Source organism: Corynebacterium gottingense (assembly GCF_002285125.1).
Taxonomy (GTDB): domain Bacteria; phylum Actinomycetota; class Actinomycetes; order Mycobacteriales; family Mycobacteriaceae; genus Corynebacterium; species Corynebacterium gottingense.
The window spans coordinates 57,672-159,865 of the sequence record NZ_NSGN01000008.1; the positions used below are offsets into that span (position 1 = coordinate 57,672).

Sequence of the window (102,194 nt, forward strand, 5' to 3'; positions counted from 1 at the left end):
ATCGACCCCCGCATGCTCGTCTCGCTGCTGTGGGTGTCGCTGGGCAAGGTGCCGACGCTTGGCAACTACGGCATCAAGCCCATCACGCCAACCTCCGCGTACTCCAGCAAGGCGGCCTCGCTGCAGCGATTCACCGACCTGGTCGAGGCGGACGGCGCGGCCGAGAAGACAGACGACGGGAAGAGCTACGTGGTGCTCGACGGCTACATCGCGTCGGCCTTCGAGATGATCGTTGACATCCTCAATTGCCACGATTACATCTACACCGGCTTCAAGGACGCCTATAACGAGAACGGCGGTTCCTTCGGGCGCATCGGCGCGGTGAAGAAGACGTCGAAGGGCACGAACCGCACCCTGGTCACGAACGAGCTTGTTGAGCACGAGGTGCCGCCGGCGGGCTACCTCATGCCGCTCCTATTCAGCATCCAGGCGCTGCTCAAAGACGACGCCGAGGCCGGGCGCCTCACCTGGCACAAGCCGCCGCTGGAGTTCCTGCAGGCGCCGGGCAACCTGACCAAGCTCGTCGGCGCGCTGAAGCCGATCATCGAGATGGCCAACTGGAACCCGCAGACCGTCGGCAAGAACTCCGCCTCGTACGAGGTCACCTACGCCAAGCTCAGGGAGCTGCTTTTCGACGACCTGCTCGGGTAGCTCCCCTACCCGATCTCCGGGAACTTCACCTTCGCCTCGCCCCAGAGCCCCTCGAACTCCATCCGGGTCACGCGGGTGGAGGTGATGCCCTCCAGCGCGTCGTAGGAGTCGGGGTGCGGCACCGCGCCCATCGGCTCGTTGGCCTGGCCGATGACGCGTCCTTCGGTGTACACACCGGTGATGGTCTCGTTCGGGTCCAGCTCGATCATGCGGACCATGGTGCAGCGGTCGCTCGAGATCTCCTCGAGCTCCGCAATGTTGAGCAGCTCTCCCCCGAGCTCCGGCACCTGGTAGTGGATGCGCACGTAATGTTTCACGTGAAACATCTCCTTCTAGTGTTGCGATTCGTCGGCACCAGCGTAGCGCGAGACGTACGAGGAGCAGATCACCAGCTGCGTCATGTGGTAGATCATGAGCGGAATAATGAGGGTGCCCAGGGTCGCCCCGCCAAACATCACCGAGGCCATGGGCAGGCCCGTGGCCAACGACTTCTGCGTCCCGCACTGCTGGATGGCCACGGTGTCCGCGCGGTTGAAGCCGAGCGTGCCCGGCACCCAGCCCGTCACCCACAGCATCGCCACGACGAGGGCCGCCGCAAGCGCGATGAGAAACAGAATCTGCCACAGCGGCAGCTGCGTCCACACTCCGGCGACGACGCCCTGGGAGAACGCCGAGTAGACGACCATCCAGATCGACCCGCGGTCCACGATCTTGGTCGCCTTGGACGCGGCGATCTCGCGGACCCGGGGCAGAAAGTTGTGGGCCAGCTGCCCGAGGAGGAACGGGAGGAGGAGTTGGATGGAGATGTCGAGGAAGACGGAGGCGTCGATAAGCACTCCCCCGCTCGAGCGCATGAGCAGCATGGCGAGGAGCGGGGTGGCGACCACGCCGACGAGCGATGAGAGGCTCGCGGCGACGACCGCGCCGCTGGCGTTGCCGCGCGCGATGCCGGTGAGCGCGACGGAGGATTGGACTGTCGACGGCACGAGCGTGAGGAAGAGGATGCCCTGGTAGAGCTCCGGCGAGACAACCGCGGAGAGCGGGCGAAGGAGGATGCCGATGAGCGGGTACACGACGAACGTGCACGCGAGGATGGCGGCGTGGAGCCTCCAGTGGGTCAGGCCGTTGAGGGCCTCGCGGGTGGAGAGGCGCGCGCCGTAGAGGAAGAAGAGGAGCGCGATCGCGAGCTTGACCGCGACGCCGAATCCGTCGGCGAATGCGCCCCGCGCGGGCAGCACGAACGCGATGAGGGCCGAGACGATGATGCCGGCGACCAGGGGGTCGATGCGGGTGAGGAAGTTTGGCATGGTTGAAGTCTATTCTGGGGCGCATGCGATTGAGCGATACATTGACACTCCGCGACCTGGAAATCCGCAACCGCATCTGGCTGCCGCCGATGTGTCAATACCAGGCGAGCGGGCGCGACGGCATCCCGCGGTCCTGGCACATGGTGCACTACGGGGCGCGCGCCGCAGGCGGCTTCGGGCTCATCATCGCGGAAGCCTCCGGTGTCGTGCCCGAGGGACGCATTTCCCCGTTCTGCGCGGGTATTTGGTCCGACGAGCACGCGAAGGCGTGGGCGCCGATCGTGGACTTCGCGCACGAGATGGGTGCGAAGATGGGGATCCAGCTGGGCCACGCGGGCCGGAAGGCGTCAACCTACCCCATGTTGCCCGACAACAAGGGGCGCGGGACAGTGCCGCCGGAGGAGGGTGGCTGGGAAACGCTCGGCCCGAGCGCGATCGCCGCGGACGGGCAGGCCGTCCCCCGCGCGATGACGCTGGAGGAGGTTCGCGCCGTGCCCGGGCAGTTCGCCCAGGCCGCGAAGCACGCCGTTGACGCCGGGTTCGACCTCGTGGAGATCCACGGCGCGCACGGCTACCTGCTCCACCAGTTCCTCTCCCCGATGTCCAACGAGCGCGACGACGAGTACGGCGGCGACTTCGACGGCCGCACCCGCCTCCTGCGGGAGGTCGTCGACGCCGTCCGCGCGGCCATCCCCGAGGGCATGCCACTGCTCGTGCGCCTCTCCGCTACCGATTGGGTCGAGCCCGACGGCTGGCGCGCGAAGGATACAGAGCGCCTCGCTCCCCTGCTCGCCGACGCCGGCGTGGACCTCATCGACGTCTCCACCGGCGGCAACGTCCCGGCCGACATCCCCGCTGCGCCCGGGTACCAGGTCGACTTCGCCCGCCGCGTCCGCAAGGCCGCCGGTCTCCCCACCGCCGCGGTGGGCATGCTTGTCGACGCCACCCAGACCCAAGCCATCCTCGACCGCGAAGAGGCCGACGCCGTCCTCATCGGTCGCGCGGCGTTGCGCAACGCCGAGTGGGCCATCGACGCCCTGCGGGAACTCGGTGTGGCACCGGCGAAACTGCCGTACCCCGATTCGTACTTCCGCGGATGGGACCGGGCGGCACTGCAGTGCTAAGCCGGTCGAGATAGTTGTGACCCCCAACGATTGGAATGCCAACCATTGGGGGTCGCCGTAATGGAGTATCTGGGTGAAGCTAGACCTGGCCGTCGGTTGCGACGAGGTTTTCCCCCTGATCCTCCAAAGGTACTTCCCGCAGTCCCGCCACGGAGGGGCCGGACACCTTCTCACCCGTGGCGGTATTGAACACGGAGCCGTGCGCGGTGCACTTCACGTTCTCGCCCTCGACGACGGTGATCTTCTGCTGCTGGTGCGGGCAGACCGAAGAGTAGGCGACGTACTCGCCGGCGGTCGGCTGGGCGATGATGAAGTGGTCGAGGATGACCGAGCTGCCCACGGGGACCGCGGTCTTGGCTACCTCCTCGCTCGGGGGCTCGCCGCAGGCGGCGAGGAACGCGCCGGCGAAGGTGGTGGCAGTGCCGAGGAGGAAGAGGCGTCGTGAACAAGTCATGCCTTTATCGTAGCCTCTTTCATCTGTGCGACGTAGGCGGACAGTTCCCTGGTGAGCGCGTCCATGTCCGTAATCCGCGCCGACTCGGGGTGCGTGTGCGCTGTGTACTTGGCCACGATGTTGGCGATGGCGGAGCCGGTAATCGCGCCTGCCGCCCCGGCCGCGATCGCGTCGGCGACGTGCTGCGGAGTTGAGATGCCGAAGCCAAGCAGCACCGGCGCCCCGCCGTACGACTGCACGTTGTCCACCACCTCGCGCAGCCCCTCCACCGACGCGGCCTTGTCGGCCCCCGTCACGCCGTCGCGGGAGATGGCGTAGATGTAGCCGCGGGACTGCGCCGCCACCCCCTCGAGCGTCTGCGCGCTCGCCTTTGCGGGTGCGATGTAGATCGGGCAGATGCCCGCCGCCTCCGCCGCCGCGCTGAACGCTGCCGACTCGCGCACGGGCACGTCGGGCAGGAGCACGCTGTCCGCTCCCGCATCGCGGAACGCCGCGTAGAACTCGTCCAACCCGCGCACGTAGGCGACGTTGGCGTAGATGAGCATGCCGATGGGGAGATCCGGGTAGCGCTCGCGGATGGTCCGCACCTGCGCGAGAGCCTTATCGACGCTCGCGCCTCCGTCCAGCGCACGAACGTGGGCTGCCTGGATCGCGGGACCGTCCGCAACAGGGTCGGAGAACGGAACACCGAGTTCGAGGGCGTCGGCTCCGGCGGTCACGACGGCGTCGATAATGCGCAGCGCGTCCTCGGGGGTGGGGTCGGACAGCATGACGAAGGGGACGAATGCCCCCTCGCCTTTTGCCTCCAGTGCCGCGAACGTTGAATCGTAACGTGACGTAGTAGGGGTGGACATCTTAGTTGGTCTCCTTCCGTGCAATCACCCAATCCGGGTGGCTTTCCAGGGTCGCGCGGACGTGCGCGACGTCCTTGTCGCCGCGGCCCGAGAGCGACACGAGGATGGTCAGCGGCGCCGCGTCTTTCGGGTGCGAGGCTGTGCGGTCGAGCGCGTACGCGAGCGCGTGCGAGGACTCGAGGGCCGGAATGATGCCCTCGTACCGGGAGAGCATCTGGAACGCGCGCAGCGCCGCCTCATCGGTGACGGGGGCGTACCGAGCGCGCCCGGACTTGGCCAGGTGCGCGTGCTCGGGCCCGACGGCCGGGTAGTCAAGCCCGGCGGAGATGGAGTAGGACTCCTCCACCTGCCCGTCGGCGTCGCGCATGAGGTAGGAGCGCGTGCCGTGGAGGATACCTACGGTGCCGGCCGCGATCGCGGCCCCGTGCTTGCCCACGCCGACACCCTCTCCCCCGGGCTCCACGCCAATGAGCTCGACGCCGGGCTCGTCGATGAAGTCGGCGAACATGCCGATCGCGTTCGAGCCGCCGCCGACGCAGGCGCACACCACATCCGGCAGCGCGCCCACGCGCTGCTGCATCTGCGCCTTCGCCTCGGCGGAGATGACGCGGTGGAACTCCTTCACAATCTTGGGGAACGGGTGCGGGCCCGCCGCCGTGCCGAGCAGGTAGTGGGACTCGTGGAAGGTGGCGGTCCAGTCGCGGAGCGCCTCGTTTACCGCGTCCTTGAGTGTGCCGGCGCCCGTGTCCACGCCGACGACTTCCGCGCCCATGAGCCGCATCCGGTAGACGTTGGGCTCCTGGCGCGCCATGTCGACCTTGCCCATGTAGATCACGCAGTCCAGGTCCAGGAGCGCGCACGCGAGCGCCGTCGCGGTGCCGTGCTGGCCGGCGCCGGTCTCCGCGATGATGCGGGTCTTGCCCATCTTCTTGGCCAGGAGCGCCTGGCCGATCACCTGGTTTGTCTTGTGCGCGCCGCCGTGGACGAGGTCCTCGCGCTTGAGAAAGATCCGCGCGTTGGCGCCATCGAGCGGCAGGTTCCGGCACTCGGTGAGCGGCGTGGGGCGGCCGAGGTAGTCGCGGAGCAGGCTGCGGTACTCCGCCATGAACTCTTCGTCCTCCCACGCGTCGACGAAGGCTCGCTCGAGCTGGTCGAGCGCGGGGAGGAGCGACTCCGGCACGTACTGGCCGCCGAACTCGCCGTAGTAGGCGGGCAGGATCGTGCTGCCGCCGTGGGTGTAATCACTCATTGTTCGTCCTTGGGTAGTGGTAATTGCCAATGATGTTGAATGCGCGCCGCAGCGCCGCTGCGTCCTTCCGCCCGGCCCACGCGCCGGCGCCCGCCGGGTACTCCACCCCGGAGTTCAGGTCCACGCCCGCGCAGCCAACCCCGAGCGCATCCGGGAGGTTTGCGGGGGTGAGGCCGCCGGCCAGGAGCGCGTGCGGCTTTACCTCGTCGGGGATGTTGTCCCATTCGAAGGTCTCTCCCGAGCCGCCGGCGTGTGCGTCGAGCACAAGCTTATCGACGCCCCGTAGCACCTCGCTTGCAATCGCTCCCCCATCCCCGGCGGTCATGGACACCGCGCGCCAGACCTCGACGGGCGCGTCAGTCGAGTCCGCCGCGCGAACCTCCCCGCGGACGCGGCCGACGAGGTCGAGCTCCGCCTCGATCGACCCTTGGTAGGGCGCATGGACCTGGACGGCGGCGATGCCGGGCTGGATGAGGTCGCCGTACCCGGAGGTCCGCCGGGAAACCGCGACGTACTTGAGGCCCGGCTCGTGCGCGATAATGTCAGCCGATGTTTCACGTGAAACATTGCGGGGGCTCGCCTGCTCGAAGATGAGGCCGCCGTAGACGGCGCCCGCCGCCTTGGCTGCCTGCGCCGCCGGCCAGGAGGTGAGGCCGCAGACCTTGTTCGGCCCGTACACCAGCTCGCGGGCGGCGAGGTCGATGTCCGCCTGGCCGGTGAGCTGCGAGCCGACGAGGAAGCCGTCGGCGTGCGCGCCGAGCTGGCGCACGGTCTCGGCGTCGCGGATGCCCGACTCGGCAACCACCGCCGCCCCCTCGGGCGCGAGCGTGGCCAGCCGGGCCGAGCGCGTGAGGTCGATGGTGAGGTCGTGGAGGTTCCTGTGGTTAACGCCGAAGATGCGCGCCCCGAGCCGGGTGGCGCGCGCCGCTTCCTCCTCGTCGATCACCTCGGTGAGGACGTCCATCCCAAGCGAATCCGCGAGCGCGGACAATCGGCCATAGGTGGCGTCGTCCAGCACTGACAGCATGAGGAGGATGGCGTCCGCGCCGTAGTAGCGGGCGGCGTAGACCTGGACGTCGTCGATGATGAAGTCCTTGCACAACACCGGCAGGTGGGTGCTTGACGCCACCGTCGCCAGGTGGTCGTAGTCCCCACCGAAGCGGTCCGGCTCGCACAGCACCGAAATGCCGGCGGCGTACCGGGAGTAGATGCGCGCGATAGCGCCTGGCTCGTAGTGGTCGCGGATCAGGCCCAGCGAGGGCGAGGAGGACTTGCACTCCATGATAAAGCTCGTCCCCTCCCGCTTGAGGTTGTCGTAGAGGGAGCGCTCCGATTTGGGTAACGTGTCGAAATCGACGTGGGAGACACGCTGCCGGATTTCGTCAAGGTGACCCTTTCGGCCCTCGACAATGTTCTCCAGCACCGTGGGCATCCCGGCGGGCTTAGGCACTGTAGTCAGCCTCCTCGTGGCGGCGCAACCAGGTGTGCACGGTGGCGTCGGCAAGCAATGCGAGCGCATGCTGCACGCCGTCGGCGATGGTGTCGGTGGTGCCGTAGAGGTAGAACATGGCGCCGGCGGTGGCGGCGACAGCGTCGCGGTGCGCCTGCGGGCCTTCGCCGGCGAAGGTGGCGCGCATCGCCGCAGCGTTCGCTTCCCCGTCGCCACCGCGCAGGTCCTCCAGCGAGTGACGCGCGAGGCCGAGCTCCTCCGGGGTGACGGTGGAGTGAGTGATCGCGCCGTCGCGGTCGAGCTCCCAGATCTGCGACTCGCCGTGGACCGCGAGTTCGTCGGTGCCTGCCCCGTGGACAACCATGGCGCGGCCGCGCCCGAGCTCGCGCATGGTCTCCGCGATGAGCTGGCCTTGAGCCGGGTTGGCAATGCCCATGATTTGGAACTCGGGGCGGGCCGGCGACAGCAGCGGGCCCATCGTGTTGAAGAGCGTGGACACGCCGAGCGCCTTGCGCACCGGCTGTACGTGTGCGATGGCCGGGTTGTACGCCGGCGCGAACAGGAACGTGAAGTTGGAGGATTCGAACTGGCGCACGGCGCGCTCCGGGTCCAGGTCCAGCGGGATGTTCAGCGCCTCGAGCACGTCCGCCGACCCGGACTTGGACGATACCGAGCGGTTGCCGCACTTAATCATCTTCACCCCGCCGGCGGCCACGACCAGCGAGGCGGCCGTGGTGATGTTGATGGTGTTCGCGCCGTCGCCGCCGGTGCCCGCGGTGTCCATGAGCCCCTCCCCCGTCACGGGGAACGGCCGGCCGGCCGCGAGGAACGCGCGCGCCGCGCCCGCCACGTCCGCGAAGGTCTCGCCGCGGGTGCGGATGGTGGCGAGCAGCGCGGCGATGTGGACGTCGTCGTAATCGCCCACCGTGAGCGGGGTGAACGCCTCGACTGCCTCCTCCAGCGAGGGTGCATGGTTGTCCAGGAAGCGCTTGAGGATTGCCAGGGATTTATCGGTTGCCATTGTTCGTTCCTTTCTTCAGCAGCAGGTCCACGCTGCGCCGCAGCATCGTCGGCCCTGCCGGGGTGAGGATGGATTCGGGGTGAAACTGCAGGCCAAGGGACATGCCGTCGTCGCTCGCCGCGGCCATGACCACGTCGCCAATGTCGGTGGCGGTGTGCGCGAGCGCGTGCATCCCCGCCGGCACCGCGGTGGCGCCCAGCGAGTGGTAGCGCGCCACCGGCACGAGCCGCCCGCGCTGCCCCGGGATGTCGTCCACGGTCATGCCCGCAAACAGCGGCGAGTCCTGGCCGGCGTCCGTGAGGGCCATGCTTATCGACGCCCCATGCACCGGTCCGCACGGCCGCACCGCTCCCCCGAAGTGCTCGACCAAAGCCTGGTACCCCAGGCAGATACCGAGGATGGGGATCCGCCCCTGCGCCCGGCCGATGAGCTCGGCCATACACCCGGCGTCCGCGGGGTACCCGGGCCCGGGAGACAGCACTATTAAGTCTGGCTCAGTAGCGAGCACGGTGTCGGCGCTGACGGTGTTGCGGAATACCGTTGAGTCGTACTCAGCGAGCGCGTCGACCAGGTTGTACACAAACGAGTCTTGGTTATCCAGCAGGGCGATCATTTCTCCACCTCCAATTCGGCACCGGCCGCCAGCGCGATCGCGTTGAGCACCGCGTAGGCCTTGTGCAGCGTCTCGTCGGCCTCGGACTGCGGGTTGGAATCGCGCACCACACCGGCCCCGGCCTGCACCACGGCGGTGCCGCCGGTGACGTACGCGGAACGGATCACGATGCAGGTATCCATGTCGCCGCTACCCTGCAGGTACCCGACCGCACCGCCGTAGGAACCGCGCCGGTGCCCCTCCAGCTCGCGCAGCAGCGCAGTCGCGCGCAGCTTCGGTGCGCCGGTGAGCGTGCCCATGTTCATGCATGCGCGGTAGGCGTCGAGGGCGTCGAGGTCCCCGGCCAGCTCGGCCGTGACCCGCGAGACCAGGTGCATCACCCGCGAGTACCGGTCCACCTGCAGCAGATCGACCACCCTGCGGGTGCCCGGGGTGGCCACGCGGGCGACGTCGTTACGCGCCAGGTCCACCAGCATGGTGTGCTCCGCGACCTCCTTCGCATCGGTGCGCAGCTGCAGCTCCATGCGCGTATCCAGCTCGTGGTCGATCGAGCCGTCCTCGGCCAGGCCGCGCGGGCGGGTGCCGGCGATCGGGTACAGCTGGACCTCGCGGTTGGCCTGGGTGTACTTCAAGTTCGACTCCGGCGAGGCGCCGAACATCTCGTACGCCTCCCCGCGCGTGTCTACGCCCCGGAGGTAGAACATGTACGGCGACGGGTTGGTCGCGCGCAGTTGCAGGTAGGCGGCGAAGGCGTCGGCACACTCGGTGATAAAGCTGCGTGCCGGCACCACCTGGTAGATGTCGCCGTTGGCAATGTTGCCTTTGAGCTTATCGATGTCAGCGCAAAACCGTTCGTCCGAGATGTCGGTACGCACGCGCAAGGTGCCGGCCGCGCTCGGGGTCGGCTGGTACGCGTCCGCGGTGTCGGGCTCGGCGGCGTCGATACGCGCGGCGAGGTCGTCGAGATCGATGCCGTCGCCGGCCGCGTCCACGCCTGCGAGGTAGGCGGTCTGGGACTGGTGGTCGATGCGCAGCAGGACCTCCGCGAGCACGTACTGGTAGTCGGGGTACGTGTTCGCGCCGTCGGCAACCCGTGGCAGGTCCTCGAAGGTCTCGAGGTAGTCGTAGGCAAAGCCGCCGGCGAGCAGCGGGAAGTCCTCGTCGCCGTACCCGGCGCCGGTGGTCAGCGCGCGCAGGACCTCCACCGTGGAGGTGGCGGTGAGGCGTTCGCGCTCGTCCGCGGCGTCGGAGGCGGGGAACGCGTAGACGTCGGCCCCGGCGCCCGGGGTGAGGTACTCCCCCAGCTGCTCGCGGAGCCGCGCGGCAAGCACTCGGCCGGACTCGGTGAGCGGGAGTACGGTGACGCGGTCGCCCTGGCAGGTCACGCGCAGGGAGGCGCGCAGCACCGCGACGGACTGGAGCCCGGAGCGGGTGGTGATGTCGGCTGACTCAAGCAGCACGGAGTCTGGCGTGGTGGTGCCGCCGAGGTGGGCGAACAGGCTTGCGGCGTCCGCGTGGTAGCGCACCTCGCGGTGCGTCAACCGGGGCGCGGCGCCCGGTGGAGTATTCGGGGGGTTGCTCATTGTCGTCCTTCGTGTGTGCTGACACCGAGGGCTCTGGAGCGGAAAGGCCCGCGGTGCTTGAGTTGGTCCAAGCCGGCGGGCCGTGAAATGGGGAACCTACAATCGGTGGCACGCCGTCTACGCGCGCCACCACCAGTTGGTCAGAGTCATGTAAGTCACAAGGGCTACGGTAGCGGGTCGGCGCGCGATCCGCAGCAGTTTGGTAAAAGTCCTGCGTGGGCGTGAAAGTAATTCCAGTGCGCGTCGCCGTGCGCGGGCAAACAAAAAACCGCAATGTTTCACGTGAAACATTGCGGTGCGGTGGTGCGGGGCGCTACTCCTCGCCGTCGGCCTTTCCGGCCGCGCGGCGCAGCGCGTCCAGGTTCACCTGGGGCGCCGGCGCCTCTTCGGTGGGTTCGTCGGGCTCGTGCAGTGCGGCGTCGGCAAGCTTGGCTGCCTTCGTGCCGTAGTTGCCGCCGAAGGCGAACGCGGCCACCGCTGCGATGAGGGCGACGGCCGGCGCGACCCAGACCCAGCCCTCCGCGATGAAGGCGAACGCCGCGCCGATCGCCATAGCGACGCCGGCCAGCAGGGCGAACGGCCCGACGACGCGGTGGGCGGTGACCCACGTGCTCTCGTTCTTGCGCACCTCCGGGAGGCGGAGGCCGATGACGTTGTTGCCGGGAAGCTTGCCGGCGGTGGCCATCGCGCCTGGGATGAGGAAGAGGAGCGCGCCAATAATGAACAGGATGCCAAGGACGATGTTCAGCGTGGTCATGGTTGCAAACGGGGACATAGAGATAGGATAAACCGGTCCGGCTGTGGGGCCGAATTCTTGCGGCGGCTGGGTGGGGCGTGGGGGCGTCGATAAGCGACTGCCCGCTGGCGGCCGAAAAGATTTTGCGAAAGTTCGCAATTCGGGTCGTGAATAAGGAACAATAACATTCAACGGACAGGCACAACGCCCTGTCCGTTCCCTGTACATCTTCGGGTCCGTCCACGGTCCCGTGACTGCAAAAGGTTCCAACCATGAAATCGAACGTTTTGAAGTCATTGCTGTTTTGGGTTGTCGTGGCCATCATCCTCGGCTTCCTGTGCAGCTTTGTCTTCCCCGACTGGCTGGCACGCGTTTTTGTCACGTTCAACGGCCTGTTTTCCAACTTCCTCGGGTTCTTCGTCCCCGTCCTGATCTTCGCGCTGATCGCGCCCGCCATCGCGGGCCTCGGCCGCGGCGCGGGGAAGTGGCTCGGCATTACCGCCGGGGTGGCGTACAGCTCCACCATCATTTCCGGCCTGATTGCGTGGGGCACGGCCACCGTGGTCTATCCGCACCTGCTCAAGGGATCCGAGCTGATTACCAACGTGGACGATCCGGAGGCCGGCGGGCTCAGCCCCTACTTCGAGGTGGAAATGCCGGCGCCGTTCGAGGTCATGTCGGCGCTGTTGCTCGCGTTCTTCATCGGCATCGCCATGACGCAGGTGAAATCCACCGCCATGTACGAGGTACTTGACGAGCTCAACGGCGTCATCATGAAGATTGTGAAGAGCTTCGTCGTGCCGCTGCTGCCGCTCTTCATCTTCGGCACCTTCCTCAACCTGGGAATGAACGAGAACTTCGGCTCCACCATGGCGGCGTTCGGCAGCGTCCTCGTCCTCTCAATCATGATGACGCTGATCATCCTCATGCTGCAGTACCTGGCCGCCGGCGCGATCGCGGGCCGCAACCCCTTCGTGGCGATGAAGAACATGATGCCCGCCTACTTCACCGCGTTGGGCACCTCCTCATCGGCCGCGACGATCCCGGTGACCTACAATTCGACGCTGAAGAACAAGGTCGACGAGGACGTCGCCGGCTTCATCGTCCCCCTCTGCGCCACGATCCACCTGTCCGGCTCGATGATGAAGATCATGCTCTACGCCCTGGCGGTCGTGTTCATGGGCGGACTCGACGTCTCCCCCGGCCAGGTCATCGGCTTCATCTTCCTGCTCGGCATCATGATGATCGCCGCGCCAGGCGTCCCCGGCGGCGCCATCATGGCGGCGGTCGGCCTTTTGCAGGCCAACCTCGGCTTCGACGAATCCATGGTCTCGCTCATGATCGCCGCGTACATCGTCGTCGACTCCTTCGGCACCGCCGCCAACGTCACCGGCGACGGCGCGATCGCCATGGTGATCAACAAGTTCGCCCACGGCAAGATCAAGGGGCAATCGCTTGACGACGCCACCGTGACCCCCTCCCCCGCCGCAAACTCCTAGCCGCTGGGCCGCTGGGTTGCTTTTGGGGGGGCGGGCTTACAGCGCGCTGGGGTGGGCGAACGCGGTGCGCTGGCCCTTCGTCCCCGCCACGTTTTCGGACAGCGAGGAGTTCACCCCGATAAAGCCCTTGCCGGGGATCCACGCCGGGCCGCCGGAGTCACCCGGGCGCAGGCCGCGGTGGAAGGCGTAGGTGGTGTCGCCGTTGACCTTGTCCACCGAGCCGCAATACACCTGCTGGCTCTTCGCACCGACCGCGCACACCTGGTCACCCGGCTGCACCTCCCAGATCGGCGCGACACGATCGCCCGTAAACGAGTTCGGCCCGGGGACGACTCCGGGGATGAAGCGGATGCGGGCGACGTCGGCAAGCGGCCCCTTCGAGGCGAACTGCAGCGCCGCCGGGAAGAACTGCGCCAGGTAGCTGAGCGGGATGTCCAGCGCCGGCAGCAGGTGATGCGAGTTTTCGTAATAGCCAATGACCTGGTTGTTCGCGTTCAGTACGGGCTCGCCGGCGAAGCCGCAGTGCCCGGCCGTGTAGCCGACCCCCGCGCCCCGATCGACGTACCCGAGCGTGCAGTCGTCCAGCCACAGGCCGTGGAAGACGCTGATCAGGTCCCCCTGGTTCACCACGGTGCCCGCGGGCGCGTTGAAACCGAGCGCCCCGCTCGCCGCGGATGAACCCATTGTGCTATTCGGCGGCAGCGCCGCGGCGTTCGCAGTTGTGGTGGTCGCTCCGGTGCCCGCGCCAACGAGCGCGAGACCCGCTGCGACCAGGCTGGCTATTTTCTTCTTCATTGCCCCAACTTTATCCGGTGCGCTGGAAGAACGCTCGGTTGCGTGTGTGGTTGCGGCTGCGTTCCTACAGCGCCCGCGGGTGCGCGAACGCCTCCCGGTACCCCTCGGTGCCGGCGATGCTGGACCCGCCGCTGTTCACGCCGACGAACCCCTTCCCCGGGATCCACGCGGGACCGCCCGAGTCGCCCGGGATCAAACCGTGCTGGAACGCGTAGGTGGTGTCGCCGTTGACCTTGTCCACCGAGCCGCAGACCACGCGCTACGACCCTGGGGTTGAATCTGATCCGCGCGACATCGGCAAGCATGCCCCGAGACACCTGCGGCATGAGCGACGGCACGACGTCCGTTGCGTACGCCAACGGGATGTTCAGGTTCATGGAGACCGTTCGATGCCTCGAAGTAGCCAATGATCTGGTAGTTCGCGTTGAGCACCGGCTCGCCGGGGAGCCCGCAATGCCCGGCCGTGTAGCCGACGCCCGCGTGCGGATCGACGTATCCAAGCGTGCAGTTGAAATCCCACAGGAGCCGTTGCACTCGGATACGGTCGCCTTGTTTCACGACGGTCCCCTGCGTCGCATTCGCCCTGAGCATCCCACTGATCGTGGACGAACCCGCGGTGGCGCCCGGCGGCAACGAGGAAGCGTCCGCGGTTCCTGCGCTGGCGCCGACGCCAGGTCCGGCGAGCATGAGCGCTGCCGCGGCGATGCTGGCTGTGTGCTTCTTCATGACAGCCTCCGTTTTTAAGGCTCATTCTGTTCTGGGGCGGCGCTGCTGCGATACGTTTTCGTCGCCAGGTGTGAGGTGTTGGCGGGGCGCGGCCTCACTCATGTTTTCACTACCGTCACTCATCTCCTCACTCACGTCACTCATGTCCTCACTACTGTCAGTGTGGTTCTCACTATCGTCACTCATGTTCATTGAGAGAGCGCTGGACCGAGAATGTGCACGTAAGAACCTTGCCAAGCGGTCGTTTTCAAATCCTCACTACTGTCACTCACTCCGTCACTCATGTCAGTGAGGCTGCTCGAAAGATTGCACATCGTGAACGGCGACAACGTTCCAATTTCGAGCCCCCTTTCTCTAAGGACCATTCCTTCCACTCCCTCTTGTCCTTGACGCATTCGCCGCAATGCTCCGACGAAGATGGCGCGTCCTCTGCCGCGAAAGCAGAGGCGACGGTCATCGTCAGGGCGGTACAGGCCGTTGAACCTGCAAGCACCAAGATTCCCGCTACTCCCCCAGCGTTTGCCCGAGCGGCCGCGCGAGCACCAGTCGGATGACGTACACGCACAGGGCGGGCACGGCGAAGAACACAGCGGGTACGGCAACGACGAGGGGTAGGAACCGCACGAGCGAGACCCCCATCCACAGCACGGCGAGGGCACCGAGCGTGTGTATGAGGTGCTTGAAGGTCATTACGACCGCGAGTGAGAAGGGGGATGCGGTGGCGTCGATAGGCGAAGGCAACGATTCGAGTGCGAAAAACCACACGGAGATCCCGGCGAGCACCATCGCGCCGGACAGCGCGAGCGCCTGGAGCGCGAAGAGCGCGGCGCCGTCGATGCCGGCCTGGAAGAGGACCCACTGCTCGTAGACGAGGACGACGGCGGCGGCGAGCAGCACCAGCCACCACAGCGTGGCGGGGCGCGCTTGTCGACGAAACTCCCTCAGGTATTGCAACGCATACCGCGAACCGAGGCCCTGGATCATGTCGCCGACGACGACGTTTGCGGCGCGGAGCGCGGCGCCGCCGGTGACGATGGGCAAGCTCGACAGGATCATGAGCATGTTGAGAATGACAATGTCCGCCATCAGCGTGAAGGCGGACATGAAACGCGAGTCCGGGTTAAACATGTTCACCCGGACCAGCGTAGTTGGTGGCGGCGGACCAGTCAGGCGCGGATGGCCGCGGATTGGCGGGGCGGCGGCTGGGGCTGACTGGCGGGCGGTCTAGATGGAGCTAGCTCCGTTTGGCCCGGCCGACCATCTAAAACACCTGGTCGCAAACCGCGGCCTACTGCAAATGGAGCTAGCTCCGTTTGGCTCCCGCCACCACCCAAAACCCCTGGTCGCGCTCCGGCAGCGACCGCAAACGGAGCTAGCTCCATCTGGACCCGCCCTGCGCGAGAATCCACCCCCACCAACAGCAAAGGCGCCGGGACCGAAACCGATCCCGACGCCAACAACCAGCCAAGCCAGCCGAACCCGACCTACCCCTTCACCGCACCGGCGGCGACGCCTTCGACGATGTGCTTCTGCGCGGCCATGTAGAAGATGATGATCGGCAGGATCGCCAGCACGAGCATGGCCATCATGGCGCCGAGGTCGCGGTCGCCCTGGGAGCCGATGAACTGCTGGATCACGACCGGGATCGTGCGGTACGGCGTGGACAGGCCGACGACCAGGTACGGCAGGAGGTAGTCGTTCCAGATCCACATGGCGTTGAGGATTGCCACGGTGATCGCGGTCGGCTTGAGCATCGGCATGACGACGCGGAAGAAAGTGGAGATGGGCGAGCAGCCGTCGATGGTCGCTGCTTCCTCAATTTCCAGCGGGATCGACTTAATGAAGCCGGAGAACATGAACACGGACAGTCCGGCGCCGAAGCCCATGTACAGCACGACCATGCCCAGCGGGTTGGCCAGGCCGAGGCGGTCGGCGATGACCACGGTGGGGAACATGACCATCTGGAACGGGATGACCATGGAGAACACGAACAGGTAGTACAGCGCGCTGGTCCACCATGTCTTCACGCGCGTGATGTAGTACGCGGTCATGGAGGAGAAGAACACGATGGCCACGACGGACAGGATCGTGATCACGAAGGACCACACGATCGCCCAGCCGAAACCTTCGCCTTGCACGCCGGTGATGTAGTTGCTCAGGCCCGCCCACAGCTCACCAACCGGCAGCGCGAAGGGGTTGGTGGAGATGGCGAAGCGGTCCTTGAAGGAGTTGAGCAGGATGAACAGGATGGGCCCGAGGAACACGATGGTGAGGAAGATCAGCACCGCGTAGATCAGCGTTTTCGCCCCGCCGGAGACCTTGGCCTCGCTGGCGGCTTTTTGCTTATCGACGCCCCGCTGTCCCTTACTTACTTTCGTTGTCATTGTCCTATGCCTCCACTTCCCTGCTGCGGGTGGCACGCAGCTGGAACATTGCGATCACAACCACGACGACGACGAAGATCACGGCCTTCGCTTGGCCGACGCCCTCGGCCCCGACGCGGTTGAACATGGTGTTGACGATGTTGAGGGCGACCATTTCGGTCTCTTGCCCGGGCGCTCCGTCGGTAAGCGCGAGGTTCTGGTCGAACAGCTTGAACGTGTTCGACAGCGTGAGGAACAGGCAGATGGTGATGGACGGCATCATCATCGGGATGGTGACGTGCCGCAGCATCTCCCACTTGCTCACGCCGTCCAGCTCGGCGGCCTCGATGAGCTCCGGCGGCACGTTCTGCAGGCCGGCGATGTAGATGATCATCATGTAGCCGATGAGCTGCCAGTTCATCAGGATGACCAGGCCGGCGTAGCCGAACTTGCTGTCGGCGGCGATGGTGGTGTCGTAGTGGGCTAGCACCGCGTTGATCATGGATTGCCACGTGTAGCCGAGCACGATGCCTCCGATGAGGTTCGGCATGAAGAACACCGTGCGGAAGAAGTTGGTGCCCTTGAGTTTGCGGGTCAGCGTCCACGCGATGGCGAACGCGATCACGTTGACAGTGATGATGGACACGATCGCCACGGCAATGGTGAAGCCGAAGGCGTGGACGAATCCTTCGCGTTCCTCGAAGACGCGGCCGTAGTTCTCCAGGCCGACCCAGTGGGCGTCGGTAATGGTGGTGAACTTGGTAAATGAGAGGAAGAAGCCGATCACAAACGGGACCAGGAACGCGATGGCGAAGGCCAGCAGGGTCGGCAGGACGAAGACGGGGAAATACTTTTTCAGTGATGCTTGCATGGTGGTGTGCTCCTCTCCCTAGTCCAGTAGGGCAATCTGGTTGGCCATCTCGTACTCCCAGTCCTCTTTGAGCTTCGCCACCACGTCGTCCCAGCTCATGTTGCCAATCGCGTACTGGGCCAGGTTCTGGCCGTACAGGTCACGGAACTGCTGGTTGGGGCTGAACTGGAAGTCCCACGGGATGGTCTCGGAGTCCTCGTCCGTCAGCGCCGCCTGCACCTGGTGCGCCAGCGGATCGTCCGGCACGTCCTCGGGGCCGTAGTTCTTAAACGGGGCGATGAAGGAGAGATCGTTGACCACGTGCTGCTTGCCCTGATCAGAGAGGAACAGCCAGTTGAGGAAGTCGCGCGTGGCCTGCTGGTCTTCCTCGCTGGCCTTGTTGTTCACGGCCATGTAGGCCTCCGTACCAATGTTCAGGCCCACGTTCTCCTCGTTGGGCAGGCCCATGTAGATGGGCATGAACTTGATCTTGTCCTCTTTGACAGCGGTCGAGCCTTCGCCGCCAATCTGGCTCCAGGCCCAGCTGCCGTTTTGCACCATGGCGGCCTTGCCGGTGGCGAATTCCGCCATGGAGTCGCTGGTGGAGCGCGACGCGGCCAGCGCGGGCTTGGTGGTCGAGTTGTTCAGGTACAGGTCCAGCATTTGCTTGTACTGGTCGCCGTAGATGAAGTCGATGGTGGGCATCTCGGTGAATTCGGTGATGCCGCGGTCCTGGATCTCGTAGTGGTACGGGCCGTTCATCAGGTGGTTGGTCCAGCGCCACTCCTCGCCGGCGATGAGGCTGGTCACCGCGAACGCGCCGTCGATACCCAGCTCCTCCTTCTTGGCCTGCATGTCCTCGGCGACCGCCTTGAGCGCGCCGAAGTTGTTGACCTCTGCCATCGAGCCGACGGCGGGGTTGGGCAGGGCGAAGTACTGGTCGAAGATCTCCTCGTTGTAGAGGATGCCGAACCCTTCCAGGGCGTAGGGGACGGCGCGGACGGCGCCGTCTTTGTCGGTGATCGGCTGCGCGTCGTCGTTAAGCTCTTGCACGACCTCGTAATCGGAGAGGTCGGCCAGGTAGTCCTTCCAGATGCCGTAGCCCTCCTGGCCGTTGACCTGGAACAGGGTCGGCGCGTTGCTCTTCGCCATTTCGGCCTTGAGCGTTTGCATGTAGGAGCCGGAGGCGGCGGTGACCACCTTGACCGGAATGCCAGTTTCCTCCGTATACTCCGCGGCGATCGTCTTGAATTGCTCGGCCTGCTCGGGCTTGAAGTTGAGGTAGTACACACTCGGCCCATTGTCAGTTCCGCACGCAACCAAGCTTATCGACGCCACCATCACCGTCGCCACGGTCGCCAGCACTCGGCGAGCCGCGCGGGTTGTCGTACTCATCGGCGGTCCTTCGCTTTTAGGTTGTTCTTTACCCTCTCAAGGTTAGGACTACCTGGCAGGACCAACAATGTCTTCCATACATAACACCTATACGGTGGTCTTAGCTGGTACTATCATCCTCACCCTCCGCGGGTTGGGGGTGATCCGGGGGTAAACTTAAACGTTGCCTGTAGACCATCGCCTCGTCCCGGTGCCCTGGAAGGACCCCCTGGAAGTAGGACTCCGCGGCCTCCATGAGCGGGACGAACCGGTGCTCGTTCTGGCTGAGGAACCAGCGGTGGTCCAGGATCTCGTGGAAGATCTGCGCGGGCTCCAGCTTCTCCCGCAACGGCTCGGGGGTGAGCGCCACCACCGGCTCGTACTCGCGCACCATCCACCGGTGCGCCACCGCCTCCAGCGGCAGCTTCCCGCCGTAGCGCACGGCGCGGTACACCTCCATCTCCCCCAGCAGTCGCTGTGCCTGCCGGTCCTGCACGTGCAGGCCGGTCAGCTGCAGCAGCTTCTTCTGGTAGAAGCCGGTGGAGAACACGGCCGGCTCGATGATGATGCGGTAGCGGTTGCCGTCGTTTTCAATCTCCATTTCGCCCACGTCGAAGCCGAGCTCGTTGACGGCGGCGACGCGCTTCGCAATCGCGTCGAACGCGTCGCCTTCCACCACGAGCTCCCCGGTAACCAGGTCCCACAGCTCCAAGTAGACGGCTTCGATGGCGTTGCCGAGCGCGATGACGTCGGCGTCCGGGTCGATGAGCTCGGCGGCCTGGAGATCCATGAGCTCGCCGATGATGTTGACGCGGGCCACGTCGACGTCGTAAAGCCTGCGGCCCTTTGAGAGCGGCTCGTGGAACTCGCCAGTCTCCGCGTCAACCAGGTAGGCCGAGAACTGGTCGGCGTCGCGGCGAAACAGCGTGTTGGACAGGGAGACATCGCCCCAGTAGAAGCCGAGCAGGTGCAGCCGAACGAGCAGCACCGCCAGGGCGCGGACCAGCTTGGACACCACTTCCGCCGCCGGCGTGCGCGAGAAGACGTCGCGATACGGCAGCGAGAAGCGGAGGTGCTGCGTGACCAGGCAGGGGGTCAGCTCCTCGCCGTCGGCGTCCCGGCGGTGGGTGATGACCGCGACCGGCACGACGCACGGAGCGCCGAGTTCTTGCAGGCGGCGCAGGTTTCTGTACTCGTGGTAGGCCACGTGCTCGCCAATCTCCTTGACCGCGAAGGTCAGCCCGTCCGCCTCGATGAGGCGCACCGTGTGGCGCGAGATGCCACGCGGCAGGGCAGCGAGAAGGTCCGTGCTCCACCCTTCAAGCGGGGTGGACCACGGCATCTTCAGCAGTGTGGGCGCGAAGGTTGGCGAGAGAACGCTGAGTTTCTCTTGCACGCGCGGGCCTTAAATGCGCTGGCCGGTGGCCTTGGAGAAGGCGTGCAGGCCGCCCTCCGCAATCTGCGCGTGGACCACGTCGCCCTCGCGCACGCCGGACAGCGGTGCCGTGCGCACCACGATCTGGCCCGACGTCTCCTCCTGCAGGCCCTCTTCCTTCCAGCCGCCGCCGGCGAGGTGGCCGTAGAGGTAGGAGTCGGAGCCCAGCTCCTCCACAAAGTCGATCTCTACCGGGATGGAGTGCTCCGCGTTCTCCACCAGCGTCAGTGCCTCGGGGCGGAAGCCTAGGATGATCTGGCCGCCGTCCGCCTCGGTGACGGCGGAGCTGACCTCCTGCGGCAGCGGAATGGACGCCTGGCCCAGGCGGGCGACGCCCTGCGCGTCCACATCAAAGGTGGACAGGTTCATCGCCGGGGAGCCGATGAAGCCGGCAACGAACACGTTGTTCGGGCGGTCGTACAGCTCGCGCGGAGTGCCCACCTGCTGCAGTACGCCGAAGTTCAGCACCGCGATCCGGTCGCCCATGGTGAGGGCCTCGGTCTGGTCGTGGGTGACGTACAGGGTGGTGACCTTCATGCGGCGCTGCAGGTTGGCAATCTGCGTACGGGTCTGCACGCGCAGCTTCGCGTCCAGGTTGGACAGCGGCTCATCCATGAGGAACACCTGCGGCTCGCGCACGATGGCGCGGCCCATGGCCACGCGCTGGCGCTGGCCGCCTGAGAGCGCCTTCGGCTTGCGGTCCAGGTACTGGGTGAGGTCCAGCGTCTTCGCCGCCTCTTCCACGCGGCGGTTGATCTCGTCCTTGTCCTGACCGGCGATCTTCAGCGCAAAGCCCATGTTCTCGCGCACGGTCATGTGCGGGTACAGCGCGTAGTTCTGGAACACCATCGCAATGTCGCGCTCCTTCGGGCTGACGTTGGTGACGTCGCGGTCCCCGATCAGGATACGCCCTTCGTTCGTGTCCTCCAGCCCGGCGAGCATGCGCAGGGCGGTCGACTTGCCCGAGCCGGACGGGCCGACAAGAACGAGGAACTCGCCGTCGGCGATCTCCAGGTCGAGCTTGTCCACGCTGGGTTTGTCCGCGCCGGGGTAGATGCGGGTTGCCTTGTCATAGGTCACTGAAGCCATGGTGTCCTCCATCGGCAGGTACGTGCCGAACGATCCGTAGTGGGGAAAATTGGTCGCCCACTAGGTTACCCCCGAAACGGACGGGGGTGGGCATGGTTACCCGCGCGGGTGTGGGATCAGCTGGCTTCTTGCGCGCAGGGGGTTAGCCGATGGGGTAGCCGGTGACCGGGCCTTGCGCGTTCGGCTGCCAGCCGAGCGCTGGGGCGACGTGGGTGGCAAAATTCTGCAGAATCTTCACGTTCACGTCCACCCCCATCCCGGTGGGGATGGGGAGCAGCAGGGTGTCGGCAGCCATGACGGCCGGGTCGGCCTTGAGCTGCTCAATGAGTGTGTCTGGCTCTGCGGCGTAGGTGCGGCCGAAGGTGGTCGTGCCCACGTCCGGCAGCGCGCCCACCTGGTCGGTGCCGGAGGCCTGCATGCCGAACCGCTGCATGTCCGCGCCATCGACTATGGGGAAGATGGTGCGGGAGACGGACACGCGCGGCGCCCACTCGTGGCCCGCCTCCTTCCACGCGGCGCGGTAGCGGCTGATCTGGTCGGCCTGGATTTCTCCCAGGGTGTGCGCGGTGGTCTCTGAAACCAGGGTGGAAGACATGAGGTTCAGCCCGTCCTTTGCAGTCTGCTCCGCGGACGTATGCGTGCCCGAGCCGTAGAAGATGTGCTTGCGCAGCTCCGGCGCCGTGGGGAAGACGGGCAGGGCGGAGCCGGGCTGGAACATGTTGGGGTACTGCTTGTCCAGCGGTGCGGCGGTGGCGAAGCCCTTGCCGTCCACCGCGGCCATGAACGCCTCGAGGTGGCGGCGCGCCACATCCGCGCCGTTCGGCGCGTCGCCCTTGTAACCGAATGTTTCCCAGCCGCACTCGGCGACTTCGGGAGCGCCGCGGGAGACGCCGAGCGCTACGCGCCCGCCGGAGAGCTGGTACAGGGAAGCGGCCTCTTCGGCGAGGTAGAGCGGGTTTTCGTAGCGCATGTCAATCACGCCCGTGCCCACCTCGATGCGCTTGGTGGTGGCCGCGACGGCCCCAAGCAGCGGCATCGGCGCCGAGGCCTGCGGTACGAAGTGGTGCACGCGGAAGGAGGCGTTGTTCACCCCGATGTCGTCCGCCGCCTGGGCGATCTCCAAGTGAATCTGCGCGATCTTCTCTGCGGATGGGCCGCGCTGGCCGCCGAAGGCGTAGTGCCCGAAGCTGAGGAAGCCGAATGCTTTCATGGTTCACACCCCTCAGTGGTGACGTATCAACAAAACATGGTAGCAGTCCGTCCCCGCCTGTGCTCATGTCCGTGCCCCAACGGCTCGCTATGCTTTGGTCTATGGCTACGAACCCCCACGCACGTAACACTCCCGAGAACATCGTGCCCGCGAAGGGCTCCGGCGTGAAGGATTGGGCGGTCGTGCTCGGCGCGACGGCCTTGCTTGGGGTGGGCGGCGGCGTGGCCAGCTTCGCCACGGCCGACGTCCCCGACGCTGCCGAGTTCGCCGTGTCTACCCAAACCGACGCTGCGAACCTGGTGATCTCGGACCCGCAGGACATCGTGAGCGCTGACGACGAGGCCCTCATGCAGCGCGACGCGGAGCGCCTCCCCCACCCCGACACGGTGCAGACGGTCCACTACATCTACCTCTCCGAGGGCCGCGACAACGTCAACGATTCGGTGGAGAACTTCCTGCGCGACAACTTCCCTGACGAGATTGGCAACGACACCTTCGCCGACGGCGTACTCATCCTCGGCGCGGACATGGAGTCGCGCAACCACTTCGTCTTCGCAGGCGGGGACGTCGCCGACCAGCTGAAGCTGCGCAAAGGCCAGCGCCTCGAATCAGTGCTGGAGGAGATGAAGCCGGGGCTGCGCGACAACAACCTGCCCGCGGCCGTGTTCGCCGGCGCGAACCTGGCCATGGACGGGGACAAGGCCGAGCAGTGGGGCGTTAATGATGCGGAGGGCGGCCGCGTCGGCCGGACGGTGGCGGGAGCCGGCATCCCGGCGGGCGCGAGCCTGCTGGGCGGGACGCTCGTGGTGGAGCGGAGGCGGAAGCGTCGAAAAGCGATCAACCAGGCGCGGGAAGACCACGCGTTGCTGGCGGCTGAATACACGGGCCTGAGCCAGCGGCTGGACGAGCTGGACGTCCGCGCGAACTCGGTGTCCTCGGCCTTTGCCAACGCCGAGATGCGCGACGAGTGGGTCGAGGTGCGCGACCGCTTCCTCGCGCTGCACGACGTGACGCAGCGCAACAGCGTGGCCACCGACGAGCAGGCCTACGACAGCGCGAAGAACCTGCGCGAGGCGGCGCAGACCTTCGAGGACGCGGGCCACGCCGAGGACAACATCAACCGGCTCTTCGAGGTGGAGCGCGGCGACGGCCCGGCCCGCCGCAACCTGCTCACGGACATCCGCGAGGACATCGTCCGCGCCCGCTACGAGGTCAAGGACGAGACGCTGCGCGGCGACCTCGCCCGGCTGCAGGAACGCGTCGACGCCCTCGACGCCGCCCCGGAGGCGCCCGACTTCCTCGACCGCTTCGTCCGCCTGCTTAGCGATTACCGCGTGCTGCTCGACGAAGTCAAGCGCCGCGAGTTCAGCGACGTGAAGGAATACAAGGAGCTCGAGCGCCCGACGCTGACGGACCCGGGCTACGTCTACTCCGGCTACGTGCCGTACGTGGCGATGTCCTCGTGGCACCACGACAACGTGCAGGCGGCGCAGGACGCGGAGTCGAGCAGCTCCGGCGGAGGGGTCAACACAGGCTTCAGTTCCGGGTTCTCCGGTGCGGGCGGGTCGAGCTCGTTCTAGGGGCGGCCACGTTGTGGTCGGGGCCACAACTTGGCGGTGTATGGCAAACGTCGGGAAACGGAAAGTTTACCTTTACATGAATTCTCGCTTTTAGTATCGACAGCGTTACATAAGAGGCGCATACTTTCTTCCCGTGAGTATTACGATCCTGCTTGTCCTCATCATCGTCGTTGCTCTGTTCTTCGACTTCACTAACGGCTTCCACGACACTGCAAACGCGATGGCAACGTCCATCGCTACCGGCGCGCTGACACCCAAGGTGGCTGTCGCACTCGCCGGTATCCTCAACCTCGTCGGCGCGTTCCTCTCGGTCGCGGTGGCGAAGACGGTTGCGGGCGGCATCGTGGAGCTCGACGTGTTCGACCTGAGCAACCCAATTGACTCTGAAAGGCTCCTCCTTGTCGTCTTCGCCGGTCTCGGCGGCGGCATCATGTGGAACCTGTTCACCTGGCTCTTCGGCATCCCGTCCTCCTCCTCGCACGCCCTGTTCGGCGGCCTGATCGGCGCGGCCATCGCCGCCATCGGCTTCGACGGCGTCGTCTGGGTCGGCGTGCTGAACAAGATCATCATCCCGGCGCTCGCCGCGCCGTTCGTCGCTGGCCTGGTTGCCCTGATTGGTACCTGGCTGGTCTACCGCATTACCAACCACTCCGAGAAGGAGCACCGCGACCGCTACTTCCGCTGGGGCCAGATCGGCTCCGCCTCCCTGGTCGCGCTCGCGCACGGTACCTCCGACGCGCAGAAGACCATGGGCGTGATCTTCCTCGCCATGGTCGCCGCCGGCCAGTTCGACTCCGACCACCCGATGCCGTTCTGGATTCAGCTGGCGTGTGCGCTGGCCATCGCGATCGGCACCTACTCCGGCGGCTTCCGCGTCATCCGCACCCTGGGCAAGGGCCTCGTTGAGATCCACCCGCCGCAGGGCATGGCCGCTGAGACCTCCTCCGCCGCCATCATCCTCACCTCCTCCCACCTGGGCATGGCGCTGTCCACCACCCACGTGGCCACCGGCTCCATCATGGGCTCCGGCCTGACCGGCCCGAAGGGCGAGGTCCGCTGGTCCGTCGCCGGCCGCATGGCCCTGGCCTGGATCACCACCCTGCCGGTCGCGGCGTTCGTCTCCTTTGTCATCTGGTGGATCGGCAACGGCGCCGCTTCCGCGGGCAGCGACCTGGTGTGGGGCGGCGTCGCCATCGCCCTCATCATTGCCCTGGGCGGCGGCTACATGTTCTACCGCGCCTCCAAGGCTCCGGTGCACAAGGACAACGTCAACGAGGACTGGGACGAGGACGGCGGCGCCCTCGGCACCTCCGCTGACACGGCTGACAAGAAGGTCTACGGCGAGCCGGCGGACTTCGTCGACACCAGCGCTGGCCTGGCGGGCGCAACCGCAACCCGCACCGCTGTCAACAACAAGCACCGCAAGTAAGCGCGACCAGAAAGGATTATCACCATGGAACTCATCAAATCCCTCTTCCTGGTCACCGCAGTTGGCATCCTGCTCGGTGCCGGCCTGCCGACCCTCTTCTCCCTGAGCATCCACTTCCTCTCCCCCACCGACGACGGCACCCCGGTGTCCGGCGGCAAGAAGGCCATCGCTTGGATCTTCATGGCGCTGGTGCTCATTGCCGTGGTGGCGGCGCTCCTGCTCATCGCCCGTGAGCGCATCGAGTACATCTCGGGCTGGGACCCCTACCCGTTCCTCTAACGCTCCCTCTCACGCGCTGAGCGAAACCGCGCCGGGCCTTTTTGGCCCGGCGCTTTTTTCGCGCCTACGCTGCGGGTTTATCGGTTATGGTGGGTGCGCGTAGATGGTGGGTGTTGACAAACCATTTACCGGGACCTAGTGTTTCTCGAATATGAACGGAAGGTAAACACGCCTTCCGCCGAGAGGAAAGGAGGTGAACCCGTATGAAGTTCCTGAAACGCTTCCGCGCGTGGTTCCGTGACGAGGAGCGGGGCATCCCCCCGCACACCGAAGTCTCCCCCATCGACGTCCTGGCACCCGCGCGCACGGACGCCTAAAGGCCGATTCATATCGGGGGATGAGAAAGCCGCCGGTCCAGCGCAGTGCTGGCCCCGGCGGCTTTCGCCATGTGCGGCGCCAGAGCACGGCGCTACGGTCCGGTGCTAGAGCTCGACGACCGTGCGGCCGCTGTGCTCGCCGGCGAGGATGCGGCGGCCCATCTCGGCGACGTCGTCCAGCCCGATCGTCTCGGTGCGGATCGTGGCGAGGTCGAGGGATTCGTCGAGGAGCTGCCATGCGGCGTCGCGAAGCGAATTCGGCGTATCCACCGAGTTGATGCCCACGAGCTGCACGCCGCGCAGGATGAACGGCAGCACGCTGGCGGGCAGGTCGTTACCGGCGGCCATGCCGCACGCAGTGGCCACGCCGCCCCAGCGCAGCTGCGCGAGCGCGTTGGCCAGGATCGTCGAGCCGACCGTGTCCACCATGCCGCCGAGGCGCGCCTTCTGCAGCGGCTTGCCCGCGTCGGCGAACTCGGCGCGGTCCAGCACCTCGCTCGCGCCCAGCTCGCGCAGCCAGTCGCCATGCTTATCGACGCGCCCCGTCAACGCCCACACCTCGTGGCCGCGAGCAGCCAGCAGCTGCACCGCGATGGAGCCCACGCCGCCGGTCGCGCCCGTGACCAGCACCGGGCCCTCGGCGGTGTCCTCGTACAGGGCCCGCTCGAACCCCGCCACCGACAGCGCAGCCGTGTAGCCGGCGGTGCCGATCGCGGCCGCGTCCGCCGCGCTGAAGCGCTCCGGCACGCGGACCACGTGGGTGGAGTCAATGCGCAGCTGCGGCGTGTATCCGCCGTGGCGGCGCTCGCCGATGCCGCGGCCGTTGACGGTGACCAGCGTGCCGTCGTCAAGCGTGCCCACCGCATCGATGCCCGGCACCGTCGGCAGGTGGCGCAGGACGCCGCGGTTGCCGCTGAGCGCCATCGCGTCTTTGTAGTTGATGGACGAGTGGCTGACGTGAATCAGCGTGTCGCCCTCGCCCGCGAACTCGTCGCGCGTCTCGACGATCTCCGGCCCTTGCTCTGTAACAATCAGCGTGCGTGTCATGCGGGCAAGTATACGGAGGTTTGACGCGTCGCCGCCTAAGTTGATGGGCTCGCGCAGATAGTGGGTGTTGACAAACGATTCCCGCTAACTTAGAGTTACCCTCGCATGAACGGAAGGTTAACAGCCTTTCGCTGACACGGAAGGAGGTGAGCTTGTGAAGGCTCTCATTGACGGACTGCACAAGTGGTTCCGCTCGGAGGAACGTGGCATTGCCACGCTTTTCGACGCCACCCCCATCGCCGTCCTCCCGCGCTCCTAAGTTGCGCGGCGTTCGCGTCGGCGCTTGCGCTGGCGTGCTTGCGCTGGTGCGAATCCGGCCGCGAAAACCGGCCCCGCGGGCACGGCGATCGTGCAGAATGTAACTCAGTAAGTGCGGCGGGCCCGCCCTGGAACGGAAGCCAGGGCGGGCCCGCTTTCGCGTGCGCGGGGGCGCCGCCGGTGCCGCGTTTCGCCGCCCAACCGGGGGCGTCCGACCGCCCCCTAAACCGCCCCGACCCGCCCCAAAACCACAGATACCGATAGTAAGACCCCGTTTTCGCCCCCCTGGAGCGCATTATCGGGGTCTTACTATCGGTATCTAGCTGGGCGGTGGCCGCCCGGTATCCGCAAAGGCCCGGACACCAGCCCCAAAAGCCCCACCAGCCCCGACCGCAACGCCCACCCCAACCGCAGCGCCAAACCCCGGCCCGCCTACCGCCGCCAGTGCTCCCCGTGGCCGGGCCGCCACTGCGTCGCCGGCACCCGCGGCGGCCCGAGCTGCTCCGAGCGCGCCTTGAGGTCGAGGATGTGGCGGATGCACCAGTCCTCGTCGCGCAGGATCTGCCGCGGTGTGAGCCTGGCCACCTCGTAGCCCTGCACCCGAATCCAGTTTTCCCGCTGCGCCTGCTCCAAGGCGGCGGCCTGCCCGTCCTCGGCAAACTTCACGTCGCCGTCGACCTCGATGACCAGTTGGTCCCACAGCAGGTCAGGCCGCACGTAAGGCCCGATCCACAGCTGCTCCTGCGCCTCGATGCCGCGCTCGCGGAGGATGACGCGCAGGAGCGACTCGTACGGCGACTGCGATAGGGACGAGCTCCAGGCCAGCGCCGTCCGCGCGTGCGCGATGCCCTTCTTCCTGGCCAGGCGGCGCACCGTCGCCTCGAGCTCCGCCCGCGCGCCGGGGCCGAACTGGTGGAGGAACGAGTCCAACGCGACGACGCCGTGGCGCACCCCGTGGAGCCGGGCGACGTCGACGGCGGTGCGGGCGGGGGTGGTGAGGAGGACGGTGTCGCCGTCGAGAAGCGAGATGGAAGCCCGGTCAACCTCTGGGATCCGCATCTCCCGGTACTGCACCCCCTCGGGCCACTGCTTCTTCGGCGGCGGCGAGTGGCGCGGGTTGGCCAGCATTACCGGCGAGTGCTTCGCTGGCAGCGTCCATAGGCCCATGATGACGGCGGCCGAGCGGCCCACCACCACCGCCTTTTGTGCGCCGACCCCGATCGCGTACGCGCGCAGAAACTCCTGTTCGTAGGCCTTGAGGCCGCGCCAGACCTGCTCGGCCACGTACCGCGTCGCGGACAGCTTCCGGCACGCGAGCGCGTCGCTCTCCCCCGGCCGGATCAGGTGCGTCACTAGCGCATTTCTTTCCATGTCCCCTCCCCGCGCATCAGCCTACCAACTCGGTTTGGCGTCGAAAGTGGGTCCGACCCCCGTGCTACCCTTGTGAGCTACGACATTGAAAGCGTGGAACTTATGACCACTTCACAAAAGCAAGACACTGCCCATCCCGTCCCCTACGCCGACCTGCCCGAGCAGTACAGCGACGAGCACCTCGAGCTCGGCCGCGCGCAGTTCGACGCCGACCACCTCACCGAGGCGGACAAAGAGCAGATCCGCGAGCAGCGGCGCTCCAAGGCCCCGGACGGCAACTTCTTCTCCTGGGTGATCGCCCTGTTCGGCACCGGCGTCGGCGCCGGCATCCTGTTCCTGCCCATCAACGCGGGCAGCTTCGGGTTCTGGCCGCTGGTGATCGCTACGCTGATCATCGGGCCGATGGTGTTCCTCTCGCACCGCGCGTACGCCCGGATCGTGGCGGCGTCGCCGTCGAAAGGCCTGGACGTGCTCCAGGTCGTCACCGCGCTGACCGGCCGCAAGCGGGGCCTGGTCAGCGCGCTCATGTACTGGCTGGGCATCTATCCGGTGGTGCTCATCTATGCCATTTCGATCACGAATACGGTTGACAGCTTCGTCGTTAATCAGCTCCATGGCCCCGAAATCAACCGCTGGATCCTGGCCACCGTATGCGTCGGCGTGCTCACGGGCGCCTACGCGCTGGGCATGAAGGTGACCCTGTGGCTGGCAAATGCGCTGGTCTACCCGCTGATTTTCGCGCTCGCGGCGGTGTCGATCTACCTGATCCCGCGGTGGGATGTCGCCAGCTTCCGCGGCTACGAGTCGCAGACGCCGATGTGGCAGGCGGTGCTGCTGATCATGCCGGTGCTGGTGTTCTCATTTAGCCACATCGCGGCGGTGTCGCAGTTCGCGCTGGACATGCAGAAGCGCACGGGTGGCGACGTCGCCGCGACCGAACGCGCCGTCTCCAAGATCGAGCTGGTCACGGCCGCGATGCTCGTCCTCTTCACCATGTTCTTCGTCTGGTCGTGCGCGCTCGCGCTCGGCGCCGACGGCATGGACGCCGCGAACGAGCAAAACGTGCCGGTCCTGTCCTACCTGGCCAACGAGACGCACACGCCATTCCTCGCGTGGGTGAGCCCGCTCATCGCCATCTGCGCGATCATCACGTCCTACTTCGGCCACCTCCTCGGCACCGAGGAAGGCACCGGCTACCTCATCCGCGTCGCGGCCCCGCGCACGGCGGCCAAGCTCACCCCGCGCTCGATCCGCCGTGTGGTCAACGTCTTCGTCTTCGTCACGGCCGTCCTCGTCGCGGTGCTCAACCCGTCGGTCCTGGACATGATCTCCGTCGTCGGCGGCGTCTTCGTCGCGTTCCTCCTCTACATCCTGCCCGCGCTCCTCGCGTTCAAAGCCACCGCGTTCAGGCACTACGCCCGCCGCCCGGACACCATCTTCCTCCTGGTCATGGGCTCGCTCATCCTCGCCGTGTCCATTTGGGGCATGTTCTAGCCGCTTATCGACGCCCCTCCGTCCCCCATCCCTTCCGCCTCCACCTCATCAGTCTCGCGGTCCTCCCAGTCCGCGAGGCTGACGTTTGCGTTCTCCGCCAGGTGCCAGGCGGTGCGCCCGTTGGTGGCCGCGCCGCGCACAAAGCTGGCGGCCGAGCTTGGGCTGGAGAACTCCACGTCCTTGGTCAGGCGGAAGTTGTCCATGCTGTCCGCGTACCGTTCGCGGTTGGCGGTGATGGCCTTCGGGGCGCTCGCCGTGAGGTCCTCGCGCAGCTTGGCTCCGCTGAACACCACGAACCCGCCCGGCGTGCGCTGCCCGAGCGCGTGGATGGAGCGGTCGTAGCTGGCCAGCTCGAACACGGGCTCGTCGTCAGCACTGCTCGGCGCGTGCTCCCGCGCCACCGCCGCCTGCCCGCGCCGCGTTGCCTCCGAGGCGACGGGCTGGAACGCCGTGATGCCGAGGGCGCTGATGATCAGGTTGGTGTTCTCGATGAACTCGTCGAGCACCGCCTGCACCTCCTCGGTCACGTTGCCCGGCGACGGCGTATTCCCGTTCGCCACCTCGTACCGGCCCGCGTTGACGGCGCGCTGGTGGAAGGCGTTTTCCAGGAACGTGATCTCGGTCGGTCCCCACGAGTTGTCCACCACCACGAGGTAGATGATCCGGTTGAAGAAGTCCTTGTCGTCGCTGCGCGTGTGCTCGGCGGCGCGCGCGAACGCCATCCCGTTCTGCCTGCGCGTGGCCTGCCCGATGTAGATCTTCGGCTGATCCGTGTCCGGGTTCGTGCCCACCAGGAAGTACACCGCGGGCTGGTTGAGGTCCGGCCGCTGCTTCAGCTTCGCCGAAGTGATCTCCGTGCGCGGGATCGAATAGACGCGGCCTACCCAATTGGCAATCGACGCCTTAATCGGCCCGTCCGGCGTCCCGTCCATCATGAACATTTGCAGCGTCTTCGGTGTGGGCATGGGGTCCTCCTGCTGGGCTCGGTTGTGCGGGTCCACTGTATCCCCTATTCCGCCCGCCCCTGCTCATTGGACTTCCCTCTCCAACTCCCAGCCTTCACCTCAATTTCACCGTAACGCAACCTGGCAGCGCTACGTTTGAGTGTGGATTTCACCCACCAAAGCAATCCCGTCAGTCACGCACCGCAAAGGATCTCCCATGCGCACACACATCGCGGCCGTCACCGCGCTTGCCCTGCTCACCCCGATGACGCAGCTCCCGCTCCCCACCGCGAACGCCGCCGAACCAACCGCAGACCTCGCTTCCCGCTTCACCCTCGGCGTGCTTCCGGACACCCAGTTCTACGCCCGCTACGGCGACAAGGACGCCGGCGACATCTTTGGCACCCGCTACGGCTCGAACCCGTTCGACGTGCAGACCGAGTTCCTGGCAAAGCACCACGAGGACCTGAACACCCAGTTCGTGGCGCATCTTGGTGATGTCGTCGACCAGGCCAACGTCCGCAACTCCTGGGACATCAGCTCGGAGGCGATGAAACCGCTGGAGGACGCGCACCTCAACTACTCCATCCTGCCGGGCAACCACGACTACTTCATGTTCGACGGCGAGGACGGTCCGTCCGCGTTCGAGGAGTACTTCCCAGAGGAGCGCGCGAAGCAGAACGCCACGTTCCAGGCCCGCCACCAGTCCACGGGCATCCACGACGGCGGCGACGGCTACGGCTTCCCGGGCCAGAAGACGGATTCCGAGTACCACATCTTCGAGGCCGAGGGCCAGCAGTACCTCCTGCTCGCGCTGGGGTTCCGCGCGCCTGACGATACCCTCGACTGGGCCCAGCAGGTCATCGACGAGCACCCGGACCTCCCCGTCATCCTCACCGCCCACGAGATCTCCGGCATAGGCGGCGACGGCTCCACCTACTTCACCAAGGAGTACGGCGAGCACCTCTGGGACAAGCTGATTCGCAAGAATGACCAGATCTTCCTCACCATCGCGGGCCACCACCACGGCGCGGGCTACCACGTGGAGAAGAACGACGCCGGCCACGACGTCATCAACATCCTGCAGGACTACCAGATGGCCTACCTGGGCGGCAACGGCCTGATGGGCCAGCTCCAGTTCGACCTGACCAACAACACGCTCGACATGACGGCCTACTCGCCGTGGGTCAAGGACAAGGACCACGCGAAGCTCACCAGCTTCGACCACCTCCTCCCCGAGGGCGAGGGCGACTCCTACTCCATCGACCTCAACTTCGCCGAGCGCTTCAAGTCCTTCGCCCCCGACTTCACCAAGGGCGATGAGAACGACCCCGACTACACCGAGCTCCTCCGCACTACCGTCGCCGACGGCTTCCAGCCCTACGAGGTCACCGAGCAGGACAAGCCCCGCAACGACCAGGATTACGTCCACGTCGATGGCACTGCCGTCCACTGGCGCCCCGGCCAGACCACGTTCGAGGGCAAGGTGCTTAACGACGCCTCCCCTGCCCCCAAGGGTGCCGTCATCCCCGATGTGGCCAACGGCAACGACATGACCCGCGTCCGCTACCGCGTCGGCGCCCGCGAGGACGCCGTGACCTTCTCGGAAGACACGCACCCCCTCTCCTCGGACCGCGGCTCCCTGCGCTGGAAGGACCCCAAGTTCAAGCACTCCACCGCCTGGTTCGAGACCGCCACCGGCGCCGACATCAACGACATGCAGTTTGAGAACGGCTACACCATGGAGGCCTTCCTCAAGCTCGACGAGGACTGGAACGCCGACAACAACAAGTGGTCCAACGCCCTCATCCGCGACGAGTCCGGGACCGTCGCCCACCCCGACAGCGAGGACGGCGACCCGATCCAGATGCTGGGCGTGTCCAGCCTCCGCGAGCTGCGCTGGTACGCCTGGGGCCAGAACGGCGAGGGCTTCTCCAACTGGACCCACGAGGTCCCGAAGGGCGAGTGGATGCACGTGGCCGTGGTCAATGACCCGAAGGACAAGTCGGTCACCATGTACGTCGACGGCTCCCCCGTTCTTCGCGACGGCTACGGCCCCCTCGGCATGGGCGGCGAAGGCGCCCAGTGGCTCCTCGGTACCTCCGCCTGGGAGAACGACAAGGTCGACGGCTGGTTCGGCAACATCGGCGAGGTCCGCATCGTGGACCACCCGATCGGCCCGGACCAGTGGCTGACCGCCCGCGCGGCCGACGCCCCGACCCCGTCGCCCACGACCACGGCTCCTTCGGCGACCACCACTGCGGCTGCCACCACTGCGGCTGCCACCTCTTCGCCGGCGGCACCGGCGGCTACAGAGACCACCACCGTCACCACTACGGTGACCGCCCCGAACACCGAGCCGACCACTGTGGCGACCACTGCACCGACGACTGCGCCGACCACTGCGGCCCCGGCCCCGGCGACGGCAACGGCGACTGCAACCGAAACCGTCACGGTTACCGAGACCGCCTCCCCCAGCGAGGGCTCCTCCACCGCCGAGTCCGCTGGCCTCTTCGCGGGCGGCATCCTCATCGGCCTGCTCACGCTGTTCGGCGCCCTGGTCTTCGACCTCGGCGGCGTGATCAACTCGATCGTCGACCAGATCCGCTCCGCCCTCAACATCTAAACGGTCCGTTAAACGCCGGCGAGTCATCTCAACTCGCCGGCGTTTCCGCGTTCCGGTCCCATTTATATTCCGAGTTTGTGCCGCAATACCCGCCCCCTTGAAGTGAATTACGTCACACATCACACGCTCGGCTCAGCTTCTCCTGTCGTTACAATTAGGAATCCCCTTGAGCCGTTTTCGCGCCCTGGTTTATATGCACTATCTATGCAATTTTTGAAACATGCCATCTACCTCGAACTACAACCATGTTGTGCACGTTTGTCCAGGTTATCCGTAGTGCCAGTGGGACTTCCCGCGCCGGTGTAGCGCTTTCAAAAATGAGAATTATGCACCGAAATTGCTGTTTTCAACGGGTATGCAACGCCCTTCGTGTTTTGTAAGCTAAGGGCCGGAGAATTTCGAAGCAGGGCCCGGCGTTTTGAACACGGACGCCGGGCCTTTCTCGTGCCGCCAAAAGCTCCGTCCCACGCGCCCCACGGGCCCCACGCGTGCTGCCCCGGCTATAGATACCGATACTAAGACCCCGATGATGCGCTCTGGGAGCGCGAAAACGGTGTCTTACTATCGGTATCTGCGGGCAAAGCGCGGGCAGACCACGCCAACACCCGCCAACACCCGCCAGCACCCCACCAAACCCCACCAAACCCCCAGCGCACCGCCCCAATCCGTGTGATAATCCCCGTATGGTGAGCCGAGAGTACGAGTCTGTCCCCGGCGGCAAGTGGTGGCAGATGCAGGAGACTGAGGAGAGTAAGCGTCGTAACGCGGAGTGGGACGAGGAGCGCAAGTTCAGTCGTCAGTTCAGGGCGAAGGGTGCGCGTCGATTAGCGGTGCTGGTCGCGGTGGTGATCGGCCTGCTCCCGGCGATCCTCATGTTCGCCCTGTGGCGCGCGCCCGAGGAGCCGGACCCGGTGGAGACGGTCGCGGAGGCGCCGCCCGCCTTCGTGGACGACCCGGACGACCTGCTCTCCCCGGACGAGGAGCTGCGGCTGCTCGACGGCGCCGATGACCTCCCGCACCCGTCGACGGTGCAGCAGCTGCGCTTCATCGTGTTCGACGATTCGCTGGACAATGTGAACGATTCGGTGGAGAACTTCATGCGCGACACCTACCCGGACGAGATCGGCGACGACACGTTCGCGGACGGCGTCATCCTCGTCGGCGCGGCGATGAAGACGCGCCACCAGTTCATTTTCGCTGGTAAAGACGTCGCTAGCCAGCTCGCGCTCCGCCGCGGCAGCCACCTCGACCGCTCGCTCGCGGCGATGAAGGACGGCCTGGCCTCCGGCGACATCCCGCGCGGCCTCCTGGACGGCGCGCGCGTCGCGATGGACCCGGATGAGGTCGCCAGCCAGAACGACTCCCGCTTCCTCGGCTACCTCACAGCCATCCCCACCGGCTTCGGCTTGTTCGCCGCGGCCCTCGCGGTCGGCTTCGTGCCGGTGAAGCGAATTGAGCGTCGCAAGCAGCGGATCGCCGAGGCCCGCCTCGATCGCCAGAAGCTTATCGACGCCCACTCGTCCCTCGCCCTCCGCCTCTCCGAACTCGACCTGCGCGCCCACTCCCTGTCGTCCCGCTTCGCCAACGGCGAGCTGCGCCAGGAGTGGGAGGAGGTCCGCGACCGGTTCCTCGCCATCGACGACGCGGTCGCGCACCTCCCCGTCGACACCGACAGCGACGCCCTGGCCAACTGGGAACAGCTCCACGACGCCGCCGCCACCGTCAAGGACGTGGAGCGCGCAGAGGAGAACATCAACCTCCTGTTCCGCATGGAGCAGGGCGACGTCGACGTGCGCGCCGAGCGCTTGAGCACCCTGCGCGCCGACGCCGTCGACGCCGGCAAGAAGGCGAAGGACTCCCACCTGAAGGCGGGGCTGCAGGACATCGTGAACCGTCTCGACGCGATAGCCACAGATCCGGAGAACCCCGCGTTCATGGACGCGTTCGTGCGCCTGCTTGCGGACTACCGCATCCTCATGGACGTCCTGCAGGAGCAGCAGTTCGCCGCGCGCAAGGGCGTGAAGGATCCGCGCGCGCCGCGCCTGTGGGAACGGGACTACGCGTACCCGGGCGTGTACACCTACGCCACCCTCTCCCTGTGGGACAGCACGACCAACCACCCGAGCTCCAGTTCCGGTGGGACGAACTCGGGGTTCAGCTCCGGCTTCTCCGGCTCGGGCGGCTCCAGCTCCTTCTAGGGAGCGCATGGCTCGGGCGGGGGCGATGTGCGCCGTTTGACGAGATCAGGATGACAAAGATACGGAATTTTTGTCGCATCTTCGTCAGGGTGATCTCGTCATGTGGGTGCCGGGGGCGATGACGACGCCGATACTCGCCGCAATGCTCAACCCCCACCGATCCTCCCTACGGCAACGCAGAACCCCCTCGCACACTCGCGTTCTAAATGGGGGGGTGTTGAACGCTCTTCCGGCTTCGGGGGGGGGTGAGCCGTGGGCGAAGGGGCCTGCTTATTGCAGTATGGCACGGATTGTCCAATACGTCTACCCCGGCAGCGCCTCACACGCACCAAATCAAGAAAAACCCAGCTCAGAGTAACGAATTTCGCACTACCCCCACCCGTTTCACCCGGCGCATTCCCCACGCCTGGCGTACTATGTCAGCGCACAGACAGTCCGCATGCACCTCATCCCCAGCCCCGAAATCCGAAGGCGCCATGACCCGCTCCACGCACGACACGCCCACACAAAAGCAGCGCGACCAGCACACGTCCTCCCGCCGCGCCGAGGACCTCACGCCCGATGAGGCCAACGACGTCCAGATAAACCTGGCCTACGACCTGCAGGGCGCCAAGTTTGACCTGCCCGCGGACTTCGAGGCCACGAAGGACGAGCTCCCGGAGTGGCGCCTCGCGCACTTCGCGGTGATTGTCCCGCTCCCGGTGGGGGCCTTCGATGGCGCCGATTTCACCCGCTGGGCGCCGGGCCGTTTCCGCGGCATCAAGTCGATCCAGGTCCCCGCGTTCGACGAGGCGCGCAACACCTACCGCAACCCGGAGACCATGGAGCGGGAGCGGAAGCTGGATCAGCCGGCCTGGAGGTATTCGCCGCGCGTCTTCCACCGCGGCGCGAACGTGCATTTCCGCCGGCCGCTCAATGAGTCGATGGGCGCGGATGCGCTGGACGCGAAGGGCGGGGCGTCGGAATTCGCACCCTCGCGCAATCGCCACGGCATGCGCGTCTCGGCCCGCCGCTTCCTGTTCCAGCCGGACATCACCCCGGAAAACGGCAAGGAACCACCAGCGGATCCGCGTCAGGCTCCCGTGGACTCGAGCTTTTCGCTTATCGACGCCACCAATCCCCTCGCCTCCGTCACCCTCACCTGCGCCGAGCTCCTGGACTACCAGGGCCCGGAGCTCAAGTACGCCGATACGGCCAACCAACCCGACACGCCGGACACACCGGACACACTAGACACAGACGCGCGGGAGTTCCGCAACCAGTTCCTGGTGCTCCACGTGGTTGCGGAGCACTGCTCGGGCGACGTGCTCGAGGCGGTGTCGAAGTCGTTGCATCGCCCGCGCAGCAAGGTCAAGTTGGGGCGTCCCGGCGAGGAGCCGCAGAAGACCAACCTCCTCGAGGTGTGCTTCGATAAGGTCAACGAGGTCCTCGGCGGCGCACAGCTGCAGGTCAGCCGCGGCGGCACCGCCTACGTGAAGGGGGATCGTCGGCGCCCGCTGGCAACGCGCCCGTACACCACGATCGCGGCGATTCCGGCCTGCGACGAGCCCGAGTTGCCCCGCCGCATGCGGAGCTCTCTCCGCGAGGGCTTAGGCACCTGGACGCGCCACGACGCGTGGGCGTGGTTCTTGGCCACACGCGCGGATGACTACAGCCCGGAGCTCACGGCGATGGATCAGGTCTCGCTGGACGCGTCGCGGGTGCAGCTGTTCCAGGATTGGACGGTGCATTCTGATGAGAACGGGCTGGCGGTGGTGCGCCGCTCGCCGATTGAGAACCGCAACAACAACTTCTGGATGCTCACCGGCACCCGCCTCGTCGACCTGGCCATCCTGGTCCGCCGGGCGGACAACTACCTGTCCGTGATGGCGAAGCAGATGCGTCGCATGTCCTTCGGCTCCGAGGAGTTGGAAGCGGTCCGCCGGAAGCCGGAGTGGGACGACGAGGACGTGGAGTTGGCGTCGAAAATCTTGCGCTCCAGCTTGCGCGACTTCGAGGACATTCAGACGGAATTTGTCATCTTCCGCGACTACCTCTGGTACGAGTCGGTGAGCGGCCGGCCGGTGGATACGGCCGTGCTGCATCACATGCTCAAGGAGACCGGTACGCGCGACGATTTCCACGAGGTCGCGTCCGAGCTGGAGCTGCGCAAGGACATTTACAAGACGCAGGGCGATGCGATCCGCGTGGCGCTGGATAACGTGAAGCGCCGGCGCGCGGAGCAGGCGCAGGATCGCCGCGAGCAGCTCAACATCAACCTCGCAATTGTGGGTACCGCCCTGGCCATCCCGGGCCTGATCGACCTGTGGCCGCGCGACGATTCCTCGTACGGTGCCTTCGTCATCTCGGTGATTCTGGTGCTTACCATCACGGCATTCCTGCTCAGCCCGAAGCTGCGCGGCGTATTCCGCCCAAACCCGAACTCAAAGTATAACTCACACGCAAACCATAAAGCAGCAGCTCAGAGCCATAAAAGTGAATCCTGAGTGCGACTTTGAGTTATGGTTTGAGTGCGATTGTTGGAAATCGAACTCAGAGTTCGAGCCCGCTTATCGACGCCATCGTCGCCGATTCCCTCCCCGCCGGCACCACCAACGAGACCTTCCTCCAGCGCGAGTACGAGGGCGTCGTGCTGGCCAACTCCATCACCACCAAGGCGGAGTACCTCAAGGTGGCCCGTACCGGCCGAGGCACGCCGTTGAGTAGGGCTCAACGAAAGGTGGTGTGGACGCTCCTGCAGTCCGCGATGCAGACCCAGGCCGTGGACGGCAAGCTGTTCTGGCCCACCATGTCCGCCGTGGGTGCCGAGCTCCTGCGCATCCAACGCGACCGCTCGGACCGCGCCCTATTCGACCACGTCGTGGTTGACGAGGCCCAGGACTTCAACGCCGGCCACTGGCGCTTCCTCCGCGCCTGCGTGGACCCGGGCCCCAACGACATCTTCCTCGCCGAGGACTCCCACCAGCGCATCTACGGCCAGCCCCTCGTGCTCAGCCGCTTCGGCATCTTCACGCGCGGCAAGGCGTCGCGCAAGCTCACGCTGAACTACCGCACCACCAAGGAAAACCTGGACTACGCCGTGCGCATCCTCAACGCGGCAGGGGAGTTCACCGACTCCGCGGGAGAGACCGATGACACCCACGGCTACCGATCCGCCCGCTCCGGCCCGAACCCCCAGCTCCTGCGCTGCGCCACACCGGACGAGGAGTTCGACGCAGCGGCCGCCTACATCAACTACTGGCTGGACGCCGACGAGGTCCACGAGCCCCGCATCGGCGGGATGTGCCGCACCCGCGGGCAGCTGAGCCGCATTGTCAGCGGGCTGGCCGACCACGGCATCGACGCCGTGCAGACCAAGGACGCGGCACACGCGTCGGGGGAGCAGGTAGCCGTGATGACCATGCACGGCGCCAAGGGCATGGAGTTCACGCACGTCATCCTGATGAGCGTGGGCCGCGACATCCTCCCGCAGCCCTTCCGCCTCGCCGGGCTGTCCGACGACGACCGCGCCGCCGCTTTGCAGCAGGAGCGCTCCCTGCTCTACGTCGCCGCCTCGCGCGCCCGCGACGCGCTGGTGATCACGACGGTGGGCGAGCAGTCGGAGCTGCTGCCGGAGGTGTAGGGGAGACCGCCCCTAAACAAGGTCCTGCGGGAACGGAAAATGAGTTACGCGGGGCCTTTGGTCTTTCGGTTTATGGAGCGTCGCTTAGTTGAACCTATTTCTCCTTTTGTGAAGGTGATAACACCCGCCCGAAGTGCGAGCTACCTCACGGTGGTGATTAAAGTAATCGTGTTCACAAATGATGAAAGAGGGTGACATATGCAAATTGAGATAGGGCTGATTAGCTCGGCAGCAATCACACTGCTTTTGCTGTTGTTTGGCGCTTGGGCAGCGAGAAGCTGGAAGGCATTCAGCATGTTTGCCATTCCGGGGCCCGTGGTTGGGGGTTTTCTCTTTGCCCTTGTGGTGCTTGGGCTGCGGGAGTGGGGATCGGTTGAACTCACGGTTGACACCACGCTGCAGTCGCCCGCAATGCTGGCGTTCTTCACCACGATTGGTCTGGGAGCATCGCTCAGCCTGATCAAAACTGGCGGGCGTTTTCTCATGGTGTACCTGCTGGCGTGTTGGTCGGTAGCGATTCTCCAGAATCTCGTTGGAATTGGCCTTGCCAAGGTCTTGGGGCTCAACGAGCTTCTGGGCATCATGGCAGGAGCTGTTTCACTCGAAGGTGGCCACGGCGCTGCTGCGGCGTTCGGCCCAACGGCAGAAGAGCTTGGCGCGCAAGGTGCTACCGCTGTCGCTATTGCGGCGGCAACATTTGGGTTGATCGCCGGATCGCTCATTGGCGGCCCCTTGGCAACCTGGCTCATCAAACGAAACAACCTCGCGGTGGAGACCCACGATATCGGCGAAGTCGAAGAGCGCGGAGTAGATAACGACTCAGACATCAGCGAAGGGTCCGTCACCGCGACTGCGGCCGTGATCGGCGTAGTGGTCGTGATCGGTGTCTACCTGGGCGAGCTCTTCGGTGAATGGACCGGGTACTCGCTGCCGGGATACGTCGGTGCCATGCTCATTGCGATTGTCTTGCGCAACCTGAACGACGCCCTTGGTTGGGTGAAGATTCACGGGAAAACCCTCAAGCTGATTTCTGACGTCTCCTTAGGCTACTTCCTCACCCAAGCCATGATGAGTCTCAAGATTTGGGACCTCTACGATCTCGCACTGCCGCTCCTGGTCATCTTGCTTGTACAGGTTGCTGTACTTGCTGCTTTGGTCGTGTTTGTTGTTTTTCGGGTTCTGGGCAGAAACTACGATGCAGCGGTCATTTGCGGAGGCATGATGGGTCACGGTCTAGGCGGCACTCCGAACGCGGTTGCCAACATGGACGCGGTTGGCCGCAAGCACGGACTGCAGTCAAAGGTAGCAATGGTGGTTGTCCCACTTTCGGGTGCCGTGCTGATTGACATTGTTGCGCTGCCATGGATCGTCTTCTGCCTCAACTGGGTAGCGTAACCACCGGGGATGGGGGGATTCGCTTTGGCTCCATTGCTAGGGAGAGGCGCGGGTTCTCGCCCAACACGCCGGGCGCGGTGGCGTCGATAAGCGAGACCGCCCTGGTTTAGGGTGGGGGAATGCGGATTGAAGAGGGGCCGGTGGCGTCGGCAAGCGAAGTGGAGCGGGAGGCGCTGCTGCCTCGGCACGAGGACGCGGTGGTGCGCACGATGCTGGGGCTGCTGCCCAAGGATGCGGCGGACTGGCAGCTGGTGGGGATTGTGAACAAGGACGGGGACGTGTTCACGTTTGGGAATGACTCGAAAATCGTGGGGCGCGCGTTTGAGGTGGTGGCGACGGCGTACGTGAAGCAGCTTGCCGATGCGCTGGGGTACACCTTCCGCGAAAGCGAGGTGCAGACCCAGTACCCGGATTTCGTGCTGGAGAAGCCGAACGGGCGGCTGATTGCCATTGACGTCAAATCCACCTACCGCAGCGTGGGCAAGCGCGGGGCGACTCGTGCGTTCAGCTTCACCCTGGGCAGTTTCACCAGCTACCTGCGCAACGACGGGACGAAGAACATTTACCGCACGTACGACGATTACGACGCGCACTATGTGCTGGCGTTCCTGTATTCGCGAACGAACCGCTTCGAGACGACCCGCGTTCCCGTCGCCGACATGGACAGCATCCGCCCCGCTTACGAGGACGTCGAGGTGGCGTTCATGGAGAAGTACCGCTTGGCCGGGGACAAGACCGGTAGCGGCAACACCGACAATCTGGCCACGTTCAAGGCGACGTCGATGGAGCCGTTCCAATACGGCGCCGGCCCGTTCGCCCTGCTCGGCCACGACGTGTTCGAGCACTACTGGCGCAACCACCCCAGAAACGCCGACTCCGCCGAGGTCAAACGCGCGAAGTTCAAGAACCTGCCCGCGTACTTCGACTGGCTGGAACGCCAGGACAGCGCCCCGTTCAACCCCGCGCAGCTGCGCGCGTCCTACGCGCAGTACAAGGGCTTCGTGGCCGATCGCGGCTGGGCGATTCGGCTGAACTAGAACAGCGTCGCCAGGCTCGCTTCGGCGCTCGCTTCGGGGCTTGCTTTGGCGCTTGTCGACGCCACTTCATCCCCCGGCACCGCGTGGCCGTGGGAAATAACCAGCGCCTCCGTCATCGCCTTGCGGTTCTGCACCGACGCGCCGACGTGGTAGAAGTGCTCGGTGGTGCGCAGCTCGCCCTCCCAGGCGCGCAAATGCGTGTTCTCGCGGTGAATGTTGGAGTGCCACATGCTCAGCGCGTACCCGGCGGGGGAGTCCTGTACCTGGCGGGCCAGCTGGTCGGCGAGGTCCTGGCTCCAGGTGCAGAAGTACTCGTCATGCCTATCGATGTACGGCGGATCCAAGTACAGAAAGTCCTGCTCCGTGAGCTGGCCGATGATGTCGGTGAAATCGGCGTGGCGGAACTCCCACTCAGGGCGCTTGGACAGGAGTGTTTCCACCCAGTGGACCTGGTTCACGATCTTGGTAATCAGCGCAGGCTGGAAGCGCTGCGGCTTCCGGCAGAAGGGGACGTTGTATCTGCCCTTGGCGTTGAACCGCATCATGCCGTTGAAGTTGCTGCGCTGCAGGAAGAGGAAGTCGAAGGGGCTGCCGGTCTCATTGAAGCGGTCGCGGACCTCGTAGTAGTAGGAGTGCTTGTCCGCCGGGGTTGCGGCCAGCTTCGGCGCCTCCTGCTCCAGGTAGTCGCGGACCTTCCAGGCGGTGAGCTCCCCAGACTGGATGCTGCGGTAGAAGTTGACCAGGTGCGGATTGATGTCCACAAACACCGCGCGCTGGGGCGCGAGGTTGAACCCCACGACGCCCGAACCCATAAACGGTTCGTAATAGGTTCCCGATCCGTCCCACCGAACGTTCGCCGCGATGAAGGGGACAAGTTTGGTCTTGATCCCTTGGATCTTCAGCGGCGGTACGTTCACGTGACCTATCTGCTGTGGCAGGAGCATGGCGGGGCCTTTCGGGCGAGTGGCGGTTGTGTGGTGAGTGTAGCAACCGCGCCGAACACGCCCGTGCGCTGCGGAAAGGGGGATCCTGTAGCATGGCATGCACCCGACGGCCGTCACGTTCTGCCATGGTGGCGCCGGTGAGACCAGGAGCACTTGAGTGACAACTTCACACGAATTGATGAAAAGCTCACCAACGAGCACAAGCGGGTCCTCGGCGGTGCGTTTGCCCCGATGATCTCGCAAATGATCCTGGAGCAGACCGGCAACGCGATCTACATCGGCGTGTACATCGCGGTGCTGTGCGTGTGCTCCATGCTCGCCGTCGTTGCCGTGCCGAAGGCGATCCAAGGGCGCGCGCTGGGGGAGTAGGTGCTAAAGGTCGGCATCTACCAGCACATCTCGGACAATCTCCGCCATGTGCTGGGCCTCCTTGCCCGTCCCCTGTTGCACCTGCGTACGGCAGGAGAAGCCGTCAGCGGCAACGATCCCGTCGTGTTCACGCACTCTCGGGAACAACTCTCTCTCGCCGAGCTCGAACGACATTTCTGCGTGGCCGTCTTCATAACCCCAGTTGCCCGCGAGACCACAGCAACCGGTTTGAATTTCCTCCATGTCGTATCCCAACGCGTCGAGAATGAGCGCTGACTGTTTTGGATCACCCAGCGATTTCTCGTGGCAGTGAACCTGGGTAAGCACTGATCCGGACTGGGGCTTAATACGCCCCTCTGCGACGAGCCGCTTGATCTTTGGCGCAACAACTTCTGAGAAAGATTTTGTCGCCTTTGCGAGCTCGGCGACACGCGGGTCACGAGTCTGTGAGACTGCGTCATGCTGCAACATAGTGGTACACGAAGGCTCGATCGCCACAACTTCGAGTCCCTGTGAAATGTACGGTTCAAAGACCTTGGCTGAGTGCTCGAGTACCCGCCGCGTCATGTCGAGCTGACCTGTCGAGTGCCACGTGAGTCCGCAGCACACGAATTCATCGGGAACGATTACGTGGAATCCCAAAGATTCCAGCACCTCAATGGCCGCCTGCGCAGGCCCCGTATTAAGCTTCGAGTTGAAAGAATCGGGCCAGAACACGATTGGCTCGCCAGTATATTTAGGAACGCGTTTCTTGGCCCATTTTTGGAGTGATTCTGGCGCGAAGCTAATCAGGGGACGACTCGAGTCCAGCCCGCCAACTTTAGCCATGATTTTCGCGGGAACAGTGGACTGCATGAGTGCTCCTGCAATGCGCGGCACTACAGGGAGCCGGTGTGCAATCTCGCTGAGAAGGGGAAGCCACCCCATGAGGTAGTGCACGCGGGGCCGTAACCTCCCTGAATACCGGTTATGAAGGAACTCCGACTTATACGTGGCCATGTCAACGTTGACCGGGCATTCAGACGCGCATGCCTTGCAGGAAAGGCATAGATCGAGTGATTCTTCGACGTCAGTGGAGTCGACGGTCTCCCCTCGGAAAAGCTCGGACAGCACGCGGGCGCGACCACGCGTGGAATGCACCTCGTCGTGAGTGATCTGAAAAGAAGGGCACATTGACCCTTCCATGGATCGACAAGCGGAAACGCCTACGCAGCGGTTCACCGCGTTAGTGAAACTTCCGTCATCTTGTAGGAAAAGCTGAGTGGGAGCGATCTCATTTTTTCGTTGCGCGGGTTCCATGCGGAGTCCATCGGTGACCGTGTCAGCCCATACGAGGACGCCTGGGTTCATTACACGCTGTGGATCGAAGAGAAGTTTGAACTCTTCAAATACGTGTCGCATCTCGGTACTGTACATTTTGGAAAGCAACGAGGATCTCGCTCTCCCGTCGCCGTGTTCACCAGAGAGCGATCCGCCGTACTTGGTCACCAGTTCTGCGGCTTCGTTCATAAATTTCTCGAAGTGGGTAATACCTTCCTTTGTGTGGAAATCAAAACTGATCCGCACGTGGACGCAGCCTTCACCGAAGTGCCCGAAGGGGATACCCCGATAGTTGTACTTCGCCATCAGTGCGTAAAGGTCGCGCAGATAATCAGCGAGGTTTTCCGCAGGGACCGCTGAGTCCTCCCAATTCGGCCACGCCTCTCCGCCGTCGGGTAAGCGGGTGACGGTTCCAGCAGAGGCTTCACGAATCCGCCACAGCGCCCTTGCTTCTGCGTGATCACTCACGACGACCGCACCGGTATGCTCAATCGATGTAGCTAACGATTCTGCCACCGCATTAGCTTCTTCTTGGGTATCGCCAGTAGTTTCGCAGTACAGCCATCCACCCGCGTTGGGCTGCCCAGGAAGATTATCGCCTGCTCGCTCTTGCCCGTTCTTGGAACGGAGCGCATCGAGCAAATCTCCGCCCATACCTTCGATGGTTGCGACGCCGGGTCGTCGAAGACGGGGCGCTGCAGCCGCGGCGGCGAACACGTCGCTAAAAGATAAGACGGCGAGTGCAGTATGTGGCGGTTTAGGGATGAGGCGGACGGTCATTCGCGTGATAACACCTAGCGTGCCTTCAGACCCCGCGATCGCCTTCGCTACATCAGACTTTAAATAGTGCAATCCGTACCCAGAAACTTGACGTGGGAAACGGCCAAGTTCTTCCTCGATCAGGTTTTTGTGCTTTGCATACAGCGCTTTGATTGCCTTGTCGAGTTCGGGGTCGTCGCACCCAGACTCAGAAAAGGTCACTAGCTTCCCGCTTGGGAGAGCCAATGTCACGTCAACCAAATTTTCCGCGGCAGTGCCGTAAGCAACGGAGTGTGAACCACACGCATTGTTAGCAACCATGCCGCCGATTGTGCAGCGAGAGTGCGTGGAGGGGTCGGGACCATACGTGAGTCCATATGCTCCAGCCGCATCACGCAATTCATCGCAAATAACCCCCGGTTCTACGACCGCTGTTTGCGATTCAGGGTCTATGGAAAGAATTCGGTTGAAGCGCCGTGAAGTGTCGATAACCAGGCCGTCGCCAATTGCATTACCAGCGACGGATGAACCACCACCTCGCCCGACAATTGGCCAGCCTTGCTGCCGTGCGTAATCGATTCCCTCGAGGATTTCATCTACGGAGTCGGGCTCAAGCACTGCCGCGGGAACTCGACGGAACAGCGACGCGTCGGATGAGTAGGCGGCGCGGGTCGGCATGTCGCGACGAAGTTTCTGCAGGAGAGACGTTTGAGGTTCGGGTACCATTATGTTCCTTATGACGAGAAAAGCGGATGCGGTTGTGGATTACGTTCGAGGGGCAATTCGATCAGGGGCCATGCGACCGGATGAATGGTACAGCGTGACGCAGCTTGCGGAGGAGCTTGGTATTTCCCGCTCGCCGGTTCGGGAGGCGTTGCTCAAGTTGCAGGAAGCCGGGCTTGTTCGCTTCGCAAAAAACCGCGGTTTTGAGATTATTGAGACTGGTCCGAACGACGTCGCAGAAATTTTTGCTATCCGGCTCGGCATCGAGCCACCGGCCGCATACCGTGCGGCCCGCTTCCGTACCCCTGAGCAGTTGGCGGAGGTGTACCGATTGATAGCGGCAATGCAGGAGTGCGCTGAACGAGGGGACGAAACTACGTTTTTCGTGCACGATCGGGCCCTCCACGTGCAGCTGTACGAAATGAGTGGGTCGAGATACGGGCAAGGCTTTATGGAACGCCTGAGGGATATTACCGGAATTCTGGGGCATACCACCGCTGGCACGTCCAGGACGCTGCATGACATTCTCGATGAACACCGGCCGATAATCGAAGCGGTTATCGGGGGACATTCGGCGGAAGCTGCAGCTCAAATGCGTGAACATTTGACCATTACGGGGAAGCTGCTCACCCGGCAAGCGCTTCGAGCTGAGACCCCCGATAACTTTCGGTCCGCCGATGATGAGTGGTACACCAGAAAAGTCGACGAGATATGGTCGCACCACGTGATTGACTGTTAACAACCTAGCCCTCGGATTGTTTCCGCTGCTGTTCAATCTCTCGCTCTTTCTCGGCCTGTTTACGTCGTGCCTCACGTGCTGCAGGTCGGTAGCCGAGGACGAAAGCAGAGAGAGCGCACAATGTAGCTGCTCCAAACACCCAAGGAGCGAGCGCATCATTCACTCCGGTCACCATGTCGCCACTACCCAGGAGAAGACCTATGCCTTGGAGACTCACAAGTGCGAGCCCTCCAATGAGGAATGCAGCGAGAAACAGGTAGAACAGAACTCGGAAGGTTTTGAATATTGTAGACATTTCTATACTCCTGGGACGTAAACCGGTAGGAAACCCATTCCAACGAGCCATGCAAGCAAAATCATTGGAACAACGAAGTACACAATGAGCGGAACAAACATCTTTGTCGGATTGGCCTCTGCCATTGCCGCGGAGAGGTAGATCGGTGCGCCAACCGGTGGTGACGCGCCTTCGGTTGCGGTGCAGAGCAAGACAGCGACGACTGCGATGGTGGGATCGATGCCGGCAGCGGTAAGTGCTGCTACTGCTGGGGCACCGATTGCAGCAGCAGTAGCTGTTGACGAGAGCGGTGTGGCGACAACTACTGCAAGTACGCCTACCACGAGGAGCATCGCCCACTTCGGCAGATCGAAAGCATCGAGGGTATTGGAGAGTTGATCGCCGACGCCCAATTCCTCCATGATGGACGCTGCTGCGAGAGCGGCGAACAGCGAAATGCCCACAGTCGCGAAGCTCGGAAGGTCCCGAACGAGCTGAGCGCGGAATTGTGCATTATTACGGCGAATGCGCCCGGCGCCCTCGATGAGTGCAATTACGGTGATGAGGATTGGCACCCAAACAATGATTGAAATCGACTCTACGCCTGCTTCACCGACCCCGGTGGAGGTCTTCAGCCAAGATGCGAGAGGGCCAATCGTGAGTAGAACCGGGATGATGATACCGAGAAAGATAGATGGAGAACGCCATCCCTGGCTCCACGCCTCGTTTAACGAGACAATGTTCTCTCGCGGCGTTTTCGGAATATTGTCTCGTTTGGTCCAGTACCAAACGACCACGAGGCGGTATAACACTGCGTAGGCGCCGGCACACGCAAGAGTGACGTAAACCTGACTTGCCGAGGACGCGGCAGCCGCTGGCATAGCCAAAATAATAAACATTGTTGAATTCGGGGGAAGTGAAACACCGAGTCCCGAATTTCCAGCGACGAGTGTCGCGGCTCGGTTAGACGAGAAACCGGTTTGCTTCATCCAGGGAATAGTGACGGAACCGACTGTCGCGGAGTTGCCAGCAGTTGAGCCTGCAATAAGACCCATCATTGCCGAGGAAAGGGTGGAGACATATCCCGCACCACCTCGCAGCCGTCCAAAAATTGAGTTCAAAATGGTAATCAAGCGATCAATGAGTCCAGTTGATTGGACGATGATCCCCATAAACACGAACGCCATACCTGCAAAAGTGACTTCGGAGGAAATGGCGCTAGTGATGCCATGCCAGAGAAGCTGGGGTGCCTCTCTTCCGCCGAAAAGCGCGACGCCGAGCAAACCGAGAAGAAGCGCCTCAGCAATGTCGCGTTTTAAAACGACGTTAATCAGCACCGTAATCGCGATGAAGACAAACAGCGCGAGGATGCCCATGCTTCATTCCTTTCAGATAAGAAAAAGTGATGTGGAGCACGATACCGGTAACATGTTACTGCGGATGAGATTTGCGAATATCAACCCAATGTGGGGGTAAAGGTGTTATAACTGAGCTCCGGGAACTGGGGATTTGTCAGCAAAAGCTGGGCTTAAGAGAATCGCGGAAAAAGTGCAATCTGCGAACGCTGCTGAGGTTGCGTCTTGCATCACACTAGGCGGTGGAAGTGCTGAGAAGGCGCGATCTAAATTGGCGTGAATCGAAACGAGTATATGTTTATGCTTATCCGGTATGGGTACGCTCGAGCGCTTCCGACGTTTCCTCATCTTGGCCGGTGGATTTATCGGACCTTTTCTGGGGCAGTCCATTGCAGTGGTGCTGCCGGAATTTGCGGCAGATTTTGGAATCACCTTGCATCAGGCGTCGATGATCATGACCGCGTTTATGCTGCCGTTCGCAACAACCATGTTGTTTTCTACCTACCTTGTCCGCAATGTTGAACCGGCGAAGGTGGTGCGGTGTGCTTTTAGCGTGATTGCGATCGCTGCCGTCGTGCTGGCGCTTACACCGAAATGGTGGATGTTCCTGATGGCGTTTGTCGCCGCAGCCTTAGCAAACGCGTTTACTTCTCCGCTTCTACAAGTGATTTTGAAAGCGATGACACCCGAGGAAGAGCTGGGTAAAGCGCTCGGGTCATATCAAGCGATGCAGTCTTGCGGGTTGTTCTCCGCGCCATTGCTTGCTGGTTTGTCTGTGCAGTTCGCCAGTTGGCGGGCAATGTATGTAGTGCTGTTTTTCCTCACGTTCACCATCGCCTTGGCAGGGCTGCCATCTACGTCGCCGTCAGGTGATTCTGCTTCACGCGAAGAGCGCCTGCTTAGCTGTACGGCAGTCCGAGCTGCGATGACGTTACTGACCATCGGCACTTGTGTGATTGGCCTTGGGTTCCTGCTTGCGTTGCATGTGGGTGAGAAGTTCGGCGCGGATCCAGTGGTACGTGGTGTGGTTGTGATGGCCGGAGGATTTACATCGTTCATTTTCGCTAGGTGGGTTGGGTCGTTAGCTGATCGTTTCGGCGCGCGAATGGTCACATCGGGTGGGCTGATTGTGGCTGCGATCGCGTTGTTGGGATTGTGCATTGCTCCGTCGTTGGCCCTGGTTGCTGCACTTTGGGGTATTGCCGTGCTCGCGGCGCAGGGTACGCAGATTTCTATTAACGTGCTCACGCTGCGCGCGCCGGGCGGGGCGCAGATTCTGTCAACGGTTCAGGCATTCCGGTTCTACGGCAACGCGCTAACACCGCTGGTATTTCTACCTATTTATGGCGCGAGCGGAGGCTGGGCGTTCGTTGGCGCCGCTGGGGCGTTGTTGGTGATGGGGGGGATCAGCGCCGTGGGGGAGGACGGGGGAATTCGTGGGCGAGGAGCGAACGCTTAAGGCAGCCTCACCGGCGGTGACTTGGCCGTACCTCCGTTGATTCTCCTGGTCTTTTCTTGAGGATCCGAGACTCTTGACTGATCCATAATTGAGCAAATAATGCCTTCGTGTTGTGAATTGAGTGAAAAACGTTCATTGTTATGAGTTAAGTAACTATGAAAGTGTCGGGGCGTCGATCAGCGAAGTCCTCATGACCAACAAGAGAGGAGCGGCGGGCGTATGAATGCCCTGGCAAACTTCACAACGAATTTGGTACAGAAATATCTGCCGGATGCGTTTATCCTCGCGATCTTTCTAACCCTCATCGTCATCGCAGCAGCGGTCGGGTTCACCGACTCGGGGATTATTGACGTTGTGGGATACTGGGGAGACGGATTCTCTAACCTCTTCGTTTTTGCGATGCAGATGGCTTTGGTGCTTCTGACCGGCTTTGTGCTTGCCCTAAGCCCAGTTGTAGAGAAGTTGCTGGGCAAGCTCACCGACATTCCCAAGAAACCGAACCACGCCTATGCACTTACAGCAGCGATTTCATTTGCTTGCTGCTACCTGAACTGGGGTCTGGGGCTCGTTGTTGGTGCATTGGTTGCGCGTGAGATGGGTAAGAAAGTGAAGGGGGTCCATTTTCCTCTCGTGGTTGCTGCTGCGTATTCGGCGGAAATCGTACGCGGACCGTCCTCGGCTATTCCGGTCGTTATGGCCACCCCCGACAATTTCATGTTCGACAAGGTGGGGCTAGTTCCGATCACGGACACGCTGTATAGCTGGTGGAATTTGCTAATCACTTCCCTCATTTTTGTCGCGATTATTGGCTTTTACCTGGTTATGCGTGTCCCCGAGGATGAAGCTGTTGAGTTCGTGGACTCTGTCCATGAAGAATACGTGCATGAGGAGTTGTCGGATGAACCAACGTTTGCGGAACGCCTGGATAACTCGCGCATTTTGTTGATACTGCTCGGTGTACTGCCGTCGGTGTACTTAATCAATTACTTTGTTAACGACGGGTTCAACATCGACCTCAACACCGTAATCCTAATTTTCTTGACTCTCGCGCTGTTCGCGCACCGCAGCGTGAAAGACTTTCTCAATGCGGTGCAAGAAGCGATCACTTCGACACGGGGGATCATTCTCCAGTTCCCTCTTTACGCTGGGGTTGCGGGTATCATGTCGGACTCGGGTCTCGTGGAGACGTTCTCCAACGCCTTCATTTCCATTGCAAACAGCACGACGTTCCCGCTGTTGACGTTCCTGTCTGCTGGTTTTGTGAACGTGTTCATCCCCTCCGGCGGTGGGCAATGGGCTATCCAAGGCCCTGTTATGCTTCAAGCCGCCGAGTCGATGGGTGCGAGCATCCCGCAGACAATTATGGCTTTTGCTTGGGGCGACGCATGGACGAATCAGATTCAACCCTTCTGGGCCCTCCCCTTACTGGGCGTTGCTGGCCTGAATGCGCGGAGTATCATGGGGTACTGCATTTTGTGGCTTGTTATCACCGGGGTAATCATCTGTACTGGTTTTATCTTGCTGACGCTCTTGTGAGCTGCGTTTTACAGTCACGAAATGGCGAAATACTCGCAGACAACTGCTAGGTTCACGAGCGAAGTTCTTTAAATTGGCTCGTCGTCCGGACTATTTTTACACCCGCGAGATCGCCGGGTGGTTTATCCACGAGACGATTCCTGACCCAGTGGCTACAGAAAGAAAGGGCTGGACTGTGACCACGATGCCATCGACCAATCGGCAGCGCGACTACTTCCGCACCTTCTGCATCAGCGCGGGAAACATCGAGGTGATGGTCGGGGAGATATACGACGGAGAGCTGTCGCAGGTGTGGATCAACACCGAGCGAAACAAAGAACCCCCGGCGAACTAATCAATGCACCCTAAAACCGGAAGAGTCGGTTTACTGCTCTCCCCGCCTGCGTGCACAGGTAACCGCCCAACTCGCCGGATTCTCGGACTATCAGGTCACCGAGGACCTCGCCGAGTGGAATTACGGGCAGTACGAGGGAAAGACCCGCCAGGACATCATCGCCACCATCCCCGACTGGCAGATCTGGCCCCACGGCCACGCCCTGCGCGTGCTCGCGATGACGTTGCTGGGCATGCCCCTGAGCTTCGGCTCACAGCTCCCCTTCGACACCGCGACCGTCTCACTCCTCGGCCACTACTGCGGCCGCCGCGCACTCAAGAAGTGGAACAGCCGCGTGGGCAGGCTTTAGGCCGACACCTGCGGCAACAGCGTGCCGTCTTCTCGTTCTTCGACGAACGTCACCACAAAATTAAACGTATCAACCGGCAGCTGGAAATCTCCGGGAACGCCCTGACGGTTGACGTACTGAGGCGGCAGCGGGAGCACAGATTCGACCAACTGCTCGACAACCTTGTCGTCGACGCTCGCCACGGTCACAGCCCCCTCGAGCACCTGCCCATTGGGGCCGTGCAGTTGGAAGCGTTTCGGGTACGTCCGCTGCGGAACCGTATAGAAATCAGTGGGCGCGAGAGCTTTCATCATGGCCCGCATTGATTCGGCGTCGTCATTGAACGCATAGGGCTTGACCGCATAGGTCGCTGAAAGACCGCCCTCGGAGTAGAAAACCCACACGTTAAATCCGACTTCGGGATTCGGGCTGGCAACAGACATTCCGCGTCCTTTCTCTCGATGACTGATGAATTTCGCGACTCAGGATAGCGGAAGCACCCGACACCAGCTACCTATACCGTCGCCACACATTGCAGCAAGCAGCAGCGCCCACCCATTCGTTTCAGGGTTAAGATAATCGGCCTTAAGAACCCTTAATGACGTTTAACAACGTATTTTTGAGCGGTTGCACCAAAGTTCCCTTATGGTGAATAGCAGAGCAATCAGCAATGACTGTTCGCCCCTATTTCCCATCGCTCCCCCTACGAAAGGAGGCACACCATGACCGCCACCATGACGCTCGCCGACATCGCTCGCATGACCGGCGTCGCACGCCCTGCGGTCAACGAGTGGATCCAGCGCTTTAATGCAGAATCCGCCTCCCCCTTCCCCGCCCCCTACGAAGAACATGACGGCCGCCCCTACTACGCCGTCGCCGATGTTCAAGACTGGCTGCGCACAACGCAGCTCGGCCATCGTGCTACCGCGGTGGATGATGCACTCTTCCACTCTTCTCTCTACCAGATGCTGCTCAGCCACCCTGCCCACGCCGCGCTCAGCCTCTTACAGTGCAGCACGGGTTTTGAGGAACCTTCCCTAGATTCCTCTACCGAGGTCATAGACGCCCTCACTGCCTCATACGAACACGCCGCAGACAGCACCCCTACTGCCGTCTCGCGCGCCGACATCAACGAGGCAGCCGAGCTCGTCACCGAGGCGGCGTTCACGCCGGCTGCAGTATTGGCCCGACTTGCCCACGACCTCGGCACTCAACGTCAGGTTCTGCTGTCCCCTCGTTTCTCTGCGCGTGTGACCTCTGCTTTGAAAGAAGCCCTCACTGTTTCAGGTCCTACGCCGCTCATCATCCCTACTGATGAATACAGCCTGGGACTCGTCGCAGACCTGGTCCGTAGTCTCACAGAACCGATATCACTCATCATCGGTTATCGGAAGGAGTGCGCTCCTGCCTCTCTCTTCTGGGCTGAACTGGTGTGCCGCAACGTGGAGTTCCTCGACGTCAGCGAGGAGATCCCCTCGGATTCCTTCATCATCCACGCAACGCCCGCGCAACCGGAGGGATCCCAGGAGTACTTTGACGGCCTCCAGGATTGGCTCGACCACTTGGATGACCGTGGCGCGCTTCTCTGCGTATCCTCCGCAGGCTTACTCATCGAAGATTCCTCAGCCCAGGGTATCCGCCGGCGCTTCCTTGCACCCACGGAAACCGGCGCACTGGCCCCGCTCCGCTACAGCGCGCGCCTGCCCCGCGGCATTTTCCCTGACCGTGGCCAACAGCAAGGCGCCTTGTGGATCTTCAAGCGCCCCAACCGCGCTGCAGTCGGCAACTCCGCCGACGCACCAGTAGTGCTTGCAGACGTACCCGACGTAACCGCGCCCGGACTCATCTCGGACTGGGTCACCATGCTTACCACTCCGGACGATGCTCTCAAGCACACCTTTGTGCGCGGCCGCACACTGCGTGCCGCCTCTGCATGGCGCAGCCGCACTCATTCTCTTGATGATTCCGTCTTTACTAGCAAGGCAACAGCGTCGGCTGCTGACCTCATCCACACCGCGCATCAGGCCGGATGGGACATCAGCTCTGTAGGACTCGAGGACACACAGCCACAGGTCGGCATGCGCGCCGACACTGAGTCCACGCAGATTGAGTACCGTCCTTGGAAAGCCGCAACTAATGCCCGGACTGGAGTTCTTCAGAAGCTCAGCGGCTCTCGCTTCTCCGACAAGGATCTCGCTCCGAACGCGGTTGCAACGCTGGAACTCATCGGCGCGCCAGAAATCCTGGGACACGTTCCGCAAGGCACTCGAAGCATCGACCGTCTGCAATTAGACGACATTGCACCCCGCGGTGTTCTCACAGAGCCCGGGGACGTTGTCTTCATTAAGAGCCCTACGCCACGTGCTCTCATCGATGAAGAAGGTGGCAAGCTCGTCACGGCTCCTGCCCAGGCGTTGCGGTGCCGCACCTTCCGCGGACGCAGCAAGACTCCCCTTGAGAAGGTTTGCGTCCCGTACCTTGTGGCGAAAGCCATCAACGAGGCCACCTCCTCAGAGCCGAATTCGCTGTACTTCCCCGTCTTTCCACGTGGGAGTGCGAAGCGCCTCAGCTCGGTGGAGCACCAGCTCCGCGCACGACGCCAGCAGCTCTTGGAACAGTTACATAGCCTCGATGAACTTGAGCACAACCTCGTCATGTCGATAGGTACCGGTGCTGTCACCATCGCTGAATCTCGTGCACAATCCCCGCCAGGCTAATAACAGAGTTCAACATTCAAACACACAAACACCGTTATATGTAAGGAGAAAAATGACTAACTCAGTCAAGGATGAGCAGAACGTAGAGTCTGCCTCCGCCACCACCCTCAAAGAGCTCAAGGACACTTTATGGAAGGCAGCAGACAAGCTGCGGGGTTCCATGGACGCCTCTCAGTACAAGGACATCGTCCTAGGACTGGTGTTCCTCAAATACGTCACTGATGCTTTCGATGCCCGGCGCGCAGAGCTGCGTGCTGAAGGCGAGGAGCGCGGCGATAGTGAAGAGTACATCCAGGAAGACCTCGAAGATATCGACGCTTACCGTGAGAAGAACGTTTTCTGGGTCGACCGCATCGCTCGCTGGACCTTCCTGCGCGACAACTCGAAGGGCAAGACGGCCGACGCCGGCCAGGAGTACCAGTCCATCGGCAAGCTCATCGATAACGCGATGAAGCAGCTCATGCTGGACAATGAGTCGCTATTAGGTACTTTGCCCACCAACTTCGCCTCGGATAGCGTTGACCAGCGTCGTTTGGGCGAACTCATCGACTTATTCAGCACCACGCGCTTCACCGCGGAGGGTCCCGAGCGTGCTCGCGATTTGCTGGGTGAGGTCTATGAATACTTCCTGGAGAAGTTCGCTCGTGCTGAAGGCAAGCGAGGCGGCGAGTTCTACACTCCCCGCCCCGTCGTCCGCACTCTCGTAGAAATCCTGGAGCCAACCCAGGGCCGTGTCTATGACCCGTGCTGTGGCTCAGGCGGCATGTTCGTGCAGGCAGAGAAGTTCCTCGAGACCACAGAGAAGGACCGCACTGCTCTGGCCATCTACGGTCAGGAGCTTAATGAGCGCACCTGGCGCATGGCCAAGATGAACCTGGCCATCCACGCCATTAGCTCTGCCGGCTTGGGTGAGCGCTGGGCCGACACCTTCGCCCGCGACATCCATCCGGATAAGCAGATGGACTACGTCATGGCCAACCCACCGTTCAACATCAAGGATTGGTCGCGCAACGAGGAAGACACTCGCTGGAAATACGGCGTTCCGCCCAAGCGCAATGCAAACTTCGCGTGGATGCAGCACATTATCTCCAAGCTCACCTCACAGGGCGAGGCCGGCGTCGTCATGGCCAATGGCACGATGACATCGAACTCCTCGGGTGAAGGCGATATCCGCAAGGCCATGGTGGAAGACGACATCGTTTCCTGCGTCATCGCACTTCCTGCGCAGCTCTTCCGCGGCACGCAGATTCCGGTCTGCGTCTGGTTCTTCGCCAAGGACAAGAAGGCTGGCTCCAAGGGCATCATCGACCGCACCAACCAGGTGCTCTTCATTGATGCCCGCGAGCTCGGCCACATGATTGACCGCACGGAGCGCACCTTCAGCGACGACGACATCCAGAAGATCGCCGACACCTTCCGCCAGTGGCGCGGCCGCACCTCCGCACCTAAGGGCAAGACCTACGAAGACATCGCTGGCTTCTGCAAGTCCGCCTCCCTCGACGACATCCGCGACGCCGACTTCGCCATGACTCCCGGCCGCTACGTCGGCTTCGCTGAGGCCGAAGAAGACGACGAGCCCATCGACGAGAAGATTGCCCGCCTCACCGGCGAGCTCACCGCCGCGTTTGACGACGCCGCCCGCCTCGACCAGATCGTCCGCGAGCAGCTGGGGAGGTTGAAGTAATGGCTACACAGCAACAAAACATCGGTGAGGTGCTTCAGTTCTTCAACGAGGCGCGCAGACCGGTCAAGTCAAGTGATCGAGTCCCTGGCCCTTTCCCCTACTTAGGCGCATCGGGCACAGTCGATTATGTGGAGGAGTTCACTCACGAAGGCTCCTACCTGTGCGTTAGCGAAGACGGCGCCAACCTGCTTACGCGTTCACTCCCCATCGCCTGGGTACAGGATGGAAAATTCTGGGCCAATAACCACCTCCAAGTACTAGGCGGCGTATCACGCGAACATCTCACGTTCTTCCGATATGCAATCGAATCCACGAACATCGCTGCTTACGTGACTGGTTCGGCTCAGCCAAAACTGAGCAAAGCCAGCCTCAGCTCCGTCAAGGTACCGAAATTCTCGCGAGGCGAAGAGGAGAGAATCGGAAAGCTGTTGTCGGCCATCGACGATAAAATCGCCGCTAACCAGTTAGCGATTCACAAGATTCAGGAGCTGCTACATGCTCAGTGGCATACCATCACCAACACCGGAGTTAGTTCTACTGAGCCGATTTCCAGTATCGCCGACGTCAATCCCCGCACGTCAAAGCCGCAAAGCGATGAATGTAGTTTCCTGGAGATGAAAGATCTTCCGGAGTACGGATTGATTGTGGACCGCTGGGGAAAGCGCGAGACCAAGGGAGGCACCAAGTTCAGGAACGGTGACGTCCTTCTCGCGCGCATCACTCCATGTTTTGAAAACGGCAAAATGGCAATTGTCGACTTCCTTGAGGATGACGAAGTAGGAATGGGATCCACCGAGTACATCGTCTTCCGCCCCAAAGAAGACATCCCTGCCGCTGCAATCCATGCCATTATCAGCAGCCCCGAATTCCGTAGCTTTGGGTACAAAGCACTTACCGGCACCTCTGGACGTCAACGGATTGCAGCCGACGACCTCAAGGAAATTGCGGTTCCTTGGCCCCCCGAAAGCGCTTTGACAGAGTACAGGCAGCTCGCCGACGTGCTCCTTAAAAAAGCGACGGCGCTTCGAAATGAAAACCAAGTTCTCGCCCGCACCCGCGACGAGCTCCTTCCGCTCCTCATGAGCGGCCGGATCACGGTCGGTGAAGCGGAGGAGGCTGCGGACGTTGCGGGCACGGCGGCGTCGGAAAGCTAAGCACTCTCTATCCCTACAACTCCTAAGGAGAAGCTCATGCTGAGCGAAGAATCCCTCGAACTCATTGTTCAGGACCACCTGGCGGAACTGGAATGGCAGGCCGGCCACGGTCCGGACTTTGCGCCGGGCTCCGGCGAGCGCGACACGTGGAATGACGTCGTGCTGCGCGGGCGTCTGCGCAATGCCGTGCGCAACCTCAACCCGGGCGTACCGGAGGAGTACCTCGACCAGGCGATTGGTGAGGTCATCACGCCGAAGTCACAGTCCGCGATTGCGGAGAACCGGCGCATTCACCAGATTCTGGTGGAAGGCTACCGCGGTATCGAGTACATCGACCACGAGGGCAACGTCCAGAACCCGACCATCTATTTCTTGTCCTCACAGCCGCACAAGAACGACTACTTGTCGCTCAACCAGGTCACCGTTGCGAACCTGGACGGCGAGCGTCGCTTCGATGTAGTTTGCTACGTCAACGGGATGCCGCTGGCGTTTATCGAGCTGAAGAAGACGGGCGCGAATACCTCCGTCGAGGGCGCGTACAACCAGCTGCAGACGTACGTCAAGGAATTCGGCATGGCCTTCCGCTTTGCCAATATTGTGGTTCCTTCGGATGACCTCAACGCGAAGTACGGTACGCCGTTTACTCCGTGGAACCACTTTGCGCCGTGGAATGTGGATGAGGACGGCAGCCCGGTAGACCCCAACAACATGGTTGTGGCCGGCGAGCCGGTCACGCAGCTGGACCTGTTGCTTGATGGCCTGTTTAATGTGGAACGTTTTGGACAGCTCTACAGCGACTTCACGGCGTTCGATGACACGGCCGAAGGCCTGATCATGCGCATCGCGAAGCCGCACCAGTACTTCGCAGTGACCAAAGCTGTGGGTTCCACGATCACGGCGGCGCGCGGCGACAAGCGCGCTGGCGTCATCTGGCACACGACGGGTGCGGGCAAGTCCATGGAGATGGAGCTCTACACCGCCAAGATTATGCGACGGACCGAGATGCACAGCCCGACCGTCATTGTGCTCAATGACCGTACCGAGCTGGATGAGCAGCTCTTCGAGACCTTCAACCGGTCCACCATCCTGCCGGAGGCACCGCGCAATATCGAGTCGCGTGCTGAGTTGCGTGAGCTGCTCTCACAGAAGACCTCCGGCGGCATCTACTTCTCCACGCTCCAGAAATTTGGCTTAAATGGAAAGGGCGAGCTCCGTGAAAAGGAGCACCCGTTGCTCTCTGACCGCAGCAACATTGTGGTCATCGTTGATGAGGCACACCGCTCGCACTATGGCTTTGGTGACACCGCGGCTGACGGTTACGCACAGCACCTGCGTAATGCACTACCGAATGCCACCATGTTGGCGTTTACCGGTACCCCGCTCAAGGAATGGGATCGCAACACGCGCAAGGTCTTCGGCGATGACGTCGACATCTACGACATGAACCGCGCCGTCGAAGATGGCGCCGTGGTACCCGTCTACTTCGAGCCGCGCCTCATCCCGCTCAAGCGCATTGCTGGGATTACCGATGACGAGATTGATGACACCGCTGAGGAAGTACTTACGGGTCTCGACGAGGTGGAGCGCGACCGGATTCAGCGCTCCGTCGCCGCGTTGGAAATCATTTACGGTTCCGACGACCGCTTGGATGCGCTCGCTGAGGACTTTGTTCGCCACTGGAAAGACCGCCGCGAGAACATGCAGGAATTCATCGGTGCACCGGGCAAAGCCATGATCGTCACCGCCACGCGTTCCATTGCAGCACGCCTCTACTCCAAGATCGTGGCGCTGCGCCCTGAGTGGCATTCGGATGCCGATGACAAGGGAAAAATTAAGGTCATCTACTCTGCCGCGCCGTCCGACCCGGATGAGCTCAAGGTCCACATGCGCCGCCCGAGCGCGCTCAAGGCGGTGAAGAACCGCATCAAGGACGTCGACGACGAGCTGGAAATCGCCATCGTTCAGTCCATGATGCTCACCGGTTTCGATGCGCCGCCCCTGCACACGCTCTACATTGACCGCTCGCTCAAGAGCGCGCTGCTGATGCAGACGCTCGCCCGTGTGAACCGCACATTCCGAGACAAGCAAGACGGTCTCCTCGTGGCCTATGCTCCGCTGGTCGAGAACCTGGAGAAGGCGCTGGCTGAGTTCACCCTTAACCCTTCCGACGACGGCACGAAGGTCACAGGCCAGGACGTTGAGGAAGCGCTCAATCTGGCGAAGGGATTCCTGGCTCGTCTCGACGACATTGTGGGAATCGAATGGAAGAACACCGCTTTCATCGATGACGCCAACCTTCGCCGCGCGTTGCTCGATGTCACTGGTTTCCTTCGCAACCCAAGAACCGAAGGCAACTACGACCCCGAGAAGCCAGACGCGCGTCCCGTCGCTGATGAGTTCAAGCGTCAGGCTGGAAGGCTCGCGCGTGCATGGGCGCTTGCGTCCAACAGCCCTGCCGCCGATGAATTCCGTCCGAGCGTGCAGTTCTATTCCGAGGTCAAGAACTGGCTCATCAAGCTCGATGCAGGCGACCGCGTGGCCAATGGCGAGCCGATTAGCGACTCCATCCGCAACGCCCTAGGCAAACTGGTCGTTGATTCGGCTGAGGCCACCGGTGTCATCGACATCTACCGCCAGGCCGGGATTGAGATTCCGAACTTGCAGGATCTCACCGTCGACCTGTTCAAGGACAAACAATCCCCCTCTGAGGTCTCGTTGCTCATCGACGGCTTGCGCCGCCAGCTCCAGCAGGAAGCCCGCACCGCCACAGGAAACAACGAGCTGCGCTCCAAGCAGTTCTCCGAGCGGATCACCGAGCTGATGAATCGGTACACCAATCAGCAGCTCACGGCCGCTGAAATCATCGCTGAACTCATTCGCCTGTCCAAGGAGATTGTCAAGGAAAGCAAACGCGGTGAACAATTCACCCCGCCACTGGGCAATGACGAGCTCACCTTCTTCGACGCGGTGTCGACAAACGAATCCGCAACCGAGCTCATGGACGACGAAGTTCTTGCTGAAATCGCACGCCAGCTCGTTTCCATGCTGCGTCGCGATGCCAAGACCGACTGGACAGTACGTGATGACGTACGTGCGAAACTACGCCGCTCGGTCCGCAGGTTGCTACGCGACTACAAGTATCCCCCGGACAAGGCGCCGGAGGCCATCAAGCTCGTGCTTGAACAGATGGAGAAATTCGCGCCAAGGTATTCAGCGGCGGTTGCGTCCCTTAGTGTGGTGTAACGCTTGCTGATGGTGGGGCCCCAGGAAGCAATGGGCGGCCACCGCCAGTTAACCTTTCGACTCAACTTCCACATCTCACCGAAAGGCACATGACGATGACCGCTGCACCTCGTTCTATCGACCCTGCAACCTACTTGGATGGTCTGCTCGCCCAAGCCTCTCCTGATTTGATGCGCCAGATGCTGCAAGGGTTTATCAACCAGATCCTCTCCGCCCAAGCTGACACCGTCTGCGGCGCCGAATACGGCGTTGCCTCCACCGAACGGCTCAACCACCGCAACGGGTACCGCCACCGCGACCTTGACACCCGTGTCGGCACGATCGACGTGGCGGTACCGAAGCTGCGCCACGGCGCGTTCTTCCCGGCCTGGCTGTTAGAGCGACGAACGCGCGCAGAACGGGCCTTATCGACCGTGATTGCGACCTGCTACCTGAAAGGCGTCTCCACTCGCAGGATGAATGATCTCGTGGCAACGCTTGGGATTTCCAACATGTCGAAATCGCAGGTCTCACGCATGTCGGAGGAACTCGACGAGATGGTTGCCGATTTTAAAAACCGCCCACTTGATCCCGGCGGATACGCCTATTTGTCATGCGACGCGCTCACGATCAAAGTCCGTGAAGGCGGCCGGGTGGTCAAATGCTCAGTGCTGCTTGCCACTGGGGTCAACGCCGACGGATACCGTGAGATGCTAGGCATGCACGTCGCCACAGCTGAGTCCAACGCGTCGTGGAAAGGCTTCTTCCAAGATCTTAAAAGCCCGTGGGCTTCGCGATGTCTACTTGGTCACCAGTGATGCCCACGAAGGCATCCAGCACGCCATTTCCGAAATGCTGCCCGATGCGTCGTGCCAACGCTGCCGCACCCATTTCGCGAAGAACCTCTACGAAAAGGTCCCGAAAACCCAGTGGCCGATGGTCTCTGCGATGTTCCAAACCATCTTCCAGCAACCTGATGCCCAATCCACCTGGGCTCAAGCCCACGAGGTAGTCGATCTGTTGGAACCGAAATTCCCGCAGGTTGCGGCGTATTTGGAGGAGTTGCTCGATGAAGTGTTGGCGTTTATCGCAGCCCCGAAACCAGTGTGGACGAAGGTGTGGTCGAACAACCCCACCGAGCGGTTAAACCGTAAGATCCGTCGGCGCACCGATGTCGTGGGCATCTTCCCGAACCGCGAATCCATCATCCGACTTGTCGGCGCGGTCCTTGCCGAGCAGCACGATGACTGGATTCAGCAAAAGCGCTACATGTCACTATCCGCACTCGAACAGACCAAACACCTCATGCACCGAAAAGGAGACGACCATGACGATCAGCACCAGCTAACCGCCTAACCAAACCCCGAACTTTATACCGAGCCGAAAGCTAGACGGCTACACCACTCCACGGGACTTGACCGAGTTTTCAAGGTATTTTACAGAAGGCGGGTTTTGAACGCCTAAAGGCTGTAAAGTCTGTTGAAGGAGCCTGGATGCAGAATAGGAGTTACCCCTTGAACAAGCTAAACTGGTGTGCAGTGGCCTTCGTAGCTGCAGCAGCTGTGACGGCTGCGCCGACCTCTGTGGCTGCTGAAGCTAGCGATTGGAATGCCGACCAGATCTTTCAGTACATGTCGACAGAGGATCTGGCTCAATACAACTACTATGGCTCTGGCTTCGTGGTGAGTACCGGGCCTAATGAAACATTCGTTTCGGTTGTGAACTCCGCCTGCGATTTTCCTCGCAACCTTGTGGCAGTCGAGGATTTGGTTGGTGGGTATTTTGGGAAATGTACATTCAACTCTTCCCGTGGCCTACCACTTTCGATGGTGCTAAGCGCGGCGGCGAAGGACGCTGTTGAAGACCTAATTGAACCTAGCCGGTGGGATGAGGCGACAGAACAGGTTGACGAAATCGCTAAAACCTTAACAATTGTCGATGACCCTGAATATCCACAGCTGAAGGGGACTACCGGTAGCAAAGCATTGTTGCTTCCGGGTAAAGCAGGTGAGCGTGAGGTGACTTTTAGCTTCCAGCCGACTATTGGGCAAGCAGAGAATCGAACGATCACACTTGTCACACCGCCACGGTATGCAATGTCGGATTGGAAGTACGACGAACTGAATCAACCAAAGAAACAGTCGCAGCCTCCGTCAGGCAACGTCGATGACGGCAGCTCTACAGCTGGCATCGTGATTGCTGTAGTCGCAGCACTTGCCGCGTTGGCGGGCATCGCAGCATTCGCGTGGCCGCAGCTGCAAAGTCTTCTCCCTTAAGAGACTGTCTTGCTGCTGTGGTTGCCGCCAAAGACCGCGAGGTGCTGCGCGATGGATTCAGTTTTGGAGCTGTTGAGGGCGTACAAAAGTGGCATCGGTGTCCTTGGTGAAGCGGGGTTGGTCTGATTAATTCAGATACAGCAGCCGTGGCGCCCCGGGTGGAGGAGCGGATTACGTCACTGTCTGTTCACCGACGCTCTTGATGAACTATGTGTCGTAAATCTCTACCAGTCCTTGGTAGACTAACTCTCGGCCTGACTTCTCCCACGCTTTCATAGCAGCGTGAACCGTAACGCCTTGCGACGACGAGGAAGCCGACTCGCAAGCGGTGTGGAAACAGGCCCACGGCATGGTGGAATTCTGCCGGCAGAAATTCCCGCACGTGGCAGACTACCTGGAGGAATCACTCGACGAGCTGCTCGCGTTTACCAACACGCCAAAAGCCGTGTGGACCAAGGTGTGGTCGAACAACCCCACCGAACGGCTCAATCGCGAGATCCACCGGCGCACAGACATCTTCGGGATCTTCCCCAACTGCGAGGCCGTGATCCGCCTGGTTGGCGCAGTCCTCGACGAACAACATGACGACTGGATCCAGCAAAAGCGCTACATGTCGCTGACAAGCCTGCAACAGACTAAATCATCATCTCCAGCACTGTCATCGGCGCCGCCGAGACCACTGAGGACGCTGCATGATGACGCACCAACACCGATCACGCGCCGGACCGTAAATCCATCACGCTGCTAGTTCTATCGAAAAGGCAGATACACCACACCACCGGACTTGACCCAAGGTCCTCGAAGGGGGGTGTTCCTATATAGGTTGTCAACTCCGTGGGTGAGGTTGCCGGGGGTGTGAAGGGTTTCTGCTTCACGCTGTGGATGTTGTTTTCGGGCATGCTGAAGAGCCGATTGGGCTTCCTGCACAATCGGCTTCGGGGCTTGTAGGGACTAGACCGCTGCGGCCTTTTGGGCTGTGGGGATGTCTCTGTAGAGCTCTCCGCTGCGCATCATGGCGAAGAGGACGTTGAGGCGTCGGCGTGCGAGCGCGACGACTGCGGCGTTGTGTCTTTTGCCTTCGTTGCGTTTTCGTTCATAGAATTGCCGGGAACGCTCGTGGAATCTGATCGATGCAAAAGACGATTGCCATAGGGCGTTCTTCAATTTCTTGTTGCCGGCCCGGTTGGGCGAATTCGACATGATCGACGTTCCCGACTGATTCGTCCGTGGCGACAGGCCTGCATAGGAAGCCAGGTGTGCTGCATCGGGAAAGTCGGACATATCGCCGACGGTCATAAGGATTTGCGCGGCGCTACGTGGGCCGATGCCGGGCATGGACAAGAAAATCTCGGTCTGAGGAATGTCCTGGATCAGCTCGAGGACCTGGGCTTCGATCTCTTTGCGGTGCTCCAGCTTGGCTAGTGCATCTTTGGCGGACATTGCTACGCCAAGTTCCGCGTATTCTGCGCCGGCGATGGATACCGTCTGGCCGTGGATTGCAGCAAGCATGGCATCGATAACTGGCTCAGGATTACGTGCCTTGTGACGACGTGCGAAAGCTGCCAGCCGTGCTTTGCCGACGCGTCGAATCTTGGTGGGGCCACCGTATTTCGCCAGAAGGTGGAGAATCCACTTACGGTGAATCATCTGCCCACGCAGGACATTTTCGAATGCGGGGTAGGTGCCCACGAGCGCGGATCGCATCTGGTTGATCAGGCGTGTGTAGGCGCGGGCGAGGTCTTCGTCGATACCGTTGAGGACTTTCAGTTGGAGGAAGACTTCCTCAACGCGGTCAACACTACGCAGGGCATCCGGAAGGTTGAGGCCGGCATGGGCGATGACATAAGCGTCGCGTACATCGGTCTTGGAGTTGCCGAGGTGGATACGTGAAAGCTGGCGCATGGCAAGCCCGGGGAGGTAGCGAACGTCGGCGCCCATTGCTTGGGCGACTGCGACGGTTAGCCGGCCGATGTTGTTGGGCTGATCGACGACGACAAGGACCTCGGCGCCATCGGCCAGGAATTTGCCGAAGAGCTTGCGTAGCGAGCCTTCGTGCTGGTTGATGCGTTTGGATAGGACTTGTCTGCCCTGGGGATCGAGGACGCAGGCGTGGTGGAAGTATTTGCCGACGTCCATGCCAATGACGAAGTCATAGGCCATGAGTCTGTGCCTCCTAGCGATGAGTAGAAAGTTGGAGTATTTACGCTTCATCGCTGGGGTGGTCGGACATACTTGCGCTGGCATCCACATTACTGTGAGACCTCATGCCACCTGGGCCGGGTCAAGTTCCTATTAGCAGTTTGAGTATGTCACTGTCTTCGGCGACATCACCCCCCGGATCATTTTCTTAACAGGGCGAATATGAGCCATGCCGAAGCCAGCGACTAGTTCCACTGTCCTTTCGGACGGCGGGAACGGACATAAACATAGCCCGCCCACTCGGGGGGGGACGGGCTATGAATCTTCGGTGCCCTAGCGTGGAACTGCTAACAACGTAATGGGGAAATATTTGCTCTCAAAGGGAGGCTGCATTCTGCCATGGTGCGTGGAAACTCGTTGTTCGCTTCGTTAACGCTCGAGTGTCGCTTCTCGAAGAGGTTTTTTATATGGGGCACTTTGCGCGAGGTCAATGGGTTATCTCTGGTCAGAGACATGCTGTCGCCAGTGAAGGAGTTTCCCGTATGGGTTTTCAAACCCCGATGATTGAGCTCGAGAAATTTCTGGAGCGAACCAATAACGGATCGATCCAGTTGCCAGATTTCCAGCGTGGCTACAAATGGGACGAAGAGCGAGTCCGGCAACTACTCATCACGGTGCTGCGAGGACACCCCAAAGGCGTGGTCATGCTTCTGGAGACTGGAAACGACCAGATTCGATTGTGGGCAGGCAGCGGAATACGCTTTAGCGTTTTTGCAGATATCAAAACTTAGGCATATAAGTTTTAGCGTCGAGTTAAATCATAAAGGATTGCGTGCTAACTTTGCTTCATGGGTTGGCCAAGTATCTCTTTTGAGACTTTGCCGTGGCGCGCTGAGGTTGAGAACCTGTCGCGGCGCGCTCAGCTGCGCACGCCAAGCCAATACGAGAGCGCTATCGTGCCGCATATCGCTGGCGAAGAAATGCAGCTCCGTCCTGAGACACTTGCCGCTGCGGATAAAGCGACTATCGCAGTGACGCGCTATGACGCTACGCATGCCACAGATCTTTTTCCCTTCATTCCATTATTGCTGCGCGGGGAATCGGTGGCATCGAGCAGAATCGAACAGCTGACCTCCTCGTCCAGGAAAATTTTTGAAGCTGAACTTTCCGGCGCCGGGTCCGCGAACGCCAAGTTGATCGTGGCGAGTGTTCGGCAGATGCAGCGCGCGATTGAGGTCGATTCAGCCACGACTACGACGCTTTTGGCGATGCATAGCGTGCTTCTGCAGGACTCCGCGCCGGAGATCGCGGGTACGTTGCGCGAGCAAGCAGTGTGGATCGGAGGGCCGGATGATCACCATCCGGGTGGTGCACTTTTTGTGCCGCCACACCAAAAGCATGTTCCAGCACTGTTGGAGGATTTAGAAGCCTTCATGGCTCGCCGCGATGTCCCGGTGCTGGCGCAGGCGGCCATCGCGCACGCCCAGCTTGAAACGATTCACCCCTTTGCAGACGGCAACGGGCGCACGGGGCGTGCGCTGGTACACGTGTTGCTGAAGTCGCGAGGGCTTAGCGTGAACGGGCCGGTGCCGATCTCTGCGGGGTTGTTGTCCAGAGTCGATGACTACTTCGCTGCCCTTGATGCGTACAGGCAAGGCGATATTGACCAGATTGTGGCGCTGTTCGCAGCAAGTGCGCTCGAGGCTGTTGAACATGGGACGTGGATCGCGCATGAGTTGGAATCAGTGCTGGGGGAGTGGCGGCAGCAGCTGACTGCCCGCTCCGACGCCCTGGCGTGGAAGGTCTTGCCGTTGCTTTTGCAGCGCCCAGTGCTTACGACACGCGTCGTGGTCGACGAGCTTGGAGCGTCTCTGGTCTCAGCGGGAAATGCGCTGGAAACTCTCGAACAGGCTGGCATTGTAGTCGCGGCGCAGCTGGATAAACGGACGCGTTCGTGGCGAACCCCCGACGTGCTCGAGTTGCTGGACGAGTTTGCAGAGCGGAGGCGGCGCCTATGACCAAGCGGCGCTAGCTCGCCCGCTTCTCTACCCATCCCGCAACCGCTCTACCGCGTAGTCGAAAACGATGCGTTCCTGCTCGATGCGCAGGCATCCGCCTGCGGAGTGGCTGCGCAGGTAGTCCAAGGCGTCGGTTTCTGTGGCGCTCAGTCGCGCTGGGGTGAAGCGGCTGGGGTTTGGCTCTTCGACGGCGAGGGCGTCGTGGTCGCGGGCGGTGTCGATGTCCATGAGTATCGACCGGGTGTGCGGCAGGTACTTGCGTACCGTGTCCAGGATGTAGAAGCCGTAGGAGTCCAAGTCGCCCCAGTACAACACCTCTTTTGAAGCAAGCCACGGCAGCCGCTTCGCCAGTACCTGTGCCAGCAGGCCGCTGCTGAAGATCGCGATGGTGTCCGGCATATCTGGCAGGGCGAGGAAGGTGTGGTGGTTTTCCACGAACAGCACGCGGTGGGCCGGCAGATCGATGAGTTCAGAAAGCGGGCAGGACCAGTGCCGCACCCCGCAGAACGCCACGCTTGCGTCAAGGCTACGTAGCTCCACCAGGACGGGCTTGTCGCGAAATCCCAACTCGCCGACTACGGCAGTCAGTACTGCGCGGTGGGCCTCCACCCACTTAGAATCCACGCCGAAGATCGGGAGCTCGCGGATGTAGTAGGCGGACGGGTCATGCGTGCGCAGCCACCGCACCACGCTGACAAAGCGGGCGACGGTGGCATCATCCCACGCCTCCCACGCAGCGAGCTTGTTTATCAAGGGGCTACGGACGTCGTCGCCAAGTGAGGCGGCAAAGCCGTCGAGCAGCGTGTTGATGCGCAGCCAATGCTTAGCGCGACCGGCAACGCGGGCAGCAGTGGCGGGGCTGTCCAGCACTACGCGCGCCGGGAGTGCGTAGGTGCCCAGGTAGCCGAGCTTCTTCTCCTCCCACTCCGCAGTGATGCGGCTGCGCTTCCATTCCTGGATCCAGGCCTGCACCGCGCGCCCCTCATCAAGCTCGGCGGCACGGCCCGTCGGTGGCAGCAGGTTCACCGTGAGCGGCGAGAAATCGCCGGCAAGCCAGGCCCGGTGGTTGCGGGCATAGAACGTGGCAGCGCGTGTGCGTACCTGGTCACAGGTCTTCATCGAGGGCCTCCTCGATGGTGAGTGTGCTGGTCTGCGAGTGCTTGCGGTCCGGGCACTCCACCATCAGCACGCCGCCGATGTAGTCCTGCACCGTCTGCAAAAGCTTCTCGGGCGTGGCGAGGATCATGTGGAATCCGAACTTTCTGAACGCTCCCATGGCCGCGCGCGTGAATTCGGCGTCGGCGCGGTCGAAGGCTTCATCCAGCACGATGGTGCCAAAGCGGGGGTACATCGCATCCTCAACCTCGACCACGGATTTGTTCGCTTGCGACGGGTTCGCGCCCATCCCCGTGAGCCGGTAGCGCAGCGCGGCGGCGAGGCAGAAGGAGGAGAGCTTCTGGGCCTGGCCGCCGGAGAGTCCTTCGGCAGAGTCGTATACTGCGCCGCGGACGCCGTCGGTGCCGTACTCCACGCCCAGGAACTTCACGTGCTGACGCGTGTCCAGGCGCAGCTTCTGTTCGCGGGCGCTCGTGGTGTCGGAGATCGTGACCGCCTCGATCACCTCGCGGATTGTGTGGAAGCGGCGCTCGCTGTCCTCTAGATCGGCCTCGTTGATCATGCCGTCGAGCGTGGCGTCGATAAGCTCGATGAACTTGCGGGCGATCTGCGGCTGCGCCTCGCGGACCTCAATTTGCAGGTGCGTGCCGGGGTAGAACTCGACCTGCGCCAGGGAATCGTTGATGGTTTGGATGGACTTGCGCGTATTGCTGGCGGCCTCGCGGATGAGGCGGCGGAGGCGGCCGAAGTGCGTGCGCGTCTGTTCTTGGAGGAGGTCCTTGAACTCCTGCTCGAAGCTCGGCAGGTTCTCCGTTTCAAGGCGGTCCAGCTCGGACAAGAACGCCTGCTGGTAGCTCTTGTCCGCCTGCAGGTCGCCCTTGCGGCTCTCCCACTTGTGCAGGTAGCGGTGCATTGCGTCGAGCATCCGGCTCTCGCACTTGAGGTCGCGGCGGTTGAGTTCGTCGAGCTCGGCGGTGATGGCCTTGCGCAGCTGCTCGTGCACGCGGTCGATATTCTTCTCGTCGATGGTGCCGGCACGCTTGGACAGCCTGCCGTGGACCTCCTCCGGTGGGGCTCCGCGCTCGAGGCGCGCCTGAGCCTCGGCAAGCGCCTGTTCCGCCTGCTCGAGCTTTTGGCGCAGCCCGCCGCGCTGTTCAATCAGCCCGTTGAGGTGGCCTTGGGCCTGGCCCAGTCGCTTCTCGCGGACTTTGAATTGCTTCTTCAATTCGGCGACCTCCGCGTTGCCGTCGGTGAGCCGGTCCACCAGCTCCTGCGACTCTGCGAGCAGGCGGGCCGCGGTCGCGGTGTCGATCTCGCTGAAATCTGTTGTCTCTTGGAGACGCTCCACCGTGGAAATCTGGTCGCGGGCCGTCTTCATACGGCGCTTTGCGGTATCGCGCGCCTGCTCCGCCTGCGCTAGCTCCTTGCCCACGCGTTGCAGCTCTACGTGCAGTGCGTCGATCTTGTCGTCCAGATTGCCCCACAACACCCACGTGCTCGTGTCGTCGATGCGCCGGCGGTCGTCCTTCACGTGGTCCGCTTCGCTGTGCTTGACCTGGCCATTGCGGGTTACCGCGCGACGGGCGCGCCGGAACTCATCCAGGGACTCGCAGCACTGGTGGTCGAACCGGCGGGCGAGCTGCGACTGCACCCAGTTGTAAAAGCGCCCGTCGGCCACGTCGATCTTCGTGCCGAGCGTGCCGTGTTGAAAGCTCCGGGGCGCCGCGAACTCCTGCTCCGGTGTGATGCGGGTGTACTGCAGCTTTGCGCCAAGGTGCGTGGCATCAATAGCTGTCGAGACTGCGCGGTAGTGCTCTTCGGGTACCAAGAGTGTGCGGGCGAACCCGCCCATGACGCGCTCGGCCGCGCCCTGCCAGGCGCCTTCGCCTTGACTGACAGAGATGAGGTCGGCCACAAACGGCAGGTCTTTCTCGCGGATGCCGGCCGCGTCGGCGATTATGGCGCGAGCTCGCAGCAGTCGAGAATCCATCGCTGAACTGTACTTGTGCAGCGTTTGCAGCTCGGTCTTGAAGGCTGTCTGGGTCTCCTGCAGCTTGCCCACGAGCTGGATCGCGGTGGTAGCTTTGGCGTCTTCTGCGTCGTGCTGCGCGCACAGGTTGTGCAGGTCCTTTCCCAGCTGGTGTGAAATGCGCGCAAATTCCTCCGCTGAGCCAGGTGGCGTGAGTTGGAGCACCCGCAGCCGGGAGGCGAAGGCTTCCGCGGCCTTGTTGACCTGGTCGAGGCGTGTGCGGCGGCTGTCGCGGGTCATTTCGGCCTTGGCCAGGCCGGTGTCCTGTTTGCCGTCGATAAGCTGGCGCAGCTCCTCGCGCTCGCTGCGAAGCGTCTCTACTTCAGCCTCGCCGGCCGTGATCGCGCCGCCCAGCGCTTCGAGGTCGTTGCGGTGCCGCTCGCAGGCGCGCTCGGCGAATTGCGCCTTCCAGCCGAAGACGAAGGGGTCGAGCCACGCCTGTTCCTCGGCCACAACCGCGGTGGCACGGGCGATCTCCTCGCGAGCATGCGCGGCTTCGCGGACGGGAACGAGGTGCTCGATCTGCTCACGCGCGTTTACCACTGCGGTGTAGGCGCCGTGCAGCGCGGTGAAGTTCTCGGCCGCCTGTTTGGCCACGGCAAACGTGTCGGGCTCCGGAAGCATGAAGGTGCGCATGAGGTGGTTGAGATCCCCCAGCGTCTTCGCTGATTGCGTGCGGTGCAGGAGCTCGAGCGCGCCACTGTCGGCGATGCCCAGCGCTCGCTGCAGCGCGGCGATGAACTGCGGGTGCTTGCGCCCCACGTTCAGCGCATCGCCGTAGTCCTGCTTCGCCTGCGTGATCGGCAGGTTCTTCACCGCAAGCGTTTCAAACTCCGTGAGATCCGCATCGCGCGGCAGTAGCAGATACAGGTCCGTGATGTCCTGGTCAGCGTGCGCGTTGGCGGCGAGGAACATGAGCCTGCAGGCGGTGATCGTCTCGCCCGTGCCGTTTTCGTAGCGAAGGAGCACACCGCTCCACGTCGCGCCGTTCCGGAGGTACGAGCGGGTCAGCTCATCCAAGTCCTCGGAGTGTTCACGGCGCCACGCCCCGCGGCAGTACGTGATCATGGTGCGCCCGGAACGCTTTTGGTTGTCCGCAGCGGCGTTGAACGAGCGCTTGCTCGGCGGGACCAGGATGGCGGAGATGGCGTCGATGAGCGTGGACTTGCCGGAGCCGGAGGGGCCGGTGATGAGGTAGCCTTCGCGGGCAATGTCGACGCTGTGCAGGCCGTTGAAGGTGCCCCAGTTGTAGACCTGGACACGGGAGAGGCGGAATTGGCCGGGGATGGTGGTCATGGCTGCTGCTCCAGAAAGGTGCGGAAGGATTCGGTGATTGCGGCGATCTCCTCGCCGGAGAAGACGATGCGCAGGACGGGGGAGACCTCGAACCGGCCTTCGGTCGGGGTGTCGATGACTATTGAGTTCCGCTTCATCTTGTTCCACGACGCCGTGAACTGCTTGCGTGGATTCGACTTATCGGTTGTGGATTTCCCCTGGTAGGGCACCGTGGCCTCGAAGACCTCGTCTTCGTTGACAATCGTGCGCTCGGTGGGGCTGGTGGAGACGAGCTCGCGCCGCAGGTGCAGAATTATGACCGTATCCATGAAGGTCAGCGAGGTCTTGCGCAGCATCGCGCGCTTGTCGGGGACGTCCACCTCCCACGCCTTGGTGTAGGCCACGCCCGCGTCATCGTCCACGATGAGCGTGAGGAAGAGGTTGTCCAGCTGCTGCGCGAGCACTTCGCGAGACCCGGACACGGTCTGAAACACCTCCGGCGTCTTGATGCTGGACACGTACGGGCCGCGGATGAGCTCCGCGAGCGCCCTGCGCTGCGGGCCGGTGAGCGTGCCGGTGTCGCCGTCGTAGAGTTTGTTGTCCATTTATGGCCGTCCAATCGTGGTGTCGAATTCAAACCGTTCGTATCGCGCGCGCAGCCTCGTACCGTCCGCGCGCGTCCAATGCAGCAGCTCGGTGCCGTCCCTTCGCTCGCCGTGCCTGCGCGCAAGTTTGATCAGCCCCACCACGCTCGCAAGCCCCTGGGTCGCAGGGTGCGCGGAGAGCACATCGCTTATCGACGCCCTGCCGTCCCGCTCCACCACGTCGTTCACCGCCCCGCGCAGCTCCTCCCAGTCGATCTCGTTCTCCCGGATGCGCTGGCGCATCGCCTCCATATCGATCGACCCCTGCTCATTGATCTCCATGCCGCGGTCGATCTTGTACTCCATCGGGTCGTGCAGCTTCCAGCTGGACAGTGACGTCGGCTGCATCGTTGTTAACTCCAACTCAACACCGACCGGGCTGTGGGTGCCGATGCCCTCCTGCGCGAGCTGCAGCGCCATCTGCTGCGCGGCGTTGATCGACTTGATCAGTGCCTGCTGGGACTCGGCTTCACGGGATTGCACAAAGCGTCGTAAAGAGCGCGAAAGGTTGGTCATGGAATCGTGGACTTGGCCCGACGACACGTCCAGCGTGTCCACGAATTGGCCCAGCTCAGCGCGCTCCATCGGCGAGAGCTTGCGCACGAAGTCGCGCGACAGGACGGTACTCACGGTGGCGTCGAGCTGCTTCGACTGCTCCGGATCCAAGAAGACCTCGTAGAAGCCGCTAAACGCTTTGCCAGCCTCGGACTGCGTGATGAGGTCCACGCCACGGAACACGTTTTCCAGCACGTCGCGCGCGTGAAGCTTCTCCTCGACGATGGACTCACGAAGCTCCCGGTCCACGTCCTCGATCTCCTCGCGCACCCGCGAAAAATCGGTGGGAAGGTCGCTGACCAGCGACAGGATCTCTCGCGCCTTCTCCACCGCTTCCTCGTCCGAGATGGAGACAACGCCGTTCATACGAACCTGGTCGATCCGGTGTTGGATCGCATCGCGCTGCGCCTCCAACCTGCGGATCGCGTTCGCCTCGTCTTCGTCGGTTTCGGCGGCGAGGTCGCGCAAGCCAGTAATGAGGGTGCTCAGCCGCGACTTTGTCACCGACCGCTGCGGATTGGTGAGCTGCTGCACGTAATCGATCGCCACGTGGGCGTCGGTGGACAACTCGTACAGTTCCTCGCGGGTGCCCTGCGGGCTGCGGCGCACCAAGTACCCATCCTTGACCCAGTCATTGATGTAGGCCACACCGGTCTTCGGCAGCTCCATGTCGGTCTGCTCCCGGATGTCCACCAGCATGGCGTCGACGGCGAGCGCGAAATCGGAGCCGGCGACCTGGCGATTATCCCCTTCAAACACCGACCGCAAGATGGCCAGGACGGCGGGGGCATTCTTCGCGCGAAGTATCACCCAGGCCGGGTTCGAGGTGGATAGCCTGAGCTGCTCAAGCGTCGTGGCAACCACTGAGATGCTGTTCATGCCTTCAACTTAGCAACGGCACCGGACATGACCTGCGGTTTTCTCGAACGGGTGGGCGGTTGGCCTCGATGGAGCTAGCTCCATCTACAACAGCGCCGACCGGAAAACCCCCAGGTCGCGGCCTGGCGGTTGGCCTACATGGAGCTAGCTCCGTTTGCACCAGCGCCGCCTCTGTCGCCTGGCCTGGTGAAACGCCCACGAAACGCCCACAAAACGCTCACGAAACGCCAGCCAAGCCAGCCAACTACCCGCCCATCCCAGACTTCCACGCCGCGAGCGTCGTGTGCAGCGGGCGCGGCGCGAAGTTCACCGTGTACGCCCCCGGCTCCGCCTCCGCCTTGAAGCACAGCACCCCGCTGTTGGTTTGCCCGTGCTCAAACGTCAAGTTCAAGTGGTTGAAACCGGGCGCGTAGCTGGGCTCCACGGTCTTCCCGCTCGGCATGGTGAGCACGAAGTCGCTCTTGGAAATCCACAGCTCGTCATTGGTCATGTTGAGGAATGACACGTCGTGGCAGAGGATGTTGTCCTCGCCGTATTTCCCCATGTCGCGCACCGGCCCGACGCCGATGCGCATGCCCCCGACATTCGCCACCTCGCCGGCCTCGAGTGGCGTGAGCTCGAAGGCGCTTTTCGACGGAGCCTCCATCCCCCTCGGACTCACCGGAACCGGATCCTGCACCCCGGAATTTGGGTCGTAGTCGTCCGGGCGGTACATGGCGGGCTCCTCGCCCGCCTCCTTGGCTTGCGAGATCCGCTCATCCACCGCCCCGAAATTCGGGAACTCAGCCTCTGCCGTCGGCGACTGTTCCCGACCTTGCGTAGTCTCCGCCCCGCTGGGACCATCGGTCATCGAGGTGTAGATCAACCCGATCGCCCCGGCCACCGCCAGCGCCAACACGATGACGACCCACCAGTTCTTGAACTCAAACAGCGTTCTTTCCTCCGGGTCGGAAGGGACGTCGTCGCGCCAGTGCTGCCCCGACCCGAACTCGCCAGGCCCGAACACACCGGACCCGTCGGCCCCGGGCTGGTTCGAACTCGGTTGGTACGAGTAGTGCTTGTACGGATTCGGGTTCTTGCTGCTCATGTGCTGGTCCTTTCGGGAGGGCCGGCGAGGCCGCGCCGGGCGCGGCAACGCTTCGAACACCCCTCACAGTACCGGCCGGCGCGCCCCTGCACACGCCCCGCGACAGCTGCCACGTTTCCCGAATCCACCCCCAAGCCCCGCCCCGTACCTCGACGCCCCGCCACCCAAACGGCGCTAGCTCCTTTTGCACGTCGTGCACCTGCAAAACCCCAGGTCGCGACCCAGCCGCCGACCCAAACGGAGCTAGCTCCGTTTGCAGCCAGCCCCACCACCTACACGCCCCCCGATATTCCACGTCCCGAGCCGGTAAAATTGCCCACAACACCCCGAACAACAACCAGAACAACACCCCAGAAACCACCCCAGAAACCACCCCAGGAGCAGCGATGAACCAGGATCTCCCCGTCAATCGCCCGGAGGTGTTCGGCGACGCCGACTCCACCGACGACGCCGACCGCGCAACGCGCATCGATACCGTGAACGCCGTGGAACCGAAGCCGGGCGGCGCGCGCCCCGCGGTCAAGCGCATGTTGCAGGGCGACGGCGCGAACCTCATCGTCTTTAACTTCTGCCCAGGCCAGACGCTTCCGGACCACAAGGCGGCGCACCCGATCACGGTGCAGTGCGTCAGCGGATCGCTTGAGTTCGAGTGCGGCGGCGACCGCTTCCCGCTGCAGCCGGGCGAGGTCGTTCACCTGCGCGCCTACGTGCCGCACGCGGTGTACTGCCCAGATAGCGCCCCGGAGGAGGGCAACGTGCTCCTGCTCAGCATGCTCACCGGAGAACGCCACTGAGCCAAACCACTGAGCCAAACGCCGCAAGGTTACAGGTGCACGACCTCCACGTCGTCCCACGCGTCGGCGAGGTACTCGGCGGCGACGAGTCGGTGGCAGGTGCTGGGGTCGGCTTCGGAGCAGAGGAGCACGGCGTCGCTAAGGACCGACCGATCGAGCGACGAGACCTCGCCGTCGTCGTATTCCGCGCGGAGCTTGCGCGCGAACTCGTCGAACTCGATCTCGTCGTGCCGGTAGGCGTGCATGAGGTCGGCGCTGGGCGCGAGCGACACCTCGTGCGTGTACGGCATGTCCAGGATGACCTTGAGGAAGTAGCGCAGGTCGTCCTTTTTGGTAAAACCGGCGAGTTGGTTCGTGTTGGAGCGGCGGATGTCCACCACGCGCCGGGTGCCGGACTCGCGCAGGATGTCGAAGAACTCTTCGGCGCTTTTGTGCGAAAACCCGAGTGTGTACAGGCGCATTAGATGATGAATCCTTGCCAGCGGGCGGCCTGCAGCGATTCGTCGAGAAGCTCGCGCTTCGGTGTGAGCTGCTTGACCACCTGGTTGATGTAGCTGTCCACGCGCTGGTTTGCGTTGCGGAGGTCGTAGTACGTGGTCATCTCCTGGTCATAGTCCGCGAGCGCCTCGGACCAGCTCATGCGGTGCTGGTAGCCGTTTTCCATGACGCGGAATTCCGGCGCCATGCGCGGCTTGAGCTGCGGATTCTGCCCCGGCCAGCCGAGCGTGAGGCCGACGACGGGGAACGTGTAGCGCGGCAACTTCAGCGTCTCGATCACCGCGGCGGTGTCATTGTGGATGTTGCCCAGGAAGTTCGCGCCGAGCCCAAGCGATTCGGCGGCGTTGACCACGTTCTGTGCCATCAGGCACGCGTCGGTGAAGCCCTCCACGAACACCTTCGTCTTGCCCGCGCCACTCGGGTCGTAGCCCTGTTCGCGCAGGATGGCGGCGTTGCGCGCGGAATCCACGATGAACAGCAGGTACACCGGCGCGCGCTTGACGTACTCCTGATTCCCGATCTCCGCCAGCCGCTCCCGCAGCGCCGGATCCGTCACCCGAATAATGCTCGCGTGCTGCATCCCGCGCGAGCTCGCCGTGCGCATGGCCACGCGGTACAGCGTCTCCAGCGTCTCGTTGCTGACGGGCTGGTCGGTGAACTCGCGAATCGTGCGGTGCGTCAGCTGCGCGCGCACCGCCGGCGGCGCGTCAATAGAGAGGTCTTCGGGCTTCGGTGCCATGTCATCATGCATGCTCCCAACGCTACCGCAGGGGCAATCGCTTATCGACGCCCCTTCGCTCCCTCATCAACGCCGCCCGTACCGCCGGCGCTGCGCCCGCGCGTTGCTCCAGCCGGTTCGGCGCGTCCCTTTCTGCCGTTTGTGCTTCCGCATCATGAGAGTGACCCCGTCGAAGTCCGTCGGTTCCCAGTCATGTTTATGCTCCCGGAACTCCATGCCCTGCTCATTGTCAGATGAGTGCACGAGTAAGGCGCGCCCGTCCTTGCACAGATCGACGGTCCGGTCCCACAACAGATCGCGGACTCGTGCGGAAGGGTTGCCAACAAACACGCCCGGGCTGAGCTCCATGAGCCATTTGGTCAGGTCACCGCGGAGACCGGCGGGACAGGCGGTGACTACGAGTACTATCACGTCGAGATCTCGTCTTCCGACCAATTGACACCTGACGCGATAACTTCCAACTCGCTCCAGAGCATCAGCTCGGCGTCGGAATACGGCTCGTCATCCGGGACGTCCATCACGTATTTCAGGTCTTTGACCATTCGCTGCATGAGGCGTTTTTCCACGACAGCGTCGCGGACCAGGCGTCTCACCACGACGTGTAGAACCCCGCTTGCTCCCGCGACGGCGTCGAATGCAGCAGGAATGGCGATTTCTGCCTTGTAAAGGTCGGCGATGTCGTACACGAATGCCCGATCGGTTCCTGTATGCACTACACCGAGAGCAGGAACGAAACCCAGACCGGCAATCACAGCATGCGCGATACCGTACAGGGCCGCGCTTGCTGCCGTTAACGCCTGATTAATTGGGGTAGAAGAGTCGAAATCGTTCGGATCGTAGCTGCGCCGGTCCCAGTACACACCGGTACGCTCCGCCTCAGCTGCGTATACCTTTTTCATCCGAGAGCCTTCTCGCCCGCGGAGCTGTTGCATCGTCAGTTCAGAGACGTCTTCACCCGGGAATCGAAGTGAATACATTTTTCGAGCACAATCGAGTCGCTTCCGCTGATGCGTAACAATCTCGGCTTGCAAAAGCGCCATCCGCGAGGATTTCGCCGGTGGTCGCCCGCTCGCGTAATACCGCACACCTCGTTCTCCGACCCATACTGTTGATGTCCCAGCATCACCGAGAAGCGCCATTGCAGCATAGGTAATTCGTGTTCCTGGCCCGAGGAGGAGAACTGCGAGCTGGGTCGCAGGGACATGTGCAACCCCGCGCTTATCGGTAACTGTTAGGGCATTTCCGTCGCGGTTCACGGTTGCGCGTTCAACGTAAAGAAAGGACAACCGATCACCCATCTGCGCCAGAGCGCGACGGGTGATCGGCAGTTCCTGAGGCGTAGGCACGGCTACCGCACCGGGGCAAGGGTCATGAGGCCGCAGCCGTAGCCGCGAGCGCGCCCGATGCCGTTCGCAAGCGTCTTTCGAAGCCTCTCGGCGTCGGTGACCTCAAGGGTGCCTACAAAACGTGCCTTCGCAATACGGACAGGCCGGCCACGTCGATCCGGGTTCTTAAAGAACGTGTCCGTCCAGCGTTCGGTGATGCCGACGTTCTCTAATGGGGACCAACGCGCTCTCTCCTCGTCGGGCACTTCGTCTTCCGGACGCGGTGCTAATGCAAAACCAGCCTCCGCAGCGCGCTTGTATAACCAACCAATCTGGTGGCGCACGGAAACATGTGCCTTCACCTTGCCGCGACCGCCACCATTTGCTGCGGAATAGGTCGGATTTGCAACTAGCTCAAAACGCCATCGTTGTCCGCGGGTGAGTTGGGCGAGAAACCTCTCGTAGTCCGTTGACTGCGCGGGCCGAGTATCCCAGCCAGCCTGTTCGACAATATGTGCGCCGGTGGGCTTCTCTGGTCCGACGATGTAAAGCACATGTTCGTGTTCGCCGGGGTCCACTCGCCACAAGACACGACCTGCATCCAGGTCAATGTCGTTGGGGAACGAACTCCGGACAGCCGCGTGCATCGCGTGGGTGTTGGTGAGCAATTTTGCACCGCCGCGCCGGGCGGGGTTTATCACAATCCTGGAGAGCGTTGTCATGCTCGCATCACCGCTTCGAAAAAGTCATCACGGAACTGAGGATCCTTTCCAGATGGGTTTTTCATCTCGACGTCTTCGTCGCGTACAACCTCGCGCCACCCGTAGCGGCGGTGTTGCGGGTCGAAAGAAAGCGGCACGTCTTGGCGGGGGACCGCGCCTACTTCGCCAGGTGTTCCGTCACGGTAAACGGGCAGGTAGACCTTGGTAGGCGACTCCATCATGTGCGACTTGGTGGCATACCAGTGCTGGTGTTGTTGAAGTGCTTGGGTCGCAGTTCCGTTCACTACACCAATGACCAAACCGGGATGGACAGGGCACGAACGGCGCCCCATGAAGAGCGGGTAGTGAGGCGCGCGCAGTGCTTTGGCAATTGCTTCGAGCAGCTCGCGATCGTCAGATTCCACTGCGGCAACGAATGAGGCGTCGGACAAGAAGTATCGAGTCACCAGCTTGGCGGGATCATTCGGTTCTTTCTGCCACGGCTGCGCCGTCTGGTAGTCGCGAAGGAGACTGCCGGATTGGTCGACGCGAATGGCAAGACGCAATTTTGCCAAGTCCTCGACAGGGTCGGTCCTTCGGCGCCCTTGAGCAGCTGCGATGAGGCCAATGATGCCAGATTTCGTAGGGGTGGTCGCAGTTGCGCGAGTTTGATAGCGGGATTCATCACCCCACGACTGCATGGGCCCTTTCAAGAGAAGGAGCAGGGAGCTCTTCATTATTCATCACCCATCGCGCGGTCGAGGTCTGCGTGGAGCTTCTCGGTGAGTTCGGCAAGCGTCACCTTCTCAGCGATACCGTCAAATGCATCCGCCAAGTCGCCAAGAGCCAGGACATACGCGCTGTCAGGGGTGAAGCCGTACACTTCCTGGACGTTGCGTGCTTCGTCTGCAAGACGGCGTGCGCTTTCGTGACGACGATCAGCCGATTCAGTACCCGTAACTGGTGACTCGAATGCGTTCACCAAGGAAACCGGCCGGGTGTCCCGAACTGCTACGTACAGCAGCTCCGGCAGCGTTTGGTTCGCAAACGTATTGATCTTGCCGGTTGGCATCGAAGAAACGAATGCCTCAACGAATTTCACCGCAGCGTCCCGAGCATTCGCGGGAGAATCGAGGTTCTGGGCAAGCCCATCAACATTGACGGTGGCATAGCGGTACATCGTTGAAGACATCATCTGCACAGTGCCGAGCATGCCTGCACCGGTTTCTTCGCCCTCTTCGGCGAGGTCATCAACTGCGGTGTAGAAATCGAACTCTGGTGCTGAAGCGTGGACACCGAGTGCGTGTGCGACTTGGACAGCCGCATCAACGTTGAACGCGGCGTCGTCGGCGACCATGCGTCCAAACATTGCCATATCGACAGAGTGATTTTCGTCCAGAACAGCCTGGGCTTCTTTCTTAGAGATCTTACCCTCCCAGCTTTCTCCGAGAACCTGAACTGCGTGATCAACCTGCGCAGGGCTCAGGAAAAAGAGGTACTTGGTGTGCGGGTAAGGGTTGTGTGCCGAGTCGGTGTCTTCGGTCTTTTTCGGGGCTTTCTGAACCTCGGTATCGATCTTGGCGGCCTTGAATAGCTTCTGGACGCGTTCGATCGCTTCCGCCTGATCCAGACCAGCAACTTCCTCCAGGCGCTTGGCGATCTTCTCGGGAAGACGCTTCGAGCGGTCACCGATCTGGTCCGGATCAAAGTGATCTTCGAAGTACTTGCGGATAGCGCGCTTCCACGACTGACTCGAGACACGCTGTCGCGGAACCCCGCCGAACACAGCAGTCTTGGGTGCTCCGGTGTCGTCACGGTTGATCAATGACGGCGGAACAGTTTGCAGTGCGTGGATGTCGATGACGAGAGACATGGTGGAAAACCTTCCTGGGTTGTTTGGGTTTAGGAGTTGGTGTGTTGGGACGTGGGTGCTTCGTTGGTTTCTGCAGCGTCGCCGCGGGTAGTCCCGATAGCGAAGTCACGTCCCCAGCGCAGAAGGACCCCGTCGCGGTACTGCGGGTTCTGCAAACTGCGTAGGTCGCCGGCGAAGCGCCCGTAGTCGAAGGGGATGTGGCGCGACCGCAGGAGGGAGACGAGCGACCGGAGATGCACATCGCGGGCTGCTTCTTCTCGAGATACGAGCATTGCGTCGAATCGCGACTTGATCGACTTGGAGTCGGAGAGCCTATGTAGACGGCCGCAGGCGAACCCGAACGTCTGCTCTGCAACGTGCATTGGCTGCGTTGAGCTTTGCATGTGCATGGCGAAGAGGCACAGGGCGGTGTAGGCGGCCCGCTCGGAAGGGGAAGGCGCTGTCCCCTTGCCGAGTTCCCCATCGCTGAGTTGTGGATGAAGCAGGAGCAGTACTTCCTGAAGCGCAAGAGGATCTGAGCTGACAGGGCGGCCTGCGTACTTGCGCAAATTTGCTAGGGCCCCTCTTGCTTCTGCGCCTAAAGCGGTTTGCGAGCGGTCGAGGTAATTCCGCTGAAGCGTTGAAACAGTCGTCCCTACGCTCTTGCGCAACATTGGTTCAGTCATGGTTTTCCTCCGATGCGGAGTGAGTGGATCGGGTGAGCAGGGGGAGATCATCTCGCAGCTTTCGCCGTAGCGTGCGGTACAAGGAACCCGCACTAATAATTCGCGCCGACGAACTGTCATCGGTGGAATCCTCGACACGCCCGATGAGCGCTTTCTGTCCGGCTCCTCGCACGTATTCGGCGGCGATTTCGAGTACGTTTCTGTGTACTTCCGCTTGCCAATCGATTGCCTCCTGCTCAATGTCTGTCTTCTTGAGACGACGGAGCCAGTCGATAAACTTTGGCTCAAGCAGCGTGTATAGACGGTCAGCAGCGTCTGAGTTAAACGCATAGTCGCCGCCTGCGGCCCTTAACAATTGGCCAGCGAACCATCCGAGAGACGTTGCTGCAGCCCTGGTTGCGTCGGCCGCATTCCGCACAAGGGCGCGATTTGCGCGGGAGAGGGCCTCGTCTCCGAGGAGATACGCAGGAAGGCCCATGGAAGCGCTGACGATCGTGTCCACGGATGAACTTTGAGGGCCGTATGCCATGGAGACGATGGCTAGATCGAGTACTTCATCCGTGTCTTCTTCGTATGCGATTCGGCTGAGGTTTTCAAGCGTTTCTGGCCGCTTAGGCGCATGGACTTTGCTTCCGAATCCAGCATCGTCCGCCGCAGCAATCAGGGCATCCAAGGACTTCCACATGGTCCGCTCCGTGTCGTATTGCTGGGGGTAATACGCCAGAACTCCCTTCTTGGTCTGGTTCTTGCTGAAACGATACGGAGTCATTGGGTCTCCAAAGACGTTCTTGCCTGCATCGGGGATCTTGTCGCCGTTGCTTACCAACACGCCGGTTACTCCCGTCGCATCGAACTGCAGCCGAATACGCCGTTCTTGCCATGTTGCAAGGTCAGCTGCTCCTTGAGGCGCGATGCTCTCTGCATCGGGGATTCTCTGCGTGGCGGTGTCTTGAGGACGTTCCCATACAGGTTTGTCGGCTGCCGCCTCCACACCAATAGCAGACTCTGTGGAGTTGAGCAGCAGAGTTTCGAGGAGTGTGTCGCCCCGGACCACTGTCCCGCCAGTCATTCCAGTCCAACCCGTTCCGATCGGGTAGCCTTTGCCTCCCTTTAGCCGAGGATCTCCGATTGCCCCGGATTTGATGCCCGAATAATCGTAGGCCTGTGCGTGGATTACCCACCGTGCTGCCTCGGCAAAGTCCAATGTTTCGCGGCCTTTTCCGGTACGCATAGTGAAGTAGTCGTGTTCGGCTTCGGGAATGATCCGAGAAACTGGGGCGAACATGTTTTTGGAAGTGTGCAGGTCAGCGACCTGCATGAATGGCATTTCTGGGTGGAGGAGGTCGAAGCGATCTTGGTATTGGTCGAGGTAGTCGAGCACAATCTGGTCTTTGTCGCTTTGGCGGAGATCCTCCCGCGTATCCAGGAACCAGTCAATCCAGTCGAATGAGTCAGGGCCTCCCTGAGACGACAATTGCCTTGCAAGATCGTGGTGGTGCGCACGCCAGAAGATGGCAAGTAGCACTCGAAGCACTGCGTAATCTTGCGTTGGTGAGTCACCAACCACACTCAATGGTCTTGCTGACCCATCAAAAATCTGGCGAATACTCAAGGCGCGTGAGCCTTCTGCGGTATTGCAGATAATCCAAGGCTGTTCAAGCAGATTGAACGTGGGGTGTGCAGTCTCGGTCATAGTGAGGCCTCCTTTCTAGTGCGTCGTTTGAGGAGATGTTGGGGAAACATGATCGATCGAGGTGAACTTTACGTTGGCATCCCAACAACACCTCCCCTCTCTTCGCTCAATATTTCGAGCCCTAGCGTGCTCGAGTACTTGACGGTGAACCGCCCGAGTTTCCGTTCACCGTTCTCGTCGAGGACAAGCGCGAGTTGTCCTCGCAGCAAGAAGTGTTTGGCCCACACGTCCGGGGTGGAAATTTCGAGATCGTCTACCACGGCATCAAAATCGCTATCCCACCTCGTCATTCTCGCTGGAAGGCGGACGGTACTGGATGCCAAGTGGTGCGCCGTTTTGTAATCCAAATCGGCTCCGTCAAGCACTTCGTTATCACTGCCGAACGGACGGTACCCGTATTCAGTCTGGATAATCGGGATGACCTCGACTGAGAGTTCTGCATCGCGAACCTGTGCGGTGCCTTTCTCTTCATCGCTAAGAGCGACAACGGCACCGATCTTGGTAAACAAAGCATCGAGACTCTTAAGTCCACGCGGGGAGCGGATCCTGAAGTGGGTGGAGCGCTGATGCGCCCTCTCTGCGCGTTCGAGACTGATGCTTTCCGCGCGTTTCCATTCGTCGCGAAGTTCAACAGGAACCGTGTGGCCATCCTCGCTGTAGGTGTGACGGACTAGTTGTTCGATGTCGTCGGGGCGACGGAACATCGGGGGAAGGTGCAGGAAAGTGGACAGCAGGATCTTGGGGTCGTAAATTGCGTGGGCACCACCGTCGAATTGCAGCCCTTCGCTAGACCGATTGACGCCACGGATATACACCTTGGGGGTCCGGAGCGGATCGGGGCGGTCGAACTCTTGTCGCGCATGGCGGTGAAGCCTGCCGATACGTTGGATAATGAGGTCCATGGGTGCGAGGTCGGTGATAAGGACGTCAGCATCAATATCGAGACTTTGCTCAGCAACTTGGGTGGCCACCACGACCTTGCGGTAGGGGCGACCGTGTCCGCGCGAAGCGTGCGGTCCGAGTTCGGCCCGAAGCTCGTCTTCTCTCTCGGTGCGTTGCCACGACATGAATCCTGCGTGATGAAGTTCGATGTCGTCCGGATAGTCATGAGACAGTCGCGCATATGCCTCTTGCGCCCGAGCGATGGTGTTACAGATAATGAGGGCGCAGCCGCCGTCGATAAGCAATTGGCCCATGAGTTCGTTGAGGCTATCGAGGTCATCGTCAATCAGCTCGATGGGTGCTTCAAGGTTCGTGGGGCTTGGTTCGGGCGTGACGTAATGCGAGCCGGATCGGTTGGACACTGTGATGAGTGGGTATGCAGCAGTTTGCTCGGATAGGTCGTTTCCGCTGTAGGCCTTAATGAGTGCTCGTCTGCGCTCGGGCGGAAGGGTTGCGGACATGAGAATGACCGTCGCGCCGTAGTAGGCGAGCCACTCCAGCGTCGTTGCTAGGTAGTCGGAGGTGTACGCGTCATACGCGTGAACCTCGTCGAAGATGATCACTTTGCTTGCAAGTGCAACGTGACGCAACATCGAATATCGGTGCTCGAGCGCCATCATCAGGACCTGGTCGACTGTGCCGATGGTAATGTTTGAGAGCAGACCGCGACGGCGTCCACTCATCCAGCTGCTGGCGATCACGTCGCCGCGCGCGGCCCCGCGCCCCTCGTTGGAGTAGTCCTCGGCAACCCCGCGGAATCGAAGGCGCTGGTACGGATCGGAAAGCTGATTTTTCGAGTGTGCGAGGTACAGCGACGCCACGCTCCCCGCTTCAGCGGTGTTTTTCGCCCATTCGATGGTGCGCTCAAGCAGCCCGTTCGCGGTTGCCATCGTTGGAGCAGCGAAGTAGATGCCTTGAGCGCCAGTTTGCTTACCGACGATTTGCGCTGCGGTCAGTGCCGCCTCGGTTTTTCCCACTCCCGTTTCAGCTTCAAGGACGACGATTGATGGCTCCGTGAGCTGGGAAGCTGCATCAGCCATAGCACGTTGGACGCTGCGCGCACGATAGGAATCTGGCCAGTTGAACGCCACTCGGTATTGCTCGTCGACATCCTTCACTGGCGCAATTGGGTCCCAGGGTTCCGTGAGATCTATCGCGTGAATACCGTTCTCAACTCGTTGAATCTGTGAGCACCCGGTAGTCATTGGAAAGGCGTCCGCGTTGGACGCGATCCAGTCGGAGATAACGATGAGGCCGGTCAGTATCTGTGCATCTGCCGCGCGCCAGTTCTTGAGGCGATTGACGGCGTGCAGCGCCGTTTCCGCCCCTGTAAGTTCCGTGATTGTCTCAATGAGCTCTGTATGGACTGCCTTCCATGAAGGTGGGTACTCAGCAATGGCTGTCTCGACGGTGCGGCGCTCAGGGCTTGTCGACGCCACGCCGTGGTGAGCATCGACCGTCGAAGTGAGCCATGACGCTATGCGTCGTTTCATGCCGAAATCAACGAGCCAATCCGTCAGGATGATGCCGGAGCAGACGCCGTGCGGCATCTTAGACTGCACCTCGAGGCTATTGAGGGTAAGGGGAAGCCCCGTATCACTTACTTGACCGACGAGATACGCGTACTGCGGATTTTGCTCAATTTGAGTTTGGAAAGGGCGGGTGGCTTTCCCGATATCGTGAAGTCCTGCGAGCCAAACGTAGAGGTTGCGCAGCTGTTCGGTGGAGATCCCGAGATTCGTTGACAAGTTACGCTTCATTTGGCCAGGTACCCACGTATCGAAGACGCAGGCTGCGACGCAAGCAGTGTCCGCTAAATGCTGGGGGAGGGACAGAAACCCTGATTCGTCACCGGACTTCGCCCAGAGCGCTTGTGATTGTGGGCTCAGTGAAACGAGCCGCGAATCGAACGCGTGGGCGAGTTTGTGTGCAAAGTGTGGCACGCGGTGTTGGCCATTCATGGTTAGCTCTCTATGGAAGGGTTAAAACTGCTTGAATAATGTCTGTGTATGAAGTGTAGCGCGTTCCGTAATTTTTCGCACTTTCACGAACAAACTAGTTGGAAAAAATATGACGTAAGGTAAAGCCTACGCCTCTTGAGCGGGGCTTTTGCTCAGTATAAATTTGATTCCATCCCCGCGGTCGCTGGGATGAGCCCTAGTTTGGGCGTGAAAGTAATTCATCCCCGCGCTAGCGGGGCTTCGGTTCTTGGAGAAGTTGAATGCTAAGATCGGGAACAGCTCGAATATCCGCTGGTCATTCAGTGTGCTCCCCGCGTGAGCGGGGATGAGCCCGCACTGCCCGTCTCTGTGGGATACGCCGCCTGGTGCTCCCCGCGTGAGCGGGGATGAGCCCCTAGAGACGGAGGGATGGCAGCGCATGGTGGAGTGCTCCCCGCGTGAGCGGGGATGAGCCGCTCGTCTGCGACCTCGCGCAGCGTGTCAAGCGGTGCTCCCCGCGTGAGCGGGGATGAGCCCTGCCGCCGCTGCGCGTCGGCCCGGGCATGGTTGTGCTCCCCGCGTGAGCGGGGATGAGCCCTGTGCAAGGACCTGCGTAACCAGGTCGAGCCCGTGCTCCCCGCGTGAGCGGGGATGAGCCCTCCCGCCTGTCGGCTTGGCGTGATACCGTCGCGTGCTCCCCGCGTGAGCGGGGATGAGCCCATGGCGAGTCTCCTTTTTGGTGTTTGAGCAGGGTGCTCCCCGCGTGAGCGGGGATGAGCCTCGGGGTCACACCATGCTTACGCAGCGAAGGCCGTGCTCCCCGCGTGAGCGGGGATGAGCCGAAGGGCGGCACGACCAGCCCGGACGTGATCGAGTGCTCCCCGCGTGAGCGGGGATGAGCCCTTGCGTCCTTGCCGAGTGCCGAAATCGACAGCGTGCTCCCCGCGTGAGCGGGGATGAGCCGAAAACGACCAAGCCCGCCACCAGGGCTGCAACGTGCTCCCCGCGTGAGCGGGGATGAGCCCGGCGCGCGGCTAGCTCGTTCCCGCCGAGTGCGGTGCTCCCCGCGTGAGCGGGGATGAGCCATGTGGGCGACTTCGTCGACGGTGAGGTAGTCCGTGCTCCCCGCGTGAGCGGGGATGAGCCGGAAGCCGTACAACGCGAATGGCGACAGTCCCGGTGCTCCCCGCGTGAGCGGGGATGAGCCCGTTCGGGGCGCTTGCCGGAGTCGCCGATTACTGTGCTCCCCGCGTGAGCGGGGATGAGCCCCCGGCACCGGATAGCCATCGTCATCTACACCAGTGCTCCCCGCGTGAGCGGGGATGAGCCCGCTATCGGGTCGATTATGCCGGACAGGATTCGGTGCTCCCCGCGTGAGCGGGGATGAGCCCGGTGGCTGCAGCTCGCGGCGAAGCAAGCGGTGGTGCTCCCCGCGTGAGCGGGGATGAGCCCGAGCAGTTGCGCGCGCTGGCAGACGAAGAGCTGTGCTCCCCGCGTGAGCGGGGATGAGCCCAACGACGCCGGCGATGTTCACTCCGGCTCGTAGTGCTCCCCGCGTGAGCGGGGATGAGCCGGGCAAAGGCGGCCACGTGAGGAACGTGCCGGTGTGCTCCCCGCGTGAGCGGGGATGAGCCGGGCAAAGGCGGCCACGTGAGGAACGTGCCGGTGTGCTCCCCGCGTGAGCGGGGATGAGCCCGCGGGGATCGGCACCAGGGCGACGGCGGTGAGGTGCTCCCCGCGTGAGCGGGGATGAGCCCACCAGCAATTGGGGCATAAGTGCGGATTGCGAGTGCTCCCCGCGTGAGCGGGGATGAGCCCCTTGGAGCAGACATGATGATAGACCAAGCACTGTGCTCCCCGCGTGAGCGGGGATGAGCCCTCAAAGCACCGACGGCGCACCGACACACTATTGTGCTCCCCGCGTGAGCGGGGATGAGCCCGCGAAAGCAACACTCGGCCAACAATTCCTCCCGTGCTCCCCGCGTGAGCGGGGATGAGCCCCCGGTCGTGGTGTTCGGCGAGGCTAACGACTAGTGCTCCCCGCGTGAGCGGGGATGAGCCCGCGATCCGCGCGGCCCTGCCCAACGTCACCACGTGCTCCCCGCGTGAGCGGGGATGAGCCCGAGTATGTGATTTGGTCAACGGTGGTTGATCTGTGCTCCCCGCGTGAGCGGGGATGAGCCCTTTCCGGTCGTTGTGTCGTAACTTTCCGCCCGGTGCTCCCCGCGTGAGCGGGGATGAGCCCGGGCTCGCCACCCACGCCTACGGGTTTGTGGTGTGCTCCCCGCGTGAGCGGGGATGAGCCCTGGCGAAGCGTCAAGTCGAGGAGCAGCAGCGCGTGCTCCCCGCGTGAGCGGGGATGAGCCCCGCGTTCAAAGTGCTCAACACAGTCATTGCCGGTGCTCCCCGCGTGAGCGGGGATGAGCCCAGCTTTGCTGTTGGCTTCCGTCGCCTTGGTGTGTGCTCCCCGCGTGAGCGGGGATGAGCCCGTCTCCCCCACCACTTCAACATCTATCGGCTCGTGCTCCCCGCGTGAGCGGGGATGAGCCCGGGCCGGTTGATCCGTTGGTGATCGTGCCACGGTGCTCCCCGCGTGAGCGGGGATGAGCCCTTCGCGGCGCGGGATTGCGCGTCTTTGGCAACGTGCTCCCCGCGTGAGCGGGGATGAGCCCGAACAGACCGGCCAGGGCGGCGGGTGGAATAAGTGCTCCCCGCGTGAGCGGGGATGAGCCCGGGGCGACGGACATGCGCGCCAGCGCCGCGTGCGTGCTCCCCGCGTGAGCGGGGATGAGCCCCTGATTGAGCCGTGCTGGTGGTTCCGCACCGAGTGCTCCCCGCGTGAGCGGGGATGAGCCAAAGTGGCTGGGCAAGGTCGAAGACCACGCCCTGTGCTCCCCGCGTGAGCGGGGATGAGCCCAAGATGTCGGCTCGGCAGACCGGGCTGCACCGGTGCTCCCCGTGTGAGCGGGGATGAGCCAAAGGCAGCGGGCGCAGAACTGTCCCCGGACATGTGCTCCCCGCGTGAGCGGGGATGAGCCCGTGCGCTCGTGGTCTCCCGGAAGGACGCGGTCGTGCTCCCCGCGTGAGCGGGGATGAGCCCGACCACACGGCGCTCATCGGGTGCCGGATGGAGTGCTCCCCGCGTGAGCGGGGATGAGCCACCTAAGCGGCGCGCGGCGGCGTTGGCGAAAGCGTGCTCCCCGCGTGAGCGGGGATGAGCCCAATCTCACCCGCGACAACGTGCAAACACTCACGTGCTCCCCGCGTGAGCGGGGATGAGCCCGACCGACCCACGGGTACCGGCGTGGTGCTGGAGTGCTCCCCGCGTGAGCGGGGATGAGCCGCGGAGACAGAAACCATCGCGCACGCCCTGCTCGTGCTCCCCGCGTGAGCGGGGATGAGCCCACGGTATTCACAGCGCCGGTCGCCTGCTCGAGGTGCTCCCCGCGTGAGCGGGGATGAGCCCTGTCGGTGAAGTGGGCGGAGTCGGTGACTAAGGTGCTCCCCGCGTGAGCGGGGATGAGCCCTCGCTTGAGCCAATGAGTCGCTGGGACGCGCTGTGCTCCCCGCGTGAGCGGGGATGAGCCCTGCTCAGCACCGGCAAGGTCGTACGGCCCGGCGTGCTCCCCGCGTGAGCGGGGATGAGCCCTGAGACGAGCCCCGCGGTGCCGGACAATTCCAGTGCTCCCCGCGTGAGCGGGGATGAGCCCGAGGTGCTGCACATGGCGGGAAGCCTGCTTGGGTGCTCCCCGCGTGAGCGGGGATGAGCCCTCGACCGGGACGGCGACGGCGTCGCCTGCGAAGTGCTCCCCGCGTGAGCGGGGATGAGCCCCTCCTGCACAACCACCTCGAAGGCTGATCGCTGTGCTCCCCGCGTGAGCGGGGATGAGCCCACGCGAAAGGAGAACAGCCATGAGCCGGTGGGGTGCTCCCCGCGTGAGCGGGGATGAGCCCCCGCTGGTGCTGAATTCCACGGATCTTGCTGGGTGCTCCCCGCGTGAGCGGGGATGAGCCGGGCCTGGGAAATAGCGCGCAGGATGTGTCCGAGTGCTCCCCGCGTGAGCGGGGATGAGCCCCAGCCGCCGAGGTCGCCGGGGAGGAGGCGGTGGTGCTCCCCGCGTGAGCGGGGATGAGCCGGAGTACAGCACCGACGAGGACGCGCCGGAAGCGTGCTCCCCGCGTGAGCGGGGATGAGCCCGAGGCCATCGCCCGCGAGATCATCGCCCCGCTGTGCTCCCCGCGTGAGCGGGGATGAGCCGCGGTTGAGGATCGCCGGTGGAGTGATAGACCGGTGCTCCCCGCGTGAGCGGGGATGAGCCCGCGCGCTCACCGCGCACGGACGTGCCACTGTCGTGCTCCCCGCGTGAGCGGGGATGAGCCGTCCAGCGGTTTATCCGCATGGCGGAAGTCGCCGTGCTCCCCGCGTGAGCGGGGATGAGCCCGACGTACCGGCGTGGAATCAGCTCACCGACCGGTGCTCCCCGCGTGAGCGGGGATGAGCCGAACTTTTTGGTGAGCATGTCGCCCTCCTCCTTGTGCTCCCCGCGTGAGCGGGGATGAGCCGTATGCCAGGCTGCGGAAGCCCCAGCGCCCTCAGTGCTCCCCGCGTGAGCGGGGATGAGCCCTGTGCGCATCGCACATTCAGACCCTTGTTCAGGTGCTCCCCGCGTGAGCGGGGATGAGCCCGCATAATTTTGTGCCAATCTACTGAGGTTAATGTGCTCCCCGCGTGAGCGGGGATGAGCCCATGTCGGTCGGTCTGTGGATGGATCATGGTCTGTGCTCCCCGCGTGAGCGGGGATGAGCCCCCACTCGGGGACATCGAACTGGATTGTCCAGTGTGCTCCCCGCGTGAGCGGGGATGAGCCCCGCCTAGCCAATCTACGGTACGGAACTTCCACGTGCTCCCCGCGTGAGCGGGGATGAGCCCGTCACCACCGCCAAGCATCGACTCCACCGCCTGTGCTCCCCGCGTGAGCGGGGATGAGCCCTACCAACATGACCTGACAGTGAGTTCAACCGCGTGCTCCCCGCGTGAGCGGGGATGAGCCCCTCAATCGCAAGGCTATCGGCATAGAAGTCGAGTGCTCCCCGCGTGAGCGGGGATGAGCCCGGCCAACGCCGACCGCAGTAGTCGACGAGCCAGTGCTCCCCGCGTGAGCGGGGATGAGCCCCAAATGCCGGTGCGGTCTACGACCAAGCGCATGTGCTCCCCGCGTGAGCGGGGATGAGCCCATGCGGTCGCTGAGCGTGTTAAAGGCATGGTCGTGCTCCCCGCGTGAGCGGGGATGAGCCCGCCGACGAAAACCACGACTTTTTTAGCGGCAGGTGCTCCCCGCGTGAGCGGGGATGAGCCCAGCGGAATGGTCACGGTGGACTTCGGCGGCACGTGCTCCCCGCGTGAGCGGGGATGAGCCGGGAATGAGGTCACAGCAGGCGCGACGCTCAGGGTGCTCCCCGCGTGAGCGGGGATGAGCCCCCTGGCCCACCTTGTTTGCCGTCGTGGTGGGGGTGCTCCCCGTGTGAGCGGGGATGAGCCCCGAAAGCCCGACATTCATTCCGCGACTCATGGGTGCTCCCCGCGTGAGCGGGGATGAGCCCCTGATAATCGGCGGGTAGCCGTAGGCGGCGCAGTGCTCCCCGCGTGAGCGGGGTTGAGCCCCGCAGGTACTCGCTGAAGCGGAGCTCGCGGCCGTGCTCCCCGCGTGAGCGGGGATGAGCCGTCCGCAAAGTCACCGTCGACAACGTCGAGGTCGTGCTCCCTGCATGAGCGGGGATGAGCCCACAGTGTGCTCAGCGCCAGGCTGCCCGGCCGCGTGCTCCCCGCGTGAGCGGGGATGAGCCCAGCGCAGCGCCGAGTTCGCCGGTCACTGGTTCGTGCTCCCCGCGTGAGCGGGGATGAGCCCAAGGGCGGCGGACTGTCCCGCACGGTGGTTGAGTGCTCCCCGCGTGAGCGGGGATGAGCCCCCTGAAGTAACAACAAATCCTTTTTGTACCGGGTGCTCCCCGCGTGAGCGGGGATGAGCCGTACAAGGCGATGGGCTCTACATCACCAACTACGTGCTCCCCGCGTGAGCGGGGATGAGCCGTACAAGGCGATGGGCTCTACATCACCAACTACGTGCTCCCCGCGTGAGCGGGGATGAGCCCATCACCGCCTACCTCACAGAAGGGCGCCTGCGGTGCTCCCCGCGTGAGCGGGGATGAGCCCTGGCCCTTAGCCGCGTACACGCCCACCTTGCCGTGCTCCCCGCGTGAGCGGGGATGAGCCGTCGCAAAGCGTGTGAGGCAGTCCGGTGGCAGCCGTCGCCCCTTCGTAGCTGCCGCGTTTGTTTCATCGCAACATCACTTGCGGGTCCGCTCCGCCACCGCCGATCTAATTGCCGCGCTGACGCACACCCTTCCAAAACCAACCCAAGGCGCTCCCGGCCGCAGCCTTCCCCGCCATCCTGCTAACTAACGGCCGAAATCGCGCTGCCCCACGCGGAGTAGGAAACCAAACCCCCCACCGATAGTCCTCCACTCCGAACCACATCCGGGCGCGCTTCCGGTTCGCCTCGGTGAGGCTGGAGTAGGGCACGAGCTCCCCGCCCGCCTCCTTCACCGCGGTCTTCAGGGTGTCGCGCACCATCCAGACGTGCAGTGGGTGTGGGGTGGTGACGGCGAGGGCTTGGGTGACGTGGGCGTCGTTAAGCGTGAGGCGCTTGGCAATGCCGGAAACGGTGAGGCCGGAGCGCTCGAAGTTGGCGGCGAGCTCGCGCCGCGTGGCGCCCATTTGCTGGGCATTAAGCGACATGCTGCGCAGTGTACGCCGGCTCGGGGCGGGCACTACACTGCTTAACTATGACTGACGCGACCCCGCACCGCTATTCCGCCGAGCTGGCCAACGACATTGAGCAGAAATGGCAGTCGTACTGGCGCGAGCACGGCACGTTTAACGCCCCCAACCCGGTCGGCGACCTGGCTACCGGCGAGGAGCTCCCGAAGGAGAAGCTCAACGTCCAGGACATGTTCCCGTACCCCTCGGGCGCGGGCCTGCACGTGGGCCACCCGCTGGGCTACATCGCGACGGACGTGTACGCGCGCTACAACCGCATGCTGGGCAAGAATGTCCTGCACACCCTGGGGTACGACGCGTTCGGTCTGCCTGCGGAGCAGTACGCCATCCAGACGGGTACGCATCCGCGCACGACCACGGAGAAGAACATCGACAACATGACCCGCCAGCTGGACCAGCTGGGCCTGGGGCACGACAAGCGCCGCTCCGTGGCAACGACGGACCCGGAGTTTTACAAGTGGACGCAGTGGATCTTCCTGCAGATCTACAACGCCTGGTTCGACGAGGAGCAGCAGAAGGCTCGCCCGATCGAGGACCTGGTGCGCGACCTCATGACCGGCGCGCGCACGACCAAGGACGGCCGCAACTTCCGCGACCTCACCACGGCGGAGAAGCACCAGGCTATCGACGAATTCCGCCTCGTCTACCTCGACGACTCGATGGTCAACTGGTGCCCCGGCCTGGGCACGGTGCTGGCTAACGAGGAGGTCACGGCGGAGGGCCGCTCGGAGCGCGGCAACTTCCCGGTCTTCCGCAAGCGCCTGCGCCAGTGGATGATGCGCATCACCGCCTACTCGGACCGCCTGCTCGAAGACCTTGACCTGCTGGACTGGCCGGACAAGGTGAAGAGCATGCAGCGCAACTGGATCGGCCGTTCGCGCGGCGCGGAGGTCAACTTCGACTCCGCCGCGGGCGACATCACCGTCTTCACCACCCGCCCGGATACGCTGTTCGGCGCCTCCTTCGTCGTGCTCGCCCCCGAGCATGGGCTTGTCGACGCCCTCGTGGCCGACACCTACCCCGCCGGCACCGACGAGCGCTGGACCAATGGCCAGGCCACCCCGCGCGAGGCCGTGGACGCCTACAAGCGCTCCATCGCCGCCAAGTCCGACGTTGAGCGCCAGGAGAACAAGGAAAAGACCGGCGTCTTCCTGGGCACGTACGCCACTAACCCGGTCAGCGGCGAGCAGGTCCCCATCTTCATCGCGGACTACGTGCTCACCGGTTACGGCACGGGCGCGGTCATGGCGGTGCCGGCGCACGACGACCGCGACTACGAGTTCGCCACCGCCTTCGGCCTGCCCATCGTCCCCGTGATCGAGGGCGACGTCTCCGAGGCCGCGTTCACCGGCGATGCAACGCACATTAACTCCGCCAACGCTGATGGTCTTGACCTGAACGGGTTGGGGAAGGCCGAGGCGATTGAAGCGGCGCTGCGGTGGATCGTCGAGAAGCGCAAGGGCGCCGAGAAGATCCAGTACAAGCTGCGCGACTGGCTGTTCGCCCGCCAGCGCTACTGGGGCGAGCCCTTCCCGATCGTGTACGACGAGCACGGCCAGGCGCACTCCATCCCGGAGGACCAGCTGCCGGTCGAGCTGCCGGACGTGGAGGACTACAAGCCGGTCTCCTACGAGCCGGACGATGCGGACTCCGAGCCCTCGCCGCCGCTGGCCAAGGCGAAGGATTGGGTCGAGGTGCGCATGGACCTGGGCGATGGGGAGAAGACCTACTGGCGCGACACCAACGTCATGCCGCAGTGGGCCGGTTCCTCCTGGTACCAGCTGCGCTACGTCGACCCGACCAACGAGAACGCCTTCTGCGACCTGGAGAACGAGCGCTACTGGACCGGCCCGCGCGGCGAGAACGACCCGGGCGGCGTGGACCTGTACGTCGGCGGCGTCGAGCACGCGGTGCTGCACCTGCTCTACGCCCGCTTCTGGCACAAGGTGCTCTTTGACCTGGGCTTTGTTAGCTCCAGGGAGCCGTACCGCCGCCTGTTCAACCAAGGCTACATCCAGGCCTACGCCTACACGGATTCCCGCGGCGTGTACGTCCCGGCCGCCGAGGTGGAGGAGAAGGACGGCAAGTTCTTCTTCGACGGAGCCGAAGTCAACCGCGAGTACGGCAAGATGGGCAAGTCGCTGAAGAACGCGGTCGCCCCGGACGACATCGCCACCGACTTCGGCGCGGACACCCTGCGCGTCTACGAGATGTCGATGGGCCCGCTGGACACCTCCCGCCCGTGGGCGACGAAGGACGTCGTGGGCGCGCACCGCTTCCTGCAGCGCCTGTGGCGCCTGGTGGTCAGCGAGGAGACTGGCGAGGCCAACGTCACCGACGCCGAACTTTCCGAGGACGACGCGAAGCAGCTCCACCGCACCATCGCGGGCGTGCGCGACGACTACGAGCACCTGCGCGACAACACCGTGGTGGCCAAGCTCATTGAGTACGTCAACTACCTCACCAAGGCGTACCCGCAGCAGGCCCCGCGCGCCGCGGTGACCCCGCTGGTGCAGATGGTTGCGCCGGTCGCCCCGCACATTGCCGAGGAGCTGTGGGCCAAGCTCGGCCACGCCGACACGATCACGTTCGAGCGCTTCCCAACCTTCGACGAGTCGCTGCTCACCGATGACACGGTGGAGATTCCCGTGCAGATCAACGGCAAGGTCAAGGCTCGCATCAACGTCGCCGCCGACGCTTCCAAGGAGGACATGGAACAGGCAGCGCTTGACGACGCCCGCGTGACCGAACTCACCAGCGGCAAGCAGATCGTCAAGACGATCGTGGTGCCGGGCCGCATGGTCAACCTGGTGGTGAAGTAGGGAAGTCCTGTCCGTCCCCTGCCGAGGCGGGCGTTATCGGTGGGGCGGCTGTTATTATCGGCCGCATGACTACACCGAACAATGGAAACACCCCGGGCGACAATAGCCCGAGCGGGGACTCCCCGTACGGCTACGAGCCGTACCCCGACAACCCGGCGGGGAGCCACCCGGAGAACACTGGCTCCTCCGCGTGGAACCCGGACAGCGCCGACTCCGCCGGCACCACCGGTTCCGGTCAGTCCGACTTCGGCCAGAACAGCGCTGACGCCTACGGCGCGAACGGCTACGGTTCCAACGAGTACGGCTCCAACAGCTACGGCGCCAGCGGCTCCAACACGTACGGCCAGGGCGGCTTCGGCCCGAACGGGTACGAACAGTTCGATGTGAACGCCGCGGCTGGTGCCGCCGGCGCGACCGCGCTGCGCTACCACGGCCAGGAGCTCACCGACGGCACCTACGGCGACGGCGCGACCCCGCACCCGATCAATGACCCGGCCAACAACGGCTGGACGCACACCAAGGGCAACGGCAAGCTGAACATTACCGACGCGTTCTCCTGGGCCTTTAAGACCACGTTCTCCAACTGGAAGGTCTGGATCGTCCTCGGCCTCATTGCGTGTGCGTGGCAGTGGCTCACGATGATCGTCCCGACCGGCGTACTCGGCATTGTCCCGTTGTTTGTGTACCCGGTGTTCTTCTCTGCCGCGCTGCAGCAGACGCTGGCCCGCTCGTTCGGGTGGGGCGACATCAAGACTCCCGCGTACGGGAAGACCCTGGGTGTTCTGGCGGTCTTTTTTGCAGTTGTTACCGTCGGCATGTTTGTGTTCCTCACCATTGGCATGGTTGCCGGCTTCAGCAGCGTGGACCTCAACGCATTGCCAGAGAACCCGACAAGCCCGGAGGACTTCGAGGCGCTGCTTCCCCTGCTCGGCCCGCTCCTCGGCTCCATGGGCCTGCTCATGCTCATCGCATGGTTCGTATCTCCGTTCCTCATGATGACCGTGTGGTACGCCTCTGAGAACAACGGCTCCTTCGGTCAGGCGTTTAGCAAGGGCTTTGCCGACGGCAAGCGAAACTACCTGCCGCTGCTGGGGCTGGCTGTGCTTGCTGGCCTGCTCAGCTTCGTGGGCTACGTCCTTGCGTTCCTCGGCATGATCATTGCCACCCCGGTCGTGCTCCTCGCGCAGGCGCACGCGTACCGCCAGATCTCCGGCGGCCCGGTCCCGGTGGAGGACGAGTTCCCGGCGCAACTCTAAGCGTTTAACCCCGCACCGCCCCGCGCAGCCCACCGGCTGCGTGGGGCGTTCGCTATGTATCACTCACATTGCATTGTGATACAACGCTCACTTTCTGGTCGCGCAATGGTCCGCACCTTGTTACGCTCCGAACTATGACGAGACCGGAATCCCCGTACGGCCCCGATAACAACCCCGATAACAACCCAGCGTTCCACGGCTACGACCAGTACCCCGCGACCGGTTCGAACGCACCGCAGCCCAGCATCCTCTCCCATTCCGTGAACGCCATGAAGTTCCACGGCAAGCGGCTTATCGACGACACCTTTGGCGACGGCCGCACCGCGCACCCCATCAACGCCCCTGAGCGCAACGGGTGGATCCACATGAAGGGCACCGGCAAGCTCAATATCGGCGAGGCGCTCACCTGGGGCGTGAACACCACGTTCTCCCGCTGGAAGTTCTGGATTCCGTGCGGGCTCGGGCTGCTGTTGGCCTTGTTGGTTGGCCTGATCCCGTTCGTCGGGTGGCTAGTCATAGCCGCCTTGTACCCGCTCTGCCTCTCCTTGGGGCTGAAGCAGACGCTGGTGTACAAGAACGAGACATCGGAGCAGGGCACATCCACCTTCTGGGTGACGCTCGGCATGTATATGCTGACCGGGATCATGTCGCTTGGCGCCCTCGCGCTGATCGTCGCCATTGCTGAGCTGCTGCGCCTGGCCACTGGCAATCCTGCGCCTCCTCTACCTGCGGGGTACCCGGTTGTGGAACCGGAGTTGACCCCCTTTGATTACGTCGCCTTCTTCTTGTTCTTGGCCACCCTGCCGTTCTTCTGTCTGCAGGTCTGGTACGCGGCGGACAACGGCGCCGATTTCGGCGGCTGCATCGTCAGGGGGTTCAAGGCGGCGCAGCGCAACTACCTGCCGTTGCTGGGGCTCATCGTTGTCTCGTTCCTCATCTTCGTCCTCGGCGGGGTAGCGGTGGGCGTCGGCCTCATCGTCGCGGTGCCCGTCATCATCCTCACCTGGGCGCATGCCTACCGGCAGATCTCGGGTGGCCCGGTGCCGTCGAAAAGCACGCTCTCTGTACGCTAACGGTGCGCTAACGGTAAAGGGCTGAGGTCACGGATTGGTATCGGCCCCAAACATTTCCCCCAATCGCTGCTAGTCTCAGGCGCATGAGCACCCCGAATGGTGGGCAGAGTCCGTACACGGAGCACAGCAACCCGCCGCCGATGCAGCCCGCGGGCGGGCTGCGCCTCCTGCCCGCCTACGCGTGGGCGGTGCGCGCCTGGGTAACCAACCTGATCATCTGGGGTCCGCTGAGCCTCATCTGCTTCATCGGGTTGTCAACGCGGTTTTGGCAAACGTTCGCTCTCCTGGCGGTGCCGGTGTTGATTTCGCTCGCGATGCAGCAAACCACGGTGCGGCGACTCAAGCTCGATGAGATCAGCGTGCCCGGCTTTGCCAACCTCCTGGTCCTCGCGTTCCTCTTCGGGCTCTTTGTCGGCGGCTTCGCCATCACCTTGTTCTTCGTGTTCCTTGGCGCGTCGATGTGGAGGTTCGACCCGAGCGGGCATACGCCGGAACAGCCCTGGTACGAGGCCGGCACGACATACGTCTTGCTCGGTGGCGTACTCATCTTCACCGCGGCGACAGCCTTCGTCGCGTTTGTCCCGTTCGCCGCGGCGGACGGCCGCACCAGCTTCGGCTCCGCGGTCACACTGGGCCTACGCGCGTCGGTGCGGAACTGGTTCAAGGTATTTCTCGCGGTCGCCGCCCCCTACGCCTTGATGATCGTGGCGGTGTGGAATGATCTCACCATGTTCCCCGGCTCCAGGTACCTCACCTGCGGCGTCGCCGCGCTCGTCTTCCCGCTCCTGTTCCTCGCCCTCGCACACGGGTACCGCCAGGTCACCGGGGGCTTCCCGCTTATCGACGCCACCGCACACCCCAACCGAAGTCGGTTAGCTTCGATTCTATAGACGCCGTCGAGCTATCCCTAAGGAGACCTATGTGCATGTTTCGAATTTCTGAATAACTTTCTGCAATGTTCCTCGTCGTGTTCTCAAGCCATTTGAGGTGTTGGTTGGAGGCGGCCGGGGCTTGGCCTTGGAGCTGTTCGAAGGCGTACTCTTCGCCCTCCCCATAGGAAATGAACCTTGGCCTAGTCAGTTGCCTTGCTCCATTCAAATATAAAAGCGTTTGTTTCAAATTTCGATGAGCAGTAACTGGCGCTGAACGCGTTGAAGCTCAAGTTTTGTTTCTTCGACAGGGAGGCGTATTTTAATGTGTCAGAACGTGCAAGGTTTTCAGAGTTTCCGGGAAATCCTCCCAAGCATGCGATTGTTTTCTTGTATGTCCCTCGAAAGCTGTTTCTCAAAGTTCAGCTTGCCATTGGTCGTAATGCTATTGGTCCGAAAATCCGAGCCGATTACGCTGCGAACATTCAGCTCAAAACGTTCTGAGTAGTGATTGTTCAGCTCATCATCGTACTCCAATAGGGCGAACATAATTCCGGGCACGCCCTCTGCAGAGTCCGAGATTGAATCGCCATCCAAGAGCTTTCCTTCAGGTTGCAGCCAATATGCAACGTCTACTTGATGGCCTGGAACCCAAGTGGAAAAGACTGTGTTGCTAAAAATCGATTTGACGCGTCTTATTGGCGAGTAATGGGAACCTCCAGCAGTGGCTTCATTCTGTCCTGTCGTGTTAGGTAGATCCGGATCAAAACTAACCTTCACGTTCTTTGCCACAGACTTTCCTCGATTGGAAACCATCAGACGTAAAGTTTCTTCTGCGTAATCTGGCATCAAGATTTCAGCCATCATCATTGGACGATTGGCGTTAATGCTGATCTGCCTATTTAGACGTAACGAACGCCGTGCTACGAGGAGGGAAACGAGGGCGATTAGAGCGATGGTTGCGTTGATTAAGACGTTAGTCCTTTCGGCTGTCCACCAGCTCGCAAAGTCTAAGAAATGTTCCATTCATCAATCGTATCTCTATTTCACTATCACTTGCTGTGCTATGAGCAGTGGGGGTGTCTGCCCCCCTGTGCACGACAAACCGAGATTATCGTACTCACTTTCTGTGTTCGGGTAAATGGTGCAGCTCACAACCACAACAACTTGCTGCCGCTCAACGGTAATAAATGGCGCCGTGTTGACTGCAGCGTTGGGAAATTAGCCGAACGGCTGCAGGTGAGCGGCTGTAAGGTAGCGTCAAGACTACTTTGACTGATTTGGTGCGCCGCGTCGAAATAGTGGAGTGGAGGAGGGTCTTCGTCAATGGCCTACCGTAACGTCGACCCGGGGCCGGTGCCGGTGAGTTCTTTGACTTGTGGAGGCGCGGCGTAACGATAGGGGCATTCCCTCCACATGTTTCCCGACCCTCCGATCAGTAGCAATGTTAAATTGGTCTCATGGATAACCCATGGAAAGATCTAGCCACTGACAACGGCGAATATGTGGCACGTTGCGATAAAGATGACCTTGATGAGCTGATGAGTGAGATCACGGATGCTGAATATCAGCTTCAGCTCGATGTTCTACCTGAGCCGTTTATTGGGGATCCTTCCACCGCTTCTTTTGTGGTGCTGCAGCTCAATCCGGGTAGCAGCCGCTCAGACGATTATAAGCGGAAGATCTCTAGTGACGTCACGGCCTTCGGTCCTAAATACGAAGAAATTCGCGCTAATCTTTCCGGTGAAAAAAGGGAAATGTATTGGGCTGAACCCACTCCGAATTTCGGGGAGGGTGACAAGGAACTTTATAGTGCTCCCCATGCATGGTATTTCGGGGCGGAAATCGAGACGGAATCTGGATGGAAGTCTCTCTTTAATAATGCCCGTTTTAAGCTGCTACTGCTTGCGCTGAGTTCACCACGCGCGAGGGAAGATCTGAGAGCACTTAAAAAACCCAATATCGATAACTTCCATGACGTTGTTGTGGCTACTGAGGGTGAGAATTTTCCTTCGAGCCTCGACCGTGCCTACGGGATTCTTAGGAAAAAGTTCGCCGTAATCGAATACTTTCCGTACCATTCCGAAAAGGCGGATACAGAGACGATCTATGAATGTGAACTACCTAGCCAAGCGTACACAAAGTACCTTCTTGCACAGGCGCTTGACAGTGGTGCCAGCATTTTCTTGACAAGGGCGGTCACCAAATGGGGAAGTCTCACGCCGATATTGTCCAAACACGATGAGCGGTTGATCGTTGCATCTAGCAGTTACAATATAGCCTTTACGCCAAATAATGTTCGCAAGTGGAACAGTGCTACGGAGAAGCCGGGGGATAAGGATCCCAACCTATTCTGGAAGGTCGTAGAAAAGCTCGATCCGCAGGAATGAGGTCGAAGAACACATTGCCCGCGAAGCAACTGCCTGAACCTTTCGTCCTGTTCTGGGAACTTCTAGACGGTGGTTCCTAAGCAGCCCTCATCCCCAGGCGTTTCGAAAAAGTCGGACGATTGATCGCGGTAACGGCTCTGCGGAGGCGAACGCGAGTTCAGGGAGCACTTCGAGCGTAAGAGGAGCGGAAACGACATCGACCTAGAGACGCCGATGTTCCCTGTGGTGCGAAGTGAGCTGAAGGAGTAAGTGACGCTCCTCCACTGGCAAATGAGCAACGGCTAGCACTGGGAAGTACCAGAATAGGTAGTGCGGGCTCCGCTCGGCGTTTTCGCAGTGGCTTTCGCCGTACTCATTTGTTCAGAACAGGCGACACCGTCTGCGTGCCAATGCTTCGATCACTCAGATCGTACCCACAACCCGGGTTCGGGTAAATCTGCACTCTCAGTGTCTTTTGCAGACAAATTATGAACAGTTAGTTGAGGGATGTTAGTTGAGGGACATGGCTAAAACTAGGGTTGCCCATCTTGCAGGGTTGATAAAACTACTTTCGGATTGGCTGGGAATTGAAAACCAATAACGTTTTGACCGCAGATCGGGATCGGCAAGGTTGGATCATCTCAGATGGACATGCGCCAATTTCAGCATCGTTATCACGACAAGGTGGTCAGTGTGTGATCTCACTGGTTTCGGAATATGCCGAGTCTAAGGAACGTTGGACGGGTTCGGTAAATTGTTCAGACCACTGATTTAGTAACGCCATGGTGAGGATCGAGTAACGCCCGGGTGAGTATCCAGTAACACCCGGGCGTTTGGGGTTGGGTGGGGTTAGTGGGTTAGGCGCATGTTGTCTCCTTCTAG

General features: G+C 62.5%; 75 protein-coding genes, 3 pseudogenes and 1 CRISPR repeat array (1 of these 79 only partly in view). Of the genes and pseudogenes, 34 read left to right on the top strand and 44 right to left on the bottom strand.

The annotated features are described in order from the left end of the window. Positions 1 to 651, top strand: the final stretch of a protein-coding gene (locus tag CKJ82_RS08615) for an AIPR family protein (protein WP_095537791.1). 720 nt of this gene lie to the left of the window's left edge; only the last 651 of its 1,371 coding nucleotides appear in the window; its start codon lies beyond the left edge, outside the window; its stop codon occupies positions 649 to 651. A gap of 5 nt (positions 652 to 656) precedes the next feature. Here CKJ82_RS08615 and CKJ82_RS08620 read toward each other — a convergent pair whose 3' ends face one another. After that, the gene (locus CKJ82_RS08620) at positions 657 to 977 is read right to left on the bottom strand and encodes a hypothetical protein (protein WP_095535549.1); all 321 of its coding nucleotides are present in this window, start codon (positions 975 to 977) and stop codon (positions 657 to 659) included. Between the two features lie 6 nt (positions 978 to 983). Then, positions 984 to 1,958, bottom strand: a complete 975-nt coding sequence (locus tag CKJ82_RS08625; protein WP_095537792.1) for a bile acid:sodium symporter family protein — start codon at positions 1,956 to 1,958, stop codon at positions 984 to 986. 23 nt (positions 1,959 to 1,981) lie between these two features. On the opposite strand from CKJ82_RS08625, the gene CKJ82_RS08630 reads away from it, so the two are divergent. Then, entirely contained in the window at positions 1,982 to 3,082 is a 1,101-nt protein-coding gene (locus CKJ82_RS08630) for an NADH:flavin oxidoreductase/NADH oxidase (protein WP_095537793.1), read from the top strand. Positions 3,083 to 3,161: 79 nt separating this feature from the next. On the opposite strand, the gene CKJ82_RS08635 is transcribed toward CKJ82_RS08630, so the two are convergent. The 8 genes from CKJ82_RS08635 to CKJ82_RS08670 all read right to left on the bottom strand — a co-directional run bounded on the left by CKJ82_RS08635 (position 3,162) and on the right by CKJ82_RS08670 (position 11,081). After that, positions 3,162 to 3,536, bottom strand: coding sequence for a Rieske (2Fe-2S) protein (locus tag CKJ82_RS08635; RefSeq protein WP_095278640.1), 375 nt, complete (start codon positions 3,534 to 3,536; stop codon positions 3,162 to 3,164). Continuing rightward, positions 3,533 to 4,390 (bottom strand): tryptophan synthase subunit alpha, encoded by an 858-nt coding sequence (gene trpA, locus CKJ82_RS08640; protein WP_095537794.1) that lies wholly within the window; start codon positions 4,388 to 4,390, stop codon positions 3,533 to 3,535. The genes CKJ82_RS08635 and trpA overlap by 4 nt, the downstream gene beginning before the upstream one ends. A gap of 1 nt (position 4,391) precedes the next feature. Then, the gene (trpB, locus tag CKJ82_RS08645; RefSeq protein WP_095537795.1) at positions 4,392 to 5,639 is read right to left on the bottom strand and encodes a tryptophan synthase subunit beta; all 1,248 of its coding nucleotides are present in this window, start codon (positions 5,637 to 5,639) and stop codon (positions 4,392 to 4,394) included. Further along, positions 5,632 to 7,071, bottom strand: coding sequence for a bifunctional indole-3-glycerol-phosphate synthase TrpC/phosphoribosylanthranilate isomerase TrpF (trpCF, locus tag CKJ82_RS08650; RefSeq protein WP_095537796.1), 1,440 nt, complete (start codon positions 7,069 to 7,071; stop codon positions 5,632 to 5,634). Before trpCF ends, trpB begins: the two co-directional genes overlap by 8 nt. Before the next feature lie 10 nt (positions 7,072 to 7,081). Next, positions 7,082 to 8,110 (bottom strand): anthranilate phosphoribosyltransferase, encoded by a 1,029-nt coding sequence (trpD, locus tag CKJ82_RS08655; protein WP_095537797.1) that lies wholly within the window; start codon positions 8,108 to 8,110, stop codon positions 7,082 to 7,084. Then, positions 8,097 to 8,723 (bottom strand): glutamine amidotransferase-related protein, encoded by a 627-nt coding sequence (locus CKJ82_RS08660; protein WP_095537798.1) that lies wholly within the window; start codon positions 8,721 to 8,723, stop codon positions 8,097 to 8,099. The genes trpD and CKJ82_RS08660 overlap by 14 nt, the downstream gene beginning before the upstream one ends. Further along, a complete protein-coding gene (locus tag CKJ82_RS08665) occupies positions 8,720 to 10,306 on the bottom strand; it encodes an anthranilate synthase component 1 (protein ID WP_095537799.1) in 1,587 nt (528 codons plus the stop codon). The genes CKJ82_RS08660 and CKJ82_RS08665 overlap by 4 nt, the downstream gene beginning before the upstream one ends. A gap of 313 nt (positions 10,307 to 10,619) precedes the next feature. Next, positions 10,620 to 11,081: an SdpI family protein gene (locus CKJ82_RS08670; RefSeq protein ID WP_240510739.1), complete on the bottom strand. Its 462-nt coding sequence runs from the start codon at positions 11,079 to 11,081 to the stop codon at positions 10,620 to 10,622. Positions 11,082 to 11,314: 233 nt separating this feature from the next. Here CKJ82_RS08670 and CKJ82_RS08675 point away from each other — a divergent pair, with 233 nt between their 5' ends. Beyond that, entirely contained in the window at positions 11,315 to 12,541 is a 1,227-nt protein-coding gene (locus CKJ82_RS08675; RefSeq protein WP_095537800.1) for a dicarboxylate/amino acid:cation symporter, read from the top strand. 36 nt (positions 12,542 to 12,577) lie between these two features. On the opposite strand, the gene CKJ82_RS08680 is transcribed toward CKJ82_RS08675, so the two are convergent. From CKJ82_RS08680 to CKJ82_RS08720, 9 genes are all read right to left on the bottom strand, one after another. After that, positions 12,578 to 13,336 carry a chymotrypsin family serine protease gene (locus tag CKJ82_RS08680; protein ID WP_095535557.1) on the bottom strand — a complete coding sequence of 253 codons (759 nt, stop codon included), beginning with the start codon at positions 13,334 to 13,336 and terminating at the stop codon, positions 12,578 to 12,580. A 64-nt stretch (positions 13,337 to 13,400) separates the two neighbouring features. After that, positions 13,401 to 13,592, bottom strand: a complete 192-nt coding sequence (locus CKJ82_RS08685; protein WP_095537801.1) for a hypothetical protein — start codon at positions 13,590 to 13,592, stop codon at positions 13,401 to 13,403. Between the two features lie 974 nt (positions 13,593 to 14,566). After that, positions 14,567 to 15,190 (bottom strand): MusI family membrane protein, encoded by a 624-nt coding sequence (locus tag CKJ82_RS08690; protein WP_420838564.1) that lies wholly within the window; start codon positions 15,188 to 15,190, stop codon positions 14,567 to 14,569. Between the two features lie 356 nt (positions 15,191 to 15,546). Continuing rightward, positions 15,547 to 16,446 carry a carbohydrate ABC transporter permease gene (locus tag CKJ82_RS08695; RefSeq protein ID WP_095537803.1) on the bottom strand — a complete coding sequence of 300 codons (900 nt, stop codon included), beginning with the start codon at positions 16,444 to 16,446 and terminating at the stop codon, positions 15,547 to 15,549. Between the two features lie 4 nt (positions 16,447 to 16,450). Beyond that, positions 16,451 to 17,296: a carbohydrate ABC transporter permease gene (locus CKJ82_RS08700; protein ID WP_095278628.1), complete on the bottom strand. Its 846-nt coding sequence runs from the start codon at positions 17,294 to 17,296 to the stop codon at positions 16,451 to 16,453. An 18-nt stretch (positions 17,297 to 17,314) separates the two neighbouring features. After that, positions 17,315 to 18,670: an ABC transporter substrate-binding protein gene (locus tag CKJ82_RS08705; RefSeq protein WP_095537804.1), complete on the bottom strand. Its 1,356-nt coding sequence runs from the start codon at positions 18,668 to 18,670 to the stop codon at positions 17,315 to 17,317. A gap of 100 nt (positions 18,671 to 18,770) precedes the next feature. Further along, positions 18,771 to 20,045, bottom strand: a complete 1,275-nt coding sequence (locus CKJ82_RS08710) for a DUF4032 domain-containing protein (RefSeq protein ID WP_095537805.1) — start codon at positions 20,043 to 20,045, stop codon at positions 18,771 to 18,773. A gap of 9 nt (positions 20,046 to 20,054) precedes the next feature. Beyond that, positions 20,055 to 21,173, bottom strand: coding sequence for an ABC transporter ATP-binding protein (locus tag CKJ82_RS08715; RefSeq protein WP_095535659.1), 1,119 nt, complete (start codon positions 21,171 to 21,173; stop codon positions 20,055 to 20,057). A 142-nt stretch (positions 21,174 to 21,315) separates the two neighbouring features. Next, positions 21,316 to 22,383, bottom strand: coding sequence for an LLM class flavin-dependent oxidoreductase (locus tag CKJ82_RS08720; RefSeq protein ID WP_095537806.1), 1,068 nt, complete (start codon positions 22,381 to 22,383; stop codon positions 21,316 to 21,318). A gap of 101 nt (positions 22,384 to 22,484) precedes the next feature. Here CKJ82_RS08720 and CKJ82_RS11845 point away from each other — a divergent pair, with 101 nt between their 5' ends. From CKJ82_RS11845 to CKJ82_RS08735, 3 genes are all read left to right on the top strand, one after another. Continuing rightward, the gene (locus CKJ82_RS11845) at positions 22,485 to 23,963 is read left to right on the top strand and encodes a DUF5129 domain-containing protein (protein WP_165765413.1); all 1,479 of its coding nucleotides are present in this window, start codon (positions 22,485 to 22,487) and stop codon (positions 23,961 to 23,963) included. A 133-nt stretch (positions 23,964 to 24,096) separates the two neighbouring features. Beyond that, a complete protein-coding gene (locus CKJ82_RS08730) occupies positions 24,097 to 25,392 on the top strand; it encodes an inorganic phosphate transporter (protein ID WP_095537807.1) in 1,296 nt (431 codons plus the stop codon). 24 nt (positions 25,393 to 25,416) lie between these two features. Next, positions 25,417 to 25,671: a hypothetical protein gene (locus CKJ82_RS08735; RefSeq protein WP_095537808.1), complete on the top strand. Its 255-nt coding sequence runs from the start codon at positions 25,417 to 25,419 to the stop codon at positions 25,669 to 25,671. Between the two features lie 422 nt (positions 25,672 to 26,093). On the opposite strand, the gene CKJ82_RS08740 is transcribed toward CKJ82_RS08735, so the two are convergent. Together CKJ82_RS08740 and CKJ82_RS08745 are read right to left on the bottom strand one after the other, a co-directional pair. Beyond that, positions 26,094 to 27,035 carry an acrylyl-CoA reductase family protein gene (locus CKJ82_RS08740; RefSeq protein WP_095537809.1) on the bottom strand — a complete coding sequence of 314 codons (942 nt, stop codon included), beginning with the start codon at positions 27,033 to 27,035 and terminating at the stop codon, positions 26,094 to 26,096. A 690-nt stretch (positions 27,036 to 27,725) separates the two neighbouring features. After that, entirely contained in the window at positions 27,726 to 28,646 is a 921-nt protein-coding gene (locus CKJ82_RS08745; protein WP_095537810.1) for an endonuclease domain-containing protein, read from the bottom strand. 120 nt (positions 28,647 to 28,766) lie between these two features. Here CKJ82_RS08745 and CKJ82_RS08750 point away from each other — a divergent pair, with 120 nt between their 5' ends. Next, positions 28,767 to 30,158, top strand: coding sequence for an SLC5/6 family protein (locus CKJ82_RS08750; protein WP_109561652.1), 1,392 nt, complete (start codon positions 28,767 to 28,769; stop codon positions 30,156 to 30,158). Here CKJ82_RS08750 and CKJ82_RS08760 read toward each other — a convergent pair. Next, entirely contained in the window at positions 30,155 to 31,123 is a 969-nt protein-coding gene (locus tag CKJ82_RS08760) for a GIY-YIG nuclease family protein (protein WP_133064055.1), read from the bottom strand. The genes CKJ82_RS08750 and CKJ82_RS08760 overlap by 4 nt on opposite strands. Before the next feature lie 196 nt (positions 31,124 to 31,319). On the opposite strand from CKJ82_RS08760, the gene CKJ82_RS08765 reads away from it, so the two are divergent. The 6 genes from CKJ82_RS08765 (at position 31,320) to CKJ82_RS08790 (ending at position 41,980) form a co-directional block, all read left to right on the top strand. Further along, on the top strand, positions 31,320 to 33,728 hold the full coding sequence (locus CKJ82_RS08765; protein ID WP_095537812.1) for a LamG-like jellyroll fold domain-containing protein: 2,409 nt from the start codon (positions 31,320 to 31,322) through the stop codon (positions 33,726 to 33,728). A 683-nt stretch (positions 33,729 to 34,411) separates the two neighbouring features. Further along, the gene (locus CKJ82_RS08770) at positions 34,412 to 35,926 is read left to right on the top strand and encodes a DUF5129 domain-containing protein (protein ID WP_133064056.1); all 1,515 of its coding nucleotides are present in this window, start codon (positions 34,412 to 34,414) and stop codon (positions 35,924 to 35,926) included. Between the two features lie 476 nt (positions 35,927 to 36,402). Beyond that, entirely contained in the window at positions 36,403 to 38,412 is a 2,010-nt protein-coding gene (locus tag CKJ82_RS08775; protein WP_095537814.1) for a hypothetical protein, read from the top strand. A gap of 20 nt (positions 38,413 to 38,432) precedes the next feature. Then, positions 38,433 to 39,548, top strand: coding sequence for a 3'-5' exonuclease (locus CKJ82_RS08780; protein WP_240510740.1), 1,116 nt, complete (start codon positions 38,433 to 38,435; stop codon positions 39,546 to 39,548). 198 nt (positions 39,549 to 39,746) lie between these two features. After that, the gene (gene gltS, locus CKJ82_RS08785; protein ID WP_095537816.1) at positions 39,747 to 40,943 is read left to right on the top strand and encodes a sodium/glutamate symporter; all 1,197 of its coding nucleotides are present in this window, start codon (positions 39,747 to 39,749) and stop codon (positions 40,941 to 40,943) included. A 119-nt stretch (positions 40,944 to 41,062) separates the two neighbouring features. Beyond that, on the top strand, positions 41,063 to 41,980 hold the full coding sequence (locus CKJ82_RS08790; protein ID WP_095537817.1) for a type II restriction endonuclease: 918 nt from the start codon (positions 41,063 to 41,065) through the stop codon (positions 41,978 to 41,980). Here the strand turns inward: CKJ82_RS08790 and CKJ82_RS08795 are convergent. Continuing rightward, positions 41,977 to 42,897: a DNA adenine methylase gene (locus CKJ82_RS08795; protein WP_205691399.1), complete on the bottom strand. Its 921-nt coding sequence runs from the start codon at positions 42,895 to 42,897 to the stop codon at positions 41,977 to 41,979. The two genes, CKJ82_RS08790 and CKJ82_RS08795, sit on opposite strands and share 4 nt — an antisense overlap. 180 nt (positions 42,898 to 43,077) lie before the next feature. Here CKJ82_RS08795 and CKJ82_RS08800 point away from each other — a divergent pair, with 180 nt between their 5' ends. Continuing rightward, the gene (locus CKJ82_RS08800) at positions 43,078 to 43,293 is read left to right on the top strand and encodes a hypothetical protein (protein WP_095537819.1); all 216 of its coding nucleotides are present in this window, start codon (positions 43,078 to 43,080) and stop codon (positions 43,291 to 43,293) included. A gap of 3 nt (positions 43,294 to 43,296) precedes the next feature. On the opposite strand, the gene CKJ82_RS08805 is transcribed toward CKJ82_RS08800, so the two are convergent. Continuing rightward, complete coding sequence (locus tag CKJ82_RS08805; protein ID WP_095537820.1) at positions 43,297 to 46,098, bottom strand: FAD-binding and (Fe-S)-binding domain-containing protein; 2,802 nt, start codon at positions 46,096 to 46,098, stop codon at positions 43,297 to 43,299. Positions 46,099 to 46,168: 70 nt separating this feature from the next. Here CKJ82_RS08805 and CKJ82_RS08810 point away from each other — a divergent pair, with 70 nt between their 5' ends. Continuing rightward, complete coding sequence (locus tag CKJ82_RS08810; protein ID WP_240510743.1) at positions 46,169 to 46,834, top strand: GntR family transcriptional regulator; 666 nt, start codon at positions 46,169 to 46,171, stop codon at positions 46,832 to 46,834. 297 nt (positions 46,835 to 47,131) lie between these two features. Here CKJ82_RS08810 and CKJ82_RS08820 read toward each other — a convergent pair whose 3' ends face one another. Beyond that, entirely contained in the window at positions 47,132 to 48,484 is a 1,353-nt protein-coding gene (locus CKJ82_RS08820) for a TRAP transporter large permease subunit (RefSeq protein WP_095537822.1), read from the bottom strand. Between the two features lie 292 nt (positions 48,485 to 48,776). Between CKJ82_RS08820 and CKJ82_RS08825 the strand changes: the two genes are divergently transcribed. The 4 genes and pseudogenes from CKJ82_RS08825 to CKJ82_RS12055 all read left to right on the top strand — a co-directional run. Further along, positions 48,777 to 49,922: an MFS transporter gene (locus tag CKJ82_RS08825; RefSeq protein ID WP_095537823.1), complete on the top strand. Its 1,146-nt coding sequence runs from the start codon at positions 48,777 to 48,779 to the stop codon at positions 49,920 to 49,922. 219 nt (positions 49,923 to 50,141) lie between these two features. Further along, positions 50,142 to 51,458 carry a short-chain fatty acid transporter gene (locus CKJ82_RS08830; RefSeq protein WP_095537824.1) on the top strand — a complete coding sequence of 439 codons (1,317 nt, stop codon included), beginning with the start codon at positions 50,142 to 50,144 and terminating at the stop codon, positions 51,456 to 51,458. A gap of 175 nt (positions 51,459 to 51,633) precedes the next feature. After that, a complete protein-coding gene (locus tag CKJ82_RS11850) occupies positions 51,634 to 51,792 on the top strand; it encodes a hypothetical protein (RefSeq protein ID WP_165765414.1) in 159 nt (52 codons plus the stop codon). A gap of 34 nt (positions 51,793 to 51,826) precedes the next feature. Then, positions 51,827 to 52,141 (top strand): annotated as a pseudogene (locus CKJ82_RS12055) (histidine phosphatase family protein); the annotation flags it as partial. On the opposite strand, the gene CKJ82_RS08840 reads toward CKJ82_RS12055, so the two are convergent. Next, positions 52,138 to 52,563: a hypothetical protein gene (locus CKJ82_RS08840; RefSeq protein WP_095537825.1), complete on the bottom strand. Its 426-nt coding sequence runs from the start codon at positions 52,561 to 52,563 to the stop codon at positions 52,138 to 52,140. The pseudogene CKJ82_RS12055 and the gene CKJ82_RS08840 sit on opposite strands and share 4 nt — an antisense overlap. A 279-nt stretch (positions 52,564 to 52,842) precedes the next feature. Between CKJ82_RS08840 and CKJ82_RS08845 the strand changes: the two genes are divergently transcribed. The 7 genes and pseudogenes from CKJ82_RS08845 to CKJ82_RS08870 all read left to right on the top strand — a co-directional run. Continuing rightward, positions 52,843 to 54,837 (top strand): helix-turn-helix transcriptional regulator, encoded by a 1,995-nt coding sequence (locus tag CKJ82_RS08845; RefSeq protein ID WP_095537826.1) that lies wholly within the window; start codon positions 52,843 to 52,845, stop codon positions 54,835 to 54,837. A 52-nt stretch (positions 54,838 to 54,889) separates the two neighbouring features. Beyond that, the gene (locus tag CKJ82_RS08850) at positions 54,890 to 56,521 is read left to right on the top strand and encodes a class I SAM-dependent DNA methyltransferase (RefSeq protein ID WP_095537827.1); all 1,632 of its coding nucleotides are present in this window, start codon (positions 54,890 to 54,892) and stop codon (positions 56,519 to 56,521) included. Continuing rightward, complete coding sequence (locus CKJ82_RS08855) at positions 56,521 to 57,675, top strand: restriction endonuclease subunit S (RefSeq protein WP_095537828.1); 1,155 nt, start codon at positions 56,521 to 56,523, stop codon at positions 57,673 to 57,675. The genes CKJ82_RS08850 and CKJ82_RS08855 overlap by 1 nt, the downstream gene beginning before the upstream one ends. A gap of 36 nt (positions 57,676 to 57,711) precedes the next feature. Continuing rightward, positions 57,712 to 60,918, top strand: a complete 3,207-nt coding sequence (locus CKJ82_RS08860; RefSeq protein WP_095537829.1) for a type I restriction endonuclease subunit R — start codon at positions 57,712 to 57,714, stop codon at positions 60,916 to 60,918. A 95-nt stretch (positions 60,919 to 61,013) separates the two neighbouring features. Next, positions 61,014 to 62,253: pseudogene (locus tag CKJ82_RS08865) on the top strand (IS256 family transposase). A 182-nt stretch (positions 62,254 to 62,435) separates the two neighbouring features. After that, a complete protein-coding gene (locus tag CKJ82_RS11685; protein WP_133064057.1) occupies positions 62,436 to 63,173 on the top strand; it encodes a hypothetical protein in 738 nt (245 codons plus the stop codon). A 316-nt stretch (positions 63,174 to 63,489) separates the two neighbouring features. Further along, positions 63,490 to 63,921, top strand: a pseudogene (locus tag CKJ82_RS08870) (transposase); the annotation flags it as partial. Positions 63,922 to 64,124: 203 nt separating this feature from the next. Here the strand turns inward: CKJ82_RS08870 and CKJ82_RS08875 are convergent. Continuing rightward, the gene (locus CKJ82_RS08875) at positions 64,125 to 65,333 is read right to left on the bottom strand and encodes an IS110 family RNA-guided transposase (RefSeq protein ID WP_095537864.1); all 1,209 of its coding nucleotides are present in this window, start codon (positions 65,331 to 65,333) and stop codon (positions 64,125 to 64,127) included. Positions 65,334 to 65,854: 521 nt separating this feature from the next. Here CKJ82_RS08875 and CKJ82_RS08880 point away from each other — a divergent pair. Beyond that, positions 65,855 to 66,103 (top strand): DUF262 domain-containing protein, encoded by a 249-nt coding sequence (locus CKJ82_RS08880; RefSeq protein ID WP_240510741.1) that lies wholly within the window; start codon positions 65,855 to 65,857, stop codon positions 66,101 to 66,103. Between the two features lie 57 nt (positions 66,104 to 66,160). Continuing rightward, positions 66,161 to 67,330, top strand: coding sequence for a Fic family protein (locus CKJ82_RS08885; RefSeq protein ID WP_095537830.1), 1,170 nt, complete (start codon positions 66,161 to 66,163; stop codon positions 67,328 to 67,330). Between the two features lie 27 nt (positions 67,331 to 67,357). Here the strand turns inward: CKJ82_RS08885 and CKJ82_RS08890 are convergent, their stop codons facing one another. The 5 genes from CKJ82_RS08890 to CKJ82_RS08910 all read right to left on the bottom strand — a co-directional run bounded on the left by CKJ82_RS08890 (position 67,358) and on the right by CKJ82_RS08910 (position 74,915). Then, a complete protein-coding gene (locus tag CKJ82_RS08890; protein ID WP_095537831.1) occupies positions 67,358 to 68,449 on the bottom strand; it encodes a Wadjet anti-phage system protein JetD domain-containing protein in 1,092 nt (363 codons plus the stop codon). Beyond that, positions 68,436 to 71,771 (bottom strand): ATP-binding protein, encoded by a 3,336-nt coding sequence (locus CKJ82_RS08895; RefSeq protein ID WP_095537832.1) that lies wholly within the window; start codon positions 71,769 to 71,771, stop codon positions 68,436 to 68,438. Before CKJ82_RS08895 ends, CKJ82_RS08890 begins: the two co-directional genes overlap by 14 nt. After that, the gene (locus CKJ82_RS08900) at positions 71,768 to 72,355 is read right to left on the bottom strand and encodes a DUF4194 domain-containing protein (protein WP_095537833.1); all 588 of its coding nucleotides are present in this window, start codon (positions 72,353 to 72,355) and stop codon (positions 71,768 to 71,770) included. Before CKJ82_RS08900 ends, CKJ82_RS08895 begins: the two co-directional genes overlap by 4 nt. Then, positions 72,356 to 73,828: a DUF3375 domain-containing protein gene (locus tag CKJ82_RS08905; RefSeq protein WP_095537834.1), complete on the bottom strand. Its 1,473-nt coding sequence runs from the start codon at positions 73,826 to 73,828 to the stop codon at positions 72,356 to 72,358. Positions 73,829 to 74,072: 244 nt separating this feature from the next. Then, complete coding sequence (locus CKJ82_RS08910) at positions 74,073 to 74,915, bottom strand: hypothetical protein (protein ID WP_095537835.1); 843 nt, start codon at positions 74,913 to 74,915, stop codon at positions 74,073 to 74,075. A 386-nt stretch (positions 74,916 to 75,301) separates the two neighbouring features. Between CKJ82_RS08910 and CKJ82_RS08915 the strand changes: the two genes are divergently transcribed. Further along, complete coding sequence (locus CKJ82_RS08915; RefSeq protein ID WP_095537836.1) at positions 75,302 to 75,709, top strand: cupin domain-containing protein; 408 nt, start codon at positions 75,302 to 75,304, stop codon at positions 75,707 to 75,709. 29 nt (positions 75,710 to 75,738) lie between these two features. Here CKJ82_RS08915 and CKJ82_RS08920 read toward each other — a convergent pair whose 3' ends face one another. From CKJ82_RS08920 to CKJ82_RS08970, 11 genes are all read right to left on the bottom strand, one after another. Continuing rightward, positions 75,739 to 76,170, bottom strand: a complete 432-nt coding sequence (locus CKJ82_RS08920) for a DUF488 domain-containing protein (RefSeq protein WP_095537837.1) — start codon at positions 76,168 to 76,170, stop codon at positions 75,739 to 75,741. Then, positions 76,170 to 76,958 carry an NADPH-dependent oxidoreductase gene (locus CKJ82_RS08925; protein WP_240510742.1) on the bottom strand — a complete coding sequence of 263 codons (789 nt, stop codon included), beginning with the start codon at positions 76,956 to 76,958 and terminating at the stop codon, positions 76,170 to 76,172. The genes CKJ82_RS08920 and CKJ82_RS08925 overlap by 1 nt, the downstream gene beginning before the upstream one ends. Before the next feature lie 54 nt (positions 76,959 to 77,012). Beyond that, positions 77,013 to 77,357: a type I-E CRISPR-associated endoribonuclease Cas2e gene (gene cas2e, locus CKJ82_RS08930; RefSeq protein ID WP_095537839.1), complete on the bottom strand. Its 345-nt coding sequence runs from the start codon at positions 77,355 to 77,357 to the stop codon at positions 77,013 to 77,015. Continuing rightward, positions 77,354 to 78,292 (bottom strand): type I-E CRISPR-associated endonuclease Cas1e, encoded by a 939-nt coding sequence (cas1e, locus tag CKJ82_RS08935; protein ID WP_095537840.1) that lies wholly within the window; start codon positions 78,290 to 78,292, stop codon positions 77,354 to 77,356. The genes cas2e and cas1e overlap by 4 nt, the downstream gene beginning before the upstream one ends. A 2-nt stretch (positions 78,293 to 78,294) precedes the next feature. Beyond that, positions 78,295 to 78,993 carry a type I-E CRISPR-associated protein Cas6/Cse3/CasE gene (gene cas6e, locus CKJ82_RS08940; protein ID WP_095537841.1) on the bottom strand — a complete coding sequence of 233 codons (699 nt, stop codon included), beginning with the start codon at positions 78,991 to 78,993 and terminating at the stop codon, positions 78,295 to 78,297. Then, the gene (gene cas5e, locus CKJ82_RS08945; RefSeq protein ID WP_095537842.1) at positions 78,990 to 79,709 is read right to left on the bottom strand and encodes a type I-E CRISPR-associated protein Cas5/CasD; all 720 of its coding nucleotides are present in this window, start codon (positions 79,707 to 79,709) and stop codon (positions 78,990 to 78,992) included. The genes cas6e and cas5e overlap by 4 nt, the downstream gene beginning before the upstream one ends. Further along, positions 79,709 to 80,845, bottom strand: coding sequence for a type I-E CRISPR-associated protein Cas7/Cse4/CasC (cas7e, locus tag CKJ82_RS08950; RefSeq protein ID WP_095537843.1), 1,137 nt, complete (start codon positions 80,843 to 80,845; stop codon positions 79,709 to 79,711). Before cas7e ends, cas5e begins: the two co-directional genes overlap by 1 nt. Before the next feature lie 29 nt (positions 80,846 to 80,874). Then, positions 80,875 to 81,561: a type I-E CRISPR-associated protein Cse2/CasB gene (gene casB, locus CKJ82_RS08955; protein ID WP_338063602.1), complete on the bottom strand. Its 687-nt coding sequence runs from the start codon at positions 81,559 to 81,561 to the stop codon at positions 80,875 to 80,877. Further along, on the bottom strand, positions 81,503 to 83,203 hold the full coding sequence (gene casA, locus CKJ82_RS08960; protein WP_095537845.1) for a type I-E CRISPR-associated protein Cse1/CasA: 1,701 nt from the start codon (positions 83,201 to 83,203) through the stop codon (positions 81,503 to 81,505). Before casA ends, casB begins: the two co-directional genes overlap by 59 nt. Before the next feature lie 68 nt (positions 83,204 to 83,271). Further along, positions 83,272 to 86,106: a CRISPR-associated helicase/endonuclease Cas3 gene (locus CKJ82_RS08965; RefSeq protein WP_095537846.1), complete on the bottom strand. Its 2,835-nt coding sequence runs from the start codon at positions 86,104 to 86,106 to the stop codon at positions 83,272 to 83,274. Positions 86,107 to 86,410: 304 nt separating this feature from the next. After that, positions 86,411 to 92,357: direct repeats of the CRISPR family, unit length 29 nt; unit sequence GTGCTCCCCGCGTGAGCGGGGATGAGCCC. A 104-nt stretch (positions 92,358 to 92,461) separates the two neighbouring features. Beyond that, positions 92,462 to 92,881 (bottom strand): DUF2316 family protein, encoded by a 420-nt coding sequence (locus CKJ82_RS08970; protein ID WP_095537847.1) that lies wholly within the window; start codon positions 92,879 to 92,881, stop codon positions 92,462 to 92,464. Between the two features lie 47 nt (positions 92,882 to 92,928). Here CKJ82_RS08970 and leuS point away from each other — a divergent pair, with 47 nt between their 5' ends. From leuS to CKJ82_RS08990, 4 genes are all read left to right on the top strand, one after another. Further along, a complete protein-coding gene (gene leuS / locus CKJ82_RS08975; RefSeq protein ID WP_095537848.1) occupies positions 92,929 to 95,745 on the top strand; it encodes a leucine--tRNA ligase in 2,817 nt (938 codons plus the stop codon). Between the two features lie 65 nt (positions 95,746 to 95,810). Continuing rightward, positions 95,811 to 97,001 carry a hypothetical protein gene (locus CKJ82_RS08980; protein ID WP_095537849.1) on the top strand — a complete coding sequence of 397 codons (1,191 nt, stop codon included), beginning with the start codon at positions 95,811 to 95,813 and terminating at the stop codon, positions 96,999 to 97,001. 134 nt (positions 97,002 to 97,135) lie between these two features. Next, the gene (locus tag CKJ82_RS08985) at positions 97,136 to 98,074 is read left to right on the top strand and encodes a hypothetical protein (protein WP_095537850.1); all 939 of its coding nucleotides are present in this window, start codon (positions 97,136 to 97,138) and stop codon (positions 98,072 to 98,074) included. Positions 98,075 to 98,157: 83 nt separating this feature from the next. Continuing rightward, positions 98,158 to 98,964, top strand: coding sequence for a hypothetical protein (locus CKJ82_RS08990; protein ID WP_133064058.1), 807 nt, complete (start codon positions 98,158 to 98,160; stop codon positions 98,962 to 98,964). A 327-nt stretch (positions 98,965 to 99,291) separates the two neighbouring features. On the opposite strand, the gene CKJ82_RS08995 is transcribed toward CKJ82_RS08990, so the two are convergent. Continuing rightward, positions 99,292 to 99,969: a DUF8453 domain-containing protein gene (locus CKJ82_RS08995; protein ID WP_095537852.1), complete on the bottom strand. Its 678-nt coding sequence runs from the start codon at positions 99,967 to 99,969 to the stop codon at positions 99,292 to 99,294. Between the two features lie 434 nt (positions 99,970 to 100,403). On the opposite strand from CKJ82_RS08995, the gene CKJ82_RS09000 reads away from it, so the two are divergent. Next, positions 100,404 to 101,333: a hypothetical protein gene (locus CKJ82_RS09000; protein ID WP_133064059.1), complete on the top strand. Its 930-nt coding sequence runs from the start codon at positions 100,404 to 100,406 to the stop codon at positions 101,331 to 101,333. Positions 101,334 to 102,194: the final 861 nt, after the last annotated feature.

Coding starts and splice junctions, on each gene's coding strand:
- CKJ82_RS08620 (WP_095535549.1), bottom strand. CDS start 977: ATGTTTCACGTGAAACATTACGTGCGCATCCACTACCAGGTGCCGGAG.
- CKJ82_RS08625 (WP_095537792.1), bottom strand. CDS start 1,958: ATGCCAAACTTCCTCACCCGCATCGACCCCCTGGTCGCCGGCATCATC.
- CKJ82_RS08630 (WP_095537793.1), top strand. CDS start 1,982: ATGCGATTGAGCGATACATTGACACTCCGCGACCTGGAAATCCGCAAC.
- CKJ82_RS08635 (WP_095278640.1), bottom strand. CDS start 3,536: ATGACTTGTTCACGACGCCTCTTCCTCCTCGGCACTGCCACCACCTTC.
- trpA (WP_095537794.1), bottom strand. CDS start 4,390: ATGTCCACCCCTACTACGTCACGTTACGATTCAACGTTCGCGGCACTG.
- trpB (WP_095537795.1), bottom strand. CDS start 5,639: ATGAGTGATTACACCCACGGCGGCAGCACGATCCTGCCCGCCTACTAC.
- trpCF (WP_095537796.1), bottom strand. CDS start 7,071: ATGCCCACGGTGCTGGAGAACATTGTCGAGGGCCGAAAGGGTCACCTT.
- trpD (WP_095537797.1), bottom strand. CDS start 8,110: ATGGCAACCGATAAATCCCTGGCAATCCTCAAGCGCTTCCTGGACAAC.
- CKJ82_RS08660 (WP_095537798.1), bottom strand. CDS start 8,723: ATGATCGCCCTGCTGGATAACCAAGACTCGTTTGTGTACAACCTGGTC.
- CKJ82_RS08665 (WP_095537799.1), bottom strand. CDS start 10,306: ATGAGCAACCCCCCGAATACTCCACCGGGCGCCGCGCCCCGGTTGACG.
- CKJ82_RS08670 (WP_240510739.1), bottom strand. CDS start 11,081: ATGTCCCCGTTTGCAACCATGACCACGCTGAACATCGTCCTTGGCATC.
- CKJ82_RS08675 (WP_095537800.1), top strand. CDS start 11,315: ATGAAATCGAACGTTTTGAAGTCATTGCTGTTTTGGGTTGTCGTGGCC.
- CKJ82_RS08680 (WP_095535557.1), bottom strand. CDS start 13,336: ATGAAGAAGAAAATAGCCAGCCTGGTCGCAGCGGGTCTCGCGCTCGTT.
- CKJ82_RS08690 (WP_420838564.1), bottom strand. CDS start 15,190: ATGTTTAACCCGGACTCGCGTTTCATGTCCGCCTTCACGCTGATGGCG.
- CKJ82_RS08695 (WP_095537803.1), bottom strand. CDS start 16,446: ATGACAACGAAAGTAAGTAAGGGACAGCGGGGCGTCGATAAGCAAAAA.
- CKJ82_RS08700 (WP_095278628.1), bottom strand. CDS start 17,296: ATGCAAGCATCACTGAAAAAGTATTTCCCCGTCTTCGTCCTGCCGACC.
- CKJ82_RS08705 (WP_095537804.1), bottom strand. CDS start 18,670: ATGAGTACGACAACCCGCGCGGCTCGCCGAGTGCTGGCGACCGTGGCG.
- CKJ82_RS08715 (WP_095535659.1), bottom strand. CDS start 21,173: ATGGCTTCAGTGACCTATGACAAGGCAACCCGCATCTACCCCGGCGCG.
- CKJ82_RS08720 (WP_095537806.1), bottom strand. CDS start 22,383: ATGAAAGCATTCGGCTTCCTCAGCTTCGGGCACTACGCCTTCGGCGGC.
- CKJ82_RS11845 (WP_165765413.1), top strand. CDS start 22,485: ATGGCTACGAACCCCCACGCACGTAACACTCCCGAGAACATCGTGCCC.
- CKJ82_RS08735 (WP_095537808.1), top strand. CDS start 25,417: ATGGAACTCATCAAATCCCTCTTCCTGGTCACCGCAGTTGGCATCCTG.
- CKJ82_RS08740 (WP_095537809.1), bottom strand. CDS start 27,035: ATGACACGCACGCTGATTGTTACAGAGCAAGGGCCGGAGATCGTCGAG.
- CKJ82_RS08750 (WP_109561652.1), top strand. CDS start 28,767: ATGACCACTTCACAAAAGCAAGACACTGCCCATCCCGTCCCCTACGCC.
- CKJ82_RS08760 (WP_133064055.1), bottom strand. CDS start 31,123: ATGCCCACACCGAAGACGCTGCAAATGTTCATGATGGACGGGACGCCG.
- CKJ82_RS08765 (WP_095537812.1), top strand. CDS start 31,320: ATGCGCACACACATCGCGGCCGTCACCGCGCTTGCCCTGCTCACCCCG.
- CKJ82_RS08770 (WP_133064056.1), top strand. CDS start 34,412: ATGGTGAGCCGAGAGTACGAGTCTGTCCCCGGCGGCAAGTGGTGGCAG.
- CKJ82_RS08775 (WP_095537814.1), top strand. CDS start 36,403: ATGACCCGCTCCACGCACGACACGCCCACACAAAAGCAGCGCGACCAG.
- gltS (WP_095537816.1), top strand. CDS start 39,747: ATGCAAATTGAGATAGGGCTGATTAGCTCGGCAGCAATCACACTGCTT.
- CKJ82_RS08790 (WP_095537817.1), top strand. CDS start 41,063: ATGCGGATTGAAGAGGGGCCGGTGGCGTCGGCAAGCGAAGTGGAGCGG.
- CKJ82_RS08805 (WP_095537820.1), bottom strand. CDS start 46,098: ATGGTACCCGAACCTCAAACGTCTCTCCTGCAGAAACTTCGTCGCGAC.
- CKJ82_RS08810 (WP_240510743.1), top strand. CDS start 46,169: ATGCGACCGGATGAATGGTACAGCGTGACGCAGCTTGCGGAGGAGCTT.
- CKJ82_RS08820 (WP_095537822.1), bottom strand. CDS start 48,484: ATGGGCATCCTCGCGCTGTTTGTCTTCATCGCGATTACGGTGCTGATT.
- CKJ82_RS08825 (WP_095537823.1), top strand. CDS start 48,777: ATGGGTACGCTCGAGCGCTTCCGACGTTTCCTCATCTTGGCCGGTGGA.
- CKJ82_RS08830 (WP_095537824.1), top strand. CDS start 50,142: ATGAATGCCCTGGCAAACTTCACAACGAATTTGGTACAGAAATATCTG.
- CKJ82_RS08840 (WP_095537825.1), bottom strand. CDS start 52,563: ATGTCTGTTGCCAGCCCGAATCCCGAAGTCGGATTTAACGTGTGGGTT.
- CKJ82_RS08845 (WP_095537826.1), top strand. CDS start 52,843: ATGACCGCCACCATGACGCTCGCCGACATCGCTCGCATGACCGGCGTC.
- CKJ82_RS08850 (WP_095537827.1), top strand. CDS start 54,890: ATGACTAACTCAGTCAAGGATGAGCAGAACGTAGAGTCTGCCTCCGCC.
- CKJ82_RS08855 (WP_095537828.1), top strand. CDS start 56,521: ATGGCTACACAGCAACAAAACATCGGTGAGGTGCTTCAGTTCTTCAAC.
- CKJ82_RS08860 (WP_095537829.1), top strand. CDS start 57,712: ATGCTGAGCGAAGAATCCCTCGAACTCATTGTTCAGGACCACCTGGCG.
- CKJ82_RS08875 (WP_095537864.1), bottom strand. CDS start 65,333: ATGGCCTATGACTTCGTCATTGGCATGGACGTCGGCAAATACTTCCAC.
- CKJ82_RS08880 (WP_240510741.1), top strand. CDS start 65,855: ATGGGTTTTCAAACCCCGATGATTGAGCTCGAGAAATTTCTGGAGCGA.
- CKJ82_RS08885 (WP_095537830.1), top strand. CDS start 66,161: ATGGGTTGGCCAAGTATCTCTTTTGAGACTTTGCCGTGGCGCGCTGAG.
- CKJ82_RS08890 (WP_095537831.1), bottom strand. CDS start 68,449: ATGAAGACCTGTGACCAGGTACGCACACGCGCTGCCACGTTCTATGCC.
- CKJ82_RS08895 (WP_095537832.1), bottom strand. CDS start 71,771: ATGACCACCATCCCCGGCCAATTCCGCCTCTCCCGTGTCCAGGTCTAC.
- CKJ82_RS08900 (WP_095537833.1), bottom strand. CDS start 72,355: ATGGACAACAAACTCTACGACGGCGACACCGGCACGCTCACCGGCCCG.
- CKJ82_RS08905 (WP_095537834.1), bottom strand. CDS start 73,828: ATGAACAGCATCTCAGTGGTTGCCACGACGCTTGAGCAGCTCAGGCTA.
- CKJ82_RS08910 (WP_095537835.1), bottom strand. CDS start 74,915: ATGAGCAGCAAGAACCCGAATCCGTACAAGCACTACTCGTACCAACCG.
- CKJ82_RS08915 (WP_095537836.1), top strand. CDS start 75,302: ATGAACCAGGATCTCCCCGTCAATCGCCCGGAGGTGTTCGGCGACGCC.
- CKJ82_RS08920 (WP_095537837.1), bottom strand. CDS start 76,170: ATGCGCCTGTACACACTCGGGTTTTCGCACAAAAGCGCCGAAGAGTTC.
- CKJ82_RS08925 (WP_240510742.1), bottom strand. CDS start 76,958: ATGCATGATGACATGGCACCGAAGCCCGAAGACCTCTCTATTGACGCG.
- cas6e (WP_095537841.1), bottom strand. CDS start 78,993: ATGACAACGCTCTCCAGGATTGTGATAAACCCCGCCCGGCGCGGCGGT.
- cas5e (WP_095537842.1), bottom strand. CDS start 79,709: ATGAAGAGCTCCCTGCTCCTTCTCTTGAAAGGGCCCATGCAGTCGTGG.
- cas7e (WP_095537843.1), bottom strand. CDS start 80,845: ATGTCTCTCGTCATCGACATCCACGCACTGCAAACTGTTCCGCCGTCA.
- casB (WP_338063602.1), bottom strand. CDS start 81,561: ATGATCTCCCCCTGCTCACCCGATCCACTCACTCCGCATCGGAGGAAA.
- casA (WP_095537845.1), bottom strand. CDS start 83,203: ATGACCGAGACTGCACACCCCACGTTCAATCTGCTTGAACAGCCTTGG.
- CKJ82_RS08965 (WP_095537846.1), bottom strand. CDS start 86,106: ATGAATGGCCAACACCGCGTGCCACACTTTGCACACAAACTCGCCCAC.
- CKJ82_RS08970 (WP_095537847.1), bottom strand. CDS start 92,881: ATGTCGCTTAATGCCCAGCAAATGGGCGCCACGCGGCGCGAGCTCGCC.
- leuS (WP_095537848.1), top strand. CDS start 92,929: ATGACTGACGCGACCCCGCACCGCTATTCCGCCGAGCTGGCCAACGAC.
- CKJ82_RS08980 (WP_095537849.1), top strand. CDS start 95,811: ATGACTACACCGAACAATGGAAACACCCCGGGCGACAATAGCCCGAGC.
- CKJ82_RS08985 (WP_095537850.1), top strand. CDS start 97,136: ATGACGAGACCGGAATCCCCGTACGGCCCCGATAACAACCCCGATAAC.
- CKJ82_RS08990 (WP_133064058.1), top strand. CDS start 98,158: ATGAGCACCCCGAATGGTGGGCAGAGTCCGTACACGGAGCACAGCAAC.
- CKJ82_RS08995 (WP_095537852.1), bottom strand. CDS start 99,969: ATGGAACATTTCTTAGACTTTGCGAGCTGGTGGACAGCCGAAAGGACT.
- CKJ82_RS09000 (WP_133064059.1), top strand. CDS start 100,404: ATGGATAACCCATGGAAAGATCTAGCCACTGACAACGGCGAATATGTG.